The following is a 115,343-nucleotide window of genomic DNA, read 5'->3' as shown; positions in this document are numbered from 1 at the left end:
GGCCGATCAGAGTGGTCGCGAAGAATCCACTGTTGAGCATGCCCCGGGCCCTGACGGGGAATTCGGGGAACATCCCGGGCACCCCGGTCATCCAGCCCGTGCGGTATGCCGCCGCTCCCACCGCGACGAGGAGCGCGCAGCCGAACAGCGCGGCTGTGGAGTCGACTCCCGCGAGCAGGAGCACGTTCATCCCGAGAGCGGCGGCGGCTTGGAGGAGCAGCCCGGGTACGACGAGTACGCGGGGGCCCCACCGGTCGGCCAGCGTGCCCAGCGAGGGTGCCAGAAGCATCGCTATCGGTACGGCTGCGGCCAGCAGGGACATCACGCTCAGTGCGCCGGTGAGCCGGTACGCCAGCAGCGGCAGGGCCGTCGCGTACACGGATTCACCGATGTTGTTGACCAGATTCCCGGCGGCGAACACGCGGAATCGCGTGTTCCGAAGGGGTGACGGCTCGGTGACGACGTTCTCGGCCGGGGCCCCGGCGCGTGTCGGGCCCGGTGAGGCCCCGGCTCGGCTCATGCCCGCGCCGCCGTACCGGTCGCGTTGGGGTAGTCGCCGCCGCCGTCGGAGAGCCACAGATCACGGACGTTGCTCAGCACGCTCTCCGGGCGGCCCCGGTCCAAGCGCAGGAGCCGGACGTAGCCGCCGCGACCGCCCACCGCGATGTACGCGGTTCCGTCCTTTCCCCGGAGAGCCGCCAGGCCCTTCGGGAAATCGGGCAAATCCTCAAGCAGACCCAGGAGTTCACCGGTGGCGTGGTCGTAGGCCGCGATCTGGAGACCGTAGGTGACGGCACACAGCACACCGTCGATGACGACGCAGTTCTCGCCGGTGTTGTCGAGCAGTTCGGTGAAACGCTGATCGAACGTGTCGTGGCCGACCCGGAACTCCTTGAAGCCCCCGCCACCGGTGGCGATCACACGGTCGCCCTCGACCAGGAGCCGTTTGGGGTAGCTCCCGAGCTCGGTGGTCCAGGTGACGGCGCCCGTCGCGTCGTAGGCGGCGAGCATGCCGTTGCGGGTGGCGAGCAGCCGGCGGCCGTCCTCCAGGTACGCCGATGCCCAGACGCTCGCGGGCAGATCCCCGACCCGGGAGATCTCCTCACCGGTGGAGACATCGAGTTCGATGCCGCCGGCGTTGCAGGCGACCAGAAGCCTGTTCCCGTCGGGCGACAGCGCGAGAGTGTGCACGATCCCGGGGAGTTCCCGGTCCCACACCGTCCGTCCGTCCGGTCCCGTGCGGCGTACGGACGTGGGCCAGCAGATGCCCGCCCAGCCGCCGTCGGCGAGAGGCAGGGCGCGCCGTGTGAAGCCGAGTCCGGTGTTCTCCGTACGGTCCGTCACCAGTGCGGGCTGGCCGGGGACCGTTTCCACGAGCCGCAACCGCGCCGTGCCGCTGTCGGTCGCGGCCAGCAGCGAGTCCTCGTGTTCCGGCACGGGCTGGAGATCCCAGACGCACTGCCGGAGATGGCCGAGGCGACCGGTCACGGTGCCGTCGGCTTCGAGGGCGGTGACCTCGCCGTCCTGGGTGAGGGTGTAGACGCTGCCGTCCTCGGCGACGGTCAGGTCGATGATCTGGTGGCTGAATCCGCCCACCCGGGCCGCGAGGCTGAGTTCGGCGCCGGTGTTGTCGAAGAGAAGCAGCTCGCCGTCGAAGCCCCCGCTGTAGGCGGTGCGGAAGTCGGGGGAGAAGGCGAGTCCCTCCACGTCGTTGCGGGCGAAGTCGAGCCGCCCGGTCACGGTCCCGTCGAGGTCGAGGGTCACGACCCCGTTGGATATGTTCCTCGTTTCGCCCAGGCCCGCGTCGCCGATCGCCCAGAAGCGGTGGTGCCGGGCGTCGTACACGACGCGGTGGACGTTGGACGCGTCGACCTGGACGACGGTGGGGAAGTCCAGATCCTCCAACGAACCCAGATGGATGCGGCCCGACCGGTCGGAGACCGCGTGGACGCCCGGTGCGTCGGTGCAGAACCACTCCAGCATGTCGTATCCGTGCGGCCAGGGGACGATCCGGTCCACCGTGAAGCTGTCGAGGTCGACGACGACGAGCTGGAAGTATCCGTTGTTCAGGTACGCCTTGCCGTTCCACACGCCGATGCCGCGCAGCATGGTGGGCGCCGGCTGTTCCCCGTCGAGCAGCAGGGAGTGCGCTGCGGTGGCCGCGGCCGTCAGGCGGTCGACGAGCCGCAGTGTGGGCGCGTGCCAGCGCGAGAGGGTTCCCGCCTTGTCACGCGTGATGATCCAGTCCTCGTGGAAGGCGAGGGCGTAGACAGGGTCGCCCGCCGGGTCCTGCGCAGGTGTGGAGGCGTGGGACGAGACAAGGACGTTGAGATCCTGGTCGAGCCAGTGCAGACCACCTCGGACATCGGCGGCCAGGAGGCGTCCCCCGGGCCTGCTGACGATACGGGTCAGGCGATCGATTCTCGCCATCGGAATCCTCCTGGAGGAAATTGGGCCACCCCCCTTCCGGGGGAAGGTGGCTCCTTCCCCCGGAAGGGGAACTGCGGGTATGTCCATCTGACCGGTTGCCCTCTGGGGGCCGTGGATCAGATCTCGTTGCGGGTGATGCGGCGAACGACCTTGGTCATGGGAAACACCTCCTCTCCGTTTCGTGTCCGGCCTCCGGGGGCCGTGGATCAGATCTCGTTGCGGGTGATGCGGCGAACGACCTTGGTCATGGAGAACACCTCCTCTCCGTTTTGTGTCCGGCCTCCGGGGGCCGTGGATCAGATCTCGTTGCGGGTGATGCGGCGAACGACCTTCGTCATGGGAATCACCTCCCCTCGGAGTCGGGAGACAGGTCGATACGGCACGCGAGAACGCGTGCCCCACAGGAAAGTTCTTGGGCGCCAGGACGCGGACGGTCAGTTGGCCGGACTCAGCCGGGTGCCGATCGCCGGATCCGGGAGACAGGCACCGAGGGTCGCGTCGACGAGACCGTCGATGGCGGAGGCCAGGGCGGGTTCCGTGTACAGGCCGCCCCTGCCCAGCCGCTGCTCGGCATTGCCGATGGCCACGCGCGGATGCTCGATCACTTCGGATCCGGCGCGCTCGAGCACGGCACAGAGACCCGGCTGAGCGTCCGCCGCTCCGTACCTGCCGGTGGACGCGGAGAGCACCGCGACCGGCAGCCCGGTCAGTGCGCTCGCACCCCATGGACGGGAGAGCCAGTCGAGAGCGTTCTTGAGTACGCCCGACACCATGCCGTTGTACGAGGGAGTGGCGATGATCAAGGCATCCGCGCCGGCAACAAGTACGCGAGCGGCCATCACCGCCTCGGGTGCGCCTTCCTCGTCGGCGTCCTGGTCGTAGAAGGGGAGCCCCGCCACGTCCAGGAAGGGCGTCTCGATTCCCCTCTCACGCCGTTCGACGGCCGCCCGCACGGTGGCGAGGGCGGCCGAGGTGACGGAGTGGCGTCGTACGCTGCCCGGCACGAGCACGATTCTGGTCACGTTCCGCTCCTTCTCGCCGGAAGGCCGCGCTCTTGCCTGGCGGGCTCGGCGTTCGTCCTTCGTCGTGCCCATAAGGTCGCGCAACGGGTTCCCGCTGTGTTCCCGAGGAGTTCCCCTCCCGAGGAAGCCCTGGCCGGGGACCGGACGCGACGGCGCTCGCTCGGACGTGGATGCCGCAGGAACTGTTGGAGGAGCCCCACCTGCCCTCAAGGCACCCAGCGGCAGAGGGGTTCTGGATGCACCCACATCCTCGCGATGTACGGAGAGGACGCCGGAGCCGGAGCCGGAGCCGGAGCCGACCCGGGCCGGAGCCGACCCGGGCCGGGGTGGCCGGCTGGAAGACCCCGACCGTGATCTTCTCCCGGTTTTCTCCCGAAGGATCTCCGGAAACGCAGGAAGGGCCTGATCCTCAGAGAGGATCAGGCCCTTGACCTGGTGTTTCAGCTGTCGGGGTGGCGGGATTTGAACCCACGACCTCTTCGTCCCGAACGAAGCGCGCTGCCAAGCTGCGCTACACCCCGATGTCCACCGGTCTCCCGGCGACATCGATAACTCTAGCCCACCCGCGCCCGGAGGCGAAATCCGGTTACCGGCGGGGCCCGGTCCGCTGTCGGAGCCGGCGCCTGGGGCGGGGGCGCACGTGGTCCAGGGCGATGAGCAGGGAGGCGAGGACGACGAGGAGCAGGGAGAGGGCGAAGGCGTGGGCGAGGACCTCCGAAAATCCGTAGGTGTCCACGTCGAGGAAGGGGTACGGGTAGCGGGGGCCGGCGTCGGGGGAGAGCAGGGTCCCCCGGGCCAGGACGAAGCCCAGGTAGGCCAGGGCGCAGAACATCCAGAGCGGCAGGAAGCGCAGGCGCAGCGTCCGGGCCGGGGTCAGCAGGAGCCAGTCCAGGGTCACGGCCACGGGCAGGACCGTGTGCAGCAGCTGCTCCGAGACGGCGCGGGCGCCCGTGGCCGGGGCGGCGGGGGTGCCGGCGGCGGAGTAGCCGAAGCTGTTGTCGGTCAGGATCAGGTGGTACGCCAGGCCGATGATCACCGCGACGAGGAGCACGCCGCCCGTCAGGTGCGGGGCCGCAGGTCCCCGGCCGGTCCAGGAACGGAACGCGGACCAGCCGAAGACCCCGGCGGTCAGGAGGTTCGCCTGGAAGGTGAACCGGCTCAGCAGTTCCAGCGGTGCACCGGTGGTCGCCAGCTCGATCGTGAGGCCGCAGATGGCCGCCGCGCACACCAGCGCCCGGAGCACGGCGGCGGTACGGCGTGGGGTGCGGGCGCCCCGCAGGAACGCGTCCTCGGCCCGGGGCCTGGGCAGCGTCGCGGTTTTCGGGGCGGCGGTCATGGTCCTCACCGTAAAGGCGAGGTTCCCGGCCCGCGATTCATCCGTGGCGGATGGGCCCCGGGCCCATCCGCCACGGATGAATCGTGCCTCAGGCCGAATCGGGCCCCGTGCCTCAGGCCCGCGCGGTCAGCGTGAGCAGAGTCGCTTCCGGCGGGCAGGCGAAGCGGACCGGGGTGTAGCGGTTCGTACCGCAGCCGGCCGAGACGTGGAGGTAGGACCGGTTGCCGTCGGCCGTGTGGCTGGAGAGGCCCTTCACCCGGTCCGTGTCCAGGTCGCAGTTGGTGACCAGTGCGCCGTAGAAGGGGATGCAGAGCTGTCCGCCGTGCGTGTGACCGGCGAGGATCAGCGGGTAGCCGTCCCTCGTGAACGCGTCGAGCGAGCGCAGGTAGGGGGCGTGGACCACGCCGATGGAGAGGTCGGCGCCCGTCTCGGGGCCGCCGGAGACCTCGGCGTACCGGTCACGCTTGATGTGGGGGTCGTCCAGGCCGGTGAACGCGATGTCCAGGCCGTCGAGCTTCAGCCGGCCCCGGGTGTTGGAGAGGCCGATCCACCCCGCGTCGTCGAAGGCGTCGCGCATCGGCTCCCACGGGTTGTGGACCACGTTCACCGCCGGGGCGTTCCCGTTGAGCCCGTGCTTGCCCGCCGCCTTCTCCTTGAGGTAGCGCACCGGGTTGCGGAGCTTGGGGCCGTAGTAGTCGTTCGAGCCGAAGACGTACACGCCGGGGAGCTCCATGAGGGGCCCCAGCGCGTCCAGCAGCTCGGGCACCGCCTCGGGGTCCGAGAGGTTGTCGCCCGTGTTGACGACGAAGTCCGGGCGGAGCCCTGCCAGGGACTGGAGCCAGGCGCGCTTCTTGCGCTGGCCGCTGACCATGTGGACGTCCGAGATCTGGAGTACGCGCAACGGGCGTGCCCCGGGCGGGAGTACCGGGACGGTCACCCGGCGGAGACGGAACGAGCGGGCCTCGAATCCTGCGGCGTAGGCGAGGCCGGCGACGCCGACCGCCGCACCGGCCGCGGCGACTTTCAGGGGAACTCCGTAGCGTGCGCGCATGCGCCCATCGTCGCAGACCCGGCCCGGGCGGGGTCCGGCGGCGGCGGGAAAACAAACGGGCGTCCGGGACCGCGTACCTGACACAATCAAGTCATGACCACGCTCAAGTCCAAGCTCAAGGAAGACCTCACCACCGCCATGAAGGCGCGCGACGAGCTGACCTCGTCCACCCTTCGGCTGACCCTCACCGCGATCACCAAGGAGGAGGTGAGCGGGAAGACCGCTCGCGAACTCTCCGACGACGAGGTGCAGAAGGTCATCGCCAAGGAGGCGAAGAAGCGCCGTGAGGCGGCGGAGGCGTTCGCCCAGGGCGGCCGGACAGAGCAGGCCGAGCGGGAGAAGGCCGAGGGCGAGCTGCTCGACGCCTACCTGCCCAAGCAGCTCTCCGACGAGGAGCTCGACGCGATCGTCGTCTCCGCCGTGGAGGAGGCGAAGGCCGCCGGTGCCGAGGGCCCGCGCGCCATGGGCGCCGTGATGAAGATCGTCAGCCCGAAGGTCGCCGGTCTCGCCGAGGGCGGCCGGGTCGCCGCCGCGGTGAAGAAGTCCCTCGCGGGCTGAGGCCCTGAGGGCTGGGTCCCGAACGCATGAAAAAGGTGGGGCGCCCCGGTCAACGGGGGCGCCCCACCTTCACGTCCGACGTTCGGCCCGTCCGTCAGGGGCCGTTGCCGCCGCCGTCCTGGCCGCCGTGCCGGCCGCCGCCCTGGTTGCCGCCGAAGAGGTCCGGCAGGGTGGGCGTCGGGGTGGAGCCGGCGTCGCCGGTGTCGTCACCTTCGTCGCCCTCGCCGTCGCGCCCCTTGTTCTTGTCCTTGTCGCCCTTCTCCTCGCCCCTGGGGACGGAGACGGTGTTGAAGGACGGGGTCTCGCCGGCGTCGAGGGCGCCGGTCATAGCGATCTTCCAGATCGGGCCGGGCAGACAGCCACCACAGACCTTGTCGTAGTACTGTCCGCCGATGTTGATGTTGTACATCGGCAGCTTCTTGCCGATGTCGGCACCGACCCAGACGGCCGTGGAGAGGTTCGGCGTGTAGCCGACGAACCAGGCGTCCACGCGCTCGTTCGTCGTACCGGTCTTGCCGGCGTTGTCGCGGTCGCTCAGACCGGCGGCCGTACCGGTGCCGTCCTCGACCACGCCCTTCAGCATCTGGTTGATCGTGTCCGCGGTCTTCTCGCTCATCGCCCGCGAGCAGTCCGACTTCGGCACGGCGAGCTTCTTGCCATTGGCGTCGGTGATCGACTGGATGGCGATCGGGGTGCAGTAAGTGCCGCGGTTGGCGAAGGTCGCGTAGGTGGCGGCCATGCCGAGCGGGGTGCTCTCGGCACCGCCGAGGGTGATGGAGGGGTCTTCGCCGAGGGGCTTGCCGTCACCACGGGCGTAACCGACCTTCTTCGCCATCTGGACGGTGTCGCAGAGGCCCGCCTTCTGCTCCAGCTTCGCGAAGTAGGTGTTGATGGACTTGCCGAGGGCGCTGGTCATGTCCCAGGTGCCCTTCTCCTCGTCCGTCTCGTTCCCCACGAGCCAGTCCTTGTCCATCGCGATGGCGCCCGAACAGGTGGTGAAGGACTGCTGCGGCAGCGTGATCTCGTGATCCGTGGTGAAGGACTGGGCCGGGCTGATGCCCTTCTCCAGAGCCGCCGCCGCGGTGATCGGCTTGAAGGTCGAGCCGACCTGGAAGCCGTAGGTGGAGCCGCCCATCGCGGAGCCGACGGCGAGGTTGAGGACCGTCTGGTTCTTCTTCTGGTCCAGGCCGTAGGGGCGGGACTGGGCCATCGAGAGGATCTTGCCGGTGCCGGGCTCGACCTGGACCACCGAGGCGGCGACCTTGTCGTCCTTGTTGACCTTGGCGACGGAGGCCTCGTCGGCGGCCTGCTGGGCGCGCGGCGAGAGCGTGGTCTTGATGGTCAGACCGCCGAGGTTCCAGAGCTTCGACCGGTCCTCGCTCGTCTTGCCGAAGGCGGGGTCGTTGAGGATGACCTTGCGTACGTAGTCGCAGAAGAAGCCGGCGCCGCTGACGGCGGTGATGCAGCCGTTCTGCGGAGTCTTGACCTTCAGCTTGATCGGGGCGGCCATCGCCTTGTCGGCGTCGGCCTGCGAGATGCTGCCGGTCGCCGCCATGCGCGCGAGGACCGTGTTGCGGCGCTTGGTCGCCTCCTCCTCGTCGTTCACGGGGTCGTACCGGGTCGGCGACTGGACGATGCCGGCGAGCAGCGCGGCCTCGTCCAGGGTCAGGTCCTTGGCGTGCTTGGAGAAGTACCGCTGGGAGGCGGCCTCCACGCCGTAGGCCTGCTGACCGAAGAACGTGATGTTGAGGTAGTTCTCGAGGATCTTCTTCTTGCCGAGCTCCTCTTCGACCTGGATCGCGTACTTCAGCTCACGGACCTTGCGGCCCAGGGTCTGCTGGGTGGCCTCGGCGACCTTCTCCGGGTCGTCGCCCGCTTCCTCGACGAACACGTTCTTCACGTACTGCTGGGTGAGGGTCGACGCGCCTTCCGCCGTCCCGCCCGACTGCACGTTGCGGTTCATCGCGCGCAGGATGCCCTTGAGGTCGACCGCCCCGTGTTCGTAGAAGCGCGAGTCCTCGATCGCGACGATCGCGTTCTGCATGTACGGGGAGATGTCCTTGAGCGGTACGACGGTGCGGTCGCGCGAGTACACCGTCGCGATGGCGCCCCCGTCGGCGTCCAGGATCGTGGTGCGCTGGCTGAGCGGTGGAGTCTTGAGGTTGGCGGGGATCTCGTCGAATCCCTCGACCGTCCCCTTGGCGGCGAGGCCCAGTGCGCCCGCGGCAGGCAGTGCGATGCCCGCCAGCACGGCTCCGGAGAGCGCGGCGACACCGAGGAACTTGGCGGCCTGCTGGGTCGTGGTGAGACCCCCGCCCGAGCGCTTTTTTGGCATGAGGGCAGCCTAATCCGTATCCCTGTACGTTCCGATGGAGCAGGCTCCGCTCGGGATGTTCAGGTACCAACCCGTTACGAGACGCGGGTTTGAAAGCCGAATCCAGCACGTCACAGGGGTGCGGACCGATCGGCGGCGCCTGCGGGCGCACCGGGGCGCGGATGTCCCGGCGCAGGCGTGCGCCGGCGTGACGGCACGGCGCAGTGGCTACGTTGTCATTCGCCGGACACGCGCGCATCCCTTGGCCTAAGCTGCACTCAACTGTCACAGCAGTCCGGCTTTGTATCAACCCCCACGCACACGCCGTATGCATCCCCCAGCTCGGCGTTCGTGCAGAGGACCGCACACACGGCGTCCCCGAAAACGCCTGGTGTGTCATGGAACGTCCCTTGCAACTCGGGTGTACCGTCCCCTTTTTGCATGGTTCGTCTCCCATGTCCTCGCATCACTCCCCTGGGTGATCTGCCGCATACGCATAGTCCGTTCGGGCCATTCAAGATTGGGCCCGAAGGGGGTGTTGTGCTCGGGGCCGCTTCCGTAACGTCCTCAACTGGCAGCGGTGAATATGCCTCTGCCGCCGTGGGGGAGCCTCAATTCGGGAGAGGACGGCGCCGGCATGGGCTGGGTAACCGACTGGAGTGCGCAGGCAGCCTGCCGCACTACCGATCCGGACGAGCTGTTCGTACAAGGGGCAGCGCAGAACAGGGCCAAGGCGGTGTGCACCGGATGTCCGGTGCGGACGGAGTGCCTGGCCGACGCGCTCGACAATCACGTCGAGTTCGGCGTGTGGGGCGGGATGACGGAACGGGAGCGCCGCGCACTGCTGCGCCGCCGCCCCACCGTCACGTCCTGGCGGCGACTGCTGGAGACCGCGCGCAGCGAGTACGAGCGGTCCACGGGCATGCTGCCCGGAGTCATCGACATGGACGACGACGACTTCCAGGAGACGTACGCCGCAGTGGGGTGACTCTCCACGAGACGCGCGCCGCGACGGGGTAACTCTCCGCGTCCGCAGCCGGGTTGGACCGGCGGGGCGGCTGAGGGCCCCGGTCGTCGATGTCCCCGTACGGAGTCGCGCGAACGCGCCGTACGGGGAATGTCCCGGGCGAACCGGGGCCGCACCACGGTCCGGCGTGCCCGCACTCCGCGGGCGGTCGAGGACCGGCCGACGGAGCCGGAGCCCTCAGGCCGCCCCGGCGGGACCGTGGCCGGCCGCGCCCGCGGCGAGGCGTTCGCCCACGGTGCGCAGTCCCGCCAGATCGTGCACGTCGCCCGGCAGTGCGGCCACCTCGGTCACCAGGACCTCGGGGTGGGCCGCGGTGAAGTGCTCGCGGGTACGCCGCTCGCGGGCGACGACCTGCATGCGTTCGGCGTGCAGGCGCAGCAGTCCCTCGGTGAGTTCTTCGATCGCGACCACGGGGACCGCCGGTGTGCCGTCGGTGCCGACGGGGGTGGGGGACTCAGCGGTTTCGGGGGATGCCTCGGGAGGGAGAGCTACCGCCGGGTCACGAAGTCCAGTCTTCCCGGGAGCCCTGTCCACCATGCCCTCCGCCTCAAGATTTTCGGCGGCGGCGAGCGCCTGTTCGGCGGTCAGGCGCGCGGCCTCGCTGCCGTGCGCCCGGTTCAGCACCAGCCCCGCCAGCGGCATCCGCTCCGCCGCCAGCCGTTCCACGAAGTACGCCGCCTCGCGCAGCGCGTCCCGCTCCGGCGTCGCGACCACCAGGAACGCCGTCCCCGGGGCCTGGAGCAGCTGGTACGTGGCGTCCGCCCGGGTGCGGAACCCGCCGAACATCGAGTCCATGGCGGCCACGAAGGTCTGCACGTCCCGGAGGAACTGGCCGCCCAGCAGCTTGCCGAGGGTGCCCGTCATCATCGACATGCCCACGTTGAGGAACTTCATCCCGGCCCGGCCGCCCATCTTCGCGGGCGCCATCAGCAGCCGGATGAACTTGCCGTCGAGGAACGACCCGAGCCGCTTCGGCGCGTCCAGGAAGTCCAGCGCGGAACGCGAGGGCGGGGTGTCGACGATGATCAGGTCCCACTCGTCGCGCGCCCTCAGCTGCCCGAGCTTCTCCATCGCCATGTACTCCTGCGTGCCCGCGAAGCCGGCCGACAGGGACTGGTAGAAGGGGTTCTCCAGGATGGCGCGGGCCCGCTCGGGATCCGCGTGCGCCTCGACCGTCTCGTCGAAGGTCCGCTTCATGTCGAGCATCATGGCGTGCAGTTCGCCCTCGCCCGCGATGTCCTCGACCCGGCGCGGGACGTTGTCGAGCCGGTCGATGCCCATGGACTGGGCGAGCCTGCGCGCGGGGTCGATGGTGAGGACGACCACCTTGCGTCCGCGCTCCGCCGCCCGTACTCCGAGCGCCGCGGCCGTGGTCGTCTTGCCGACCCCGCCGGAGCCGCAGCACACCACGATCCGGATGCCGGGGTCGTCGAGCAGCGCGTCGGTGTCGAGGCCCGGCGCGCGCACGGGGTCCGTACCGTCCGCCGTCTCCGTACCGTCCACCGTTGCCCTGCCGCCCTCGACCTCGGTGCCGGACGCGGTGCCGGACGCCCGTGTCATGACGCCTCCTCTTCCCCTGCGCCCTGTTTACGGAGCTCCCCGGCCAGGACGTGCAGCGCGGCGAGGTCGATGCCCTCGCCCATCAGCGGCAGCTCGTCCGTGGGCAGCCCGAGCCCGGCCAGTACGGCCCGCTGCTCGCGTTCCAGGCGGACCCGCTGCGCGTGCTCGGCCGCCTGCGCGATCAGCGGGCGGACCAGGGCCGCCGAACCGGTCACGCCCGCCCGGGTCAGGGTCTTCGCGATCTCCTTGCGGCGCGCGCCCGACGCGGTGCGCAGCGCCTCCTCGTCCAGCAGGTGGGGGCGGACCATGTTGACGATCACCCGGCCCACCGGGAGCTGGGCGGCGCGCAGTTCCCGGATGCCGTCCGCGGTCTCCTGCACCGGCATCTCCTCCAGCAGGGTCACCAGATGGACCGCGGTGTCGGGGGACTTGAGGACCCGCATCACGGACTGCGCCTGGTGGTGTATCGGGCCGATCCGGGCCAGCCCGGCCACCTCGTCGTTGACGTTGAGGAAGCGGGTGATCCGGCCGGTGGGCGGCGCGTCCATGATCACGTGGTCGTAGACGAAACGACCCTGCTTGTCCTTACGGCGCACGGCCTCGCACGCCTTGCCGGTCAGCAGGACGTCCCGGACCCCGGGCGCGATGGTGGTGGCGAAGTCGATCGCGCCGAGTTTCTTGAGCGCCCGGCCCGCGCTGCCGAGCTTGTAGAACATCTGGAGGTAGTCGAGGAGCGCCTGCTCGGCGTCGATGGCCAGGGCGAACACCTCGCCGCCGCCCGGCACGTCGGCGATCCTGCGCTCCTCGTAGGGTGAGGCGCCCGCGCCGAAGAGCTCGGCGATGCCGCCGCGGCCCTCCACCTCGACGAGAAGGGTGCGCCGGCCCTCGGCCGCGAGGGCGAGCGCGAGGGCGGCGGCCACCGTGGTCTTACCGGTGCCGCCCTTGCCGCTGACGACCTGGAACCTGCTCACGCTTCGAGCCTAACCAGTAGGTCGCCGGCCTACGCACGGGAGCGCCCGTGCCAGGCATTACAGTCGGGCCATGACCAAGTGGGAATACGCGACCGTGCCGCTCCTCGTGCACGCGACCAAGCAGATTCTGGACACCTGGGGCGAGGACGGCTGGGAGCTGGTCCAGGTCGTGCCCGGGCCGAACAACCCCGAGCAGCTCGTGGCCTACCTGAAGCGGGAGAAGGCGTAATGGCCGGTACCGTCGAGGCGCGGATCGCCGAGCGCGGACTCACCCTGCCCGACGTCGTACCGCCGCTGGCCGTTTACCAGCCGGCCGTGCGGTCCGGTGCGTACGTCTACACCTCGGGCCAGCTGCCGATGGTCGAGGGCCGGCTCGGTGTGACCGGCAAGGTCGGCGGCGAGGTGACGGCCGAGGAGGCCAAGGACCTCGCCCGGGTCTGCGCCCTCAACGCCCTCGCGGCCGTGAAGTCGGTCGTCGGTGACCTGGACCGGATCGCCCGGGTCGTCAAGGTCGTCGGATTCGTGGCCTCCGCCCCCGACTTCACCGGACAGCCCGGCGTGATCAACGGCGCCAGCGAGCTGCTCGGCGAGGTGCTCGGCGACAAGGGCGTGCACGCCCGCAGCGCCGTCGGTGTCGCGGTCCTGCCGCTGGACGCACCGGTCGAGGTCGAGATCCAGGTCGAGCTGATCGACGCCTGACCGTACGCACGTGTTCCTCGTCCCGTCCGGCCTTCTCGGCCGGGCGGGATATTTTTCGTACCAGCTGTTGATCTCACCAGCGGGGAACGTGCGTTCCCCCCTCGTACAAATCGGCCGATCCGGCTAGCCTCCGGCCATGTCCCAAGGTCAGTGGTACCCACCGGAATGGCCCGACCGGATCAGAGCCCTCGCCGCGGGCGAGCTGACGGCCGTGACCCCCCGGCGCGCCGCCACCGTGATGCTGCTGCGGGACTCCTCCGCCGCAGCCGATGCCGGACCGTCCGTCCACATGCTGCGGCGCCGTACCACCATGGCCTTCGCCGGAGGCGCGTACGCCTATCCGGGCGGCGGGGTCGACCCGCGCGACGACGACCACCTCGTCGGCTGGGCCGGACCCCCGCTGGAGAGCTGGGCCGCGCGACTGGGCGTCCCGAGCACGGCAGAGGCCCAGGCCATCGTGTGCGCGGCGGTCCGGGAGACCTTCGAGGAGGCGGGCGTACTCCTCGCGGGCCCCACCCCCGACACCGTCGTCGGCGACACCACCGGCCCGGACTGGGAGGCGGACCGCGCGGCACTCGTCGCCCGGGAGATCTCCTTCGCCGGGTTCCTGGAGCGGCGGCGGCTCGTGCTCCGCTCCGACCTGCTCGGCGCCTGGGCCCGCTGGATCACCCCCGAATTCGAGACCCGGCGCTACGACACCTGGTTCTTCGTCGCGGCGCTCCCGGAGGGCCAGCGCACCCGCAACGCCTCCACCGAGGCGGACCGCACCGTCTGGATCACCCCCGCCGACGCCACCGCCGGCCACGCCCGGGGCGAACTCCAGATGATGCCGCCCACCGTCACGACGCTGCGCTCGCTCCTGCCGTACCGGACGGCCGAAGAGGCGTTGAAGGCGGCAGGGACCCAGAACCTCGCCCCCGTCCTCGCACGGGCCCGGCTGGAGGGCGACCGGCTGGTGCTGATCTGGCCGGGACACGATGAATTCACCACGCCCGTCCCGCCCGCGGGACCCGGAGCCGGAGGAACAGCATGAGCGACGCCGCGCTTCTGCCCGGACAACCCCGCGGACAGGTCGTCTCCGGACCCGCCACCGCCCGCGCGGTCAACGTCCTGGCCCCCAACGCCTCCGCGATGACCCTGGACGGCACCAACACCTGGATCCTCGCCGAACCGGACTCGGATCTCGCGGTCGTCCTGGACCCGGGACCGCTCGACGACACCCATCTGCGCGCCGTGATCGACACCGCCGCCCGGGCCGGCCGGCGCATCGCGCTCACCCTGCTCACCCACGGCCACCCGGACCACGCCGAGGGCGCCGCGCGCTTCGCCGAGCTGACCCGTACGAAGGTGCGCGCGCTCGACCCGGCGCTCCGCCTCGGCGACGAGGGGCTGGCGGCGGGGGACGTCATCACCACCGGGGGACTCGAACTCCGGGTCGTCCCCACGCCCGGACACACGGCCGACTCGCTCTCCTTCCACCTGCCCGCGGACGGCGCGGTGCTCACCGGCGACACCATCCTCGGCCGCGGCACGACCGTCGTCGCGCATCCGGACGGGCGGCTCGGGGACTACCTCGACACCCTGCGGCGGCTGCGCTCGCTGACCACGGACGACGGCGTCCACACCGTCCTGCCCGGCCACGGGCCGGTACTGGAGGACGCCCAGGGCGCGGTGGAGTTCTACCTCGCGCACCGCGCGCACCGGCTGGCCCAGGTGGAGACGGCGGTGGAGTCCGGGCTGCTCACGCCGTCCGAGGTGGTGGCCCGGGTCTACGCGGACGTGGACCGGTCCCTGTGGCCGGCGGCGGAACTGTCCGTACGGGCCCAGCTGGAGTACCTGGCGGAGCACGGGCTGATCTGACCCGCGGTTCTGTTTCCGCCCCGAAGCGTCGCGCTTCCGCCCCGAAGGACCAGCCTCCGCCCTGAAGCTTCGCGCGCACCCGGGAACGCCGAGAGGCCCCGCCTGGCGGCAGGGCCTCTTCGTGCGTGTGCGGCGTCGCGGGTGCCCCGTGGGCTCAGCGCGTCACGTGCACCGCGTGGGGGCTCAGCGCGAGCGCTTCGCGAGCCGCTCGACGTCGAGCAGGATCACGGCGCGGGCCTCCAGGCGGAGCCAGCCACGGCCTGCGAAGTCCGCGAGCGCCTTGTTGACCGTCTCGCGGGAGGCGCCGACCAGCTGGGCCAGCTCCTCCTGGGTGAGGTCGTGGACGACGTGGATGCCTTCCTCGGACTGGACGCCGAAGCGGCGCGACAGGTCCAGGAGGGCGCGGGCGACACGGCCCGGCACGTCGGAGAAGACCAGGTCGGACATCTGGTCGTTGGTCTTGCGCAGGCGGCGGGCGACGGCGCGCAGCAGCGCGGTGGCGACCTCGGGGCGGGCGTTCAGCCAGGGCTGGAGGTCGCCGTGGCCGAGGCCGAGCAGCTTGACCTCGGTGAGCGCGGTCGCGGTGGCGGTGCGCGGACCCGGGTCGAACAGCGACAGCTCGCCGATCAGCTCCCCCGGGCCCAGGACGGCGAGCATGTTCTCGCGGCCGTCGGGGGACGTGCGGTGGAGCTTCACCTTGCCGTCGGTGACCACGTACAGGCGGTCGCCGGGGTCACCCTCGTGGAACAGCGCGTCTCCGCGCGCGAGGGTCACCTCACTCATCGAGGCGCGGAGTTCCGCGGCCTGCTCGTCATCGAGCGCCGCGAAAAGCGGGGCGCGTCGTAGAACGTCGTCCACGAGATCTCTCCTTGTCGGCCTGTTCAGGGAACCGTGGTCCCCATCATGCCGGACGGTAAAACAGTGCGATCAATCACAAACCAGTTTGACGCACGAGTCGCCCGGTTCGTACGGCAGGGGGCCGATCGGGGGTGGAATCCCGCTGACAGGGGCGAATCCACGGGCCGGGCCCCTGGCCGACGACGGCAGAGCCCGGGACGGCACCTCGCGGCATCGTCGGCCACCCGGGTGCATGTCGTCGGGCCACCGGTGCACATCCGGTACGCGGGTGGTCCTCGGCCTCGCGCTGCGCCGCACCGGACACCGCCCGCCGATCCGACGCGAATTGTCGGTCACGGCCTAGGCTGACCGGGTGTCCGGAAAGCTGCTGGGAGCGAAGGGCGAGGGGGCCGTCTAGGTGTCGGAGAAGCAGGATTCAGCTGTGGGCGAACAAGGCTCGGGGGTGCCGCGGAAGGCCCGTTCACGGACGAAGCCGGCCGGCGCGTCGAAGACCGTACCGGCGAAGCCGGCCAAGCCGGAGTCGCATCTCGCGATGGTCCGCCGCGCCCGCCGGATCAACCGCGAACTGGCCGAGGTCTACCCGTACGCCCATCCGGAACTCGACTTCCGCAACCCCTTCGAACTCCTCGTCGCCACCGTTCTCTCCGCGCAGACCACCGACCTGAGGGTCAACCAGACCACCCCGGCGCTCTTCGCCGCCTACCCCACCCCCGAGGACATGGCCGCGGCCGTCCCGGAGGACATGGAGGAGCTGATCCGGCCGACCGGGTTCTTCCGGGCGAAGACCAGGTCGCTCCTCGGCCTCTCGGCCGCGCTCCGGGACAACTTCGGCGGCGAGGTGCCCGGCCGGCTCGAGGACCTCGTGACCCTGCCCGGCGTCGGCCGCAAGACGGCCAACGTGGTCCTCGGCAACGCTTTCGGAGTCCCGGGAATCACGGTCGACACCCACTTCGGCCGGCTGGTGCGGCGCTGGAAGTGGACCGACGAGGAGGACCCGGTGAAGGTCGAGGCCGTGGTCGCCGGGATCTTCCCCAAGAGCGAGTGGACGATGCTCTCCCACCGGGTCGTCTTCCACGGCCGCCGGATCTGCCACTCCCGCAAGCCCGCCTGCGGCGCGTGCCCGATCGCGCCGCTCTGCCCCTCGTACGGAGAGGGGGAGACGGACCCCGAGAAGGCCAGGAAGCTGCTGAAGTACGAGAAGGGCGGCTATCCGGGACAGCGCCTCAGCCCGCCCGCCGACTACCCGGGCGACCCCGCGCCGGGCCTGGGCGAGCGCGAGGCCGCCGCGCAGGAGGCCGCCCTGGTGACCGCGCTGGAGGACGGAGCCGGGGGCGCGGGCTCCACGGGTGCGCCGGGCCGCAAGGCATCGCCGGGCGGCAGGGCCGCGCGTGGGTCGAAGGCCGCACCGGGCACGGGAGCCGAATGAGGGAGAACGCGCCCCGCGCCTTACGCCCGGAGCCCGCAGCGCCCCCGATGCCTCCGGCACCTCCAGCACTTCAGGTGGGCTGCGCCACCACGGCGGCCGTCGTCACGGAACGTCCCGGCGCGTCCCCCGTACGGATGAGGCCGGAACGAAATGGCAGATGACAGGCGTTGTGAGAAATCGGGGGTGCCCATGACCTACACACCGAGCACGACGCGGCCGACGAGCGCCGCGCAGACGGACGGCGGGACGCACCGGCCGGGCGGGCAGCCCGTCGCCGCGGACGCGGTCGCCGTCACCACCGAGGGCATGCCGTCGTGGCTCGCCCCGGTGGCCGAGGCCGCCCGCGACGTGCGGCCGCAGCAGCTGAGCCGCTTTCTGCCGCCGGAGAGCGGGGCCGGGCGCCAGTCGGCCGTGCTGATCCTCTTCGGCGAGGGCGAACGCGGACCGGAGCTGCTGCTGATGGAGCGCGCCGGAACCCTCCGCTCGCACGCGGGGCAGCCGGCCTTCCCGGGCGGTGCGCTCGACCCCGAGGACGGCGACCCGGCGACGAGCGGCCCGCTCCGGGCGGCGCTGCGGGAGGCCGAGGAGGAGACCGGTCTCGACCCGCGCGGTGTGCAGATCTTCAGCGTGCTGCCCCGGCTCTACATCCCGGTCAGCGGCTTCGTGGTGACCCCGGTGCTCGGCTGGTGGCGGACCCCGAGCCCGGTGCGCGCGGTCGACGCCGCCGAGACGGCCCGGGTCTTCACCGTCCCCGTGGCCGATCTCACGGACCCGGCCAACCGGGTGATCACCAAGCACCCCAGCGGCTTCCTGGGCCCCGCCTTCCTGGTGGAGAACGCCCTGGTCTGGGGGTTCACCGCCGGTCTGATCGACCGGATTCTCCACTTCGCGGGCTGGGAACGCCCCTGGGACAGGACCAGGCAGGTGCCGCTCGACTGGCACGCATGACAGGCTGGCTCCCCTGCTGGGTTGTTCCGGGCCCCCGGACCCCGTCACCCGACGGGCCAGGTGACGAATCTGCGAGGCTATAGACGGTGAACGTGCTGGACATCCTGCTGCTCGTCGGCGCCGTGTGGTTCGCGGTCATCGGCTACCGCCAGGGTTTCGTCGTCGGCATCCTGTCCGTGATCGGCTTCCTGGGGGGAGGCCTGGCCGCGGTCTACCTGCTGCCGCTCCTCTGGGACAAGGTCACGGCCAACTCCGAGGTCTCCTCGACGGCCGCCGTGGTGGCGGTCGTGATCGTGATCGTGTGCGCGTCGGTCGGCCAGGCCCTCACCACCCACCTCGGCAACAAACTCCGCGGGCACATCACCTGGTCGCCCGCGCGTGCCGTGGACGCCACCGGCGGGGCCCTGGTCAACGTGTGCGCGATGCTGCTGGTCGCCTGGCTGATCGGGTCCGCCCTGGCCGGCACGTCCCTCCCCACCCTGGGCAAGCAGGTCCGCAACTCCTCCGTCCTGCTCGGTGTCTCCCGCGTGATGCCCCAGCAGACGTCCACCTGGTTCGACGACTTCTCCTCGGTCCTCGCCCAGAACGGCTTCCCGCAGGTCTTCAGCCCGTTCGCCAATGAGCCGATCACCGAAGTCGAGCCCCCCGACCCGGCGCTGACCGGCAGTCCGGTGGTGGCCCGCGCGAAGAAGTCCGTCGTCAAGGTCGTCGGCATGGCCCCGAGCTGCGGAAAGGTCCTCGAAGGCACCGGCTTCGTCTTCGCGGACGGGCGCGTCATGACCAACGCCCACGTCGTCGGCGGCGTCGACGAGCCCACCGTGCAGGTCGGCGGCGAGGGACGGGTGTACGACGCGAGGGTCGTCGTCTACGACTGGCAGCGCGACATCGCCGTCCTCGACGTCCCGGAACTCCGGGCCACCGCATTGGACTTCACCGAAGCGGACGCCAAGACCGGCGACAGTGCCATCGTGGCCGGCTTCCCGGAGAACGGCGACTACGACGTCCGCTCGGCCCGGGTCCGCGGCCGGATCCAGGCCAGCGGCCTCGACATCTACCACCGGGGCACCGTCCACCGCGACGTGTACTCGCTCTACGCGCTCGTACGGCAGGGCAACTCCGGTGGCCCCCTGCTCACCCCGGACGGCCAGGTGTACGGAGTGGTGTTCGCCAAGTCCCGCGACGACGCCGACACCGGGTACGTGCTGACCGCCGACGAGATCCAGCCGGACATCGACGCCGGCCGCACGGCCAGTCAGCAGGTCGACACCCAGGGGTGCGCCCTCTGACGGTGGTCGTCTCCCCGCGTGGGCGCTGTGCCCGTGCGGGGAGACGGTCGCGTGCGGGTGGTGGTCGGGTGCGTGAGCGGTCCGCTGTCAGGTGCGGGGATGGCGCAGTCGCGCCGATACCCAGCGGGCCCGCCGGCGGAGGATGCGGGGAATGCCGAGCCGAGGATCGTGTATGACCTGCACGGTATGCATCTGGCCCGTGGGGCCGCCCCCCTCATGAGTGCTCACCGCGGCAGTGGCGGTCGAGCGGCGGTTGCGTGCTGCGTCACCGAAGTCGTGCGTCCAGCCCATACCCCGACGTCTGCCCCTGACCCATGGTCGGTAATCGTGGGGAAGCAAGCCAATTGGCCTATGCGCCCGGCACGTGGCCGCCCGGCGCACACCTGTACCCATCGGGTCAGCGATCGGGCTCGGGATCCTTGAGCCAGTTGATGAGTTCGGTCGAGAAGGCGGTCGGATCCTCCTCGTGCGGGAAGTGCCCGAGACCGTCGAAAAGTCGCCACCGGTAGGGAGCCTCGACGTACTCGCCGGACCCTGCCGCACTCCGCGTACGCATCGCTGGATCGAGTGAACCGTGCAGATGCAGGGTGGGCACCCGGACCGGTCGCTTCATGCGCCGGTAGAACTGCACCCCGTCCGGCCTGGCCAGCGACCGCACCATCCACCGGTACGGCTCCACCGAACAGTGCGCCGTCGACGGGATGCACATCGCGCGGCGGTAGACGTCCAGCGTCGGGTCGTCCGGGAAGGCGGTGTCGTTCGGGCCTGCCCATTCTTCGATCAGCCGGCCCACCAGGGCGCCCTCGTCCGCGACGAGCTGACGTTCCGGCAGCCACGGCCGCTGGAATCCCCAGACGTACGAACCGGCCCGGGACTGGGCGAAGTCCGAGAGCATGGAGGAACGCCAGCGGCGCGGGTGCGGCATCGAGGACACCACGAGGCGCCGCACCAGCTTCGGCCGCATCACGGCAGCCGTCCACGCGAGGTAGCCGCCCATGTCGTGGCCGACCAGCGCCGCGTCCGGCTCGCCGAGCGACCGGATCACGCCGGTGACGTCGAGCGCCAGGTTGGCGGGGTCGTACCCCCTGGGCGTGCGGTCGCTGCCCCCGACGCCGCGCAGGTCCATCGCGACGGCCCGGAAGCCCGCCTCGGCGAGCGCGGGCAGCTGGTGGCGCCAGGTCCACCAGAACTGCGGGAAGCCGTGCAGCAGGAGTACGAGAGGGCCGGAGCCCATCTCCGCGATGTGGAAGCGCGCCCCGTTGGCGGCCACGTCGCGGTGCGTCCAGGGGCCGTCCAGCCGTACCGGACCGCCGGACGCCGCCAGGCGGCCGCCGCCCACCGGGGCGGGGACCGCAGGGCCGGAGTGCGCCGTCGGCCCGCCCTCAGGGGCGGGCCGCGCGGCGTCCGGGGCGGACCCGGACGGCTCCGGCGCCGGACGCGCGGAGCCTGTCGTACCGAATGCGCTGCTTTCGGGGACCGTCATGCCGAAGAGCGTGCCACAGTGGACGACTTGTCCTGAACCGGGCTCTTCTCGACGGCCTTGTCCGCGAGGGAGGAACCGCCGATCGCGGGACGGGACGGGCCGGGCGCGGTGACCGGGCGGGGGTGCGGCTTGACGCCCTGGAGGACGGCCGCGCTCTGCTTCGCCGACGCGATCGACTTCTCCGGCGGCTTCACCTTCTTGAACTTGGCGACGGCGAAGAGGGCCAGCAGTACGCCCAGGAGAATGAAGGCGCCGCCGACGATCAGGAACGACCAGGCCAGGCCCAGTCCCAGGTTGTGGATGCCGTACGCGGCCGCGAAGCTCAGCGTCGGGATCGCGAACAGGAGCAGGACGCCCGCGATGATGCCGGCGGCGCTGCCCATGACGCCCCGCTTGACGTCCTGGCGTACCTCGGCCTTGGCCAGGGCGATTTCGTCGTGCACCAGTGCGGACATCTCGGCCGTCGCCGTGGCGACCAGCTGTCCCAGACTGCGGTCCGCGCCGCCCACGAAATTGCCGGGGTCGCTCATCCCTGACTCCCTCTCCTCTTCAACACATCCGGTGACAGATCATGCCGGACCGTCCGGCTTGTCGCCCGCTGCCCCCGCCCGTTCGGCGAGACGGCGGTGCTCGGCCGCCTTCCGTTCGTGGAGTGCGGCCATCCGCAGGTGGTACCCGGGATCGTCCTGCTCGTAGACGTCGGGAACCCCCGACGCGTCCTCGTCCCGCTCCTCCGCCTCGTACAGCGCCCGGTGGACGCGTACCCGGAGTTTGAGCAGTACACCGGAGACTACGGTGGCGATGAGCGAACCGAGCAGAACGGACGCCTTGACTTCGTTGGTCATGTCCTCGTCGCCGGCGAAGGCGAGCTCGCCGATGAGCAGCGAGACGGTGAATCCGATGCCGGCGAGTGCGGCGACCGCGAAGACGTCCGCCCAGGCCAGGGCCGGGTTGAGCTCGGCCCTGGTGAAGCGGGTGGCGAGCCGGGCGCCCCCGTAGATGCCGACGGTCTTGCCGACGACGAGGCCGAGGACCACCCCGAGCGTCTCGGGCCGGGTGAAGACGTCGGCGAGCGCGTCGCCGCGCAGTGTCACTCCGGCGGCGAAGAGGGCGAACAACGGGACGGCGAGCCCGGCGGAGAGCGGGCGCACCAGATGCTCGATGCGCTCGCCGGGGGAGCGCTCCTCGCCTTCGCGCCGGACGCACCGCAGCATCAGCCCCATGGCGACGCCCGCGATGGTGGCGTGGACGCCGCTGTTGTACATCAGCCCCCAGACGACGAGGGCCAGAGGTACGTACACCCACCAGCCGCGGACCTCGAAGCGGAGCAGGGCCCAGAAGAGGGCCAGCCCGAGGAAGGCGCCGCCCAGGGCCAGGAAGTCGATGGACTCGGTGAAGAACACCGCGATGATCAGGATGGCGAAGAGGTCGTCGACGACGGCCAGTGTCAGCAGGAAGGCCCGGAGCGAGCCCGGCAGCGAGGTGCCGAGGACGGCGAGAACGGCGAGCGCGAAGGCGATGTCGGTCGCGGTCGGCACGGCCCAGCCGCCCATGCTGCCGCCGCCGACGGCGTTGGTGAGTACGTAGACGAGCGCGGGGACCGCCATCCCGCACAGGGCGGCGACGACGGGCAGGGCGGCCGTCCTGGGGTCGCGGAGCTCGCCCGCGACCAGCTCGCGCTTGAGCTCAGCGCCCGCGACGAAGAAGAAGACGGCGAGCAGCCCGTCGGCGGCCCAGTGCTCCACGGAGAGATCGAGCCCGAGGGCCGCCGGGCCGAAGTGGTAGTCGCTGACCGCCGTGTAGGAAGAGCCGAGCACGTTGGCCCAGACGAGTGCCGCGACGGCCGCCACCAGCAGGACGAGGCCGCCGACCGTCTCCGTGCGCAGCGCGTCCGCGAGGTAGGTCCGCTCCGGCAGCGGCAGGCGGCCCAGCAGGGTCGGCCGGGAGGGCGCGGGGGGTGCGGCGGGCGGGTGCGGCGGGGTGCGGCGGGACTGGGCCACGGGAGAGACCTCCGGGGTTCGGGGCGGCGGCGAGGACATGGCTGACACGCTCGCCGACCAGACTTCCCGGCACCCCTATGAAGATCTTCCCTGCTTTCGCGCGGGTACGGCCACTGTAGGGCCTCGCGTCCGGATCGGACCGGACCGGGCTCGGTCCGATCCGGACGCACGGTCCTGACCGGACACGTGGCCCCTGACCGGACGCACGGACCTGACCGGACGCACGGACCTGAAGTGGCCGCCCGGCTGAAGTGGCCGCCCGTACGCCCGAGGGGCACCCGGCGCGTTGCCGGATGCCCCTCGGAGCCGTACAGCTGCTCTGTGCGCTCAGTCCGCGCTCACAGTCCGCGATCGGCCTTCGTTCGGCCTGCGCTCGGCCTTCGCTCAGCCTTCGGAGGACTCCTTGGGGAACTCCGCCTGGATGAGGGACATGACCGACGGGTCCGTGAGCGTGGTGACGTCGCCCAGCTCGCGGTTCTCGGCCTTGTCGCGCAGCAGACGGCGCATGATCTTGCCCGAGCGGGTCTTGGGCAGCTCCGCCACCGGCAGCACCCGCTTCGGCTTGGCGATCGGGCCGAGCGTGGCGCCGACGTGGTTGCGGAGCTCGGCCAGCAGCTCGTCGGAGGAGGTCGCCGTCCCGCGCAGGATGACGAAGGCGACGATCGCCTGACCGGTCGTCTCGTCGGCCGCGCCGACCACCGCCGCCTCGGCGACCGCGGGGTGCGAGACGAGAGCCGACTCGACCTCGGTGGTCGAGATGTTGTGACCGGAGACGAGCATGACGTCGTCGACCCGGCCGAGCAGCCAGATGTCGCCGTCCTCGTCCTTCTTGGCGCCGTCGCCCGCGAAGTACTTGCCCTCGAAGCGCGACCAGTAGGTGTCGATGAAACGCTGGTCGTCGCCCCAGATGGTGCGGAGCATCGACGGCCACGGCTCGGTGAGGACGAGGTAGCCGCCCCCGCCGTCCGGGACCTCGTTGGCCTCGTCGTCGACGACGGTGGCCGAGATGCCGGGCAGGGCGCGCTGGGCGGAGCCGGGCTTCGTCGCGGTGACGCCGGGCAGCGGCGAGATCATCATCGCGCCGGTCTCGGTCTGCCACCAGGTGTCCACGACGGGGCACTTGTCCGCGCCGATGTGCTTGCGGTACCAGACCCACGCCTCGGGGTTGATCGGCTCGCCGACCGAACCGAGGACGCGCAGGCTGCTCAGGTCGAACTTCGCGGGGATGTCGTCCCCCCACTTCATGAACGTCCGGATCGCGGTCGGCGCGGTGTACAGGATCGAGACGCCGTACTTCTGCACGATCTCCCAGAACCGGCCCTGGTGCGGGGTGTCCGGGGTGCCCTCGTACATGACCTGGGTCGCGCCGTTCGCCAGCGGCCCGTAGACGATGTACGAGTGGCCGGTGACCCAGCCGATGTCGGCCGTGCACCAGTAGACGTCGGTCTCCGGCTTGAGGTCGAAGACGGCGTGGTGGGTATAGGCCGCCTGGGTGAGGTAGCCGCCGGAGGTGTGCAGGATGCCCTTCGGCTTACCCGTCGTCCCCGAGGTGTAGAGGATGAAGAGCGGCTGCTCCGCCTCGAAGGCTTCGGGGGTGTGCTCGGCGGACTGCCGGCCGGTGATCTCGTCCCACCAGACGTCCCGGCCCTCGGTCCACGCGGTGTCCTGACCGGTGCGGCGCACGACCACGACGTGCTCGACGCTCTCGATACGGGACACGGCGTCGTCGACCGCGGGCTTCAGCGCCGACGGCTTGCCGCGGCGGTAACCGCCGTCCGAGGTGACGACGACCTTGGCGTCGGCGTCCCGGATGCGGGCGGCGATGGCGTCGGCGGAGAAGCCGCCGAAGACCACCGAGTGGGCGGCGCCGATGCGGGCGCAGGCCAGCATCGTGATGGCGGCCTCGGGGATCATCGGCAGGTAGACGGCGACCCGGTCGCCCTTGCCGACGCCCAGCTCGGTCAGCGCGTTGGCCGCCCGGGAGACCTCGTCCTTCAGTTCCGCGTAGGTGATCGCCCGGCTGTCGCCCGGCTCGCCCTCGAAGTGGATGGCGACCCGGTCGCCGTTGCCCGCCTCCACATGGCGGTCCACGCAGTTGTACGCGACGTTCAGCGTGCCGTCCGCGAACCACTTCGCGAACGGCGGATTGCTCCAGTCGAGCGTCTCGGTCGGCTCGGTGGCCCAGGTGAGGCGGCGGGCCTGCTCGGCCCAGAAGCCCAGCCGGTCCGCGGCTGCCTGTTCGTACGCCTCCGCCGTGACATTGGCGTTCGCGGCCAGCTCGGCCGGCGGCTCGAACCGGCGCTCTTCCCGCAGCAGGTTGGCCAGGCTTTCGTTGCTCACGACATCTCCCATTCCCAGGGTGACCGTTGTGTCCCGGGGCATAGCTCATCAGGCGAAAGGCCGAGTGACAAGTGTCTGCCGGGAATTGGTTTAGACCTTTTCCTCGTGTACGGAGGAGCTCCACCCACCCGTCCCGCCGGCGCGGCAGCCGGTACGGCGTATCCGTACCGACGTGCCGCGCCCGCGGGAGAGCGGCGGAACCACAAGGTCTCACGGCCCCGGGGTGCCACCGGTTCAGACGAGGCTGTGGCTGACCTCCTCGTGACCCGGACCGTCCTCCACCCGTGCCTCATCCCGGTCGGGACCGATGCCCGGTGCCACCCGCTCGAAGACCTCGTCCGGGCCCGAACCGGAACTGGCCCCCTCCGTCAGCAGATAGGCCTGCGCCTCCCCGACGTGGAAGTACATGCCGTGCAGCTGGAGGGTGCCGTCCGCCAGCCGGCGCGCCACCGACTCGTGCGCGCGCAGGTGGTCGAGCTGCTGGACGACGTTGGTCAGGCAGAGCTGTTCCACCTCGTCGGCGGGCATCCGGCCGGCGATGCGCGCCCAGGAACGATCGCGGGAGGACATGCGGTCCAGGCTCGGCAGCCCGTGCCGCAGCCACCGCCACAGGGGCGTGTTCCGGGGCGTCCCCGGCTCGGCGTTGAGCAGCGCCTGCATGGCACCGCAGCCTGAGTGCCCGCAGACGGTGATGGACTCGACCCGCAGGACGTCCACCGCGTACTCGATCGCCGCGGCCACCGAGTCGTCACCGCCCGTGTCGGCCCCGGCCCCCGGCGGGGGCACGAGATTGCCCACGTTGCGCACGGTGAACAGATCGCCCGGCCCGCTCGACGTGATCATGCTCGTGACGAGGCGGGAGTCCGCACAGGTGAGGAAGAGCTGGGACGGTCGCTGGCCCTCCGCCGCGAGACGGGCGAGCTCCTCGCGGACCAGCGGGGCCGTGTTGAGCTGGAAGGAACTGATGCCGCTCAGCAGCCGGTGCCCGCCGCGCCGGGGGGCGTCGGCGCGCGCCACGGGGTGTCCGTCCGCCTCCGACGCCTGTTTCGCCGGAAGCCCTTCGGTGCGCCCCGTCCTGGTGCGGGGGTGGTCCGCCGCGGTGGTGGGCTGGTGCGGGCGGTCGTGGCAGTGGTGGTTGCGCCAGGGCGTCCACGGGCGGCAGCAGGAGTGCGCCGCCGAAGCGGGTTCCGCGATCCGCCCTCCGGACCTGCCGGTGAAGACGATGCTGCCGCCGTGGGCCTCCTGGGTGGTGCGCCAGTCCTGAATGGCCTCGTAGGCCGCGTGGTCCATGAAGAAACCGTCCAGTTCCACGATCGCGTCGACGCCTTGGGGGAGTTGGTTGAGGATGCGGCTGAGCCGCGGAACCGCGAGGAAGGTCAACTGGCCGCGCACGGTCACCAGGAAGCGGCCGTCGCTCTCGCTCACGGCGACGCGGGTACGGGCGAGCCGGTGCAGCGCCATGCCCACGGCGGCCGTGATGCCGATCGCGACACCGGCCAGCACGCCGAACACCACGACGCCGCTGATCGTGGCGCCGTAGACCAGGAATTCGCGGTGCCGGTGGACGTTCCTGATGTGGGCGTAGTTCACCATCTGGATGCCTACGACCATGACGAGGGCGGCCAGCGCGGCGAGCGGGATCCATTCGAGCACGGCGACCAGGAACGCCGCCGCGAGCAGCACCCAGACGCCGTGCAGCACGGTCGCGGCGCGGCCGGTGGCTCCGGCGCGGACGTTCGCGGAACTGCGCACCGCACCACCGGAGACCGGCAGTCCGCCGAGCAGCCCGGCCAGCGTGTTGGTGATGCCCTGGCCCCGCAACTCGCGGTCCAGATCGGATCGGGCGACGCGCGCCAGAGGCATGTCGGGCTGCCGCGCGGCGTGTTGGGCGGCGCGGTCGGCAGCCAGCTTGTCCACCGCCACGGCGGCCAGGAGCGACTCCAGGCTGCCGACCAGCATCACGGTGAACATGGCGGTGGCGAGGGCGAGTACGGGGCCGTGCGGCATCTCGGGCAGGGCGTGCGAGCTCCAGGAGGGCAGGTCCACCCGGCTGATGCGGGGCGCGGCGACGGCCGCCACCGCCGTGGCCACGGCGACCGAGGCGAGCGCGGCCGGAATCCTGCGGAGCACGCGGCCCGCGCCACCGGGAATCCGCGGCCAGAGCACCAGCAGGGCGATGGTCAGGGCTCCGATCAGCGGTGCGGCCGGGCTGATCCGCGCCAACTGCTCCGGCAGCGCGAGGGCGTTGTCCATCGCGGAACTCTGTGGGGAGCCGCCGAGAACGATGTGCAACTGGGCGAGTGCGATGGCCACCCCGATCCCGGCGAGGGTGCCGTGGACGATCGCGGGGCTGACGGCGAGGGCGGCCCGTGCCGCCCTCAGCGAACCCAGCAGGATCTGGAGCAGCCCGGCTCCGACGGTGATGGCACAGGTCGTGCGCCAGCCGTAGACCTGGATCAACTCGGCTGTCACGACGGTGAGTCCGGCGGACGGCCCGCTGACCTGGAGCGGGGTGCCGCCGATCAGTCCGGCGACGATGCCGCCGATCGCGGCGGAGATGAGGCCGGCCTCCAGCGGCGCGTCCATGGCGACGGCGAGACCGAGCGACATGGGAACGGCGATGAGGAAGACCGTGATCGAGGCGGAGAGGTCGCCCGCGGTGACGCGGAAGCGGAGGCCTCCGCGCGGCGGCGGGCTGTGGGGCCGCTTCTCCCCGGCGGAGCGGGGGAGGTGGGGGCCGTGGTGGTCTCGGTTCTTTCGGGTGGGTACGCAGGCAGGCATTCCCGTCTCCTCCGGGGCAGCGCGGTCGCGGAACGTGGGGACGCGGCCGTGGGTCACGGCGTGCAGCGGCGGGATTTCTCAACGCTAGGTAAATGGATCGTAATGCAGAGTAAAGAAATGTGGTTCACATATCAGGCAAATAGCCCACGGAATCACCCAATGTAGCGAATAAGCATCTTTTCATACGGCCTGTCGCTCGGGGGCGTCCGAGCCGCGTGTGAACGTGACCGCGCCGGTCGGCACATTCCACGCAAACGAGCCGCAAGGAAGAGGTGGGCGGATGATCGCCGCCACGAAGAGAGTCGCCCTGGGCATCACCACCGCAGCCGTGTTCGCCGCGCTCGCCGGTTGTTCCGGCGCCGGCACGAACGGGGCATCGGGAGCCGCCGCCGAGAAGGCGCACGGCGCCAAGGAGAAGCCCGACGGGCAGAACGCTCCCGCCCCCGGCAACGCCGTCCAGCTGATCGGTGACGGATCCACGGCCTTCACGGGCGCTCAGCCCAACCTCCCCGTCCCCAAGCGCCTCGCGCCGGGACAGAAGCCCCCGCAGTTCGTGGTGTTCTCCTGGGACGGCGCCGGCGAGGACAGCCAGAAGCTCTTCTCCCACTTCCGCGGAGTCGCCAAGAAGTACGGCGTGAAGATGACGTACTTCCTCAGCGGCGTCTATCTGCTGCCCGAGGGGAAGAAGGACCTCTACGACCCGCCCCAGCACTCGCCCGGCCGCTCCGACATCGGGTTCAACGACACGAAGGGCATCCACGACACCCTCAGGGAGGTGCGCGCCGCCTGGAAGGAGGGCAACGAGATCGGCACCCACTTCAACGGCCACTTCTGCGGCCCGGACGGCGGTGGCGGCACCTGGTCGGTGGACGAGTGGAAGAGCGAGATCCGCCAGGCCAAGTCCTTCGTGAAGAACTGGAAGACGAACGACCCGGAGCTCAAGTCCGAGGCGCCGCTCCCCTTCGACTACGACAAGGAACTCGTCGGCGGCCGTACCCCGTGCCTGGAAGGCCAGAAGAACATGGTCGCCGCCGCGCGGGACATGGGATTCCGCTACGACTCCAGCGGCATCAACAACCAGGTCTGGCCCGCGAAGAAGGACGGCCTCTGGGACCTCTCGCTCCAGCTCGTGCCCGTCCCGGGGCGCGACTTCGAGACGCTCTCGATGGACTACAACTTCATGTTCAATCAGTCCGGCGTCACCCAGGGCGACCCGGCGGAGCACGAGTACTGGGGCGATCAGATGCGTGACGGCCTCCTGGAGGCCTTCGACCGGTCCTACGACGGAAACCGCGCGCCGCTGATCATCGGCAACCACTTCGAGTCCTGGAACGGCGGCACCTACATGCGCGCCGTGGAGGAGACGATCGCCTCCGTCTGCACCAAGTCGGACGTGCGCTGCGTCTCCTTCCGCCAGCTCGCCGACTGGCTGGACGCCCAGGACCCGGCGGTGGTGGCCAAGCTCGGGACGCTCGGTGTCGGGGAAGCTCCGAAGGGCGGTTGGTCGTCCTATCTCGCGGCCCCGACGGTGGCCGCCGGTGGAAAGCCGATGAGCCCGACGGCGAAGGGTGCGGGCAAGGGTGCGGACGCGGGTGCGGGTGCCGGTGCCGTGAAGGATAGGGGCGAGGGCGCGGACGAGAAGTAACGTTTCTTCGGGTTTCGGGCTTCCAGCTCGGGGCTCGGGGCTCGGGGCTCGGGGCTCCAGGCATGGGCTTCGGCGCCCGGGCTTCGGGGCTCCAGGTCGGGTTCGAGCCGTGCGAGGGCGGGACCGCTGCGCGCGTTCCGCGCGGGTCCCGCCCTTCCGTCGCGGCCCCTACCGGCCGGACCGCGGTCGTCGCTCGGTCACGCGGGGGCGGACGCGCCCGTCACCAGGCGGTCGTCGAGCGTGAACGCGGGGTCGACCTGGGCGGCCAGATCGGCACCGGTCTTCTCGTTGCCCCAACTCTCCGCGTTCTTCAGGTGGAAGTGCACCATCTGGCGCGTGTACCGCTCCCGGTCGCGCAGCGCGTACGAGTCCTCGGCCGCGTCCTGGAGTGCCTGGAGGGCCATCCGGTTGTCGGCCTCCAGCAGTTCGAAGCGGTTCGGCCGGCCCTTCTCCATCGCCCGCACCCAGTCGGAGTGGCCGACCCCGACGAGCAGGTCGTCGCCGACCTCGGAGCGCAGGAAGTCCAGGTCGTCCGGGCCCTGCACCTTGTTGCCGACCACGCGGAGCGTCACGCCGAAGTCCCGCGCGTACTCCTTGTACTGGCGGTACACCGACACGCCCTTCCGGGTCGGCTCGGCGACCAGGAATGTCATGTCGAACCGGGTGAACATCCCTGAGGCGAACGAGTCGGATCCGGCGGTCATGTCGACCACGACGTACTCGTCCGGGCCGTCGACCATGTGGTTGAGGCAGAGCTCCACCGCGCCCACCTTGGAGTGGTAGCAGGCGACGCCGAGGTCCGACTCGTTGAACGCGCCCGTGGCCATCAGCCGGATGTCGCCGTCGTCCAGCCGGACGGAGCGCGCGCAGGCGTCGTAGACGGGGTTGTCCTCGCGGACGCGCAGCAGGCGCGAACCCTCGCCGGGCGGCGTCGTCTTGATCATCGTCTCGGCGGAGGCGATCCGGGGGTTGGTGCCGCGCAGATAGTCCTTGATCAGCGGGAGTTCGGCGCCCATCGACGGAAGCGCTGCCGCCTCCTGCTCGTCGAGGCCGAGTGCAACCCCGAGGTGCTGGTTGATGTCGGCGTCCACGGCGATGACATGGGCTTCGTTGGCGGCGAGGTGTCGGATGAAGAGAGAGGACAGCGTGGTCTTGCCGCTGCCGCCCTTCCCTACGAAAGCGATCTTCATGTTCACCTAGGGTAGTCGCAGCATCGCAGAAAGTCGTCGCGCTTCGTGAAGAACGACACGTAGGGGTCGCGAGGGTGTATGGGGCGCGTAGCCTCGTTACTTATGAGTACGACTGCCTCGGACCCGCTCGCCGCCCTCGCCGCTCTGCCGGGTGTTCCCGACTCCGTGGACTCGGTCCGCAAGGCCGTGGACCGGGTCTACGGCCACCGTGTGATGCGCCGCCGCAGCAACGAGGTGACCGCGGAGGCCGCGCTGCGCGGAGCGCGCGGTTCGGCGGCGCTGTCCGGTGCCGACTGGAACCTGGAAGAGGTGCGGCGGCGCACCGACTTCAGTGGCGACGCCGAGGCGCGGACGGTGGGCGCGGCGCTGCGTCTCACCGCCGAGGCCGGTCAACTCCTCTCCATCTGGCGGCAGTCGCCCCTGCGGGTGCTGGCCAGGCTGCACCTGGTCGCGGCCGGAGGCGCCACCCCCGACGACGCCGTGGGGCGGCCCCGGCTGGCCGGCGAGAGGGTCGACGAACCCCTCGTGGAGGCTCCCCTGCCGGGCGCCGACGAGGTGGCGGGGCGACTCGACGGGCTGTCGCGGCTCATCATCGACGGGAGCACCGCCCCCGCGCTGGTCACGTCCGCCATCGTGCACGGCGAGCTGCTCGCTCTGCGCCCCTTCGGCTCGTGCAACGGGCTGGTGGCCCGGACCGCCGAGCGCATCGTGCTCATCGGCAGCGGCCTGGACCCGAAGTCGATCTGCCCGGCCGAGGTCGGTCACGCCGAGCAGGGGCGTGCCGCGTACGTGGCGGCGTTCGAGGGATACATGTCGGGGACGCCGGAAGGGATGGCGGCCTGGATCGCGCACTGCGGGCGCGCGGTGGAGCTGGGCGTCAGGGAATCGACCGCCGTCTGCGAGGCGCTGCAGCGCGGCGCCGCCTGACGGCGCAGGGGTACGCGTGGCTCGGGCGGGGTGCCATGAGCCGAGGCGGTACCGGCATCTAGGGCTGGCGGTGGCACTGGCGTCAAGGCTGCGGCGGTGTCGGCATGGAGCGGTGCGGTGCCGGCATCAAGAGTTGCGGCGGTACCGGAACCGGTACCGCCGCTGGCACTTCCGCCGGGTTACCAAGCGTCCTCGAAATGTGCCCATCAGGTCGGGATCTTTGCCCGTCACCTGGTGCGGCTGGCCCGTAATCGACGGGTCGACGTCGCGTGGGTGCTCGGCTTCGGTGCTCGGTCCGTGGGGCCTTGCTGCGTGAAAGGTCATCCTCGCGGATGTCCCCGGTCTCGCGGGCCGTTGACTCCTTTGTACTCCTGGAGTGGGGTAAGCGGTACCCCGGGCTCCACTTCTTTACTTTCGCGTTCAATTACCCACCGGCCGCCCGCTGTCGACTCCCCGCGCCTCGCGCCCGTTTGCCGGATTGCCCGGTTCCGCGATTGCCCGGTTGTGCGCACGGAGGTCCGCACTGCGGGGTGGTTGTCAGACGGAGGCGGTGGCTGCCGCGCGTCGGCGCGTGGCGTACCAGACGAGACCCGCGGTGGCCGCCGCCGCTCCCACGGCTGCGGCGGCGACGAGTGCCGGACGCGGCGGCAGCGAGAAACTGGGCAGCCGCTGCTTGAGTCGCACCGGGCGGTTGAAGACGAGGATCGGCCACTGCCTCGCGCCGGCTTCGCGTCGCAGCGCCCGGTCCGGGTTCACCGCGTGCGGGTGGCCGACCGACTCCAGCATCGGGACATCGGTGGCGGAGTCGCTGTAGGCGTAGCAGCGGGAGAGGTCGTACCCCTCCGACGCGGCCAGTTCCTTGACGGCCTCGGCCTTGGTCGGGCCGTAGGCGTAGTACTCGACCTCGCCCGTGAAGCAGCCGTCGTCGCCGACGACCATCCGGGTCGCCACGACCCGGTCGGCGCCGAGTAGTTCACCGATGGGCTCCACCACCTCGGCGCCCGAGGTGGAGACGATCACCACGTCGCGGCCGGCGGCGTGATGCTCCTCGATGAGGGTGGCGGCCTCGTCGTAGATGATCGGGTCGATCAGGTCGTGCAGGGTCTCGGCGACGATCTCCTTGACCTGCGCCACGTTCCACCCCTTGCAGAGCGCGGAGAGATATTCACGCATCCCCTCCATCTGATCGTGATCCGCACCCCCGGCGAGGAAGACGAACTGTGCGTACGCCGTGCGCAGCACCGCGCGGCGGTTGATCAGGCCGCCTTGGTAGAAGGACTTGCTGAAGGCCAGCGTCGAAGACTTCGCAATGACCGTCTTGTCCAGGTCGAAGAAGGCGGCGGTGCGCGGCGAGAAGCGGTTTTCCACAAGGCTGAGCATAGGGGGCCTCCATTCGGCTCAAACTCCGGTGCGCGGGTTTGCCTGGCCAGGTGCTCGGGTACACCATGGAAGTCACGGATCGTTCGCGACCGTGCTAACCCGGTCCGACTCCTCCCCCCCCCGAGTCGGCCGTGGGGACGACCCCCGCTCTCCCCCCCGGCGGGGGTCGTCGCACGTCCGGGTGTGTTTTCCCCGGAATCACGCGCTTTTCCCCTCTCGCGCAGGCCCATCGCTCCGGCTGTGAGAGCGGCTGCGCCCAGCCTGACACGTAACTGTGTGTAGCTGAAAGGGTGCGCTCCGAATGTTCCCGTATCGAGTGACCGAGTTATTCACAACGTGAGAGTTGTCCACAGTTCTCCATCAAGATCCACATCTTTTTCCGTGAGATCGCATGGTGATTCCGCCCGCGAAGTCCGCGGGTTCCGGAATCACCTGTCCCGGAACTTCCGGGATCAGCGTGAACGGTGCTCAAGGAGCTGTGAGAAGGGGTGGAGATCGTGGCCCGATCCCTTGCGCGAGAAGGATTTCCGATCGCCGATGAGCGGTGCGGTGCGCCGATCGTCGTGACGGAGGACATTGATCTGCTCGACGATCTGCTGCGTCTCTGCGCGGCAGCCGGAGCGGAACCGGAGGTTCATCACGGAGTACCGGAGGACCGCGAGGTGTGGCGGCGGGCGCCGCTGGTCCTGGTGGGCGACGACGCGGTTCAACGGTGCCGCGGACTCGCGCGGCGCCGCGGGGTGATGCTCGTCGGACGGGGCCAGGACTCGCCCGATGTCTGGCGGCACGCGGTTGAGATCGGCGCCGAGCACGTGCTGAGGCTGCCCGATGCCGAGGGCTGGCTCATCGAGCAGCTCGCCAATGCGGCGGAGGGCGCGGGGCGCCCCGCGCTCACCGTGGCGGTGGTGGGCGGCAGGGGCGGCGCCGGTGCCTCGACGCTCGCCTGTGCGCTCGCGGTGACCGCCGCCCGGGCGGGACTGCGGACCACGCTGATCGACGGAGATCCGCTGGGCGGCGGCATCGACGTGCTGCTCGGCGGAGAGCGTACGGAGGGCCGGAGATGGCCCGACTTCGCCCATACCAGGGGCCGGCTCGGCGGTGGAGTCCTGGAGGGCTCGCTGCCCGCCCTGCACGGCCTGCGGGTGCTCAGCAGGGGGCGCGAATGCGGCGTCGTCGTGCCGCCCCAGGCGGTGCGTTCGGTGCTGGCGGCGGCCCGGCGGTTGGGCGGGGTGGTCGTCGTGGACCTGCCCCGGCAGGTGGACGAAGGCGTCGCGGAAGCCCTGTCCCAGTCGGACCTCGGTCTCCTGGTCGTGCCCGGTGAACTGCGCGCCGTGGCAGCCGCGAAATGCGTGGCGTCGGCGGTCGGCACGTCCCTCGACGATCTGCGGGTAGTCGCCCGGGCGCCGTTCGCCCCCGGGCTGGACGGCCCCTGGGTGGCCCGCGCGCTCGATCTGCCACTGCTGGGCGAACTCCCGGTGGAACCAGGTGCTTCGGCGCATCAGGACGGCATCCGTCCGCCGGGTTCGGGGCCGCGTGGTCCGCTCGCCCGCTTCTGCGCCGCGTTCTGGGAGAAGGCGTACGTGGGCGGCCTGCCCGTTCCCGCAGGAGGGGCGTCATGACCGAGGGACTGCTGGACGCCGTGCGGCAGCGGCTGGCACTCAGCGGGGAGGCGCCCACCCCGGCAGGCGTGGCCGCTGCCGTGCGGGCGCAGGGCCGGCTGCTCGGGGACGAGGAAATCCTGGGCGCCGCAGCCGAGTTGCGCGGTGAGCTGGTCGGCACGGGCGTGCTGGAGCCCTTGTTGGCCGATGCGGCCGTGACCGACGTCCTGGTCTCGGCGCCCGACCGGGTGTGGGTGGACCGGGGCGGCGGTCTGGAGCTGACCGGTGTCACCTTCCCCGATGCCGCGGCCGTGCGCCGGCTCGCGCAGCGCCTCGCGGCGGTGGCCGGTCGCCGCCTGGACGACGCGCGGCCCTGGGTGGACGCGCGGCTGCCGGACGGGACGCGGATGCACGCGGTGCTGCCTCCGGTGTCCGTCGGGTCGACCTGCCTCTCCCTGCGTGTCGTCCGCCCCCGGGCCTTCACCCTGGAGGAGCTGGTCCGCGCGGGCACGGTGCCACCCGGTGGAGACCGGATGCTGCGGAGCCTGGTGCGCGCCCGGGTCTCGTACCTCATCAGCGGGGGCACGGGCGCGGGGAAGACCACCCTGCTGTCGAGCCTGCTGGGCGAGGTCGGCCCGCACGAACGGATCGTGCTGGCCGAGGACTCGTCCGAACTGCGCCCGGATCACCCGCACGTGGTGCGCCTGGAGTCCCGCCCGGCCAACCAGGAGGGCGCCGGCCGGGTGACTCTCCGGGACCTGGTCCGCCAGGCGCTGCGCATGCGCCCGGACCGGCTGGTCGTCGGCGAGGTGCGAGGCGCCGAAGTGACGGACCTGCTGGCCGCGTTGAACACCGGGCACGAAGGCGGGTGCGGCACAGTGCATGCCAACGCGGCGTCGCACGTACCCGCTCGGCTGGAGGCGCTGGGGACGGCCGCAGGGCTCGACCGGCCTTCGCTGCACAGCCAGTTGGCGGCGGCACTTTCGGTCGTGCTCCACCTGGTCCGCGACCGCGAGGGACGACGGCGCCTCGCCGAGGTCCATGTGCTGGAACGCGGCTCCGACGGACTGGTGTTCACCGCGCCCGCGCTGATCGGCGGGCCGGACGGCTTCGTGCGGGCCCCCGGCTGGCAGAGGCTGGCCGCACTCGTCGGGGGTGCCTGATGGGAGGTGTGGTGCCCGCGTGCCCGACGTGGGGGGCGACGGCCTGTGCTGCCCTGCCGGCGGCCCTGCTGGTCCTGCTGGTCCTGCGCCGTGGCTCCGCCGGCACGGTGCGGGCGAGGTGCGCGGAAGTGGTGCGCCGCGCCTCGGGCCCGGGCGGCGGAGGAGGTGCGGACATCGGTGGCGCGGGCATCGGTGGCGCGGAGATCGGCGTACCGGCAGGGGTGGCGCGGAGCGCGGAGGTGCTGCGCGCGCGGGCGGGTGAGCTGCTGGGACGGTGGCGTGCGTGGTGGTGCGTTCCGGCTGCCGTGGCGCTCGCGATGTTCGGGGAATCGTGGTTGCCGCTGGTCGCGGGGGCGGTGGCGGTGCCACTGGTACGGCGATGGCTGCGCGGGCGGGACGAGCGGGCCGCGTGCGAGCGGTCCGACGAGGCGGTGGCGGCGCTGTGCGGTGCGGTCGTCGGCGAGTTGCGGGCCGGACGTGAACCGGGGCGGGCCTTGATCCGTGCTGTGCGGGAGACCCGAGGGCTGGGGGCGGCCGAGTCACCGGTGCTTGCAGCCGCCCGGTTCGGCGGCGACGTGCCCGCCGCACTGCACCGCGCGTCCCTGATGCCGGGGCTGGGGTCGCTGGCCGGGGTCGCGGCGTGCTGGCGGGTGTCGGTGGACGGCGGTGCGGGACTCGCGGCGGGGCTGGACCGCCTGGAAGGAGCGTTACGGGCCGAGCGCCGACGCCGGGAGGAACTGCGGGCGAGGCTCGCCGGAGCCTGGTCGACGGTGGTGGTGCTGGCACTGCTGCCGCTGGCTGGTCTGGGCATGGGCGCCGCCCTCGGGGCCGAGCCCCTCCGCGTTCTGTTGCACACCCCGGCGGGGCTGGTCTGCCTGGCGACCGGTCTGCTGCTGGAGGCAACCGGGCTCCTCTGGGCCGGGCGGATCGTGCGGGCGGGGGACACGGGATGAACGCGATGTCCGGGGCGGGCGCGATGCCCGGAGAAGTTGTCCACAGCCTGGGGGTCTGGCTCACGGCGTGCGTGGCGGCACTGTGCTCGGTGGTCTCGGTCGTCGGCACCCGGCGGAATCGGGACCGGTTGAGGAGAGGCGCGGCGCTCTTCGGAGGGGTGGACCGCGACACGGCTGCGACGAGGGCGGGGTGGGGGAAGCAGGCCTGTCCGGTCTCGGGAGTCGGGGGCGTCCCGGGGGTCCGGGAGGCCGCAGGGGTCCGTGCCGTGGTGACGCGGTGGGGAGAACCGGTCGGCGCGGGTCTGATGGTGTGGATCCTCGTCGAAGGTGCTGCCGGAGCCATGGCCGGTGCGGGGGTGGCCGCCGCGGTGTGGCACTTCCGGCGGACCGGACGGGCCCGTCGTTCGGGGGGTTCCGGGACGCCGACGGAGGACGAGCTCTCGGCCTCCCGGCAACTCCCGCTGGCGGCGGACCTTCTGGCCGCCTGCGTCTCCGCCGGTGCCGGTCCCCGGCAGGCCGCGGAGGCCGTCGGGGAATCGCTGCGGGGACCTCTCGGGGAGCGGCTGGTCCGCGCGGCCGTCGAGATCCGCCTCGGTGGCGATCCCTCCCTGGCCTGGGGCCGCCTCGGCGACATCCCCGGGGCGGGTCCGCTGGCCCGGTGCCTGGACCGGGCCGGTGAGACCGGTGCCCCGGCGGCCGAGCCGGTCGCCCGGCTGGCCGACGCCATACGCGCCGCCCGCGCCGACGCCGCCGTGGCGAAGGCCCAGCGCGCGGGCGTGCTCATCACCGCCCCGGTGGGGCTCTGCTTCCTCCCGGCCTTCCTGGCGGTCGGGGTGGCACCGGTGATCGTCGGTCTCGCGGGAGGACTTCTGCACGCCGGCTGAACCGGCCCCGCGGATCCATTTCCACATTTCAGGACCAACGGCGCGCCGCAGGTGCGCCGGTCATACGACCATGCCCGTCGAGGGCGGAACGAGGGCTGACATGAGCGCCGACATGGGTGTCGAAACGAGTGGGAACGTCGCGGACGGCACGCGCGGCGGAAGAGGGCGACGCGGCCGGCACACCGAGCGCGAGGCGGTGCGGCCGACTCGCCGCCGGTTCCGGGCCGTATGGCGGGCCCGGCGGGTTCGGTGGGCCCGGCGGTTCGGCGGAGCCGACCGGGGGATGACCACCTCCGAGTACGCCATGGGGACGATCGCGGCCTGCGCGTTCGCCGCCGTGCTCTACAAGGTGGTCAACAGCGGTGCGGTCCAGAACGCGCTGCAGTCGCTGATCGAGGGTGCGCTCGATGGCTCGTTCTGAGCGGGGCGACGAAACGGAACGCGAAACGGAACGGCGGTGGACCCGAACCCCCCGCCCCGGCGGGGACATGGGCTCGGTCACCGCCGAGGCCGCGATGGTGCTGCCGGTGCTGGTGGCCCTCGCCGTGGTGCTGGTCTGGGCGTTGGTGGCGGCCGCCGATCAGATCCGGTGCGTGGACGCGGCGCGGGCCGGCGCGAGGGCCGCGGCACGTTCGGAACCGGAGTCCGCGGTACGGGCTGCCGCCCGCGCCGCGGCCCCCGCCCGGGCCCTGGTCACCGTACGGAGGGAGGGCGCGCTCTGGCGCGTACGCGTGGAGGCTCCCACGCCCGGGCCGCGTGCCCTGGCCCTCACTCTGAGCGCCGAAGCGGCTGCCCTGGCCGAGGACACGGTGGGCGCCGGCCCCCCTGCGGATCCTGGTTACCCCGCGGATCCTGGTTCCGCTGCGGATCCCGGTTCCCCCGCGGCTCCTGGTTCCCCTGCGGATTCGGGTCCCGGTGCGGGTGTGGCTCCCGGGGATGTCCCGGAAGCCGGGGACAGGGCCGGAGGCGGGCGATGAACCGGCTCGTCGGCCGCCGCCGCGATCAAGGGATGGCGACCGTGTGGGTGGCCCTGACGGTGGCCACGCTCTGCTCGGTGTGCGCGGTGATCCTCGCATTCGGGCAGGCGGTCGCCGCCCGGCACCGTGCCGGTGGGGCGGCGGACCTGGCCGCCCTCGCCGCGGCCGACCGCGCGCTGGAGGGCCCCGGGGCCGCCTGCGCGGCGGCCCGGCGGGTGGCGGGTGCGCAGGGTGCCCTGCTGGTGCGGTGCTCGGTGCGGGGTGAGATCGCCGACGTGACGGCACGGGCGGTGTTCGGGCCGTACGCGCCGGAGGTCAGGTCCCGCGCGGGGCCTCCGGCGCTTCCGGGTCCGACGGGCCCGGGATCGGCGCCTCCGGGCCCGACGGGTTCCGGGGCGGCGCCTCCGGGCCCGACGGGTTCCGGGGCGGCGCCTCCGGGGCCGGCGGGTCCGCGGGGGCAGCCCTGAGGAGTTCGGTCAGCAGCCGAACCGCACCTCGCTTGTGGAGGGGCTCGTTGCCGTTCCCGCACTTGGGGGACTGGATGCAGGAAGGGCAGCCCGCCTCGCACTCGCAGGACGCGATGGCCTCGCGCGTCGCGGTGAGCCACGCGCGGGCGGTGTGGAAGGCGCGCTCGGCGAACCCGGCGCCGCCGGGGTGGCCGTCGTACACGAAGACGGTGGGCAGCAGGGTGTCCGGGTGCAGCGGGACGGAGACCCCGCCGATGTCCCAGCGGTCGCACGTGGCGAACAGGGGCAGCATCCCGATCGACGCGTGTTCGGCGGCGTGCAGCGCGCCACCGAGGATCTCCGGATTGATCCGGGCGGCGTCGAGCTGGTCCTCGGTGACGGTCCACCAGACGGCCCGGGTGCGCAGGGTGCGGGGCGGCAGTTCGAGCTTGGTCTCGCCCAGCACCTCTCCGGTGATCAGCTTGCGGCGCAGGAAGGAGACGACCTGGTTGGTGACTTCGACGGAGCCGTAGCAGAGCCGCCCGTCGCCCCAGGGGACGGTGGTGTCGGTCTCCAGGACCGTGATGGCGGTGGTGTCGCGGGCGTTCGTCGAGTACGGCGGACTCGCCTCCTCCACCAGTGCGACGGAGTCCTCCAGATCCAGCTTCCGGACCAGGTAGGTACGTCCCTGATGGAGGTGGACGGCGCCCTCGTGCACCGCGGTGTGGGAGGCGGCCTCGTCGACGGTGCCCAGCAGCCTGCCGGTGCCCTCCTCGACGATCTGCACCGGCCGGCCTCCCCCGCCCCGGATGTCGGTGAGGTCGGCGGCCCGTTCGCGGCGGGTCCAGTGCCAGCCGGCCGCCCGCTTGCGCAGCAGCTTCGCGGCCTCCAGCTGCGGCAGCAGCTCGGGCACGGTGGGTCCGAAGAGCGCGATGTCCGCTGCGGTGAGCGGAAGTTCGGCGGCGGCGGCGCACAGGTGGGGGGCGAGGACGTAAGGGTTGTCCGGGTCGAGGACGGTCGACTCCACGGGCTGCTGGAACAGGGCCTCCGCGTGGTGCACGAGGAAGGTGTCCAGCGGATCGTCCCGTGCCACCAGTACGGCCAGGGCGCCCTGCCCGGAACGGCCGGCACGGCCCGCCTGCTGCCAGAGGGAGGCCCGGGTGCCCGGGTAACCGGCGATGACGACGGCGTCCAGACCGGAGACGTCGATCCCCAGTTCGAGAGCGGTGGTGGCGGCGAGACCCAGGAGTTCACCGGAGTGCAGGGCGCGCTCCAGGGCGCGGCGTTCCTCCGGCAGGTAGCCGCCCCGGTAGGCGGCGACCCGTCGCGGCAGCGAGCGGTCGACCTCGCCCAGCCGCTCCTTGGCGATCACGGAGATGAGCTCCGCGCCGCGCCGGGAGCGCACGAAGGCGACCGAGCGGACGCCCTGGAGCGTCAGGTCGGTGAGCAGGTCGGCGGTCTCGGCGGTCGCGGTACGCCGCACGGGCGCACCTTTCTCGCCCTGCATCTCGGTGAGCGGTGGCTCCCAGAGCGCGAAGACCAGTTCGCCCCGGGGCGAGGCGTCGTCGGCGATCTCCTTGACCGGCAGCCCGGTGAGACGGCCGGCCGCGACCGACGGCTCGGCCGCGGTCGCGGAGGCGAGCAGGAAGACCGGATCGGAGCCGTACCGGGCGCACAGCCGCCGCAGTCGGCGCAGCACTTGGGCGACGTGCGAGCCGAAGACGCCCCGGTACGTGTGGCATTCGTCGATGACGACGAAGCGCAGAGCACGCAGGAAGGAGGCCCAGCGAGGGTGGGACGGCAGGATTCCCCGGTGCAGCATGTCGGGGTTGGTGAGGACGTAGTTGGCGTACTGGCGCACCCACTCGCGTTCCTCCACCGGCGTGTCGCCGTCGTAGACGGCGGGCCTGACCGCGTTGCCGAGCGGCGCGGCGAGAGCCTTCACCGACCGGCGCTGGTCGGCCGCGAGCGCTTTGGTGGGGGAGAGATAGAGCGCGGTGGTCGCACGTCCGTTCGGGGCCTCGGAGCCGTCGAGCAGCGTACTGAGCACCGGGGCGAGATACGCAAGCGACTTTCCGGACGCCGTGCCTGTGGCGATCACCACGGATTCGCCGTCGAGCGCGCTCTCGGCCGCGGCCGCCTGATGGACCCACGGATGGTCGATCCCGGCACGCCCGATCGCCGCGACGACTTCCGGGCGGATGCGATCCGGCCAGATGGCATGGGTTCCCGGTCGTGGGGGCAAGTGCTCCGTATGAGTGATGCGCGCGGCCCGGCCCGTCCCTGCGGCGAGTCGGTCGAGGATCATGTCGGGGGAGGGGCGGGAGTCTCCGCTCTCGGCGGGTCCGCTGGGGCGGTGATTCTTGGCCATCGGCACCGAGTGTGTCACTGGCGTGACGGACAATGGTCCCAAGGCGTCGTGCATGGCTGCTGGTAAGTGATTGAATGCCATCGCGGCTGGCGATCCGTCCCCTGGCTCCGTCGGGGAGACCGAGGGGCGACCGCTCGATAGCAAGGTGCTGGAGGATCCGTGGACCTGTCCCTGTCGACTCGCAATGTGTCCGGCCCTGGTGGCGACCGTACGGTCGTCGAGGTCGGTGGCGAGATTGATGTGTATACCGCGCCCAAGCTGCGCGAGCAGTTGGTCGAGTTGGTGAATGACGGCAGTTACCACCTGGTTGTCGACATGGAGGGCGTCGACTTCCTCGACTCCACCGGCCTCGGCGTGCTGGTGGGCGGCCTGAAGCGTGTCCGGGCCCATGAGGGCTCGCTGCGCCTGGTCTGCAACCAGGAGCGCATTCTCAAGATCTTCCGGATCACGGGCCTGACCAAGGTGTTTCCGATTCACACCACGGTCGACGAGGCTGTCGCCGCCACCGACTGACGTCGGAGCGGCCCGCCGGCCCCGGTCGGCGGACCGTGGACGGCCCGGGCGGCAGCAGCCGTGCCGGGCCGCGCTGAGCAGGCGGTCGACCCTGGGTCGGCCGTCCGCTCCGTGGGCTCCCGGAGGAGACACAGGGGTACGGGCGCCACGCCCGGGCCTCTGAGACGCACGCCCTACGTTCGAGGGGGATCTCATGGCCACCGTTGAACTCCGCTTCAGCGCACAGCCTGAACATGTCCGGACGGCCCGCCTGGTGGCAGCCGCTGTGGCACGCCGGGCCGGCGTCGACGAAGCGGTGCTCGACGAGGTCAGACTCGCGGTGGGCGAGGCGTGCAGCCGGGCTGTGGGGCTGCACCACGCTCATGGCATCGACACCCCGGTGGCCGTGGTGCTGACGGACGAGGAGAAGTCGTTCTCCATCGAGGTCGGCGACGACGTGCCGGGTCCCGGCAGCGAAGCCGGGAACGCCGTTCCCGGCGCCCGCCGGGCCTCGCCTGCCGTGCCGGTGGGACTCGACGACCCCGAGCCGGAACCGGACGGTGAGGGTGAGGACGAAATGGGCCTCGCCGTCATCAAGGGCCTGGTCGACGATGTGGAGGTCCGGTCGGGGGTGAACGGCGGCGTGATCCGTATGACCTGGCCGACCGCGCCCGCGGTGGTCTTTCCCTGAGCGTTTCCCGGCCGGTTTCTTCCGGTTCCGGGGTGCCTTCGGGTTCCTGGGTGCCTTCGGGCTGCTGAGGCCGGGAAGTGTTGCGCCTGTGCGCCTGTGCGTTTCCTCGGTCCGTGAGTCGCGCCGGACCGGTGGTCGGCCGAGGCGTCGTTCCGGGCTGCCCGCAGACTGCTGCCGGCCTGCCGCCCGTCGCTTCACTCACCCTCGCCGGCCGCGCGCTGGATGAAGCCCGCCGCGAGGCCCGCGGAACCCTCGGCGGCGCCACGCGCCGCCCCGGCGAACGCCTGGCACACCGCTGGCGGCCCCTCGGCGCGTCCTCTGGCTCAAAAGTGACGCATATTCACATCAGATGGGACAAACGTCGCTGATGGACCGTCGGCCAGTTGTGGCGAAGCGTGGGGTCCGGGGGTGAGGATCTCATCCGTTCGGGTGAAGGTGGGAGTGCGTTCCGAGGGGCGCTTCCGCTGGTCGGCGCGGGCGTGCGAGGTGAGTTGAATCTCCCCTGTCGCTCTTGATGCAAATGGCTTCAAAACGGTACATACCCGGAGACCGGGGCCCGGTTGTCGCCCACTTGGCGTGTAAGTTCCGGGGCCGAGAGCCTTGGAAGGGACCGATCCGGTGAACAAGAAGCTTGCGGCCGCACTGTCCGGTGGCGCGGTACTCGTACTGACGCTGACGGGTTGCAGCGACGACAGCAACGACGAGGTCAACGACTGGGCCAAGAAGGTGTGCGACCAGATCCAGCCGCAATTGCAGAAGATCGCGGACGCCAATACCGCCATCCAGGAGCAGACCGCGGACAACAGCCAGCCGGCCGACGTGCAGCGGACCGACTCGGCCGCCTTCCAGCAGATCTCGGAGGCGTACAAGGCGCTCGGCTCGGCCGTCGACTCGGCCGGTGCCCCGCCCGTCGACGACGGTGAGGCCACGCAGCAGGAGGCGGTGAAGGGGCTCAACGCCTCCTCAGAGGCGTACGCGAACCTCAAGACCAAGGTGGACGCGCTCGACACCGAGGACCAGGCGAAGTTCGCCGACGGTCTCAAGGACATCGCCGACGAGCTGAAGAACATCAGCAGCAGCGGCGCCAACGCGCTGAACAAGCTGCAGTCCGGCGAGGTCGGGAGCGCGATGGCCAAGCAGGACAGCTGCAAGAGCCCTTCCGCTTCGGCCTCTCCCGGTTCGGGCGCCCCGGCCTCCTCGGCCAAGGCCTCGTAGCCGGCGGCGGCGACGCCACTCGTACCGACGACGGCGGCGGCCCGGTCACCCCTCCTCGGGGGCCGGGCCGCTGCCGTTGTCGGTGGGAGCGGCGACAATGGGTGCGTGAGTACGAAGAGCCCCTCAGCACCGACGAGCCCCACGGGGCCCCGCCTTCCGCGGTCCGAGCACGTTCCCGCACTCCGCGAGGCGCTGCTCGCGGCCGCCTTCACCGCGGACGGGCTGCTGGACCTGCTCGGCGCACCGGCCTACGCGGCGCTGGCACGCGCCGAGACGGTTCCCGCGCTGCGCGCGACCCGGGGCGACACCGCGCTCGACACGCTGGTGCGGCTCTTCCTTCTCCAGCGCGGCGTTCCGGTGGAGCGGGCGAAGGCCGCCCTTCCGCTCGCCGTCTGCCTGGAGGACGGCTGGGTGCGGGAGGAGGGCGGCGAGGTGCGGGCGACCGTCGACGTCCGCCCGTACGGCGGCCCCGAGGGCCAGGACTGGTTCATCGTCTCCGACCTCGGCTGCGCGGTCGGCGGCGCGGGCGGCATCGGATCGCACGAGGAGGGGGTCGTCCTCGGTGTGGGGGGCGCGTCCACCACGCTCGCCGGAATCACGGTCCGTACCCCGGTGGCCTCCGCCCTCGACCTGGGCACGGGCTCCGGTATCCAGGCGCTGCACGCGGCGCAGCACGCCACGCGGGTCACCGCGACCGACCTCAACCCGCGCGCCCTGGACTTCACACGGCTCACCCTCGCCCTCTCCGGCGCCGCGCCCGCCGATCTGCGGGAGGGCTCCCTCTTCGAGCCGGTGGCCGACGAGACGTACGACCTGATTGTCTCGAACCCGCCGTTCGTCATCTCGCCCGGCGCCCGGCTCACCTACCGCGACGGGGGCATGGGCGGCGACGACCTCTGCCGCACCCTGGTCCAGCAGTCGGGCGACCGGCTGAACGACGGCGGGTACGCCCAGTTCCTCGCCAACTGGCAGCACGTGGAGGGCGAGGAGTGGCAGGACCGGCTCCGTTCCTGGGTGCCGGAGGGCTGCGACGCCTGGATCGTGCAGCGCGAGGTGCAGGACGTCACGCAGTACGCCGAGCTCTGGCTGCGCGACAGCGGTGACCACCGGGCCGATCCGGACGAGTACACCGCCCGGTACGAGGCGTGGCTCGACGAGTTCGAGGCGCGCGGGACGACGGCGGTCGGATTTGGCTGGATCACGGTGCGCAAGTCAGCCGCGGCCGCTGCGGGCGATCCGTCGATCGTCGTGGAGGAGTGGCCGCACACCATCGAGCAGCCGCTCGGTCCGGCCGTCCTCGCCCACTTCGCCCGCCAGGACTATCTGCGCGCCCAGGACGACGCCTCGCTGCTCGCGGGCCACTTCACCCTCGCCGAGGAGGTCGTGCAGGAGCAGGTCGGTCTGCCGGGCGCCGAGGACCCCGAGCACGTGGTGCTCCGTCAGCACCGGGGGATGCGCCGGGCCACCAAGGTGGACTCGGTGGGCGCCGGGTTCGCGGGTGTCTGTGACGGTTCGCTGCCCGCCGGCCGCATTCTGGACGCCATCGCCCAGTTGATGGGGGAGGACCCGGTGCTGCTGCGGGACCGTACCCCGGCGGCGATCCGGCTGCTGGTCGAGGAGGGCTTCCTGGAGCCGGTGCAGCCGGCGGCGGGCGGGGCGGGGCGCACGGCCTGAGCGTCCCGCGCGCCCTGCGCGTCCCGTACGGCCTGAGCGCCTTGCGCGGCAGCGTCCGGCGCACGGGTCTGAGCAGGGCGTATCCGCGGCGAGCGGGTGCGCCCCCTGGTGCGGTGCGGTACGCCTCCCGGTGCCGTGCGGGCCGCTTTCCGGTGCCGTGCGGGCCGCCCACCGGGGCCCGAGGGGCGCTGTTCACCCGGGGTTCGTGTGGCCGACGTCCGGGGGTGGCAGCCTCCCCCCTGCGCGTCCTGGGGGCGAGCCGGTCCCGGTCGGGTCCGGCCGACCGGGGCGGCCCGGTCCGTCGGCGGACCAGGACGGGGGTACGGAGAGATGGAGAGCGGGCCGGCGGTTTTCGCGGGATCGGTCTTCGCGCTGTTCGGCGCCGCGCTCCTGGTCTGGACGGGGGCGCGTACCGCTCGTCGCGCGCCGGTGGCCCATGGCGTGAGCCCCGTCCCCGCCGCCGTGCTCTCCACGTTCTTCGGCCTGCTCTTCCTCGTCCTCGGCGTATGGGTCCTCCTCCGCGCCTGATCGAAGCGGGTGCGGTCGAATCCGGTGCGGTCGAGTCCGGTGCGTCGGGGCCTCCGGGATCCGGCCCGTCGACCCGCGCGTCCCGTGTCCGGCACACCTGTTCACGTTCTCTTCGCTCTCCCTCCGCACCCTCTCCGCACTCCTTCGCGCCCCTTCCCCGGCGCCCCGAAACCCGCAGGCAGCCGCCGTACGCAGTGCGGAACGGACAGTCCGGGCGGCAGGAATGCCGGAAGTCGGGTTACCGTTCGAGTGGCCGTTGCGGGCTTTTGCCGTTTGACACGGGGGCGGGTTGTACCGTCACACTCCGCAGCGACAGCACCGCCAGTGGCTCATCGCCGCCGCGTGGATGCGCATCGAGTGCCGACCGGAGAGAAGAGCGAAGTTGTCCCCGACCAGCGAGACCGCACAGGGCGGCCGCCGACTCGTCATCGTCGAGTCGCCTGCCAAGGCGAAGACGATCAAGGGCTATCTCGGCCCCGGATACGTCGTCGAGGCGAGCGTCGGGCACATCCGCGACCTCCCGAACGGCGCGGCCGAGGTTCCCGACGAGTACACCGGTGAGGTCCGGCGGCTCGGAGTCGACGTCGAACACGACTTCCAGCCCGTATACGTCGTCAACGCGGACAAGAAGGCCCAGGTCAGGAAGCTCAAGCAGCTGCTGGCCGAGTCCGACGAACTCTTCCTCGCCACCGATGAGGACCGCGAGGGCGAAGCCATCGCGTGGCACCTGCAGGAAGTCCTGAAGCCCAAGGTCCCGGTCCACCGGATGGTCTTCCACGAGATCACCAAGGACGCGATCCGGGCCGCCGTGGCCAACCCGCGCGAGCTCAACCAGCGCATGGTCGACGCCCAGGAGACCCGCCGCATCCTCGACCGCCTCTACGGCTACGAGGTCTCGCCGGTCCTGTGGAAGAAGGTCATGCCCCGGCTGTCGGCGGGCCGTGTCCAGTCCGTCGCCACCCGGCTCGTCGTCGAGCGGGAGCGCGAGCGCATCGCCTTCCGTTCCGCCTCCTACTGGGACCTCACGGGCACCTTCGCCACCGGCCGCACCGGTGACGCCTCGGACCCGTCCACCCTGACCGCCCGCCTCAGCGCGGTCGACGGGCGCCGCGTCGCCCAGGGCCGCGACTTCGGTGCGGACGGGCAGCTGAAGGCCGCGTCCGGCCAGGTCATGCACCTGGACGAGACGAACGCCCGCGCCCTGGCCGCCGCCCTCGCCGACTCCGCCTTCGCGGTCCGCTCGGTCGAGTCGAAGCCGTACCGCCGCTCGCCGTACGCCCCGTTCCGTACGACCACCCTCCAGCAGGAGGCGAGCCGCAAGCTGGGCTTCGGGGCGAAGGCCACCATGCAGGTCGCGCAGAAGCTGTACGAGAACGGCTTCATCACCTACATGCGTACGGACTCCACGACCCTCTCGGACACGGCGATCTCCGCCGCCCGGGCGCAGGTCACGCAGCTCTACGGCGCGAACTATCTGCCGGAGAAGCCGCGCGTCTACGCGGGCAAGGTCAAGAACGCCCAGGAGGCGCACGAGGCGATCCGCCCCTCCGGCGACCGCTTCCGCACCCCGGCCGAGACCGGGCTGACCGGCGACCAGTTCCGTCTGTACGAGCTGATCTGGAAGCGGACCGTCGCCTCCCAGATGAAGGACGCGGTCGGCAACTCGGTCACCGTCAAGATCGGTGGCCGGGCGAGCGACGGCCGGGACGCCGAGTTCTCCGCCTCCGGCAAGACGATCACCTTCCACGGCTTCATGAAGGCGTACGTCGAGGGCGCCGACGACCCGAACGCCGAGCTGGACGACCGCGAGCGCCGGCTGCCGCAGGTCGCCGAGGGCGACGCGCTCTCCGCCGAGGAGATCACCGCCGACGGCCACTCCACCAAGCCGCCGGCCCGCTACACCGAGGCCTCGCTGGTCAAGGAGCTCGAAGAGCGCGAGATCGGCCGTCCGTCGACGTATGCCTCGATCATCGGGACGATCCTCGACCGCGGTTACGTCTTCAAGAAGGGCACGGCGCTCGTCCCGTCGTTCCTCTCCTTCGCCGTCGTCAACCTGCTGGAGAAGCACTTCGGCCGGCTCGTCGACTACGACTTCACCGCCCGCATGGAGGACGACCTCGACCGCATCGCGCGGGGCGAGGCCCAGTCCGTGCCGTGGCTGAAGCGTTTCTACTTCGGCGCGAGCGAGGACAACGCCGGTGCCGGTAAGGCCTCCGACGCGGGCAACGGCGACGGCGACCACCTCGGCGGCCTCAAGGAGCTCGTCACCGACCTCGGCGCCATCGACGCCCGGGAGATCTCCTCGTTCCCCGTCGGCAACGACATCAAGCTCCGTGTCGGCCGGTACGGCCCGTACATCGAGCGCGGCGAGAAGGACTCCGAGGGTCACCAGCGCGCGGACGTCCCCGACGACCTGGCGCCGGACGAGCTCTCCGTCGAGTACGCGGAGGAGCTGCTCGCCAAGCCGAGCGGCGACTTCGAGCTGGGTGCCGATCCCGTCTCCGGCAACCAGATCATCGCCAAGGACGGCCGGTACGGCCCGTACGTCACCGAGGTGCTGCCCGAGGGCACGCCGAAGACCGGCAAGAACGCGGTGAAGCCGCGGACCGCCTCCCTCTTCAAGTCGATGTCGCTCGACACGGTGACGCTGGCCGACGCCCTCAAGCTGATGTCGCTGCCGCGCGTCGTCGGCGAGGACGCGGAGGGCGTCGAGATCACCGCGCAGAACGGCCGCTACGGCCCGTACCTGAAGAAGGGGACGGACTCGCGGTCGCTCACCTCCGAGGACCAGCTCTTCGACATCACCCTCGACGAGGCCCTCGCCATCTACGCGCAGCCCAAGCAGCGCGGCCGGGCCGCCGCAAAGCCGCCGCTGAAGGAACTGGGCACCGACCCGGTCAGCGGTGCGCCGGTGGTCGTGAAGGACGGGCGCTTCGGCGCCTACGTCACCGACGGCGAGACCAACGCGACGCTGCGCACCGACGACAGCGTCGAGACGATCACGCCGGAGCGCGGGTACGAGCTGCTCGCCGAGAAGCGCGCCAAGGGTCCCGCCAAGAAGAAGACGGCGAAGAAGGCACCCGCGAAGAAGGCCACCACCGCGAAGAAGGCCCCGGCGAAGAAGACGACGACCGCGGCGAAGAAGACGACGGCGGCCAAGAAGACGACGACCGCCGCGAAGAAGACGACCGCCGCCGCGAAGAAGACCACGGCCGCGGCGAAGAAGGCGACCAGCTCCGCCTCCTCTTCCTCGGCGACGCCCACGGAGGACTGAACCGGGCGTGCGGGCCGCACCGCACCCCGCGACACGCGCGACCGCCGCCCCCGGTTCTTCGGCCGGGGGCGGCGGACGTGTGTCCGGGTCCCACTCCCGCAGGGGTGGATTTCGGACGCTCCGGGGAGGCGGCGGAGGCGGTTCGCGGCCGGGCTCCCGGCCATGACTTCCGGGAGCGCCGCACGGTCGTATGTTCGGCCGGGGCGACGGCGACCGTACGGCTGCCGATAGGCTGGACGGATGACGCGAGCCGAGCAGCCAACGGTCGTGAGCCCCCCCTCCGACACACTTGCCGCAGACTCACGCGAGCGCGCCCTACGGGCTCTGTTGCGCATCCAGCCGCTGAAGCGGTTGTGGAGCGCCCAGCTCGTCGGCGGGATCGGCGATGCACTCGCCTTCCTCGTGCTGGTGCTGCTGTCGTTGCAAGCGGCGGTCGCCGAGGGCTCATTCGGCACCGGATACCGCGGGGCGGCCTTCGCCGTCGCCGCCGTCTTCGGTGTCCGGATCTTTTCCACCGTGCTCTTCGGAGCCGTACTCCTGGGGCCGCTGACGACGCTCACGACCCCCGGCGGATTGCTCGACCGGCGATGGCTGATGATCGGCGCCGACGGGCTGCGGCTCGCGCTGCTGGTCGTCGCGCCGCTCTGGATCGACTGGACGCCCGACAACGCGCTCCTGATGATCCTGATCACCGTCTTCCTGGCCGGAGCCGGGGAGCGCCTGTGGTCGGTGGCGAAGGAGAGCGCGGCTCCCGCGCTGCTGCCGGTCCCGCCGATCGAGGGCGCGGCCGTGCGCCCGCTCCCCGACCACCTGGACGCGCTGCGCCGGCTCTCCCTGCGCACCGGCTTCCTCGCGGTGCCCGCCGCGGCGGTGGTCCTGCTGGCCGCCACCCTGGTCGGCAACCTCCTGGGCGCGGGGCTGGACTGGTTCTCGCTGCACCAGGCGGCTCTCGGCTCGTACGTCGCGGCCGGGCTGTTCTCCGCCTCCATCTCGACCCTCTACTTCCTCGAACTGCCGGGACTCCCCACGCCCCGGCCGCGTTCGCCGCTGGAGGGGCTGCGCCGCCCGGCCGCCGGAACGGACGGGACCGGTGCCGACAAGGGCCGTACCGGTGCGCTCCGGCTGATGGTCGCCGCCTGCGCGGCCGTCGCCGGGGCGATCGCCGCGGCCGCCGGTGCCGCCGTGCTCCAGGCCGCCGACCTGGGCGGCGGGCCCGCGACGTACGCCCTGCTGATCCTCGGACTGACCGGCGGCACCGCCCTCGGCATCCGTACCGCCGTGAAGGTGCTGCCCGCGCTCTCGCGGCGCCGGCTGCTCGCCCTCGCGCTCGCCCTCACCGGCGTGGCGCTGCTGGTGCTCGGCCTGGTGCCGGACACCGCGACCGGGCTGATGATCGCCCTGTTCGCCGGGTACACCGCCGGGATCGCCGCGCACACCGGCCACAGCCTGATCGACCAGGAGACCGAGGAGTCGCGTCGGGCCAGGACCACCGCGCACCTCCAGGCGGTCGTCCGGGTGGCCGTCGCGGTCGGTGCGGTCGGCGGCCCGCTGCTGGCCGCCGCGTTCGGCCGGCACCGCCTCGTCGCCGGAGACTTCGTCTTCGCCCACGGCGGCGCCGCCTTCGCCCTGATGCTCGTCGGCGCCCTGCTGCTGCCCGTCGCCGCGCTCGTCCTCGCCAAGACGGACGACCGCGCCGGGGTCCCGCTCCGGCGCGACCTGCGGGAGGCACTGCGCGGCGGCGACCCGGCCGTCGCACCCGCCGCGACCGGCTTCTTCATCGCCCTGGAGGGCGGCGACGGCGCCGGGAAGTCCACCCAGGTCGAGGCGCTCGCCTCGTGGATCCGGTCCAAGGGCCACGAGGTCGTCGTGACCCGCGAACCGGGGGCCACCCCGGTCGGCAAGCGGCTCCGTTCGATCCTCCTCGACGTGTCCTCGGCGGGACTCTCGAACCGCGCCGAAGCCCTGCTGTACGCCGCCGACCGCGCCGAGCACGTCGACTCCGTCGTCCGCCCGGCCCTGGAACGCGGCGCGGTCGTCATCTCCGACCGCTACATCGACTCCTCCGTCGCCTACCAGGGCGCGGGCCGGGACCTCTCGGCCGTCGAGATCGCCCGCATCTCGCGCTTCGCGACCAGCGGCCTCGTGCCGCACCTGACGGTGCTGCTGGACGTCGACCCCGCCACCGCGCGGGAGCGGTTCACCGAGGCGCCGGACCGGCTGGAGTCCGAGCCGCCGGAGTTCCACGCCCGGGTGCGTTCCGGCTTCCTGATGCTCGCGGCGGCCGACCCGGTGCGGTACCTCGTCGTGGACGCGGGCCAGGAACCGGCGGCCATCACCACCGCCGTGCGCCACCGGCTCGACCGGGTCCTGCCGCTCTCCGAGGCCGAGATCAAGGCCCAGGAGGAGGCGCGCAGGGCGGCCGAGGAGGAGGCCCGGCGCAAGGCCGAGGAAGAGGCCGCCCGCAAGGCGGAGGAGGAGCGGCTGGAGCGCGAGCGCCAGGCGCAGCTCGCCAAGCTCCGCGCCGAGGAGGAGGAGCGCAAGCAGCGCGAGCTGGAGGAGGCCCGCCAGGCCGAGGCCGAGCGCCAGGCCGAGGAGGCCCGGCAGCGCGCCGAGGAACTCCGCCTCCGCGAGGAGGAGGACCGGCGCCGCCGCGAGGCCGAGGAGAAGGCGCGCGAGGCCGAGCAGGAGCGGCTGCGCCTCCAGGCCGCCGAGGAGGCCCGGCTCCGCAAGGAGGCCGAGGCGCTCCGGCTGGAGAAGCAGCGCAAGGCCGAGGAAGCCCTGGTGCGTGCGGAGGAGGCCCGCCGCCGCACCGAGGAGGAAGCCGCCGAGCGTGCGGCGACCGAGGCCGCCGCACGGGCGAAGGCGGAGGCCGCGGCCCGTGCCGAGGCCGAGCGGGTCGCCGCCGAGCGTGCGGAGGCCGAGCGGATTGCCGCCGAGCGTGCGGAGGCCGCCCGGAAGGCGGAGGCGGCGCGTGCGGAGGCCTCGCGTCCGGTGCGGGACCCGTGGACGAAGTCGGGTTCGGTGGGTGCGTCCGGTGCGTCCGGCGGCTCCGGTGCTTCCGGGGACGACCTGACGGTGCCGACGCCGGTCGTGAACCCGAACGAGGTCACCCAGCAGGTCCCGAAGGTGCGGCCCACGGAAGGGGAATCGGACTCTTCCTCGGGCTCCTCGGGCTCCTCGGGCGGTTCGGGCTCTTCAGGGGGTTCGGCCGGTTCGCGCGGGGCGAAGGGGCAGGCGGGGTCGTCGGAAGGCGACGAGACCACCGTGCTTCCGGCGTACCGCGAGGAGGCGGACGAGACCACCGTCCTTCCGGCGTACCGCCCGGAGGCGCCGGCCGACCGTGTTCCCCGGGGCATCTTCCGGGACGAGGACCCGGCGCCCTCCGCAGCGGAGAGCGAGACCGAGCGGACCCGCGAGCTGCCGCAGATCAGCGGCGACCCGGCGGCCGACCGGGCCGCGTACGAGCAGCAGAGCCGTCCGCGCCGGCCGCGTCCGGACTGGGCCGAGGAGACCCCGCTGGACGATCTGCCGACGCTCGCCGACGAGCTGCTCGGCGGACATGACGACGACGAGGACGGGTTCGGCGGCCGGCGGCGCCCGCGCCGCTGAGGACCGCCCCCGCCTGCCCCGCCGTACGCGTACGACGGCATCGGCCGCCCCCGGACCGGACCCCCGGACCGGGGGCGGACGTGTGCGGCGGGTCCGCCGTACGCGACGTGTGTACGTGATCCTCGCCCCGGAATCCGTACGGCGTCGGGATTGTCGGTGGGGTCCCCCACAATGGAAGCGCGCGGTACTCGGCGCGCAGCTGCGCCTCCGGTCATCGTCACCGCAGGACCGCAATCACCGCAGGACCGCACGACACCACCGGAAGGGCGGTGACCATGTCCGTATGGGACGACCTGGTCGGTCAGGACCGGGTGCAGGAGCAGCTCTCGGCTGCCGCCCGTGACGCCGACGTCCTGGTCACCGCGACGGCCCAGGGCGAGCCCGTGCCCCCGGGCTCGAAGATGACGCACGCCTGGCTGTTCACCGGACCGCCCGGTTCCGGCCGGTCCACCGCCGCCCGGGCCTTCGCCGCCGCCCTCCAGTGCACCAGCCCCGACCGGGCCATGGGCGGGGCCCCCGGCTGCGGGTTCTGCGACGGCTGCCACACCAGCCTCATCGGTACGCACGCCGACGTCGAGGTGATCCGCACGGACCTGCTCTCCATCGGTGTGAAGGAGACCCGTGAGCTGGTGCGCCGCGCCCAGCTCTCGCCGGCCGTGGGCCGGTGGCAGGTCATCGTCCTGGAGGACGCCGACCGGCTGACCGAGGGCGCCGGGAACGTCCTGCTGAAGGCCGTGGAGGAGCCCGCCCCGCGCACGGTGTGGCTGCTCTGCGCGCCGTCGCTGGAGGACGTGCTGCCCACGATCCGTTCCCGCTGCCGTCACCTCACGCTGGGCACGCCCCCGGTGGAGGCGGTGGCGGACGTCCTCATCCGCCGCGACGGCATCGACCCGGAGCGCGCGCACTCCGCGGCCCGCGCCACCCAGGGCCACATCGGCCGCGCCCGCAGGCTCGCGACGGACGAGCGGGCGAGGGCCCGCCGGGCCGCCGTGCTCAAGGTCCCGCTGCGCGTCGCGGACGTGGGCGGCTGCCTCAAGGCGGCGCAGGAGCTGATCGACACGGCCGCCGAGGACGCCAAGCAGGTGGCCGAGGAGGTCGACGTCAAGGAGACCGAGGAGATGAAGGCGGCTCTCGGCGCGGCCGCGGGCGGCCGGATGCCGCGCGGCACGGCGGGCGTGATGAAGGAGCTGGAGGACAAGCAGAAGCGACGCAAGACGCGTACCCAGCGCGACAGCCTCGACCTCGCCCTCTCCGACCTCACCGGCTTCTACCGCGATGTGCTGGCCCTCCAGATGGGCTCGCGGATCGCCCTCGCCAACACCGACGCGCAGGACGCGCTCGACCGGATCGCCGAGTCCTCGGCGCCCGCGCAGACCCTTCGCCGTATCGAGGCGGTGATCGCCTGCCGCCGCGCGCTCGACCGGAACGTGGCGCCGCTGCTGGCGGTGGAGGCGATGACGATGGCCCTGCGCGCTGGCTGACGTTGGCCCTGCGCGCGGGCTGACATTGGCCCTGCGCTGGTGACGTCGGCCCTGCGCCGCGGGCTGGCGACGGTGCTGTGCGGCTGACGCCGGCTCTGCGCGCGGGCTGAGGGCGCGGGTCGGCGGGAGCGTTCCTCGTACTTCGCGCGCTCCCCCCGCGCCCGGCTGGCTGCCCCACCTCCCCTTCACCCGAATGAGGAGGAAATCGGACGACTCGTCACCGGGCGACTACGCTCCGGGCATGGACTCCAGGCGCCTGCTCCAGACCCTCGCCACCGCGCTCGGCACTGCCGGCCTGCTCGTCTCCGGTTGCACGAGCGGCGGTTCGACGCCCAGCGCGTCCGCCGTCGGCTCCTCGGCGACCGTCTCGGCCGAGGACCTCGCCCCGTACTACGCGCAGAAGCTGAAGTGGGGGGAGTGCGGCGTCGAAGGCTTCCAGTGCGCGACGATGAAGGCGCCGAAGAACTACGGGAAGCCGGGTGACGGCGACATCGATCTGGCCGTCTCCCGGAAGAAGGCGACCGGGCCGGGCGAGCGGATCGGCTCCCTCCTGGTGAACCCGGGCGGCCCCGGCGGCTCGGCCATCGAGTACCTCCAGGGGTACGCGGCCCTCGGCTACCCCGCGCAGGTCCGCGCCCGGTACGACATGGTGGCCGTCGACCCGCGCGGAGTGGCCCGCAGCGAGCCCGTCGAATGCCTGACCGGCAAGGAGATGGACGCGTTCACCCAGGTCGACCTGACGCCGGACGACGAGGCGGAGATCGACAAGCTGAGCGCGGCCTTCAAGAAGTTCGCCGACGGCTGCGAGAAGCGCTCCGGCAAGATCCTCCCGTACGTCTCCACTGTCGACTCGGCCCGCGACATGGACATCCTGCGCGAGATCCTCGGCGACGAGAAGCTGCACTACGTGGGCGCCTCGTACGGTACGTACCTGGGCGCGACCTACGCCGACCTGTTCCCGGACCGGGTGGGGCGCCTGGTCCTGGACGGGGCGCTGGACCCGTCGCTGCCCGCCGTCGACGTCAACCGCGACCAGACGGCCGGCTTCGAGGGCGCCTTCAAGTCCTTCGCGGCGGACTGCGTGAAGCAGAAGGACTGCCCGCTCGGCACCACGAGCACGGAGGACGCGGCGGCGGAGCTGAAGCGGCTCTTCCAGGACCTGGACGCCGAGCCGGTCCCGACCGGCGAGGACCGGAAGCTGGGTGAGTCCCTCGCGACCACGGGCGTGATCGCCGCCATGTACGACGAGTCCGCCTGGCCCCAGCTCCGCGAGGCCATCGCGGGTGCCCAGCACGGCGACGGCTCCGGGCTGCTCGCCCTCTCCGACAGCTACTACGAGCGCTCGCCCGACGGTTCGTACGCCAACCTCATGTACGCCAACTACGCGGTGAACTGCCTCGACCTGCCCGCCGCCTTCTCCGACACCTCCGCCGTGGAGAAGGCCGTCCCGAGCTTCGAGAAGGCCTCCCCGGTCTTCGGGAAGAACTTCGCGTGGGCGGCCCTGAACTGCGCGTACTGGCCGGTCGACCCCACCGGCACCCCGCACGCGACCCACGCGAAGGGCGCCGACCCGATCCTCGTCGTCGGCACCACCCGCGACCCGGCGACCCCGTACAAGTGGGCCGTCTCCCTCGCCGACCAGCTCACCTCCGGCACCCTGCTCACCTACGACGGCGACGGGCACACCGCGTACGGCCGGGGCAGCGACTGCATCGACACCGCGATCAACCGGTACCTGCTGGAGGGCACCGTCCCGAAGAAGGGGACGACGTGTTCCTGAGCGGGCTCCGGGCCCGTACCCGCATTCCCCGTGGGACCGCCCCGACCTGCCCCGGACCTCCCGCAGGGCCGCCCTGACCTGCGGGGAGGGCAGCCGGGGCGGGTGGTACGGAGCACTCCCGGAAACTGTGTAGACTTGGCCCCGCTGCTGATCGCACCATGGTGCGGCAGAGCGTGCCGCCTTAGCTCAGTTGGCCAGAGCAACGCACTCGTAATGCGTAGGTCTCGGGTTCGAATCCCGAAGGCGGCTCGGAATCGCCCCAGGACTCACTCGCCGTGACCTGGGGCTTTTTCATGCCGACGTACGCCCTTCAGCCTGCTCGGACGAACCTCATGGTGACCGAGTACATGAACTGGCCGACGTCCACGCACTCCCAACCGACGGCTCCGACGGAGTGCACGACCAGGTCGATCTCCTTGCGGATCTTCTTCATGGGGTTCCGGACCCGGGCCATGGCCCTGGGGTCGATGTCGATGGAGGCTTCGAAGACGTCGGCCCCCTGTGCGTGTGCGCGTCTGGCGTCCGCGACGAGTTTCTGTATCCGGATCGCGTGCAGTAGTCCCATGTGCGTCTCCCGCTCCGGGCTGTCGAGGGCCTGTTCGGCTCTCCAGCCGCCGTGTGGGCCCGGGTGATCGATGACGGGTTTCCTGGTCAGCCTTTCGTGTCGTGGGCTTGGTGGGCCGTCGTCCCGCAAGGCCGTGGGCCGGTTCCGGATTCGGGTTCGAGTCCGGGGCAGGTGGGCGGACCGCCGGTGGCGGTGGGTTCCGGCGGGGGAAGGGCCGTGGGTACGGCGGTGGCGGTGGCGGTGGGCATGGTCTGGAACGGGGACGGGGACGGGGGTGTAGGTGAGGGCGGAGGGGTGGGCGTGGGCGGAAGGGGGCGGTCCGGGGACAGGGACGGGGACGGGGGCCGGGGGGCGTGGGAGCGGGTGGGGGCCGGTTGCACGGTCGTCGGCGGGTGCGGGGCGGTGCCGCTCGCGGGGGAGCCGAGGAGGTTGCCCGTCAGCTCGACCGAGGCGCCGCAGAGGAGCAGCACCACGGCCAGCGTGGTCAGCCCGGCGGAGGCGCGCAGCGGCCGGGGCGCCGGGGAGCGCGGGTCGAGGTCCCTCATCAGTCCACGTACTCCTGAGCGACCTCGATGTAGGTGAAGCCCCTGACGTCGGGGTCGATCGTCGTCACGCCGGTCGCCGACGAGGCGATCAGGGTGTTGAGCAGACCGGTGATCGCCTCGCTCAGCGCCGACTCGGTGTCCGAGCCGTCGGCGATGAACAACGCCTTGGTCGCCACCTTCTCCAGCACGGCGCGCTGCGCCTTGCCGAAGCCGTAGGCGATCACGTGGGGGTGGCGCGGCCAGTGCCTGTCCGCGAGCTTGCGGAAGGCCTCCTGCCAGTGCGAGTCGGTCGGGCTGCCGTCGGTCAGGAAGAAGACCGTCGGCCGCAGGACGTCCAGGTGCTGCGCCCGCAGGTCGCTGACATCCCGGTCGATGCACTCCCGCACCCGGTCGAAGGTCTTGCCGTACTCCGTGCGCCCGCCGCAGATCACCTCGGGCATGGCCGCCACCTGCTCCATGTCCGACATCGGGATCACCACGTGCACGTCGGTGGAGAAGGCGACCACGCTGACCCGGGCGAACTCCGAGACGCGGGGGTTCATCGCCAGGCTGCGGTGCAGCCGGGCCAGGGTTGCGTTGAGTACGGCCTCGTGCGGCTTCATCGACGAGGACGCGTCGATCACCACGTAGGTGGGCAGGCAGAGCGACATGGTGCACCTCTGGGCTAGTGGTTGGCGGCGATGACGAACAGGAGGATCACGGCGATGACGGCTACGAGAACCCAGCCGGCCCACGCGTCGGACGAGGGCGGACACGGGGGCGTGCTCACCGGTTTCTTTTCGGGCTCGGGGGTGGGGTCGGGGGGCCGTGGGGACGGTCGCGGGGGCAGCGGGGGCAGCGCGGCGCGGGCGGGGCGTGGTGCGGCCCGGAGATAGGGGCCGCTGTTCAGCGCCTGGTTCAGCTGAGCGGCCGAGGGCCGCCGCTCGCGGTCGGTCGCGAGCAGCATGTCCAGCAGGACTTCGGAGACGGCGGGCTGGTTCTGCCACGGGGACGCCGCGACGGTGTGGAAGGCGTGGGCGTCCCGTTGGCCCGTCATGCACTTGGCGACGAGCAGGCCGATCCGGTAGCGGTCGGTGTACTCGTCCGCTTCGGTGCCCGCCGGTGTGAGCGGGTCGGCCCAGTTCGGCTGGTGGATGTCGGGCATCTTCTCCGGCCGGCAGCCGTCGACGTCGATGAGGTAGACGGAGCGCCGGTCCGGGCTCCAGAAGGCGTTGGAGAACGACCAGTCCGAGTAGACCAGGCCCAGCTTCTCCAGGACCGCGGCGAGTTCCGTCAGCCGGAGGCAGGCGGCCAGCCGGCCCGCGGAGCCGGGGGGTGTCAGTCCGATGCGCTCGATGGACTCGTCGGACTTCGCCAGCCAGTCGATCTCGACGAAGCGCCGCTCGCCGACCCCGCCGCGCCGCAGCTCGGAGCGGTAGTGCTCGGGTGCCATCGGGATCACACAGCCGACGACCGGGTTGCCGGGCTCCTGGATCCGGGCCGCGGGCCAGCACGTTCCGGCGTACAGGAGCGCGCGGTCCGCCTCCGGCAGCGTGCCCGGCGCCGAGATCAGCAGGTCGAGGCGGTGGGTGTCCTCCAGGTGCCGGCCCGGCCGGTACAGCTTGGCCAGCCAGCCCGGATGGTCCGCCAACGGCCGTACGGCGATGGCCTGGCCGTCGTGTTCCGAGATCGGGTCGGCCAGCGGTCCGAGATCGCCGAGGCCTACCGTCCGCGGCAGCTTCCAGCCCCGGGGATCGGCCGCCGGGCCGTCCGTGGTGCCGCCCGTGGCGCCGTACGTGGAACGGGGCCCGGTCATGGGCGGCCACCGTTCCACAGCACGACCGCGGTGCGGTCGTCGAGGCACTGCGGTGCGTCGAAGCCGACGTCGGCGGTGAACCGGGTGGCCGGGACCGGCGAGCGCCAGGCGTTCGCGAAGTACTCGTTGACGTGGCCCGAAGGGTCCGCCCACGCGTCGCCGATGCCGTCCGTGACCAGGGCGAGGGCGGCGCCGGGCGGCAGCGTGAGGTAGTGGTCCCGGGCCAGGTGGGGGGTGTCCGGCAACCGGCCGGCGACCTCGTTCGAGACGACCGCCGCCGCCCGGTCCTTGGCCTCGCCGGAGGTGAACCGCCACAGCGGGACCCGCGGGTCGAGCGTCCACGCCGAACTGTCGCCGAGCCAGGAGACCCAGACCTTCGCGACGCCGTTCGCGTCCGGCTCGGCGAGCACCGCGGTGATCAGCACGGTGGCCATGTGCGAGGTGGTGACGCCCCGGCCGGCCGCCTGGGCGGCGATCGAGGCCGCGATCCGCCCGTACAGCTCCTGCGCGTCGAGCCTGTCGAAGCCCACCGTCTCGATCTGCTCGCGGAGCAGGGTGACGGCCTGGCTGGAGGCAGTGGTGGCGCCGGTGTCGGACCAGGCCGCGCTGGACAGGCCGTCGGCCACGGCCACGATCGCGTACCGGCTGTCCCGGGTGCGCCCGATCCGATAGGAGTCCTGGCGTGGCCCGGCGGGGTGGCCGCAACGGTGGCCGGGCCCGATGACCGAGGCCCCGCAGACGGTGAAGGCGCCGACCACGGCCTCGTCGGCGGCGATCCCGTTCTGCGCCGTGCGCTCCGGCAGCAGCCAGGGGTAGCCCTGGGCGCGGGCGCCGTCGCCGAAGCGGGGGACGCTGAGGTCGGTCGGCCGCTCGCGCAGGAACGGCCGGGGCCTCGGGGGCTGGGGGGCGGCCGGTCCGCCGGCGTAGCGGCAGACCGGAACCGGTGCGCCGGGCCCGGGTTCCGGAGCGGGCCCGTCCTGCCGCCGGTACGGCGTCGTGGCGGACCCGGATCCCAGCACGGCCGCCGCGCCGACGACACCCACCGCCGCGAGGGCGAACACGTTCACCAGCGGGCCGTACCGCTGGTGCGCCGTGCCGACCTCGATGAAGGCGCCGACGACGACGGCCGTCAACAGCACCACCCGCAACCGTCCGTCCATGAGCCCGTCCTCACGGCTCTCGTCCCGGCTTCCGTCCCGGATCACCGCGGTTCTCCTGAATTCCGGTCATGCGGTCCGGAAGCGAAATGCTGAGAGCCGTGCTGCACCGCGAACACCTCACCCGAACGGGACGCGGAATTGATCTGGATGACGATGTCCGGCCTTTCCGGGATACGCAGCGACGCCAGCGCCGTTACGTCCCGGGCGAGTTCCGGGTTCTGTTCGAGCAACTGGGCCAGAACCTCGGTCCAGTGGTCGACGGCACCGGCTTCGACCGCTCCCCTCGTGGCGGTCGACTGCCGGTCCAGCTCGACGGACAGCTCGTCGCGGCGGCGGTCGCGCGACTGGGCGAGGACCCGGCCCATCAGCCTCCGCGCCTCCTGCCAGAGTTCGGTGCCCATGGCGGAGACCAGAGCGGTGGCACCGCTCGTGGCCAGTACCGCGAGTTCCTCGTTCATCGGTGCGGCTCAACTCCGCTCGTCGCGGCGGACGTACTGGTTGCCCCGGTGCACGGCGAAGACGGTGCCGTTCTCCGAGGCGTGGACGAGCTGCTCCGCGGTCTGCGGTCCGGGCCGCGCGGGCCCCTCGACGGAGCCGGGCTCCCGGTCGGTGACGGCCTGCGGCCCGACGGGGCTGCCCGGGTACCAGAGCCAGGCCCGTGCGGCGTACTCCTTGACCTGGACGTCGACCGGGGTGAAGGCGTCGGCTTCGAGTCCCTCGTAGCCGTGCCCGACCGTCTCCTCGTGGACGTGGCGCGAAAGGATCGCGGCCAGCGGCGTGCCGGTGGTGCCGGTCAGGGCCGCGTGCCGCAGCGGGGCCGAGTCGAGCAGCCGGGCCAGCACCTCGAAGGGGGCGCCGGAGGCGGTGCCGTCCGGATCCAGCCGGATCTCCCCCGCGTGCACCGCGGCCCGCACCCGCAGCCGGGTGTCCGTGCCGGCGTGCCGGTTGTGCTCGCGGATGCGTGAGCACAACTCCGGGAGCAGCGGGAACAGCAGCCCGGCCTTGGGCAGTCCGGCCGGGGCGATCAGCCGGCAGCCGTCGCCGGTGTCGGCGGACGCGAACTCCCGCGCGTCCAGATCCGCCGTACCGAGAGCGTGGGACAGAGCGGAACGCAGGACGCCGCGGATCTCCTGCAGACGCCGCTCGCCGCGGCCCCCCGAGCCCGTGATGTCGCACGCCAGCAGGGCGCGGTATTCGTACCTCGGATTCACCCATTCCTCCGTGATCGCGACGGGCGCAGGCAATTCGAAGATCAATTGCCTGCGTCCGGTTATCCGTTGTCACCAAGATGCTGGGTGAGACCGTAGAGGAGGGGTCCCCGAAGAGAACGGCTACTAATACGGCTTGTGCGGCTTCGGCCGCACGAAATGGAGAGGTGTGGCCCATGAGCAACACACGTCTGCGCGGCGCTGCGGCCTACTGGCCGTCGGCCGGGCTGCTCGGCCGGCTCGACGAAGACGACCGCCGCGTCCTCATGGGACTCGGCCACGAAGTGGCCTACCCGGCCGGCCAGATCACCATCCGCGAAGCCGACCGCTCGGACTTCGCGCTGCTCCTGCTCGGCGGCATGGTGAAGGTCACCGCGCACGCGCAGGACGGCCGCGAAGCGCTGCTGGCCGTACGGATGGCAGGAGACCTGGTCGGAGAGCTCGCGGGGATCGACAGCCAGCCGAGGGTCGGCACCGTGACCGCCTGCGGAAGGGTGCTGGCCCGCTACATCCTCCGTACCGAACTGGTGGCGTGCACGCGACAGCACCCCGCCATCGGACTCGCGCTCAACGCGAGCGTGGTGGCCAAGTTGCGTACGGCGACCGGTCGGATCGTCGACTTCACCGGCTGCGACGTGCTCGGACGACTGGCCAGAATCCTGCACCACCTGGCCGTCACCTACGGGCGGCCCGGTCAGCACGAGGCCCGGCTCCCGCTCTCACAGCCGGAGATGGCCACCCTGGTCGGCGCGGCGGAGTCCTCGATCCACAAGGCCCTGAGGTCGCTGCGGGAGTCCGGCGCGGTCGTGACCGGCTACCGCAGCATCACGATCCTCGACCTGGACCACCTCGCCCGGATCGCCGCCGCGGCCGGGCCCGACGGCGATCTCGCCGAACACGTAAAAACGCCGGGTCCGCCTGGCGCTTCGGCGCCAGTGTGACCGGCTGAGGGAAACCCGAATCCGGGAGAAGACGGGGAAACAGATGGCTGAGAACAACGGTGTTCCGGAGCATCTCCGGCGCGTTCAGGTGGGTGACGTAGCCGGAACGGTGATCGTGGGCAACGGCAACGTCCTGACCAACATCACCGCCGAGTCGGGTTCGAGCGTCACCGTGCACGGAGGCCCGCTGCCGGTCCCGGTCAGGCGCCGGCCGATCGCGCAGCTGCCGCGGTCCGCCACCGAGCCGCTTTTCGGGCGGGCGCGGGACGCGGACGTGCTGCGCGGTGCGATCGAGACCCGTCAACTGGTGCAGATCTGGGGCGAGTCCGGGATCGGCAAAAGCGCGTTGCTGCGTCACCTCGCGCGCACCGTGCCGCCCGGACCCGAGGGCGTGGCCTACGTCGAGGCCGGCGGACGTACGGCCGACGACATCGCGCAGGCGCTCTTCGACATCAGCTTCGACGCGCCCCACTACAAGCCGTCGACGGAGGTGCTGAAGGAGCACCTGAAAACCCTGCGGCTGCGGATCTACCTGGACGACGCGGGACTCGACGAGAACGACCTGCGGCGGCTCTTCGACATGGCCGGGCAGTCCACGTTCGTCTTCACCGCGCACCAGCGCTCCGCGGTCGACAGTGTGCACGCGATCAGGCTCGACGGGCTGGAGGCGCCGGCGGCGGTGGAACTGGTGGGGTCGCTGGTCTCCCGCGAACTCCTGCGGGAGGAGGCGCGGATCGTCCCCGCGCTGTGCGACGCGGTGGAGGGCAACCCGCTCCGGCTGCGGCGCATCGCCCTGGCTGCCGCCACCGGCCACGGCCTGCCGGGCATCGGCGACCTTCCCGGGCTGCTCCCCGCACTGCTGGACAGGCTCGACCCGCTGGAGAGCGATCTGCTGTACCTGCTCGGCTCGCTGTCCGGCGCCGAGCTCGACCCCCGGCACCTCGACGGCCTGCTCGGCCGTCCGGGTACCGAGGCGCTCGCCGAGGGGCTGACCCGGCACGGCCTGCTGCTCGCCTCGGAGACCGGCTACAGCTGTCCTCCGGACGTCGCCGCCTGCGCGCTGGGCCGGCGGCAGACGGTGTTCCCCGCCGACCAGCTCTGCCGGGCGTTCACCGCGTGGGTCGAGGCGCGGGACACCACTCCGGACGACGTCGCGGCGCACTTCCAGGCCCTGGACGCCGCGGTACTGCGGGCTCAGAGCGGCGGACACCCGCAGCTCGGCGTCGCGCTGGCCCGTGCCGCCTCGCCGAAGCTGGCGCTGTCCCGGCAGTTCGACGCGTGGGGCAGCCTGCTCGGAGCCGGCTGGGCGGCGGCGAGGAGCGCGGGAGACGCGCGGGGCGAGGAGTTCTTCCTGGGTGAGGCCCGCAACCGCCGGAGGGCGATCGGGCGGGTCGCGCTGACGACGGCCCTGGGGGCCGAAGCGGCGGTGCTGGTGCAGGAACTCGCCTCCCTGCACGCGCACTCCGTGACCCAGCAGGCGGTCCACGAGGCGTTGGCGCACGCCGCGACGGTCCATGCGGGTTCGGTCCCGGCGGCGATGGGCGGCACGGCGCCGGTCCACTCGTTGCCTTCGGTGCCCGGCGCGGCCCACGCGCCGACCATCGCGCACCCGAACGTCGTCGCTGCGGCTCCGGGGCACACGGCCGCACCCGTGACGGCGCACACGCCCGTCACCGCCCACGCGCCCGTGGTCCCGCACGCGCCTGTGGCCACGCACGCGCCCGGGGTCGCCCACGCGCCCGGGGTCGCCCACGCGCCCGGGGTCGCCCACGCGCCCGTCACCGCGCACGCGCCCGGGGCCGCGCAGGCGCACGTGCACGCCGTGAGGCCGGTGTTCGACGCTTCCGCCGGGCACATGTCCCACGCCGGGATCACCACCACGACCACGACGGGCGCGGGCCACTCGGCCGTCGTCGCCGTCGGGGCGGGGGGCGCCAAGGTGTCGGGCCTGGTGCTCGCCTGCGCGCTCGGCTTCGCGGCCGTGGTGGGCGTGGGATTCGCGGTCAACGCGCAGGACCGGCCGCCCTCGTCCGTATCGGACTCGTCGGTGTCGGACTCCTCCCTGTCGGACTCGTCCTCGGGTCTCGCGGTCGGCTCCGACAGTGGTGCGAGCACGGACGAGAACACCTCCGAGACCTTCGATCCGGTGTGCTCGACGCTGATGCTGGAACTGGGCCCGGAAATGGAGCAGTCCGGCGCCGATGCCGATACCGCGTCCGCCGCGATCGACTCGTACAACAGCGCCATGGCCTCCTACAACTCGGGCGCCACATCGGTCGCGCCCGACCCGGGTGAGTCGGAGTCCGGTATCGCCGCCGTCATCAGCGACCTGGAAGCGATCGAGTCCACGTTGCAGGACGCCTCTTCGGAAGCCGAGGACAGCGCCGTCGAGGGCGATCTGGAGGTCATGCTGACCGCCGTCCAGGAGGCGAAGGACCAGTACGAGGCGTACGCGGCCGATCCGGAGCACTCCGAGGTCGACCCGTCGAGCCAGAACGCGGCGATGAGCTCGGCCCTGGACAGCATGCAGACCGACTGCGGTGGCTGACCCCTCCTCCCGACCCGGCTCCCGCGGCCCGCCTTCCCGGCCCGCCGTCCGCGGCCGACTTCCCAGCCCGACCTCTCAGCCCGACCGACAGAAAGGCAGGCCATGCCGGCGGAATCCGCACATGGGGACATCCACGCCGGGGACGTCTCCGGCACCTTCATCGTGGGGGACAACAACCACGTGACGAGCACGACCCACGAACCCGAGCAGCAGCAGTCCCAGCAGTCCCAGCAGGAAGCGCAGGCGCAGGTGCAGCAGCGGAACTCGGCGACGGACCGGGCGGCCGTCTTCGCGGTCGAGAACGGCCCCCAGTACGTCACCTACTACGCCGGAGCCGAGCGCGCCGGGGAAGACTGAGAACGAGGGAGTGCCCCGGCCGGGGTCCGGCCGGGGCACTTCCGCGTGCGGGGCGTTCAGTCCCTGTCGGTGAGCAGCTCGAGGTCCTGGGCGCTGAGCGTCGCCGTCTTCAGCAGCTCCCGGATCAGGTTGACGCTGAGGGTCGAGCCGACCGGTTCGCCGACCTCGTCGCGCAGCAGCCCGCGCACGCCCCGGCGGTTCAGCCGTTCGCGCACGTCCTCGACCGTGTTCGCGGCCGACTTGTGGGTCCAGGACTTGGTCGCGTACGGGGAGGCGTTGACCAGGCGCGCGGTGTCCTCCCAGGGGAGCGGGAGCGGGAAGGCGTCGTGGCCCTCCAGGTAGCGTCGGGCGAGAGCGGTGAGTACCAGCCTTTCCTGTGGGGCGAGTTCGTAGACCGTCTCGGGGTCCACGGTCTCCGCGCCGCCGGTGGTACGGGGGTTGCGGTCGTCCTCGTCCACGACGCGGACCTCCACCAGGTGGGAACGCCGCTTGGAGGAGTTGATCACCAGTGGGGTGTACCCGGACTCGATGAGCCGCTTGTGGCCGGTGAGCATCAGCACCCCGTCGGGCAACTCGATCGGCAGGTTGCCGGTGTTGACCAGCCACCAGTCGCCGTCCGCGGCCGTGCAGGTGAACACACCGTGCCGACGGCTGACGGTCGGGTCGTCGACACCGACCGGCACGTGGACGTCCTCGCGGTCGCGCCCGAACAGCAGCGTGTACCGGCGCGGCGGTACGGCGTACCCGCCCTCCGGACCCAGTACGAAGATCGTGCCCGGGGGTGCCGAGGGCACCCGGTCGGAGGGGCTGCCCGGCGGCAGCATCTGGGGTGGGAAGTTTCCGTACGCCATGCGCCTACCTCCGGCTCGGGGTCGCGTCAGTGTAGGAGCGCCCCGTGGGGACCGTTCCTCCGCCGGATGTGCACCCGGCTTGATTCCTTCGCCGACGCCAACTGGTTTTGCCTGGGCCGGAGTCGCTCGATAGCCTGCCCGCCCTGAGCACGAGCGGTCGGAGGACTGCTGATGATGGATGGCACGGTCGCCGAACCTCTGGGCGCGGACGATCCGCAGGAGATCGGCAGTTTCCACCTCATCGGGGTGCTCGGAGTCGGCGGCATGGGCGAGGTCTACCTCGGGGCTTCCGACAAGGGGTACGCCGCCGTGAAGCGGGTCCGGCCGCGGTTGGTCTCCAGCGAGCGTTTCGAGCGCGAGGTCGGCATCCTCTACCGGGTGCCGGCCGGTGTCGCGCCGCGGGTGCTGGCGAGCGACGGCACCGCGGAACGCCCCTGGTTCGCCGCCGAGTACGTGCCCGGACTCACCGTGGACGAGGCGGTCCGGATGCGTGGCCCGCTGCCCGCCGAGGCGCTGTGGCTGCTGCTGGCCGAGACGGCCGCCCACCTGGCCGCCGTGCACGCGTCGGAGATCGTGCACCGCGACGTCAAGCCCGGCAACGTCATGCTGGTGCGGGACGGGGTGAAGCTGATCGACTTCGGGATCGCGCGCGCGGCGGACCAGGCGAGGCTCACCAGGAGTGGTGGCAGCTACGGAACGCAGGGGTTCTCGGCACCGGAGCAGCAGGCCGGGGACGAGCACGTGGGCGCCCCTGCGGACGTCTACGCGCTGGGGGCGCTGGTGCTGTACGCGGCCTCGGGCCGCACGCCCGGTGTCGTCCCGGACGCCGAGCCGCTGCGTGCCGTGGACGCCGGCCTCGCCGCCGTCGTCGGGTCCTGTTTCGCGGACGCCCCCGGAGCCCGCCCCACCGCCGCCGAGCTGGCGGAGAAGGCCTGTGCGCGGCTGCCGGTTCCCGCTCCCTCCTGGCCTTCTGAGGTCATGGCGCGCATCGCCTCCCGACGGGCCTTCGCCACGACGCCGGTGAGCAAGCTGGAGACCGTCCCGCCACCGGACCTGGACGCGGATCGGACGCCCGGCACCCCGGAGCCGCCCGACGCGCCGCCCCGCCGCCGACGCGCACGCCTCTTCCTGCTCCCGGCCGCCGCGGTGATCGCCCTGGGCGCCGCGGCGGGGTTCCTGCTCGACCCGTCGGTGTTCCGGCACCGGGACGCCGCGGATCCGTCCGGCCGTGCGTCGGTCGGTGCCGAGCCCGTGGCGGAGGTGACACCGACCGCCTCCGGGATCCCGAGCCGTCCGGCCTCACCCGTCGGCGAGTCCGGCAAGCCCGGCGAGTCCGCGGGCCGGACCCCGGCCGGCCCGGCCGGCCCGGCCGGCCCGGCCGGCCCGGCCGGCGCGGGTGCGACCGCCGTGCCGAACGCGTCCGGCGGCAGGGCGGGTTCGTCCGCCCGTCCCACCGGGCCCGCCGCGTCCGTCCTGCCCGCCACGTCCCCGGCGGCAGCCACCTCCGTCGACTCGGCGGCGATCGGGGGGATCAACGGCGGCGACGACCCGGCCCAGGTGGAGGGTTCCGAGGTGGACGTCTCCTGGGTCGGCCCCACCGCCGGCTGCTCCGCCTGGCTGGACGACAACGGCGGCGGCGAGCTCGCCGGGGTGCTCAACACCTCGCTGGGCCAGAGCTGCGGCGCCGAACTCCACCGCAGCGACGGCATCGCGCACGCGTTCTACGCCAACCTGGGCGCGGCGAAGACGAGTTACCTCTCGGACGTCGGGCGCACGATGTGGATCTGCGTCTGGAACGCGAACGACCGGTCCGGCGAGAGGTGCTCCGCCCGCTTCGCCATGAACGGCCGGACTCCGGTCGAGGGGTGAGACACGCCCCCCGCGCATCCCCTCCCGCACGGCCGGTGCGGAGCGGGGAGCGCGGCGCCCGCGTGCCGGACGACCGGCGGATGTACGGGAGATGACCTGCGGGTGTGGCGTGCGCGGCGACTCGGGCCGAAGCCGATCTTCGCCGCCCGCACGGGTACGGGCGACCCTACGGTGATCCCGTGCGGACACGGCAGCAGTCAGGTGACGGCAGGACCGAGGCTTCCCAGCGGACGACCCGGGCGCGCCCGGCGGCCGGGCGTTCCGGGCCCGGTTACGCCCCGGGCGTGCTGCTCGGCATCCAGCGGGCCGCGGGAAACGCGGCGGCCTCGGCGGTGGTGGAGAACGCCCAGCGGGGGCGGGCGCCGGCCGCACCGGCCCCCGTACCCGCACCAGCACCCGCCGGCGCACCTGCCCCCGCCCGCGCACCGGCGTCGGTGGCCTCCGGGCAGGCCGGGGCGGGGATGGTCCTGCCGCCGTATCTGGCATCGCTGGAGACGGCAGGCCTGTCGGCGGTGTACGGGCTGACCGGGCACGAGTTCGTCGAGGGCGCGGTGAGGAGGGCCGTCGGGTTCGGGGCCGCCACCTCCGGCGGGAGAGCTGTCGGAGGCACCACCCCCGACGAGATCTCCGACGAACTGGCCGGGCGGCCGGAGTCGTTCTTCGGGCAGGGGCGCGCCTTCGCGGTGCAGGGCCCCAAGGGCAAGGACTGGTTCGACGTCACGGTCAGGATCACCCCGGCCGACGACGAGACACCGCCCGTCTTCCACACGAAGAAGGAGCGGGACGCGCTTCCGGCCGAGCGGCAGGGCCCCGAGGGGGCCGTGCTGGACCATCCGGAGGGCAAGGAGACCAAGGTCGACGTCCAGCACAACTCGGTCGCCACCGCGAGCGTGACCTCGGGCGACTCGTCCAGCATGGGCGTGGGCGGCACGGCCTTCCTGCTCTGGCCCGGTCTGCCGGGAACGTGGGGCGGCGTCGCCGTCACCGGCGGGGTGCGGCCCTGGGAGAGCAGCGAGGAGTCCCGGACCCAGCGGACCGCCGCGGAACCGCGCGTCCTGCGCAGCGACAAGGGCACCGTCGAGGTGGACCGCAGGGTGCGGTTCGACGTACGGGTGCAGAAGAGCGGTACGCGGGAGGTCCAGCCCTTCCTGCGGACCGGGACGCTCAAGCAGCGGGTGCCCACCGAGCATCTGGTCCCGGACGGCACCGTGGCACCGCAGGCGCCGGCCGAACCGGAGATCCTGAGCCGCGGGTTCGCCCGGCGGGTCCGGCTCGCCGACTCCCTGGCCCCGGTCGGCGTGTCGGAGGAGGCGGCCCCCCACAAGGGCGGCGGCGGGCTGTTCGACACGGTCGCCTCCGTCCTGCACCAGTCGGTCACGGCCCCGGGCGCGCCCGGTCGCGCCCGGCTGTACGAGGCGACCTCGACGGCGAGCGTCCTGGAGGACCTGCCCCGGCTGCTCGGAGACGGGGTCGTCGGTGAAGACCTGTGGGCCAAGGACGGTAAAACGGCGAGCAGTTACCGCCTGCGGGCCGACATCGCGGGCCTGGCGCCCGCCTGGCCGACCGGCAAGACCCAGTTGCGGACCCATCAGCAGTCCCAGCACACCGCGACCGCGACCGCGAGCGACGGGCGCGCCGCCCGGCTCGGCGTGGGGCCGGCGGTCGGCTTCGGGGCTCCCGCCGGTGTGGCTGTCGCACGGGGCACGGTCATGCCCGTGGGGGGCATCCGCAAGGCCCGGTTCTCCGTGAACGAGCAGACGGTGACGAACCGTCAGGGTGCCGAGGTGCGTGGCGAGAAGGCGCTCTATCTGGCGACCGTACGGCTCACCGCCGAAGGTACGGGCCCCAAGTCGGGCGCGGTGGTCCTGAACCCGCGGCTCGGCACGGCCACGCACTCGATGAAGGTGTGGATGAGCCTGCGCTCCGACGAGGCGCGGGAGCTCGGGCTGCCGCTGCCGCCGGGCGCGGAGGCCGCGGAGTTCGTGAAGAAGCCGAAGAAGACCGGCGAGGACGGCCAGGAACACGAGGTCGAGCGGCATCTCGCGTACGAGAACGGCTCCAGCGTCACCCTCAGCCATGTCGACAGCCGTCCGATGATGGACGCCGTGACGGAACTGTTCGGGAACGACGCCCGGTTGGCCGGATACCTTCCCCTCTTCGGGGGGACCCCGGCGGTGAAGATTTCCACCCGGGAGGAGGCCGAGGCCCAGCGGGGCAACTACCGCAGCCTCGCGCTCGCCCTGTCGGAGGCCAACCTCAAGGCGAACAAGGCCCAGCTGCTCTCCACCGGTATACCGGTGCGGCTGCGCCGCAAGTCGAAGATGCACAGCCATGACGTGCTGGTCCGGGTCAAGGGGCGGCTCGACGGCACCCACTACCTCGGCGACACCAAGGACTGGATGGTGCGCGGCCACTCCGGCATCACCAGCAACGCCCAGACGGGGCGGAGCAGTTCGCGCTCGGTCGGCGTCCAGGGTCTGGGGCAGGTCCGGTTGATCCCCGGCATCCTGACCGCCTCGGCGCGCTACGAGAAGCAGTGGTCGGGCAAGCGCCGCAACCAGGGCGGCCCCAGCACCCGTACCGACACCCTGACCAACGGCTCCGAGACCGCCTCCGTCTTCGGCGCGTCGCTCCTGCTCGACGTGGACGTCTCCATGACCTCCCGGCCGCGCAAGCTCGCCCGGACCGTCACCCCGGGCAGCCCCGGCCGCCAGGCGCCGACGGCGGAACCGGTCAGCACGCTGCACCTGGGCGGGCAGGACGTCAGGCTGAGCACGCCGCAGGAGTTCACGCTGGACGGTTCGGAGAAGTCCGAGCAGGACGCGGACGCCGAGCGGCGCAAGGCGCGGCCGGCCAGGCTGGAGCGCCCCTTCACCCTCTCGGGCATCGGCGACCTGGCCGGGCTCGTCCAGAAGCCCGCCGCCGGGTCGGTGGTGCGGGACTGGCAGCTGCTGGAGACCGTCGGCGACGGCGGGGCCGTCCGGGATCTCGCCTTCGCGCTGCTGTCGAAGGCCGCCGCCCGGGGCACGAGCGCGCAGGGGGACGACGCGCTGGCGACGGAGGGCCTCGCGCCGCGGCTGGCGATCGAGGAGCGGCTGAGCCCGCAGGCGCTGCACGCCGCACTGCGGCAGGCGACGTCCTCGGGCTGGGTGGTGAAGGACCTGCGCCACGCGCGCCGCCTCGCCGCGCTGAACGGGGCGGTCGGCAGCCGGATGACCCTGGCCAACCCGAAGTTCCTGCACAGGGGGGCGGGTCCCGGTACGGAGACCCTGGTCCTGGGCGGCCACCAGAGCGCCGGGCAGGAGGGGCGGAGCACCAGCGGCACGTGGCAGTTCGGGGCCACGGGCTCGGAGGTCGTCGCGGGCGGCCGGACGAGCCAGGGGCTGGCGTACTACCGCACCTCGTCGGAGGGCGGGGCGGACACCTCCGCCGTCTCCGGCACCGTCGAACGGAACGCCCACACGCCGAAGAAGGCCCCGCTCTACCTGGTCCAGTGCGACCTGCTGGTCCACATGGTGGCCGAAGTCGAGGTCACCACCGGCGGACCGTACGTCGAGAGCCGCGCCCTGACCCTGCCGGCCGAGGCCGCGGTGTGGCTGACGGAGGCACAGCTCCCGGCGTCCGTGCGCAAGCAGGTGGAGCGGAGGGAGAAGCAGGAGGCCGAGGCGAAGGCCGCCGCCGAGGCGCAGGCGGCCCGGCAGCGGGGTCCGGAGACCGGGGAGAGCTCGCGTACGGGCGCCGAACGGGCCGCCCGCGAGGGTGCGGGCGGCGACCGGGCCACGGCAGCCACCCCCGCCACGCCCGGGGCGGGGACCACCGCTCCCGTCAAGCCCACCGCGCGCCCTTCGGGAGCCGGGCGCACCCTCGACCGTGCGCTGCCGCTCGGTTTCGGCATGATCGAGAACCTGCCGAACTTCGTGCCGCTGCTCGGGATGTTGCGTGACAGCCTCGCGGGGGGCCCGCGGAAGAGGCTCGCGGAGGATCTCCTGCCGAGGCAGCAGCTCAACGACCGCCACGACAACGTGCAGCGGCTGCTCCGGGTGCTGGACCGGAGCGGTTCCACCGGGATGTTGTCCAGTGCGATGGACGGCGGCGTCACCGTCGAGCTGTTCGACGGCCGCAACACGCCCTACTGGGCCGTGTTCAGGATCGACCGGTCGGACCACGGCACGTTCCTGGAGGACGCGGACGACGGGCGGGACATGGAGTACATCACCGCGGCCGTCGGCCAGCAGGCCGGCGCCCGTGACCAGGGGGTGACGCATGGGGTGGAGGGCGTCTTCGCCGGTTCGGCCCGGCCCGAGGAGGGGCTGGGCGGCCTGAAGGGCGTGGGCGGCGGGGGCGGCGCGGGGTTCGCCACCGGTTCGTCCCGGCGCCATGGCTCCGCGAGCCGGGGCCAGGTGGGCATGAAGATGGTCGCCGAGGCCAAGTCCGCGCCTTCGGCGAAGATGCGGGTGCCGGTCACGGCGAACCTGGAGCTGTTCGGCGCCTCGGGGACGCGGGTGACGCTGGCCAGGATGAGCGGACTGGAGCTGACCCACCGGGTGCCGGTGAAGGACCTGGAGGCCCTCGCCCGGGTGCGCCCGGCCGCCCCGGCCCCCGCGCCCGCCCGGACCGCCGCGCCCACGACCGCGCCCGCCGCCGGTACCGCCGTCCCGGCGGTGGGCGGCTCGACCCCCGCCGGCCGGTCCGGTGCGGCCCGGCCCGACCACGGGGCCTGGCGGGCCCGGGGGGTGCGGCTGCCCATGGAGGCGCAGGTCAACGGGTTCCAGGGAGCCGGACGCGTACGGCAGTTGATGGAGACCGCCGTCAAGGCGGCAGGGGGCGGCGAGCGCTTCCGGGGCAAGGGGCAGGCGGCGGCGTACGCGCTGAACGAGGCGATCTCCACCGAGTGGATGATCGCGGCGCTGCCCCTGCTGGTCTCCGCCGGGGCGGACCTGCCGCCGGTGCACGCCAGTGGCGTCGAAGGCCAGGATCTGCGGGCCTCCGTCCATGCCCGGTTGCGGCAGGGGCGGGTTCTGGGCGTCGGCGACACGATGACGTTCGAGACGGTGGGCCAGAGCCACCTCGGAGCGGCCCGCCCGACCCAGGGCGACGGGTCCGGCTCCGCCGAGCACAGCAGGTCGGGACGGGGGATGGGGGGCGCGGCCCTGCTCAATCCGGACGAGCTCCGGCTCAACCAGCTGATGGGCACGGTAGGCGGGTCGGGCGGCGCCGCCGCCGCGGCGGGCAACTCGGCCGGGTCCTGGCCGCTGGTCAAGCCGAAGATGAAGTCGGCGCTCGTCCAGTTCACCCTGGACGTCAGGGTGGTGGCCGAGGTGAGCAACCGGGCCCGGTCCGCCGTGGGCCTGGACGGCACCGGAGGTCCCACCGTGCGGGAGCTGACGCTGCCGCAGCCGGTGGTGATCCGGGTGCCGGAGCCGATGGCCAAGCGCATGGTGCAGGCGGCCGGCTCCGAACTCCGCGACCCGGAGAACTGCTTGGGACTGGCCCCGGCGGCGGCCCCGACTCCGCCTGCCGCCTCGTAGCCCGGCCGCCTCCGAGCCCCGGTCGTCCCGTGGCGCCCCGGCAGCCTCGCTCCCCGCGGCCCCCGGCCCCCGACCCCCGCACCTCCGGGCTCCGGGGGTGCGGGGGTGCGGGGCGGCCCCGGCTCACTCCGAGCCCAGCGAGGTGACGAGCTCGACCCGTCGTCGTATCCCCAGCTTCCGGTAGGTGTTGGTCAGATGGGTCTCCACGGTGCGCCGGGCCAGGTGCAGCAGGTCGGCGATCTCGGTGTTGGTGTGGCCGTCGGCGGCCAGCCGGGCGATGCGGCGTTCGCTGGCGGTGAGGGAGTGCGCGCCGGTGACGGCGCGGGTGGGGCGGCGGGCGCCGCTCTCCCGCAGGGCCTGCTCCGCGAGGGTGCGCAGCCGTACCGCGCCGAGCCGTTCGGCGCGTTCGACCGCCTCACGCAGGCATCTGCGGGCGTGGGCGTGCTCCCCGGCGGCGGTCAGCGCCCGGCCCTGCGCGAGCAGCGCGCCGGCCAGTTCCGTGCCGACCTCCGTCGGTGAGTCCCGCAGCAGCCGTACGGCCTCCTCGGCCATCCGCAGACCGCGGCGCCCGCCGGTGACCGTCCCGAGCACCCGCAGCGCGCGGCCCACCGGGCGCGCGGTGCCCCAGACGCGGGCCAGGCGGAGCTCCTCCTCGGCCAGTGCGAGCGCCTGCCCGGGACTGCCCAGGACCAGGCAGCAGAGGGCGGCCGCCGTGCGCCACGGGGTGACGACCGGGCTGATCACCTGGCGTTCGGTCTGGCGGCGCCCGCACTCCAGGAAGTCGTGCAGCGCCCCCGCCGGATCTCCCGCCGAGGCGCGCTGGAGGCCTCGCGCGTAGAGGAACCGGTTGCGGCCCCAGGAATCGGGTGCCTCCCGCAGGTCGAAGGCGTTCGCGAGCCGCCGGGCCTCGGCCGTGCGGCCGGCCTCCACGAGCCCGGCCAGCACATGGGCGTGGGCGGGGGCGAGCCCGGTGGACCCGGGGGCGGGGGGCCCGGCCGGCAGGCGGGTGTACTCGCCCCGGGCGGCCGCGATGTCGATGCGTACGTTGACCAGCGCCATGTGCATGGGGTGGGGCAGGTGGGGGAGCCGGCCGGCCAGGCCGCGGTCGACCAGCTCCTCGGCCTCGTCGAGTTCGTCGGCCCACTGCGCGACCGCGGCCGCCGCGCCCAGCAGGAACGGTTCGGCCAGCGGGTCGGAGGGCTCGGCGAGCAGGACCCGCACCTTCCGCATCGCCTCGTCGGCCGAGGTCAGCCCGGCGGTGGCCGCGTACCGGACGAGCAGCGCCTGAGCTGCCGGGCTGACCAGCTCCGGGGTGCGTTCCGCGGTGGCGCGGAGCCACCGGTAGACCTCCCGGCGGACCGTCTTGTCCTGGTCGGAGAGGAGCACCGTCGCGCTCTGCAGGGTGTCCGCCAGGCCGGGGTGGCCGGCGAGCTGGCCGTCGGCCCTGCGCAGCACCTCCAGGGCCGCGCGCGTCCTGCCGCGCCCGGCGAGCGCGGTGCCCAGGGCGACGGCCGCGCGGACCCGTTCACGCGGGGTGCCCGCCAGCGCGAGGGCCTCGGTGAACCGGGGGATGGCGGCGGACGACTGGGCGCCCGCGTACTCCAGGGAGCCCAGGTCGGTCAGCAGCCGCTGCCGCTGCCCGGCGGGGAGCGGTTCGTCCAGGGCGCGGCGCAGATACGCGACGGCGTCGCCGGTCCGTCCGGCGCGCAGGGCCAGCGTGGCGGCGCCGTGCAGCGCGGTGGGCGCCCAGGGCTGACCCACCGGACCGGCGAGCAGCAGATGCCCGGCGACCGTCTCGGCGGGGGCGCCCCAGCGCCGCGTCACCTCGGCCGCCGCCCCGCGTACGGCGTACCGCCGGGTCGCGGGGACGCAGGTGAGGACCGCGTCCCGCAGCAACGGATGGGCGTAGCGGGGCCTGCCGTCGCCGCCGGGGCGCAGCAGGCCCAGCCCGGTCATCGCGGTGAGCCACCCCGTCACCCGGGCCGGATCGGCGCCGGACAGTTCGGCGAGCAGCCGGCCGAGCTCCTCGGCGGCCCGGTCCGGGCCGGTGCCGGCGGGGCGGGGCTGCTCCGGGACCCTGAGGTCCGGCTCCGTGCTCCTGCGGTCCGGCTCCTCGTCGAGGGCCGCGAGGACGCGCGCCACCTCCGTGGTCTCCGCCCCGGCGCTCTCCAGCCACCAGGACACCGCCGCCGCGTACGCCCCCGGGTACAGCGCGGCGGCGCTCTCGGGCACGGCCGGGAGGGCGCCGGAGGCGCCGAGGTCGTCCAGGAGGGCGCGCAGCAGCAGCGGGCTCGCCGCGCCCGCCCGGGTGCACGCCTCGACCCACGCCCCGGTGGCCGAGGGGAACCTGGCGCGCACCAGGCCGGCCGTCGCGTCCGCGGTGAGCGGGGCGAGGGTGTGGCTACGGACGAGGGCGGGGGAGAGGCCGCGGGCGAAGCCCGGTGCGGGCGCGCCCACGTCGTACTGGCTGCGTTCGGTGACCACCAGCAGCACCGGCAGCCGGAGCCGGTCCACGTGCCGGGCGGTCTCCACCAGCCACCGGTACGAGGACGCGTCGGCGAGGTGCACGTCGTCCACGGCCACCAGGAGCGGGACCTGTTCGGCCCGGGTGAACAGCAACTGCCGCAGCCGGTCGCCCTGTTCCCGGTCGTCCTGGCCCCGGGGGTCCTGGCCCCGGTCGCCCTGTTCCCGTTCGTCCTGTTCCCGGGTGTTCCGTTCCCCGTCGCCGCCCTCTGCCCGCTCGTGCCGGCCCCGCTGTTCGGCGGCGCCGTTCGTGCCGCTCCCGCAGGGGGGTTCCGGCGCCGTCCCGGAGCGCAGCAGCTGCCGGACGGTGGCAAAGGGAACCGTGGCGTCGTCGGGGGAGCAGCGGGTCCGCAGCACCCGCATACCGTGCCCGCCGGCGGCCTCGGCGGCGGCCTCCAGCACGGTGGTCCGGCCGGTGCCGGTGGCCCCTCGGAGGAGTACCGCACCACCGTGGCCTGCGCGGGCGCGGGCGGCACTCGTCGCGATCAGTTCTGCCGCACCCCTGTGCTCGCGCGGTTGCTCACTGTAGGGTCCGGACATTCTGTCCCTTCCTCGCGACGGTCGAGAACGGGGCGTCCCCCGCGTACCGCCCCGGGCGCCGTGCCCGCGGCGGGTGGTGCTGTGATCCGCGGCCACCGCCGATCTCGTGGTGCCTCTCGTGGTGTTCCACGATGGCGGGCGCCCCAGCCGTTCCACAAAGGTGGAAGACGTGGACCCGCCGTCGACCGGAAGCCGGGTTCCACGCACGCGGACATGGGGGAATTCGGTTGCACAGCGCCACACGCAGCACACAGCCCGGCCCGGCCGACGCCGTGGAGCGGATACGTGTCGCGGTGCACACCAGGGACCCGATCTCGCGCGAAGGAGTCCACAGCCAGCTGCGCCGGTACCCGGAGATCGACCTCCGGGACACGAGCGAATCCGGCCCCGGAATGGTGCTGTTGCTCGTCGAGGACTCGCTCGACGAGGCGGTGCTGACCCGGCTGCGCCGACTGGTGCGCAGTGAGGGTGCGCGGGCCGCGCTCGTGGTGGGTGCGCTGCGGGAGGCCGAACTGCTCGACGTGATCGAGTGCGGCGTCGGCGCCATCGTGTGGCGCCACGAGGCCACCGCCACCCGGCTCCTGCAGGCGGTCCACGCGGCCGCCCGCGGCGAGGGCGACCTGCCGTCCGACCTGCTCGGCCGGCTGATCACCCAGGTGGGGTCGCTGCACCGCAGCGTGGCAGGCCGGCCCGGCGCCCCCGTGTCGGGGCTGACACCGCGTGAGGTCGACGTACTGCGGCTGGTGGCCGAAGGGTTCGACACCGGAGAGATCGCCAAGAAGCTGTCCTACTCCGAACGCACGGTCAAGAACGTCATGCACGGAATGACCACCCGACTGCACCTCCGCAACCGGGCGCACGCCGTGGCTCAGGCTTTGAGGGAAGGCTACATCTGACCGGAAGGGCAACCGGAGCCGCCCCTGGGGGCGGCACGGTCTGCCCGGCCGACGTCCCGGCGCGACTGCGGGGACGGGCGGCGCGGGAGGCAGGATCGTCCGGGGCGGCCGGGGTGATCACGGCCGCGGGCGCGGCGGCATGGACGACAGCGGGGCCGGGAACGGCAGGGCGGGAGCACGACGGTGATCCACGAAGTGGACGAGGTCCTCAAGAACCTTCTCGGCGGAGGCGCGTTGAGCGGTTCGGGCATCGACATCGCCTTCGACGCCCCCACCCGGGACTGGGCCGCGCGGCGCAACGCGCCCACCATCAACGCCTATCTGTACGACATCCGCGAGGACATCAACCGCCGTCAACGCGGACACGTCCCCGTGTACGACGAGCGGGACGTGGTCGTCAAGCGCCGCCAACCCCCGCGCTGGTTCCGGCTGTCGTACCTGGTGACGGCCTGGACGAAGCAGCCCCAGGACGAACACCGGCTGCTCTCCGCGGCGCTGGCCACGCTCATCCCGCGCGAACTCATAGCCCCCTCCGAACTGCCGGGAGCCCTGGGTGCGTTGGGCATGACCGTGCCGCTGTCGGTGGCCGGCATCCAGACCGAGGCCCGCTCGCTCGCGGAGATCTGGTCCGCGCTCGGCGGAGAACTCAAGCCCTCCCTCGACCTGGTGATCACCGCACCCTTCCCGGCCTACCCCGAGTACGACGCCGGCCCGCCCGTCACCGAGGGCGCCGCGGTCCGCCTGGGCACCATGGACTCCGCCGGGGACGGAACCCGGGCCGAGTCGGAGCGCGCGCACCGGCCCCACCAGGTCGCGGCTGCCCAGGAGGCCAGGAAAACGGCCCGTCGCAACCGCACCACGGGCAACCGCACATGACCGCCGGCGCTCCGCTCCCGCCGTCGGACCATGACGACGCCGGGTCGCTCCTCGTCCGCCTCGCCGAACTGCGCCAACGCACGGCGCTGTTGGTCGAGTACCGCTCCGCCGACGACCCCACCGCGAACGACCCGCTGCGCGGCCTGTACGTGTCGAACGAGGCGGTCCACCATCTGCTGCGCCCGGCGGAGCCCCCGCGGCTCGGGGTCGCCGAGCCCGTCGACGCGTACGCCGACCGCCTGACCGACCTCGCCCTCCGGCTCGGGCTGACCGGACTCGACGCCCTCGTCCTGCTCGTCGCGCTCGCCCCGGACCTGGACCGGAGCTTCGAGTCGCTGTACGGCTACCTCAACGACGACGTCAGCCGGCGCCGGGCCACCGTTGCGCTCGCCCTCGACCTCTGCGGCATCCCCGTCCACCTGGCCTCCGCGCGGGCCCGGCTGCACCCGGCGGCACCGCTGCGCGCGCTCGGGCTGCTCGACGTGGAGGAACCCGAACGCCCCTTCCTGAGCCGCTCGTTGCGCGTACCGGACCGGCTGCTGGCCCACCTCCTCGGCGACGACACCCCGGACGCCTCCCTCGCCGGACACCTCCACCCGCTGGACGCGGGCCCCGATCCGTACGGAGAACTCTCCGCCGGGCAGGGGCCGTACACCGGGCAGGAGTTGTACGGCACGGAGGAGCCCTGTGCCGGGCAGGAGCCGTCTCCCGACACCGCCACCGGCCTCTTCGTGCACCGTCTGGCCGCGCTGCTCGCCGCCGGTCCGCCGGTCACGGCCTACCTCCGTGAGCGGCGGGAGGGTGACGGGCTGCCCTCGATCGCCGCCGCCCTGCGCATCGCGGGCCTGCCGGCCCTGCGGTTCACCGGACCCGAGGACCGCGTGCCCGACCTGCTGCGCGAGGCCCGGCTGACCGGCCGCGCGGTGGTCGTCCAGGGGCTGCCGGACCGACCGGAGGCGCTGGTACGGCAGTTGGCGGGGGCGGCCGACGTACCGGTGCTGATCACCGGACCGCGCCCGTACGACCCGCAGTGGTCCGACACGGACCCGCTGGTCCTGGAGGCACCCCCGCGTGGTGCCGGTGCGACCGGTGCCTGGTCGGCGGCGCTCGGCGAGGAACCGGACTTCGACCTGGCCGCCACCGTCGCCCCGTACCACCTGGCCGGCGACCACATCGTCCGCGCCGCCCGCGCGGCCCGGGGCCTCGCCGCTTTCGACCGGACCCCGCTCACCCCCGCCCACCTGCGGCTCGCCGCCCGCCAGCAGTCCGCCTCGGGCCTCGAACAGCACGCCCGGCGCATCCGGCCCGCCGTCGACTGGCGGGACCTGGTGCTGCCCCCCGGCCCGCTCACCGAGCTGCGCGAACTCGCCCTGCGCGCCCGGCACCGCGACCGGGTCCTCGGCGACTGGCGGCTGAGCGCGGGCGGCGGCCGGGGCCGGGGCGTCCTCGGGCTCTTCGCGGGCGCCTCGGGCACCGGGAAGACGCTGGCGGCGGAGGTCGTCGCGGCCGAACTCGGCCTCGACCTCTACACGGTCCAGCTGTCCTCGATCGTCGACAAGTACGTCGGCGAGACCGAGAAGAACCTCGAACGCATCTTCACCGAGGCGGACCGCACCGACGCCGTCCTCCTCTTCGACGAGGCCGACGCCGTCTTCGGCAAGCGGTCCGAGGTGAAGGACGCCCACGACCGGTACGCCAACATGGAGAGCTCCTACCTGCTCCAGCGCCTGGAGTCCTTCGACGGCATCGCGCTCCTCACCACCAACCTGCGCGCCAACATCGACGAGGCGTTCACCCGGCGCCTCGACCTGGTCGTGGACTTCCCGTTCCCCGACGTCGAACAGCGCCTCGCCCTGTGGCGGCACAGCCTCGCCCACGTGCCCTGCGTGCCGGACGTCGACGTGCAGCCGGTGGCCTCGGTCTTCGAGCTGGCGGGCGGATCGATCCGCAGCGCCGTGGTGACCGCCGCCTACCTCGCGGCCTCCCGCGACGACCTGGTCACCGCCGCCGACCTGCTGGAAGGCGCCCGGCGCGAGTACCGCAAGGCCGGGCGCCTGGTGCCGGGCGAGGGGACCTGGTAGACCGCCTACCCGGCAACGGCCGCCTCACGGCGGGGGGTTCACTCGGCGGCGGGAACCGTGAACGAGACGGCTTCCAGCGCACGGGAGTTGTCGGTCGTGCCGCCGAAGTTGAATGCATTCCGCGGACCCGTGCACGTGGGCGTCTTGGTCCACTCCGCGCCCGTGAAGCGGATGTTGTGGCAGATCTGCCCGCTGCCGACGTTGATGGCGAAGCCTGGCATCACCTCGGCGTCGTCGTCGGTGCTGCCGATGTAGTTGTCGTCGCCGTCGGCGACGATGCGCGTCCACGGCGTCTGCCAGTGGGCCTGACCGTCGGTCGAATCCGGGTCGTGCGGCAGGGCGTTGGCAGAGGAGCCGCTGACGCCGTACACGGCGATGTTGAGGGCCGTGAGCGGCTTGCTCTGGCTGTTCCCCGCCATGGCGCCGTCGCAGGCAGGACGCTGCCAGCCCTCGCCCTTGATGAACGCCCGGTAGCAGATGTGCCGGCCCGTGGGGTCCGCCTCGGCCACGGCGTTCACCGCGGTCGCCGCCGTTTCCTCGGGCTCCTTCGGGGCCTTGGACTCGTCGCCCCCGCCGCCTCCGCCTGATCCTTCGGGCTGTGCGTCCTGCGTCGGCTGGGCGGGTTCGGTGGTGGGTGCGGTGGTGGCGGGTGGTGGGGCGAGGGTGGCTTGGGGGGTTGGTTGGGCGGCGAGGGTGGCGCTGGCTTCGACGAGTTTTTCGGTGGTGCCGCTGGCGATGGCGGGTTTGTGGCCGAACCAGAGGGCGAGGAAGGTGATGGTGAGGGCGATGAGGAGGCCGAGGAAGGTGGCGAGCCAGCGGGGGAGGAAGCCGCGTTGGACGAAGGTGCCGTCGACGGGGAGGGGTGTGGTTCCGGAGCGTTGGACGGTGAGGGTGTAGGGGCGTTGTTCTTTGGCTCCGAACCAGATGATTTTGCGGGGTTTGAGGGTGGTGGTGATGAAGGCGGCGCGGCCGGGTTCTATCTGGATGTTGCTGGGGCGGAGTTCGTAGGTGAGTTGGTCGCCGTTGTCGGTGCCGCCGAGGGAGGCGGTGAGTTTGGTGTTGCCGAGGTTGTCGATGGCGAGTTTGGGGCGTCCGCGGAGTCGGCCTTTGACGGTGGGTGGGACGAGTTCGGCGCGGAGTTCGGTGAAGGGGGTGATGGTGAGGTTGCCCTCGGGGACGGTGGTGGCTTCGGGGTGTTCGGTGGGGGTGATGCGGATGGCGTAGGGGTTGGGGCCGGCGGTGGCGTCGGGTGTGCGTGGGGGTGCGAACCTCAGCTCGACCGTGCCGGTGGTTCCGGGGTAGAGGCGCAGGGTGGGTGGTTCGACGGTGGTCCAGGGGGCGATGTCGCCGACGGGTTCAAAGCGGTACTCGTCGACCACGTCGCCGGTGTTGCGCAGGCGGAGTCGTACGGTGGTGCTGCTGCTGCCGGGATCGACCGTGGCCGACGCGGGTTCGAGAGAGGTCCATAGGCTCACCCGGCCACGTTAGATCAGGGGACAGCTGCCCTCATGTGGCCCACGGGTGAACGGAGTTGTCGCTGTCGTCGAAGGTGCCCGTCGAGGCGTTCCCGTGGTCTCCCCGGGCAGCCCGTCTGCCCCCGGGTGATGCCCCGCAGGGCATCCCGGGGGCACCGCCCGGGCGTATCCCGGGGCATCTCCACGGACGGGCCGGGCTCAGGGGATCTCGTTGATCTGCTCGCGGGTGAGGGCCTGGTCCCAGGCCGTGACCTCGTTGATCCGCCCGTCGAACTTGTCGGCGTTGGCGTCCGCGTACCTGGCCCGGCCGATGATGAACGCACCGGTCGTCGTGAACGGGTAGGGGTCCTGCACGGAGCCCTGGGGCGCGCCGTCGACGTAGAGCGTCTGGTTGCCGGTCGCGCCGTCGAAGACACCGACCAGATGGGTCCAGGTGTGCAGGGCCGCCGGGGCCAGGGACAGCGCGCGGTAGCCGATCGCGGCGTTGTCGCCACCGTCCGAGCGTGTCCGGGAGAATGCCCAGCGCTTCTCCCCCGGGGAGAACTGCAGGTAGAAGGTGCTGTTGTGCTTCCCGCTCTGGCTGACCGCGGTGGAGAAGTGAGCGGTGGTGTTGAGGTACACCCATGCCGAGATCGTGAAACTGCTGCCCGGACCGGTGGGCACCACCGGTCCGGTCGAGATCATCTGACTGCTCGAACCGTTGAACGCGCCGGCGCCACCGTGCCCGTCGGCGCCGGTCACGTCGGTCACCGTGAGCGGGTGGGCGCCCGTTTCGTCCTTGCCCAGGGCGCCGGGCCTGACCAGCCACTGGCCGATCGGATCCGGTACCTCGGGGGGCTTCGGGTCCGAGGAATCTCCCCCGCCTCCGCCTGATCCTTCGGGCTGTGCGTCCTGCGTCGGCTGGGCGGGTTCGGTGGTGGGTGCGGTGGTGGCGGGTGGTGGGGCGAGGGTGGCTTGGGGGGTTGGTTGGGCGGCGAGGGTGGCGCTGGCTTCGACGAGTTTTTCGGTGGTGCCGCTGGCGATGGCGGGTTTGTGGCCGAACCAGAGGGCGAGGAAGGTGATGGTGAGGGCGATGAGGAGGCCGAGGAAGGTGGCGAGCCAGCGGGGGAGGAAGCCGCGTTGGACGAAGGTGCCGTCGACGGGGAGGGGTGTGGTTCCGGAGCGTTGGACGGTGAGGGTGTAGGGGCGTTGTTCTTTGGCTCCGAACCAGATGATTTTGCGGGGTTTGAGGGTGGTGGTGATGAAGGCGGCGCGGCCGGGTTCTATCTGGATGTTGCTGGGGCGGAGTTCGTAGGTGAGTTGGTCGCCGTTGTCGGTGCCGCCGAGGGAGGCGGTGAGTTTGGTGTTGCCGAGGTTGTCGATGGCGAGTTTGGGGCGTCCGCGGAGTCGGCCTTTGACGGTGGGTGGGACGAGTTCGGCGCGGAGTTCGGTGAAGGGGGTGATGGTGAGGTTGCCCTCGGGGACGGTGGTGGCTTCGGGGTGTTCGGTGGGGGTGATGCGGATGGCGTAGGGGTTGGGGCCGGCGGTGGCGTCGGGTGTGCGTGGGGGTGCGAACCTCAGCTCGACCGTGCCGGTGGTTCCGGGGTAGAGGCGCAGGGTGGGTGGTTCGACGGTGGTCCAGGGGGCGATGTCGCCGACGGGTTCAAAGCGGTACTCGTCGACCACGTCGCCGGTGTTGCGGAGGCGGAGTCGTACGGTGGTGCTGCTGCCGGGATCGACCGTGGCCGACGCGGGTTCGAGGGAAGTCCATAGGCTCACCCGGCCACGCTAGGACGGCACGGGGGCCCGGTCATGTGGCGGCGGGGCAGGAGCAGTCGGCCGTAGGGGCCGACGGGATGCCTGATAGGCCGCCCGGGTCTTCCCCCAAGCGTGACCCACTGCCTCCGGGTGTGCCCGGGAGGCCCTTCCGGGGGACGGAGGGGCAGTGGTAAGCAGGGAACCGGACCCGGAGGAGCGTCCGTCCGGCCCGCTCCGGGCGGAGACCTGCCGCTCCCCGGCCGATGGAGATGCCGCGCCCGTCCGGGACGGAAGAGGCCGGAGGCCGTCGCGAGGCCGACGCGCGGTCACTCGCGGGGTGTTTCGGGAGCGACCGGCTGCCCTCAAGGGCAGCACCAGTGCCCCCGAACAGGTCCCGGAGGACGTTTCGGCGGCCCTCCCGCACGGGTGAGAGTGGCAGTGGTTCCTGTCTCGTACCCCGAGGAGAGCAGAACATGCCGTCCTATCTGTCGCCCGGCGTCTACGTCGAGGAGGTGGCCAGCGGCTCGCGTCCCATCGAGGGAGTGGGCACGTCGGTCGCCGCCTTCGTGGGGCTCGCGCCGAGCGGTCCGCTGAACGAGCCGACCCTGGTCACCAACTGGAGCCAGTACGTGGCGTCGTTCGGTGAGTTCACCGACGGGTACTACCTCGCGCACTCCGTCTACGGCTTCTTCAACAACGGCGGTTCCGCGGCCTACGTGGTCCGGGTGGGCGGCTCCGCGGAGGGCGTGTCCTCCGAGGGCCCGGCCGGCTCCGGCCGCGCCGCCGTGAAGGCTTCCACCGCCCCGGCCGCGCTGGAGGCCGGCGAGTTCCGGCCGCTCGGCGGGTTCTCGGTCGCGGCCATCGCGCCCGGCACGAGCGGCGCGCTCAGCGTCGAGGTGACGCTTCCGGAGGACGACAGCCCGGCCGACCGGTTCAAGCTGACGGTCAAGGACGGCGACAAGGCCGTCGAGACCTTCGACGTGTCCGCCAAGAAGGGCGGCCGTACCTACGTCGTCACGCAGGTGAAGGAGCGCTCCAAGCTCATCACCGTGGCCGAGGCCGCGCCCGCCGGGCAGCTGGTCCGGCCGGACGCGCAGACGGTGGCCCTCGTGGCCCCGTCGGCCGCCGCCCCCGCCGTGCCCGCCGACGCCACCGACTCGTACCCCGGAGCGGCCCGTTACCTGGGCGACTCCGCGGACCGCACCGGTTTCGGCGGCCTGGAGGCCATCGACGAGATCTCCATGGTCGCGGTGCCCGACCTGATGGCCGCCTACCAGCGCGGCGCGATCGACCTGGAGGCCGTCAAGGCCGTCCAGTTGGGCCTGATCGCGCACTGCGAGCTGATGGGCGACCGGGTCGCGGTCATCGACCCGCCCCCGAGCCTGAATGCCCGTCAGATACGGGTGTGGCGCCAGGAGACGGCTGGCTACGACTCCAAGTACGCGGCCCTGTACTACCCGTGGATCAAGTCCTTCGACCCGTCCGTCGGGCAGTCGGTGCTGATCCCGCCGAGCGGCCACGTCGCCGGCATCTGGGCCCGCAACGACTCCGAGCGCGGTGTGCACAAGGCCCCCGCCAACGAGGTCGTGCGCGGTGCGGTGGACCTGGAGACCCAGATCACCCGTGGTGAGCAGGACCTGCTCAACCCGATCGGCGTCAACTGCATCCGGGCCTTCCCCGGCCGCGGCATCCGCATCTGGGGTGCCCGGACCGTCTCCTCGGACCCGGCCTGGCGCTACCTGAACATCCGCCGCTACTTCAACTACCTGGAGGAGTCGATCCTCCTCGGTACCCAGTGGGTGGTGTTCGAGCCGAACGACCACGCCCTGTGGGCGCGCATCCGGCGCAACATCTCGGCGTTCCTGACCAACGAGTGGCGCAGTGGCGCCCTCTTCGGCCAGCGCCCCGAGGAAGCCTTCTACGTCAAGTGCGACGAGGAGACCAACCCGCCGGAGTCGGTCGACGTCGGCCGTGTGGTGTGCGAGATCGGCATCGCGCCGGTCAAGCCCGCCGAGTTCGTGATCTTCCGACTGGCCCAGTTCTCCAGCGGCAACGGAGAGCTGGAGGAGTAGCAGCCGATCCGGGTGGTGACCGGCCGTTCCCGGCAGGTCACCACCCGGGCCCCGGGCTCCGGCCCGGTCGGTCCCGGGCCCGGTCGGCTCCACCGCCGTAGCGCCATCCCACAGACCTTCACAAGGACAGCGAACACATGAGTCTCCAGCCGGGTGACGCCCTCACCTCGCACAATTTCGGCCTGCAGATCGACGGTGTCATGGTCGAGTACCTCGCCGAGGTCAGTGGCATGAGCATCGAGCAGGACGTCATCACCTACCAGCAGAACACCCCCAACGGCCAGAACGTGGTCAAGAACATGCCGGGTGTGAAGAAGAACGGCACCTGCACGGTCATCCGCGGTATGACGCAGTCGGCTTCGTTCACCCAGTGGATCAACCAGTCGATCTCCGGCCAGATGACCACGGCCCGCAAGAACGCCTCCATCATCATGATGGACTTCCAGAACAACCCGGTGAAGCGCTATCACCTGCGCAACGCCTGGTGCAGCAAGATCGACGCGAGCACGGTGAAGGCCGGCGAGGCGTCCGCGCTCACCGAGACGGTCACCATCGTGTTCGAAGAACTGGTCATCGAGTAATGCGCCGTTCGGCCGCCAGGGCCGGCGGGTTCGCCCCGGAGTCCGGTGCGGAGGCGGCCCTGCCCGCGCCCACCGCCGTACCGGACGCCCAGCCCGCCGCGCAGTTCCCGCAACCGCCCCAGCGGGAGCAGGTGCCGCCGCAACAGCAGCAACGCTACGAGCTGCGCACCGAGTTCGCGTTCCAGCTGCCGCGTGGTTACGTGGACGAGTCGGGCACCGTCCACCGGGACGGGGTCATGCGGCTCTCGACGGCGCGCGACGAGCTCGTCCCGCTGCGCGACGTGCGCGTCCAGGAGAACCCGGCGTTCCTGTCGGTGGTGCTGCTGGGTCGGGTGATCACCCGGCTCGGCACGCTGCCGATGATCCACGACGGCATCGTGGAGAACATGTTCGCCTCCGACCTGGCCTTCCTGCAGGACTTCTACCGGCAGATCAACGCGGAAGGCCACACCCGCGCGTCGGTGGAATGCCCGCACTGTTCCGAACCCTTCGAGGTCGAACTCGGCGGGAGCCGCCTGGGGGAATCGTGACGTACGCGAACGACCGGCTGCACGAGGAGATCGCGTACGTCGCCTACCACTTCCACTGGAGCCTGGAGCAGATCCTGGACCTCGAACACCAGGACCGCCGCCGCTACACCGACCAGATCGCGTCCTTCGTGACGCGCGCAGGCGCGGAGGGCTGAGCCGTGGGGTTCCTGGACCGGTTCACGTCCGGGCGGGCAGGCGGTGCGCGTACGGGCACGGGCGCGAGTGCCGCGTCGACCACGGGCGCGGCGGCCGTGACGTCCGAGGGCACGGTGGCCGTACCGTCCGCGGGCGCGTCGGCATCCGCGCACGGTGGTGCCGACGCGGGTCGGGCGGCCGCGGCCGGTCCGACGGGCGGCCGTGCGCCGGTCGCCGCGTCCTGGACCGGCCTGCCGCCGATCCAGCGCGCCGTGGCCACCGGCCCGGCAGGGGTCGCGGACTCCGGTTTCGGCGGCCGGCTGCCGACCTGGCAGAACCCGTCGTTCATGGGCACCGCGTCCCACGCGGTCCTGGACGGCCGGTCGTCCTCGGTGCTCGGCAGCGGTACGGTCCCGGCGTCGGCCCGTCCCGTACCCGGCCTCGAACGCCGCGCGGGCGCACTGCCGTTGGCGGGCAACGACGCCACGGTGCAGCGCGCCCCGGCGGTACCGCTGCGGGCCCTCCCCGCGAGCCTCCCGAGCCCCGCCGCCCCGGGCTCTTCCGTCCCGGGCTCTTCCGCCCCGCGGGTGCGCACCGGGCGAACGGTGACCGCCGTTACTCCGGCTGCGGCTCCGGCTCCGGCCGTGACTCCGGCTCCGGCTCAGGTTTCTTCGGGCCCGGCCGTGCAGCGGAGCGCCTCGCCGGTCCCCGGCCCGGGTGCCGGGGCTGTACGGAGCAGCGCCGCGACGACCGGTCCGGGCCCCGTGGCCGGACCCACCCCGGCTCCGGCCTCCGCCCCGGCCCCGGTGCCGGTACGTCATGCCGGTGCGGCCGGCTCCGGGACCCCGGCCCCGTCCACCTCGGCCCGTGCGGGTCTGCGGGTGACGCCGGTCCCGGCGAGCCCCTCGCCCCGGCCGACACCCCTGACCCGGGCGCAGCCCGGGACGGCGGTGCAGCGGCGGTCCCTGCCGGTCACCCGCCGCGGCGTGGCTCCCGCGAGTGCGGCACCCACGGGTACGGCCGCCCCGGGCGGCGCCCCGGCGAGCGGCGCCGCACCGCGTGAGGGCGGTACGGCGGGGGAGTCCTCGGGCGGAGGTTCCGGCCCGACGGGCCCTGGTCCGGCGCCTTCTAGCCCTGCGGGTTCCGGCCGCGCGGGTTCCGGCCCGGCCGTGCAGCGTTCGGCGGTACAACCGCCGGTGGCACAACCGCCGGTGGCGCAACCGCCAGTGGCACAGGCGTCGGTGGTGCAGCGTTCGGCCGTGCAGCCGACCCGGCATGCGACGGCGGGCCCGACGCCCGCGGCCCCGGTCGTCTCCGCAGCGCCCGCGGCGCCCGTCGTCTCCGCAGCGCCCGCGGCGCCGGTCGGGGACACCTCGGCGGGGGCCGTCGGGCCTGTCGGCAGCCCTTCCCCGGGCGGGAGCCCGGGGCGGCGTGGCGGTGGCGTCGGAGCCCCGGCCGGTACGGACTCCGGTCCCGCCCGGCCTCCGGTCGCGCCGGGCTCTTCCGCCGGTGGCGGCGCGCGGGCGGCACGCGGTGGTGCTCCGGTGCAGCGTGCGGTGGCCGACGGTGCGCCTTCACCGCTGCCTTCACCGGCGCCTTCACCGCGGTCGGCCGGCGCCGCTCCCGGAGCGGCCCTGCCCTCGGCGGCCCCGGTCGTGCCCGTCGCGCGTACCGCAGGGCTGCCCGTCGTCCAGCGAGCGCCCGATTCCGCTCGGCGGCCCGCGTCGGCCGCCCCCGGCGGGACGCAGGGCGGAGCCCCCGCGTCGTCGCCGAGCCCCGGCGGCGGTCCGACGGCTTCACCCCGTACGGCTCCTGCGGCGACCGGCTCCACGCCGACGGCTCCGGGCGGCTCCCGCCCCTCGTCCGGGACGCCGTCCGGCGCACCCGCCGGCGCGGCGTCCGGCCCGGCGCCGGTGGCTCCGCCGGTACCGGGGACCGTCGTGCAACGCGCCTCCGGCCACCCGGGCATCCCGGCCCCCGGGCCCGCCCCGGCGGGCGACCCGGGACCGATGCGGGAGCCTTCCGCTCCCGCACTCGCCTCCGCTCCCGCCCCGGCACCAGCCCCGTCCCCGTCCCCGGCACCGGCACCGTCTTCCGCGCCCACGTCCGGCTCGGCTGCCCCGGCCGGCCTTCCCGTTCAGCCCGGCACCCCCGTCCAGCGGGCGGCCGCCCGCTCCGGCGTCGCGGGGCAGGCTGCAGGGCGGACCACCGGCTCCTCCGCCGTACCGCCCGTCCGGGCCAGCGCTGCCCGTCCGGCGGCCCGCGCGGGTCTGGGGGCTCCGATCGCCTCGGCGCCTCCGGCCCGCACCCCGGCCCCCGCTGTCCAGCGGGCCGTGGCCGCACCGGCCCCGGCCCCGTCCGTGAGCGCCGTCCCGTCCCCGTCCCCCGTCCCGTCCCCGTCCCCCGTCCCGTCTCCGTCGCCTGTCCCGGCTTCGTCCCCTGTCCCGTCGCCGTCGCCGTCGCCGTCATCGTCGTCGCCTGTCCCGTCTCCGTCGCCGGTGACTCCGCGACGCTCACCCCTCGGTGCCCCGATGGGCGCCGTGCCCACCGACGCCGCGCCGATGTCCGCCCGGTCCGTGCGGCCCGCGCCTACGCCCCGGGCTCCGGCCCCGCGTACGGCTCAGCCACCGGCCGCCCGCCCTCTCCCCCCGGTCCCGCCGCTCCCCTTCGTGCAGCGGTCACCGGCGCGGCAGGAGTCACCGGCGCAGCCGGAGCCGTCGAGGCCGCAGGCACGGATCCCGCACGCCTCGACGCCACCGTCCCCGTCGGCACATGCCTCGGCGCCACACGCCCCGGCGCAGTCCCCGGCGCCGCACGCCTCGATCCAGCGGGCTCAACTCCGGCGCACCGAAGCGTCGTTGGCGCCGACGCCTCTCCCGGTGGCCGCGCCCGGCCCCGTACAGCCACCGCTCCCCGCCGCGACGGTGCCGCCCGGGCCGCTGCCCGCCGCGACCACCCCGCCCGGGCCGCTCCCGGCCGCGCTCCAGCGCAGCGTCGCTGCGGCTCCCGCGAAGGCGGTGCCGCTGCGTCGCCCGGCGGATCAGCCCCGGTCGGCGGCCGGTCACTCCGCCGCCGTCGTGGCGCCGCTCTCGGCCCCTGCGGCGCACGCGGCTCCGGCGGCCCCGATGCCGGTCGTCCAGCGGCTCTTCGGCCGGCACTCCAAGGGGACCAGGCCGACCCAGGCCCGGTCCGGCCCGTCCGCGATCGGCAGCCTCGCGGCCGCCGCCGCGGCCACGGTCGCCGGATCGTTCACGCACTCCGCGCCGCCCGCGCGCCCGCCCTCGCCGCCGCCGTACACGCCGGCCGGACCGCCGCCCCCCTACACCCCCGCCTCGGCCTCGGGGTCGTCCGCACCGCCTCCGTACGACCCGCCGCCGGAGTACACGCCGGTCCCCGACGGCACGTTCGATCCCAAGGAGCTCACCGAGTTCCAGCTCGACGCGCTGGCGCACCAGCTCGTCGGCCGGATCACCAGGCTGATCCGTACCGAACTCCGCCTGGACCGCGAGCGGATCGGCAAGCTCCGCGACCCGCGCCGCTGACCCCGCCGGCCACGGTCGGACACCGCCGCCAGAACCGCCCGGAACCGCCCAGAAGTATCCAGAGCCGCACCGCACCGCACCGCCCCGCACGCACGACAGAGAGAAAGGTCCGCCGAGATGCCCTCCAGCCTGGACCCGGGCTCCACCATCTGGTTCTCCCTCAGCATCGACGGCGAGAGCCTCGGCTACTTCAACGGGTGCGAGGGGCTGTCGTCCGAGGTGGAGATCGAGCACCACCAGGAGGGCGGCAACAACGGTTTCGTGTGGGCGCTGCCGACCCGGGTCACCTTCTCCACGATCCGGCTGACCCGTCCCCTCACCCCGGACACGGCGAAGGTCGCCAAGTGGATCTCATCCGTGCAGACCGGGATCACCCGGCCCACCGCGCAGATCGCGGCGCTGCGGGCGGACGGGTCGGAGGTGGCCAGCTGGGGGCTGATCGACGTGCTGCCGGTGCGGTGGACGGGGCCGACCCTCGACCCCGGGAGCCCGGCCGTGGCGACCGAGGTCCTGGAGATCGTCCACCACGGATTCACGAACTGAGAGGCGGCCGACACCATGGCCAAGGGCAGCAAGGGCGCCGGCAAGAGCCTCGTACGCGCCAACCTGGCGATCCACGAACCCCCGGTGGGCGACAGCATGACGCCCGGCGGGATCATCGAGACCTTCGCCTTCGACTTCAACCCGGCGCAACTCTCGCTGAGCCGCCGCGCGTTGTGGACGGCGACCCCGGCGCAGATCGAACGGACGGGTGCGAAGCCGGAGTTCATGGGTGTCGAGGCGATGCAGATGGGGCTGGAGATCTTTCTCGACTCCTCCGACAAGCCGACCGGCAACACCGTGCTGAAGAAGGTGGAGTCGCTGCTCGACTGCTGCGAGGTGACCCTGCGCAGCATCGGCGCCAAGAAGCCCTCGCCGCCGTGGGTCGTCTTCCAGTGGGGGGCGTTCTCGACGGTGCGGTTCACCGCCTACATCAGCTCAGTCGACGTCTCGTACACGGTCTTCGGTACGACGGGCGTGCCCATCCGGGCCACCGCCCGGTTGCAGCTGACCGAGATCCCCAGCAAGACCAGGGGCCAGAACCCGACGTCCGGGGCGCTCACCGCGCAGCGCGTCCACCGGGTCGTGGCGGGCGACTCGCTGCAGTCGCTGGCCTGGCGGGAGTACGGAAGCGCCGCCGCCTGGCGGTCGATCGCGAAGGCCAACGGGATCGACGATCCCCGGGTCCTGCCCCCCGGTACCGAATTGATCATGCCGTCCGCAGAGGAGGTGCGTGGCTGATGGTGCGCGCCGCGTACTCGAGTGTCGTCGACGTCATGATCGGCGGCGCCAAGGTGCCGCCCAATCTCACCGACTCCCTGGTCGAGAGCCATGTGGACCAGGGGATGGGTGTGCCCGCCGCGTTCCGGCTCACCTTCCGGGACCCGTACCGGACGATCCTCGGCAAGCTCGGGGTCACCTTCGGAACCAGTGTGGTCATCACACCGATCGCCGACGGGCACGGGGCCGGCGATCCGCTGCTGACCGGCGAGGTCACCGGCCTGGAGGTCGACTACGACGGCACCGGCACCTTCGCCGTGGTCCGGGGTTACGACCTCGGGTACCGCCTGCTGCGCCGGCGCCGGGTGACCGCCTTCCGCAGCCAGACCGCGTCCGACATCGCCCGGAAGCTGGCCGCCCAGGACGGGGTGCCCGTCGGGCGGATCGAGTCGACGAAGACGGTGTACGAGTTCATCAGCCAGTCCAACGTCACCGACTGGGACTTCCTCGCGCGGCTCGCCGACGAGAACGAGATGGTGATGTCCGTCGACGCGAAGGGCAAGTTCCAGTTCGTGTCGCCCAAGCCGTCCTCCGGCGCCCCCTCGCCGAGCACCGAAGGCGACAAGAGCCCCTTCGTGCTCCAGGCCGGCCACGACATCCTGCGGCTGCGCGCCGCCGTGACCGCCGCCGACCAGGTCGGCAAGGTCGAGGCGCGCGGCTGGGACGTCACGACGAAGCGGGAGCTCACCGCGGTCTCCCCGGCAATCTCCAACCCGGCCTTCGGGATCGGTACCACCCCGGGCGCCGCCGCCGGGAAGTTCGGCATGGCCCCGCTGGTCGACACGGGGACCCCGTACGACAAGCAGGCCGAGGTGAAGTTCGCCGCCGACGCGCTCGCCGACGACGTCACCTCCTCCTTCGCCGAGGTGGAGGTCGTCGCGCGCGGCAACCCCAAGCTGCGGCCGGGCATTCCGGTGGCGTTGGCCGACGTGGGCAAGCCCTTCGAGGGCAAGTACACCGCCACCTCGGTGCGCCACCTCTTCGGCGACGGCAAGCACTACGAGACCTGGGTGACGGTCAGCGGACGCCAGTGGCGCTCGCTCTACGGCCTCACCTCCGGCGGCTCGGAGACCGCGCCCCGGCTGCCCAGCGTGGCCAACGCCCTGGTCACCGACGTCAACGACCCGTTGAAGCAGGGGCGCGTCAAGCTGCGGTTCCCGTGGCTGGACGACACCTACGTCAGTGACTGGACGCGCACCGTGCAGATGGGCGGTCTCGCCGGCGGCGGGATCTTCCCGCTGGACGTCAACGACGAGGTGCTCGTCGGGTTCGACCGGGGCGCCCTGGACCACCCGTTCGTGATCGGCGGGCTCTACAACGGCAAGGACGTGCCGACCCCCGTCAAGGACGTGCCGCTGCACGAGGCCACTCGGCGCAAAGCGGCCCGGCACACCGTCTCCGACCGGGACGGCAACCGTATGGACCTGCTCAGCCAGAAGACCGGAGGCCGCAAACAGGGCGTCCGGCTCGCCTCCGGGGACGACCGGCTGACCATCCATCTGGACCGGACCCGCACCGAGATCGTCGTGGACAGCAAGGGCGCGGTGAAGATCACGGGCAGCCGGTCGGTGTCGGTGGAGGCCGGTACCGATCTGACGCTCAGCGCCCGGCGCGCCCTGACCATCAAGAGCGGCGGGCCGCTCAGCATCAGCGGTGGCGGGGCGGTCAACGTCAGGTCCGCGGGCGAGCTGGGGCTGAACTCGGTCGGCGTCCTCAACATGAGCGCCGTGGGCGCCGCGATGCTCACCGGCGGCGGAACCGTGCAGGTCACCTCGGCCGTCAACACCACCATCAAGGCCCCCACGGTCCTGGTCACGGCCCCCGTGTTCCTGGCCAACGACCTCCCGGTGATATGAGCGAGAACCCCAACGAAAGGCAGGAGCAGGTCTGATGGCCGAGCAGTTCGTCGGGTCCGGCTGGTCCTTCCCCCTGCGCATCGGACCCACCGGCGGGATCGCCCTGGTCAGCGGGGAGCGGGAGGTCGAGGAGGCGATCCGGCTGGTCCTGTCGACGGCGCCCGGGGAGCGGCCGATGCGGCCGGACTTCGGATGCGCCATCCAGGACCTGGTGTTCGCCCCGGTCAACGAGCAGACCGCGGGCCGGATCCAGCACGAGGTGTACGCCAGCCTCGACCGCTGGGAACCGCGCATCGAGGTCGACGACGTCGAGGTCACCGTGGGCTCCGACCAGTCCGTCCTCTACATCGACGTCCGCTACTCGATCCGCGGCACCAACAACCCCCGCAGCCTCGTCTTCCCGTTCTACGTCATCCCGTCCCACGACGAGCCCGACACCGGCCCCCACCCGGACAACTCCCCCGAAAGCGACCGTTGATGGCCCTCCCCTCCCCGAACCTCGACGACCGCCGTTTCCAGCAGTTCGTCGACGACGCCAAGCGCTACATCCAGCAGCGCGCCCCGGAGTGGACCGACCACAACGTCTCCGACCCGGGCATCACCCTCGTCGAGACGGTCGCGCACATGGCCGACGAGGTCGTCTACCGGCTCAACCGGGTACCGGAGAAGAACCACTTGGCCTTCCTGGACCTGGTCGGCATCACGTTGTTCCCGCCCTCCGCCGCCCGTACGGACGTGACGTTCTGGCTCTCCGCGCCGCAGGAGGAGCCGGTGACGATACCGCTCGGCACCGAGGTGGCCACCCCGCGCACCGGCGACGAGGAGGCGGTCGTCTTCGCGACCGAACGTGAACTCACCGTGTGGAGCAGCTCGTTGAGCCACCTCCTGGTGCAACGGCAGGGCGAGGCGGCCCTGGACCGCACGCACGACCTCGCCGACGACGGGAAGGACGTGCTCTGCTTCTCCGAGTCGCCCTCCCCGGGCGACTGCATGCTGCTGGGTCTGACCAGCGCCGTGCCGCACTGCGCGGTCGCCCTGGAACTGGACAGCCGGGTCGACGGCGTCGGCGTGGACCCGCGCCAGCCGCCCCTGGTGTGGGAGGCGTGGACCGAGGACGGCTGGCAGCTCTGCGAGGTCGACCGGGACGGCACCGGTGGCCTCAACCGGCCCGGAGAGGTGGTCCTGCACGTACCCGGCGGGCACGTGCTCTCCCGCAACGCCGGCCAGGAGGCCGGGTGGCTGCGGTGCCGGGTCACCGAACCCCACCCCGGCCAGCCCTTCTACACCACCTCGCCCACCGTCCGGTCCGCCGAGGGCTTCACCATCGGCGGCACCGCCCCCGTCGTCCACGCCGAGACGGTCTACGACGAAGCGCTCGGCGAGTCCACCGGGCTGCCCGGCCAGCGGCTGCGGCTCACGCACGCGCCCGTGGTCGGCGACACCCCGCCGGTACTGCTCCAGACCGCCGAGCACGAGGGATGGACGGACTGGGAGGTCGTCCCGCACTTCGCGGCCTCCGGCCCGGACGACCGCCACGTCACCGTGGACGCCGCCACCGGCGAGATCGCCTTCGGGCCCGCGGTGCGCGAACCCGACGGCACCCTGCGCCGGTACGGGATGGCCGCCCCCAAGGGCTCACCCGTCCGCGCCCACCGCTACCGCACCGGCGGCGGCCGGGCCGGCAACGTGGCGCGCGGCGCCGTGCAGGTCCTGCGCACCTCCATCCCGTACGTCTCCGAAGTCGTGAACCGCGAGGCCGCACGCGGCGGGGTGGACGGCGAGACGGTCGAGGAGGCGAAGGTCCGCGCCCCGATCACGCTGCGCGCCCAGGAGCGCGCGGTGACCCTGCGCGACTACGAGGAGCTCGCCCGCCGGGCCGCACCCGAGACCGCGCGCATCACCTGCCTGGAGGGCGAGGAGAGCGAGTACGGCGCCTACGCCGTAAGGGTGTTGGTGGTCCCGCAGGCCGTGCCGGACCCGGGTGGCCGCCTCCGGTTCGAGCAACTGGTGCCCGGTGAAGCGCTGTTGGAGCGCATCACCCGGCACCTGGACGAACGGCGCCTGATCGGGACCCGGTTGGCGGTCGGCCCGCCGTTCTACCAGGGCGTCACCGTCGTCGCCACCGTGCACGCCTTCCGGGGCGTCGACACCGACCTGGTACGCCGACGGGTCCACGACGCCCTCTACCAGCACCTCGACCCGCTGACCGGCGGAGCCGACGGCAAGGGCTGGCCGTTCGGACGGCCCGTCCAGGCCGGTGAGGCCTTCGCGGTGCTCCAGCGGATTCCCGGCGTCGAGCTGGTGGACGAGGTCGTGCTCCACCCCGCCGACCCGCTCACCGGAAAGCGCGGCGAGGCGACCAACCGCATCGACCTGTCGCCGCCTTCGCTGGTGTTCTCGTACGACCACCGCGTCCGCGTGATCGGGGACTCGGCGGACGGCGACCGCACCGGGGGGAGCCGAGGATGAGAGGCTCCATCGACGGACTCGGCTCCTCGGCGCCCATCGGCGCGATGCTGCCCGCCGTCTTCGCCGACGACGACCTCGCCCTGCGCTTCGTCGCCGGACTCGACGAGGTCGTCGCACCCATCCACACCGCGCTGGACTGCGTCGACTCCTACTTCCGGCCCTCGCTGGCGCCCCTGGACTTCGTCCGGTGGCTCACCGCCTGGGTCGGCGCGGAGACCGACGGCACCGAAACCGAGGCGCTGCTGCGCACCGCCGTGGCGACCGCCGCCTACCTCCACCGCATCCGCGGCACCCGGCGCGGCCTGGCCGAAACGGTCCGGCTCGCCTTCGGCGTCGCACCGGAGATCAGCGAGAGCGGGGCGGCCGACTGGACCGCCCGCCCGCTCGGCCCGATCCCCGGCCGCCCGCGCCCCCATCTGCACGTACACCTGAGGCTGCCCGAGCCGACCAAGGCGGACCACTACCGCCTGGACGGCATCGTGGCCGCCGCCCGGCCCGCCCACATGCCGTACACGGTCCAGGTGACCGCCGGCGATCCGTCCGAAAGGACCTCGGAGAGATGACCACGCAGAACTGCGCCGAATGCGGCACCCGCGCGGAACCGGGCCAGTCGTTCTGCGACGCGTGCGGGGCCGTACTGAGCTGGGCCGACCGCGGGGCCCAGGCCGCCGCCGCGAGCACCGCCCGCGCCCAGGGAGCGGCAGCCGAAGCACCGTCGCGGGACGCGGCGTCCGGCGGCCCGGCGACCCCGCCCCCGTCCGCCGGCCGGGCGGCCCCGTCCGACGGCCCGGCGCCCGCCGACCCCGGCTGGGACGCCTTCGCCCGGTCCGGCGGCGGCGCGGGACTGCCCCGGCAGTCGCGGCAGCCGCGGACCGCCGAGGAGAACGGCGCGTACCAGGAGGCGTACGACGGCGGATCCGCCGCACCGACGGAGCGCACCCGGCCCTCCGGACGCGGCGCGTACCAGGACCGCGACGAGCCCGACACCCAGGAGGTCCCCGGGGTGACGGACGACTGGGCGGCCAGAACGGCGGCCAGGAACGCCGGCGGAGGAGCGGCCGGAGCGGCGGCGGACGACTGGCCCACCGCGGGTGCGGCGGACGACTGGCCCGCCGGGGCGGCGACGGACGACCGGCCCGCCGGGGGTGCGGCGGACGACTGGCCGGCCGGAGCGGCGGCGGCGGACGACTGGCCCGCCGGAGAGGCCGACGGAGGCGCGGACGGCCGGGAGATGTCCGACCGCGCCCGCCGGCTCATCGTCCCGGTCGCCGACCCCGGCCCGGTGGCGGCCCCGTCCGTCGCCCCCGTCCTGCCCGGCCGGCCGGCCCCCCAGCGCCCCCAGTCCGTACAGGCCCCGGGTGAGCAGCTCGGCTTCGACGGCGGCACGCCCTGCCCCTGGTGCAGCACCCGGAACCGCCCCGACCGGCACTTCTGCACCCGGTGCGCGATGCCCATGGCGGGCGACCAGCACGCACCGGGCCGCCGACTGCCTTGGTGGCGACGGATGTTCGACTCCAGCAGCCGGGAGACCCCGTGGGCCGGCGACCGGCCCCGGGTGCGCCGTACCTTCGACCGCGTGCTGAGCTGGATCGGCGCGGCGATCGTGCTGACCCTGGTGATCGTGGCGGCCGTCCACATCCCCGACGGCATCCGGGCGACCCGCGACCACTTCGCCAAGCGCGCCCCCCTCTCCCCGGACCACGTCTCCGCGTCCCGCTCCTACCCGGGGCACAAGCCGGACTCCTCCTTCGACAAGATCGAGAACACCTGGTGGGGGCCGGGGGTCTCCGAGTCGGGCCAGGGCCAGTGGATCGAGGCATCCTTCGACTCCCCGACCCGGCTGCTGAACGTGCTGGTCACGCCGGGCGTCTCCAAGCGCGCCGACAAGAACACCGAGCAGGCCCTCCCGCACCTCATCGACGTCACCGTCACCCGGTCCAGCGGCGAGGTCACGCACAGCCGGCTCACCCTGGACGACGGGGCCGGCAGCCAGGCGCGCAACTTCCGCTACGACGACGTCACCAAGGTCCGCTTCACCATCGAGTCCGCGTACCACACCTCCCAGAAGAAGCAGGTCGCCGTCGCGGAGATCGAGTTCTTCGGGCCGTCGCACTCCGGCGACAACTGACAGGCAGCACGTGGGCGGTGGCGACGGATCCGCGTCGCCGACAGCCAACGCCGAAGCCCGGACCGGGAGTTATCCGGTCCGGGCTTCGGTGTGCGGCGGCCGGGCCGGTCCGCGCACGGCGGGCCGCGGCCTCCGTGTGCGTGAGCGCCACTGCGCGAGGCGGAACCATTCGCCCGCGACGGCCGACTGTTTCCAGCGGGGACAGGAATCGGCGGAGGGCACGAGCGGGCGGCGGAGCCTCCTCGCCGGGCCGGCGTACTGAGCGGTGGGAGAGTGGTTCTGTGGGGATCTCGCTCGTGGGGGCGTTCCAGTTGTGGCTTCCGGCGGCGGCCGTCAGCGCGTTCGTCGCCCACCGGGTCCGGCGCGGACGGGCCCGGGGATTCCTGCGGCCGGGTCCGGTGATCGCCGTCGGTGGTGCGGCGCTGCTGAACGCCGCCACCGTCTGGTTCCTCGGGTTCTCCCGGATCGGGCTGGACATCCGGGAGTCCTGTGAGTACGCGAACGGCGTCCGGTTCGACGAGCGTTGGAACGAAGCGCACTACGGGGAATCGCAGAACTTCTTTCCCCTGCACGCGAAATGCAGTGCGACCGTGGATCTCGTTCCCGCCTGGGTGAATCCGGCCTTCGTCGTTCTCGTCCTTCTCGCCGGTGCCTGCCTGTGCCTGGCCGTCTTCCTCGGCGTGCGAAGTGGCGTGCGAAGCGTCGGGAGCCGGGGCAGCGGGAGCCGGGGTGGCGGGAGGCTCACCGCCCCGCGGAACCCCCGTACAGATCCCGCCGTGCCGTCGTGAAGCGGCGCAGGGCGTCGGGCAGCGGGGCGATGCCGATGCCGGGGGAGGTGGGGACCGGGAGGTGGCCGTCCTGGAGGACGAACGGCTCGGTGATGTCCTCGGCGAAGTAGCGGCTGGAGGCGGAGGTGTCGCCGGGCAGGGTGAAGCCGGGCAGCGCGGCGAGGGCCAGGTTGGGCGCGCGGCCGATGCCGGTCTCCAGCATGCCGCCGCACCAGGCGGGCACGCCGTGCGCGGCGGCGACGTCGTGCAGGCGGCGGGCCTCCAGGTAGCCGCCGACCCGGGCGGGCTTGATGTTGACGACCCGGCAGGCGTCCATGGCGATGGCGGAGGCGGTGTCGCGGGCGTTGTGCAGCGACTCGTCGAGGCAGACGGGGGTGGCGATGCGGCGCTGGAGGAGGGCGTGGGCGTGGAGGTTGTTCTCCTCCAGCGGCTCCTCGATGAGCAGCAGGCCGAACTCGTCGAGGCGGCGCAGGTGTTCGGCGTCGGCCAGGGTGTAGGCGGTGTTGGCGTCCACCTGGAGCGGCAGCTCGTCGCCGAACTGTTCGCGGACCGCGCGGACGGGCTCGACGTCCCAGCCGGGCTCGATCTTCAGCTTGATCCGGACGTATCCCTCGGCGAGGTAGCCCGCCACGTCGTCCAGGAGCTCGGGGACGGAATTCTTGATGCCGACGGACACACCGGCGGGCACCCGGTCACGGACGGCGCCGAGGTAGGTGGCGAGGGACATCTCGTGGGCCCGCAGCTCGGCGTCGAGCACGGCCGTCTCCAGGGCGGCCTTCGCCAGCTCGTGGCCCTTGATCTTCGCCATGGCGGGGGCGAGGGCGGCCGTCGTCAGCCCGGGCCGGGCGGTGACCCGGGGGAGCAGGAAGTCGCGGATGACGGTCTCCGCGCCGGAGACGTACTCGGAGCAGTACAGCGGCTCGGGGTCGGCGGCGAACTCCGACCAGCCTTCCGCCTCGTCGGTGACGACGTGCAGCAGGAAGGTGTCCTTGGTGGTCATCGTTCCGAAGGAGGTGCGGAACGGGGTGACCAGGGGGATGGCGACGTGGACGAGTTCGACGCGGTCCAGCTTCATGCCGGGGAGCCTTCCTGGACGGGCGCGGCGGCCGGGGTGTGCGGTGCGGCGGGGGCTTGCGGTGCGGCCGGGGTGTGCGGTGCGGCAGGGGTGAGGGTGTACCAGCCGTCGCGGGACATCGAGGTGGCGGTGTACCCGTCGGCGAACGCCCGGGTGAAGACCTCGCGGACGGCGTGGCGCCAGCGCAGCGCGAGCGCGGGGTCGGCGGCGCGCAGCTCCACGATGTCGTCGGGGACCCGGCAGCGGACGGTCTCCCCGGCGCGGACGGCGAGCGGGGCGCCGTCGGGGGCGGTGGCGAGGACGACGGGCGTACCGGCGGGCTCCGCCGTCTGCGCCGCCTCTGCCGTCTCCGCCGTCTCCGCGGGGGTACGGTCCCCGGCGGCCAGGTCCCAGGTGACGGTGAGGCGGTCGCTCTCGTCGCCGTCGTTCAGCCCGTCGGCCATCGGACCGTAGAAGTCCACCAGGTACTCGGTACCCGCACCGCCCAGCTTCACCAGGTTGAAGCGGGCGTTGCGCCCCACCAGCGGGTCGAACGTCCAGCGCATCGTGCGGGCGCCCCGGTCGAGGGCCCAGACCCGCTGCGCCTCCTTCACGGCGAGCCCCACACCCCGGTCGCTGGTACGGGCGGCGGCCACGAAGGAGTACACGTCCAGCGCCGACGGCTCCCCGAACACGGCGACGGCCGCGCCGCACAGCTCGCCCCGCTCCGTGTACGCGGCGTGCACCGCGCCGCCCGCGTGCACGAGGCTGTGCAGCACCTCGGCCGGGTAGGGCGGGGTGCTGCGCGGGGTCTGCCACACGTCGCTGAAGAAGTCGGCGACGGCCGCGATACCGGGCACGTCGTGGACGGTGCGGGTGGTGACTCCGGCCGCGCGCGCGGTGGCCGCGGCCCGGTCGCGTACTGAGGGTGTCGCTGTCATGTCTTGAGTCTCCGCGCGCCCCTTCCGCAACTGGTTGTCCGTAGGGACAAGGGGCCCCTAAAGTCGTGTTGCGATCGGCCAAAGGCAGGAGGGCTGGTCCAGCCGCATCCCGGACCGTGAATCGAGAGGCCCCATGGACGCCGCCCCCACCCTCAGCGATCTGCTCGACGTCCTCGGCGGGTCCTCCGTCCGGGCCGTCGCCGCCCCCGGCGGACTCGGGGTGCGGGTCGGCGAGATCCTGCTGTACGACGCCGACGCGGCGCTCCCGCCCGCCCCGGGCGCCGTGCTCCTCGCCGTCGGGGTACGCCCCCCGGCGGCCGGTCCCCTGCTGCACGCGGCGGCGGCGGCCGGGATGGCGGCCGTGGTCGTACGGGGCGCGGACGGGCCCGCCGGGGCGGCCGAGGAGGCCGGGATCGCGCTGCTCGCGGTCGACGAGGACGCCGCCTGGCACCGGGTCCACCTGCTGCTGTCCTCGGCCGTCGGCGCGCGGTCCGGGGGCACGCCCTCCGCCGCCGGGGACCTGTTCGCCCTGGCCGACGCCATCGCCGCCGCGACCGGCGGGGCCACCGCCGTCGAGGACCCGCGCCAGCGCATCCTCGCCTACTCCACCGTGCCCGGACAGGCCGTGGACGAGGACCGGCGGCAGGGCATCCTCGGCCTCCAGGTCCCCGACAGCCCGGAGAACGACGCCCAGTACCGGGCCATGTTCGCCGCCCCGGCGCCCCTGCGGCTGCCCGCGCTCGACGCCGACAACCTGCCCCGGATCGCCGTCGCCGTGCGGGCGGGCGGCGAGACGCTCGGCTCCGTCTGGGTGGTCGACGACGGCACGCTCGCCCCCGACGCGGAGGAGGCCCTCGCCCAGGGCGCCTCCACGGCGGCCCTGTTGCTGCTGCGGGCCCGCGCCGCCCAGGAGCTCGCCCGCCACCTCGGCGGCGACCTGCTGCGCCGGGTCCTGGACGGCACGGCCGACCCGGCCGGCGCCGCGCACCGCCTCGGCCTCGGCGCGGGCACCGATCCGGTGCGGGTGGCGGCGTTCGTCCCGGCGGGCGCCGGCACCGCGCCGGACGTCGAGCAGACGGCGTCGCGCCTGCTCGACCTCGTACGGCTCCAGTGCGAGGCGCGGTACGGGCGGCACGCCTGCGTCCTCGTCGACGGGGTGGTGTACGCACTGTTCCCGGCGGTCGGCGAGCGGGGCGCGGCCCGGCACCGGCAGCTCGCGCAGGACATCGTGGACCGGGCCGGCCAGGCCCTGCGGATGCCCGTACGCGGCGGGCTCGGAGCCCTGGTCGCGGGGATGGCGCGGGTGACGGACTCCCGGGCCGACGCCGACCTGGTCCTGCGCTGCGTCGACGACGGGCGCCCGGTCGCGCTGGTGGAGGACGTGGAGGCCCGGGTGGCCCTGCTGCGCCTCGGCGAACTGATGGCAGGGAGGCGGGAGTTCGAGGACGGCTCCTGGGCCCGGACGGTGGCGCACGACGCGGCGCACGGCACGGAGTACGCCCGCACGGTGCTGGCCTGGCTCGACGCGGGGTGCGACATGGCGGGCGCGGCCGAGCGGCTCGCCGTGCACCCCAACACCTGCCGCTACCGCCTCCGGCAGGCCAGGGAGCACGTCGGCCTTCACCTGGACGATCCCGACGAGCGGCTGGTGCTCTGGCTGAGCGCCCGGCTGTCGGGTGCCGCCTAGGCGGAGGCCAGCCAGCCCGCGAGCTGCTCCTCGCACCGCGCGAGCTGGTCCACCGGGACGAACTCCCCGGGCGTGTGCGCCAAGGAGGGGTCGCCGGGGCCGAAGTTCAGCGCGGGCACGCCCAGTTCGGTGAACCGGGCCACGTCGGTCCAGCCCAGCTTGGGTCGCGGCTCGGCCCCGAGCACACCGACCAGCGAGGCGACGGCCGGGTGCTCCAGGCCCGGCAGAGCTCCCGCCACGGCCTCCGTCACCACGAACGCGTACTCCTCCGGCGGGAACTGCGCCTCCGGGAAGAGCGACCGTACGTACTCCTCCGCCTCCTTCGGCGAACGGCTCGGCGCGAAGCGGGCGTTGAGGGAGATGACACAGCTGTCGGGGACGACGTTGCCGGCCACCCCGGCGCGGACCGAGACGGCGCTCAGCCCTTCCCGGTACTCCAGCCCGTCGATGAGGACCCGCTCCGGCGTGTGCTCGGCCAGGCGCTGGAGCACCGGCGCGGCGCGGTGCGCGGCGTTGACGCCCATCCAGGCCCGCGCGGTGTGGGCGCGGGCGCCCCGCACGGTGATGTCGGCGCTCAGCACACCCTGGCAGCCGGCCTCGACCCCCGCGTCGGACGGCTCCATCAGGATCGCGAGGTCGGCGTCGAGCAGCAGCCCGGGGCGTTCGCCAGCGATGCGGTGCAGCCCGTTGCGGTCGCCCTCGACCTCCTCGCACTCGTAGAAGACGTAGGTGAGGTCCCGGACCGGTGCGGTGAGCGCCGCCGCCAGCCGCAGGGCGACCGCGACGCCGCCCTTCATGTCGCAGGCGCCGAGTCCGTACAGCCGCTCGCCGTCGAGCCGGGCGGGCAGGTTGTCCGCGGCGGGCACGGTGTCGAGGTGCCCGGCGAGGATCACCCGCTCGGGGCGGCCGAGCGTCGTGCGGGCGACCACGGAGTGGCCGATCCGCTCCACGCTCAGGTGGGGCAGGGCGCGCAGGGCCGCTTCGACGGCGTCCGCGAGGGCGCCCTCCTCGCCGCTCTCGGAGGGGAGGTCGACGAGGGAGCGGGTCAGCGCGACGACGTCGGCGGTGAGGTCGAGGGGTGCGGGGAGTCCGGCGGTCACGACCGGTGCTCCTCGGACAGCGCGTTCTCCCGGGCCTTCGTGCCGTTCAGCGCGGAGTGCTTCACCCCGTACAGCGCGTAGACGGCCAGTCCGACCACCATCCACACGGCGAAGGTGATCCAGGTGTCGGAACCGAGGCTGAAGAGCATGTACACGCAGCAGATCACGCCGAGCACCGGCACCACCGGCGAGAACGGCACCCGGAAGCTACGGGGCGCGTCCGGGTTGCGGCGGCGCAGCAGGATGACGGCCACGTTGACCAGGCCGAACGCGAAGAGCGTGCCGATGCTGGTGGCGTCGGCGAGGCTGCCCAGCGGGACGAGCGCCGCGAGCACGGCGATGAACGAGGAGACGATCACCGTGTTGGCGCGCGGCACCCCGCTCTTCGCGTGGACCCGGGAGAAGACCGGCGGCATCAGTCCGTCGCGGGACATGGAGAACAGGATGCGGATCTGCCCGTACTGCACGGTGAGCACCACGCTGGTGGTCGCCACGACCGCGCCGATCGACAGCAGGATCGGCCAGAGGCTGCCGCCGCCGACGGCCCGCACGAGGACCTCGCTGAGCGTGGCCTCGGTGCCCTCGAAGAGACCCCACGGCATCGCGCCGAGCGCGGCCACCGCGACCACGACGTAGAGGAAGGTGACCAGGGCCAGCGAGAGGATGATCGCGCGCGGCAGGTCGCGCTGCGGGTTCTTCGCCTCCTCACCGGCGGTCGAGGCGGCGTCGAAACCGATGTACGAGAAGAAGAGCGAGGCGGCACCCGCGCTCATCCCGGCGGCGCCGAGCGGGAAGAGCGGCGTGAAGTTGCCCGCGCGGAACGCCGTGAACGCGACGGCGCAGAACATCACCAGGGCGGCCACCTTCACGCCCACCATGACCACGTTGGCGACCGCGCTCTCCTTGGCGCCGCGCAGCAGCACCACCATGGAGAGGACGACGATGACGGCGGCCGGCACGTTGACGACCCCGCCCGCGCTGGGCGGCGCGGCGAGGGAGTCGGGGAGGGTGACGCCGAAGACCAGGTCGAGCAGCTCGTTGACGTACTGGCCCCAGCCCACGGCGACCGCCGCGACCGACACCCCGTACTCCAGGATGAGACACCAGCCGCACACCCAGGCGACGAGCTCCCCGAGGGTGGCGTACGCGTAGCTGTACGAGGACCCCGAGCGCGGGATCATGCCCGCGAGCTCGGCGTACGACAGGGCCGAGAAGAGCGCGGTGACGCCGGCCAGGACGAAGGAGACGATGATCGCGGGGCCCGCCTCGGGCACCGCCTCGCCGAGGACGACGAAGATGCCGGTGCCGAGGGTGGCGCCGACGGAGAGCAGGGTCAGCTGCCACATGCCCATGGTGCGCCGCAGCTCGCTGCCGGACGGCACTTCGGCGGACACGTCCTGCCGCCTGGTCAGCCTGTGCTTCAGGCCGCCACCGGGACCGTTGCCCGGCATCGTCCGGACCGTCTCCATGGCACCGCTCCTCTCGCCCCGCGCTGGTTGGTGTGTCCGGCGGATCGAGGCCGGACGCCACTGGTCGTCGACCTGATCATGCTGAGTGCCGACCGTGCGGGGGTGAGAATATCCGCCAGAAAGCCCCGAGGTGCTTTGGCCTTTTGGCCAAAGGGGCCCGGGGCGCGTGCTCCGCGGGCGCCACGGCTCGCCCCGGCGGAACAATTGCGTCCGCTTCGGCGGTGGCGGTCCGGCGGGACCCCGGGGCCGGTGGCATCCTCGCAGGTCACCGCCAACTCGGAGGCAGCGGCCCGCTGCTGGGCGGGCCGCCGCGGTGCCGGGTCCCCGCCTCCGTCGGGCCTTCCGGGGGCCGGGCACGGCGGGCGGAGGACCGGGCCGGGCGGGGACCCGGCGCCTCCGGCCCGCCCGCCGGAGTACGGCCGGGCGTGACGTACCCCACGGCCCGGGGGTCCGCCGGGCCGTGTGTCGTCGCACACTCGCCAATGGTTGCGGGACAGTCTTTACGCGTCGATGCGGGTCAGGGCATCGGTGATCGTCGCGAGTACGGCGCGGGACTCGGGCTCCAGGAAGAAGTGGCCGCCGGGGAAGGTGTGCACGGTGCAGCCGCCTGTGGTGTGGTGGCGCCAGGCGTCGGCCTCCTCGGCGGTGGTGAGCGGGTCCTCGGAACCGGTCAGCACGGTGAGGGGGGAGCGCAGGACGGTGCCCGGCGGGCACTGGTAGCTCTCCACGGCGCGGTAGTCGCCCCGGACGGCGGGCAGCACCAGGTCGACGATCTCGGGGTCCGCCAGCAGCTGGGTGTGGGTACCGCCGAGCCGCCTCATCCGCGCGAGGAGACCCGCGTCGTCCAGCGAGCCGACCGGCTCCGTCGCCGGGCGGTGGGTGTCCGGCGCGCGGCGGCCGGAGAGGAAGAGCATCAACGGCGCTCCGGCGCAGTCCAGTTCGCGCCGCCTGGCCACCTCGAACGCCAGCGAGGCGCCCATGCTGTGTCCGAAGAAGGCCAACGGGCCGCGCAGGGCGAGGAGTTGCTGGTGGATGGCTTCGGCGAGCTCGCCGAGGTCCTCGACGCACGGTTCGGCGAGGCGGTCCTGCCGGCCGGGGTACTGGACGGCCACCACCCCGACCGTGGGCGCGAGGGCCGCCGAGTACGGGTGGAACCAGCCGGCGGAGCCGCCCGCGTGCGGGAAGCACACCAGGGTCACGGCGTCCGCCCCGGCGGCGTGGTACCTGCGGAGCCAGGGGGAGTTCCCCGTGTTCGGTGCGGTCATCTTGCTGCCTCTTCCCGTCCGTTCCCTTGCCGGGACGCGTTCCCCCGCATTCTCTCGCGGGTGTCCCGTACCGGATTCCGTATGTGATCAATGCCCATCGGCCCTCGGGGGAACCCGTGCCGGAATCCGGGGCGCCGTACCGAACGGCAGACAACTTGCGTTCACCCTGTGTTCATTTCGTGTACTCAGGCCATTCAGATAAGGATTTCATAAGTTCCTCATCTTTTGCCGATTCCTTACCTGGAGGAAGACAAGCGAACGGCATGAAGGGGAGCCATGACTGGCTGGCTGGGGCGACTGCGTCCAGAGGCTCGTGGCACGAAGGCCGGCGAGCCCGGAGGGGCCGGTGCGCCGGCCGGAGCGGCGAGCGCGTCCTCCAGGTCCGGGCCGGGACCGGGACCGGCGCCGGGATCGGGGCTCGCGGGTGAGGAGGCCCTGCGGGTGGCGAGCCGGCTGCACGCCTTCAACCGGTACGAGCTCAAGTACCTGGTCCCCGTCGAGCAGGCGGCCGTGATCCGGGACGAGCTGGGCGAGCGCATGGACCGCGACCCGCACAGTCCGGTGGGCGGCTACGGCGTCTGGAGCCTCTACTACGACACCCCTCAACTCCGGTTCTACTGGGAGAAGATCGAGGGCCTGAAGTTCCGCCGGAAGCTCCGCATCCGGCACTACGGCGACCTGGACGGGATCACCGACGCCTCGCCGGTCTGCGTGGAGATCAAGCAGCGGGTCAACCGGGTCACCCAGAAGCGCCGCATCACCCTCCCGTACGAGACGGCCCGGCGGATGTGCGACGACCGGCAGATGATCGAGCACTCGCCGAAGGAGGCCGCCTTCGTCGAGGAGGTCCTCGAACTCGCCGTACGCCTCAACCTCCAGCCCACCGCCATCACCGGCTACCAGCGCGAGGCCCTGGTCGGCCGCGACCAGGACACCGGTCTGCGCGTCACCTTCGACCGCCGCATCCGGGGCCGCGACCGGGACTTCCACTTCGGCACCGCCGACGCGGAGAACCGCTTCACGATCCCGCCGCACATGTCGGTCATGGAGATCAAGGTCAACGAGCGCACCCCGCACTGGATCACCGATCTCGCGGCCCGCCGCAACCTCAGCCTGATCCGCGTGTCCAAGTACGTCCAGTCCATCGAGGCGTTCGGGCTCGCGCCCCGCTCGGTGTTCCACGTACGGGAGGAAGACCTCCCGCCGGCCCCGGCGTCAGCCCACCAAGCCAACGGCGACGGAACCCCGTTCGCCGCTTCCCCCACCCAACTCCCCGCCCAGGGGCGCCTGACGGAGGCTGTCCGCCCGTGAATTTCGACCTGCAGGACCTGAGCGGCACATTCAGTGTCATGGACATCGTCCTGGCGATGACCCTGTCCTTCGTGCTCTCCACCGTGATCGGTTACGTCTACCGGGCCACGCACAAGAACGTCTCGTACAGCCAGTCGTACGTCCAGACCCTGATCATCGTCGGCATGGTCGTCGCCCTGATCATGCTGGTCGTTGGCTCCAACCTGGCGCGCGCCTTCTCCCTCGTCGGTGCGCTGTCCGTGGTCCGCTTCCGCAACGCGGTCAAGGAGACCAGGGACGTCGGCTTCATCTTCCTGGTGATGGCGATCGGCATGGCGTGCGGTGCCCGCTTCTACACCCTGGCGGCGGTCGGCGGCATCGTCATCGCGCTGATCATCTTCCTGATGAGCCGGTTCGACATGTTCGCCCTCAACGTGCAGCGCCAGGTCGTCAAGGTCCAGCTCCCCGCCGGAGAGGACCACACCCAGAGCATCCAGGACGTACTGCTGCGCCTGACCGACGAGTTCGAGCTGGTGAGCACCGAGTCCATCCGGGGCGGCACGTTGACCGAGGTGTTCTACACCGTGCGCATCAAGAAGGGCCACGAGCCCGGTGAGCTGGTTGCCGCGCTCCAGGAGCGCACGAGGGGCCAGCGCGTCACCGTGCTCACCGGTTACGACCAGACGGACCTGTGATGGCGGAGGAGGAGGGGGGTGCCCGCGAGGAGCGGCACACCCCGCCCCGCAAGCGGCTCGCGCACCGCGTACCGCTGCCGGTACGCCACCACTGGAAACCGGTCGGCGCGCTCTGCCTGGGACTCGCCGTGCTCCTGGTCTTCTTCTCGGACGCCCGGGTCACCCCGTTCGTCACCAGTGCGTCCGCCGAGGACGCCGACACGATCACCGAGAACCTGCCCGGCACGGTCGGCCTGTACGACACGACGGCGGCGCACACGTTCCGGATCGAATACGAGCAGACCGACTTCGACAAGATGATGAAGGAGTACGAGAAGGACGGCACGAAGGACTACATCGAGGCCGATCTCACCATCGACGGCACCTATCTCAACGACGTCGGCATCCGCCTCAAGGGGAACTCGACGCTGCAGAGCCTGCGCGGCTCCGGCGGGTTCGGCGGGGCCGGAGGGGCCGGTGGGGCCGGAGGGTTCGGTGGGCAGGGCGGGGGCCGGCAGGGCCAGCAGGGCCAGCAGGGCCAGGCTCAGGGACAGCAGGGCCAGGTTCCGCAGCAGGGCCAGGCCGGTCAGCAGGCTGCCGGTGGGATGCCGGCGGGAGGTGGCGGGATGACGCAGTACGACCTCTCCGCCGACAAGCCCGAGGAGCTCCCGTGGCTCGTCAAGATCGACGAGTACGTGGAGGGCCGTGCGTACCAGGGCCACCGGGAGATCTCGCTGCGCCCGGGCGTGGACGATCAACTCCCGCTGAACGAAGCCCTGTCGCTCTCCCTGATGGCGAAGTCGGACCAGCCCGCGGAGGAGTTCGGCTTCGTGGACCTCACCGTCAACAACCGCCCCGCGGCGACCCGGTTGATGGTGGAGAACCCGAGCAAGGACTACGTCGAGCAGCGGGTCCTCGGTGACGGGGTCGCGTACAAGGCGCGGGCGGGCGGCAGTTTCGACTACGTCGGCGACGACCCGACCGACTACGAGACGTCGTTCAACCAGCTCAACAAGAAGGGCAGTCAGGACCTCGCCCCGGTGATGCGGCTGCTGAAGTGGGTGGACCAGGCGTCGGACGAGGAGTTCGCCGCAGACCTCCACAGTTACGTCGACATCGACTCGTTCGCCCAGTACGTCGCGACCCAGAACCTGATCCTGAACTTCGACGACATGGCCGGTCCGGGCAAGAACTACGTGCTCTGGTACGACCTGGGCACGAAGAAGTTCTCCGTGCTCGGCTGGGACTTCAACCTGACCTTCAGCGGGGACGCGACCAGCGGCCCCGACGACAGCACCAGCATGGGCGGTTTCGGCGGCGGGGGCGCGATGCCCGGTGGCGCGGCCGGAGGCGGTCAGGGCGCGACCGGTGGTCAGGACGCGACCGGCGGCCAGGGTGCGCCCGACGGGGCGCAGTTCCCGGGCGGTGACGCCCCCGCCGGTGGCGGTATGCCGGGCGGCGGAGAGATGCCGGGCGGTGGCGACTTCCCGGCCGACGGCGGGTTCCCCGCCGGGGGCCAGGGCGGCGACGAGCAGGCCGGCGGTCCCGGCGGGCGGATGGGTGCCGGGGGCGGCATGGGCGGGAACGCCCTGAAGGAGCGGTTCCTCGCCGCCGACGCCTTCGATGACGTCTACCACGCCGCGTACAAGAAGCTGTACGAGCAGTTCTACGGATCCGGGTACGGCACCACCACGCTCGACACCCTCGTCGCCGCCGCGAATAAGTCGGGCGCGGACGCCTCCGGGGTCGAGAAGACCGCGAAGTCCCTGCGCACCACCGTCACTTCGCGGACGGAGAGCCTCGCGAAGGACAAGGTGATCACCGGCGGCTGAACCGGGCCACCCCGATGCCGGAAGCCCGTATCCCCTCAGGGGTACGGGCTTCCGTCGCGTGCGGGTGCCCGTACACCGCTCACCCCCAGCCGCTGCGGATCGTCGCCGCCGCCTTGTACGTACGCAGCACCGGGGCGGTCTCGATCCGGTGGATGGTGCTCCAGGCCACCTTCCGGGTCAGGTAGCGGTGCAGCTCCTCGGTGTCCCGGCAGAGCGCCTGGGCGACGAGGTTGGTGGGCCCGGTGGTGGCCACCACCATCGCCAACTCCTCGTGCTCCGCCAGCGCGTGGGCGACCTCGTCCAGATGCGCGGGGGCCACCTGCATCCAGAGCAGCGCCGAGACGGTCGCGCCCAGCAGCGCCGGGTCCACGTCCACGTCGAAGAAGAGCGCGCCACGCGCCCGCAGTTCGGCGAGTCTCCGGGTCACCGTGGACGCCGTCGAGCCGGTGGCGGCGGCGAGGTCGGCGTAGCCGGCCCGGGCGTCGTCGCGCAACGCCTCCAGGAGCAGCCGGTCGGCATCGGTCAACAGGTAGGCGGACGCGGCCGGCCCGGGGTCCGTACCGGCGCCCGGGACGCCTTCGGCGCGCAGCCGCGCCTGCTGTCCGGCGTCGAGCGCGTCGACCCTGCCCCGCCAGGCGGTCGGGCCGCCGAGGTAGGTGTGCAGCAGGTAGTGCGCGGAGACCGCGGTGATTCCGGCGGTGCGCGGGATGTCCCGGAGCAGCAGCGCGTGGGCGTCCGGGCCCGCCGGGGTGGTGCGGATGACGGCCACGATCTCGGTGCCGCCGGAGGCGAGCCGTACCCAGGAGGTGTCGGGGCGGCGGGCGAGTGCGAGGGCGATGTCGTGCGCGGTGCGGGTCGCGGCGGTGAGCCGCACGAGCCACTGGTGGGTGCCCGAGCTGCGCGGCGAGGGGAGCGCGACCACGCGCAGACCCGCCTGCGCGTGCAGCCGCCGGTAGCGGCGGACCACGGTCTGTGTGGAGCAGCCGAGGACCTCGGCGACGAGCGTGAACGGCGCCCGCCCGTTCACGTGCAGGGCGTGGACCAAGCGGCGGTCCAGGTCATCCAGTACGAGCACATCCACCAAAATAGCCGAGCCGGATGGAAGTAATCGCGGGTTCTGGCTTCGGGATTGGAATTCGGTGAGGGCGTCGCGGAACCCTGGTCCTCCACCGGGGCCCGCCTGGCACCGGCCAGTCCTCCGCCGGGGCGCGCCGGGCACCGGCCAGTCCTCCGCCGGGGCGCGCCGGGCACCGTCACCACCGCCACCGCCGTCACCCGTTCCGCAGAGGGAGCGCCATGTCCCGTACGTCGTGCCGCACCACACCCACCGGTCCCGGCCCGGACCCGGCGCCGGACACCCCCTTCCCGCGGCGCTGGTCCGCCCTGGTCGCGGTGCTGGTCGCCGAGGCCATGAACCTGCTGGACGCGACGATCGTCCAGGTCGCGGCACCGGTGGTGCACGCCCGTCTCGGCGGTGCGGAGGCCACCATCCCGTGGTTCAGCGCCGCGTACACCCTCGCGTTCGCGCTGGCGCTGCTGACCGGTGCCCGCCTGGGCGACCGGGCCGGGCGGCGCCGCGTCTTCCGTATCGGCGTGGTGGCCTTCGCGGTCACCTCGGCGGCCTGCGCGTGCGCCCCGGGCCCGGAGGCGCTGATCGGACTGCGCGCGCTCCAGGGGGTCGCCGCCGCACTGATCGTCCCGCAGACCTTCGGGCTGATACGGGCGATGTTCGACGGTGAGGAGCTGCCCAGGGCGCTCGGCGCGATCGGCCCGGTGATGGGCCTGTCCGCCGTGCTCGGGCCGGTGCTCGGCGGCGTACTGACCCACGCCGACGTACTCGGCTCGTCCTGGCGCGCGGTCTTCCTCGTCAACCTCCCGCTCGCCGCCTTCGTCCTGTTCCTCGCGCCGCGTCTGCGCGAGGACCGCGCCCCGGTCCGCCCGCGCCTGGACCCGGCCGGGACCGTGCTGGCGGCGGCGGGCATCGCCCTGGTGGTGTGCCCGCTGACCGGCGGCGGTGCGGGCACCCCGGGGCCCGCCGCCTGGGCGAGCGCGGGGACGGGAGTCCTCGTCCTCGCGGGGTTCGTCGTCCAGCAGCGCCGTACCGCCCGCCGGGGCCGGGCTCCGCTGGTCGAACCGGCTCTGCTGCGGGGGCGCGCGTTCCCGGCGGCGCTCGGTACGTCGACGCTGTTCTTCGCCGTGATGAACGCCGTCATGATCGTGGTGGTGCTCCACCTGGAACTGGGCCTGGGCCGCGGGCCGCTCGCCGCCGGGCTGACGCTGCTGCCCTGGTCGGTGGGGCTGGCCGCCGGTTCCTGGGTGGCGGGCGACCGGCTCGTCCCCCGGTACGGGAGCGCGCGCGTGCTGCACTCCGGCACCGCGGTCCTCGCGGCCGGTCTCCTGGCGGCCTTCCTCGCGTACGGGGCGAGCAGCCCCGACGCGTACCCGGTGTTCCTGCCGGCCGCACTCGTCGTCGCCGGCGTGGGCACCGGACTGTTCACGACCCCCTTCTTCACCGTGGCGCTCAGCGGGGTCGGGCCGCAGGAGACCGGCACGGCCGCCGGACTCCTCAACGCCGTCCAGCAGCTCGGTGGCACCCTCGGTGTCGCGGTCGTCGGCGGTGTCTACCTCGCCGGTACGGCCGGCGGCGGTACGGCGGAGGCGCTCGCCGGTACGGACGACCCGCGCGCCGCCGTGCGGGCCGCCCTGCTCGTCGCCGGGGCGATCCTGGCGGCGACGGCCCTCGCGGCCGCCGCGATGACCTCCGGCCGGGGCGCGGCCGTCGCCTCCGTGCCCGGTCAGCCGCGCAAGTAGGCCAGTACGGCCAGCACCCGGCGGTTCGTCTCCTCGGAGAGGGTGAGGTCCAGCTTGGTCAGGATCGAGCCGAAGTGCTTGCTGACCGTGCCCTCGTTGACGGTGAGGGCGTCGGCGATCGACGCGTTGGACCGGCCCTCCGCCATCAGCGCGAGGACCTCCTGTTCGCGCGGGGTGAGCCGGGCGAGCGGGTCGCGGCGGTGGCGGATGAGCTGGCGGACCACCTCGGGGTCGACCACCGTGTCCCCGGCCGCCACCCGGGCCACCGCCGCCGCGAACTCCTCGACACGGCCGATCCGTTCCTTGAGCAGATAGCCGACGGCCGTACCGTCCGCCGAGTCCAGCAGCTCCTCCGCGTAGGAGCGCTGGACGTACTGGCTGAGGACCAGCACCGGCAAGCGCGGCTGCCCGGAACGCAGTTCGATGGCCGCCCGCAGTCCCTCGTCGGTGAAGCCGGGCGGCATCCGGACGTCGGTCACCACGATGTCGGGGGCGTGCGCGTCCACGGCGGCGACCAGCTCGCCCGCCGTCGCCACCGCCGCCACCACCTCGTGGCCGAACCGGGTGAGCACCCCGACCAGCCCCTCGCGCAGCAGCACGCTGTCCTCGGCCAGCACCACGCGCAAGCTCTCGCCCTCGGTGCGCAACGGCTCAGCTCCTGGTTCGTACGGGCGGACACGGCACGCGCAGACGGACCACCGTGGGCCCGCCGGGCGGACTGGAGAGTAGCAGCAGGCCGTCGACGACCGAGAGACGGTCGGCGACCCCCTGGAGTCCCGTACCGGCGGCGAGATCCGCGCCACCTCTGCCGTCGTCCCGCACCTCGACCGACAACTCCCCGTCTGCGGAGGTCCCGTTCACCATGACCCGGGTGGCGCCGCTGTGCCGGGCCGCGTTGGTGAGCGCTTCGCAGACCGCGAAGTACGCGGCGGTTTCCACGGCTTCCGGGAGCCGGCCGGGTACGTCCAGCTCGACGTCCACCGGTACGGCCGAGCGGTCGGCCACGTCCTCCACGGCCGCGACCAGGCCCCGGTCGGTGAGGACCTGCGGGTGGATGCCCCGGATCAGCTCGCGGATCTCGGCCAGTACCTCGTCGGCCTGGGTGCGCGCCTTCGCGAGCAGCCCGGCCACCGGCTCGGCGGGACGCTCCAGGCCGGCCAGGCCCAGGGTCATGGAGAGGGCGACCAGGCGCTGTTGGGCGCCGTCGTGGAGATCGCGCTCGATCCGGCGGCGCTCCGCCTCGAAGGCATGCACGAGGCGCATCCGCGACCGGTCCAACTCGTCGACCCGATCGGCGAGTTCGCTTTCGGGTGGGCAGAGGAGCCGCCGCGTCAGGGCGGCCCGGGCCGCCGCGAGCGCACCCAGCGGGTAGGCGAGCGGAGGCAGCAGGAGCACCCCGGCCAGCAGCATCGCCCAGGCGGCGGGGTACGACTCCACGAGCCACAACTTCAGCAGCCGCGCCTCGCCCGCGCCGCCCGCTGCCATCTGCGGGAGCACCGCGATCAGCCCCGCCGGGATCAGGAGCACGCAGGCGATCGCCAGTGCTTCCGCCGGCCACAGGAACAGCCCCAGGAAGAACGCGTACGCCAACTCCCGCCAGGTGAAACGCTCCTGGAGTCGGGTCCGCAGCCAGGCGGAGAGTCCGGGCTCGGCCGGAGAGCGGTGTGCTGCGGGCAGCGGGGCGGGGCCGACCAGCCGCAGCCGCGACCGCTCCAGGGCGGCCAGCGGTATCCCGGAGAGGACGAGCACGAGCAGCAGCGGCAGCCCCACCAGCACCACGGAGAGCACGCTTCCCGCGACGGCCAGCAGGGTCAGCGACACCAGCACGGCGACGCCGAGCGGAACACCGGTGAGCAGGTAGAGCACGGCGCGCCAGGGCCAGGCGCCGAGCACGTAACGACGCTGCCGCAGCGCGTGCGGAAGGGAGGCGGGGAGCATGGGGGAACCGTAGGCGTCCGGCCCGCGCCGTGCCATCGGAGCTGGTTGCCGTCCTCATGGTGGAGCTGTCTCCACCATGAGGACGGGAAACAAGCCCGAACAGATAGAAAAGAAAAGAGTAAGGAAAGAGTGAGATAG

88 protein-coding genes, 2 tRNA genes and 2 pseudogenes (1 of these 92 running past the window's edge) are annotated in these 115,343 nt (G+C 72.6%); 54 read left to right on the top strand and 38 right to left on the bottom strand.

Going from position 1 to position 115,343, the window contains the following annotated elements; all coding sequences use genetic code 11:
- The 6 genes from ACWCWD_RS03050 to ACWCWD_RS03025 all read right to left on the bottom strand — a co-directional run.
- Positions 1-520: the 5' portion of an MFS transporter gene (locus tag ACWCWD_RS03050; RefSeq protein ID WP_450769796.1), read on the bottom strand. The gene continues 755 nt to the left of window position 1, outside the view; 520 of the gene's 1,275 nt are visible here — the first part of the coding sequence; the start codon lies at positions 518-520; its stop codon lies beyond the left edge, outside the window.
- Positions 517-2,430: a WD40 repeat domain-containing protein gene (locus ACWCWD_RS03045; protein WP_450769795.1), complete on the bottom strand. Its 1,914-nt coding sequence runs from the start codon at positions 2,428-2,430 to the stop codon at positions 517-519. Before ACWCWD_RS03045 ends, ACWCWD_RS03050 begins: the two co-directional genes overlap by 4 nt.
- Before the next feature lie 434 nt (positions 2,431-2,864).
- Positions 2,865-3,452 carry an NADPH-dependent FMN reductase gene (locus tag ACWCWD_RS03040; RefSeq protein WP_450769794.1) on the bottom strand — a complete coding sequence of 196 codons (588 nt, stop codon included), beginning with the start codon at positions 3,450-3,452 and terminating at the stop codon, positions 2,865-2,867.
- A 447-nt stretch (positions 3,453-3,899) separates the two neighbouring features.
- Positions 3,900-3,973 (bottom strand) — tRNA-Pro (locus ACWCWD_RS03035).
- 65 nt (positions 3,974-4,038) lie between these two features.
- Positions 4,039-4,788: a Pr6Pr family membrane protein gene (locus ACWCWD_RS03030; RefSeq protein WP_450769793.1), complete on the bottom strand. Its 750-nt coding sequence runs from the start codon at positions 4,786-4,788 to the stop codon at positions 4,039-4,041.
- A gap of 112 nt (positions 4,789-4,900) precedes the next feature.
- Complete coding sequence (locus tag ACWCWD_RS03025) at positions 4,901-5,839, bottom strand: metallophosphoesterase (protein WP_450769792.1); 939 nt, start codon at positions 5,837-5,839, stop codon at positions 4,901-4,903.
- A 93-nt stretch (positions 5,840-5,932) separates the two neighbouring features.
- On the opposite strand from ACWCWD_RS03025, the gene ACWCWD_RS03020 reads away from it, so the two are divergent.
- A complete protein-coding gene (locus ACWCWD_RS03020) occupies positions 5,933-6,397 on the top strand; it encodes a GatB/YqeY domain-containing protein (protein WP_266707137.1) in 465 nt (154 codons plus the stop codon).
- A 94-nt stretch (positions 6,398-6,491) separates the two neighbouring features.
- Here ACWCWD_RS03020 and ACWCWD_RS03015 read toward each other — a convergent pair whose 3' ends face one another.
- The gene (locus ACWCWD_RS03015; protein WP_450769790.1) at positions 6,492-8,732 is read right to left on the bottom strand and encodes a transglycosylase domain-containing protein; all 2,241 of its coding nucleotides are present in this window, start codon (positions 8,730-8,732) and stop codon (positions 6,492-6,494) included.
- A 616-nt stretch (positions 8,733-9,348) separates the two neighbouring features.
- Between ACWCWD_RS03015 and ACWCWD_RS03010 the strand changes: the two genes are divergently transcribed.
- Positions 9,349-9,699: a WhiB family transcriptional regulator gene (locus ACWCWD_RS03010; protein WP_327177088.1), complete on the top strand. Its 351-nt coding sequence runs from the start codon at positions 9,349-9,351 to the stop codon at positions 9,697-9,699.
- A 216-nt stretch (positions 9,700-9,915) separates the two neighbouring features.
- On the opposite strand, the gene ACWCWD_RS03005 is transcribed toward ACWCWD_RS03010, so the two are convergent.
- Together ACWCWD_RS03005 and ACWCWD_RS03000 are read right to left on the bottom strand one after the other, a co-directional pair.
- On the bottom strand, positions 9,916-11,298 hold the full coding sequence (locus tag ACWCWD_RS03005) for an ArsA family ATPase (protein ID WP_450769788.1): 1,383 nt from the start codon (positions 11,296-11,298) through the stop codon (positions 9,916-9,918).
- Positions 11,295-12,269, bottom strand: a complete 975-nt coding sequence (locus ACWCWD_RS03000) for an ArsA-related P-loop ATPase (RefSeq protein WP_450769787.1) — start codon at positions 12,267-12,269, stop codon at positions 11,295-11,297. Before ACWCWD_RS03000 ends, ACWCWD_RS03005 begins: the two co-directional genes overlap by 4 nt.
- Before the next feature lie 70 nt (positions 12,270-12,339).
- On the opposite strand from ACWCWD_RS03000, the gene ACWCWD_RS02995 reads away from it, so the two are divergent.
- The 4 genes from ACWCWD_RS02995 (at position 12,340) to ACWCWD_RS02980 (ending at position 14,828) form a co-directional block, all read left to right on the top strand.
- A complete protein-coding gene (locus ACWCWD_RS02995; RefSeq protein WP_003967454.1) occupies positions 12,340-12,498 on the top strand; it encodes a DUF4177 domain-containing protein in 159 nt (52 codons plus the stop codon).
- Positions 12,498-12,968 (top strand): RidA family protein, encoded by a 471-nt coding sequence (locus ACWCWD_RS02990; RefSeq protein ID WP_450769785.1) that lies wholly within the window; start codon positions 12,498-12,500, stop codon positions 12,966-12,968. The genes ACWCWD_RS02995 and ACWCWD_RS02990 overlap by 1 nt, the downstream gene beginning before the upstream one ends.
- Before the next feature lie 136 nt (positions 12,969-13,104).
- On the top strand, positions 13,105-14,001 hold the full coding sequence (locus ACWCWD_RS02985; RefSeq protein ID WP_450769783.1) for an NUDIX hydrolase: 897 nt from the start codon (positions 13,105-13,107) through the stop codon (positions 13,999-14,001).
- Positions 13,998-14,828, top strand: coding sequence for an MBL fold metallo-hydrolase (locus ACWCWD_RS02980; protein ID WP_450769782.1), 831 nt, complete (start codon positions 13,998-14,000; stop codon positions 14,826-14,828). The genes ACWCWD_RS02985 and ACWCWD_RS02980 overlap by 4 nt, the downstream gene beginning before the upstream one ends.
- Positions 14,829-15,011: 183 nt before the next feature.
- Here the strand turns inward: ACWCWD_RS02980 and ACWCWD_RS02975 are convergent, their stop codons facing one another.
- On the bottom strand, positions 15,012-15,686 hold the full coding sequence (locus ACWCWD_RS02975) for a Crp/Fnr family transcriptional regulator (RefSeq protein ID WP_150489041.1): 675 nt from the start codon (positions 15,684-15,686) through the stop codon (positions 15,012-15,014).
- 442 nt (positions 15,687-16,128) lie between these two features.
- Here ACWCWD_RS02975 and nth point away from each other — a divergent pair.
- The 3 genes and pseudogenes from nth to ACWCWD_RS02960 form a co-directional block, all read left to right on the top strand.
- Positions 16,129-16,956 (top strand): annotated as a pseudogene (gene nth / locus ACWCWD_RS02970) (endonuclease III); the annotation flags it as partial.
- A 345-nt stretch (positions 16,957-17,301) separates the two neighbouring features.
- Positions 17,302-18,060, top strand: a complete 759-nt coding sequence (locus ACWCWD_RS02965) for an NUDIX hydrolase (protein ID WP_450769781.1) — start codon at positions 17,302-17,304, stop codon at positions 18,058-18,060.
- Positions 18,061-18,146: 86 nt separating this feature from the next.
- Positions 18,147-19,346: a MarP family serine protease gene (locus ACWCWD_RS02960; RefSeq protein ID WP_450769779.1), complete on the top strand. Its 1,200-nt coding sequence runs from the start codon at positions 18,147-18,149 to the stop codon at positions 19,344-19,346.
- 87 nt (positions 19,347-19,433) lie between these two features.
- Here the strand turns inward: ACWCWD_RS02960 and ACWCWD_RS02955 are convergent, their stop codons facing one another.
- From ACWCWD_RS02955 to ACWCWD_RS02930, 6 genes are all read right to left on the bottom strand, one after another.
- Positions 19,434-19,637 (bottom strand): hypothetical protein, encoded by a 204-nt coding sequence (locus ACWCWD_RS02955; RefSeq protein WP_327177096.1) that lies wholly within the window; start codon positions 19,635-19,637, stop codon positions 19,434-19,436.
- 106 nt (positions 19,638-19,743) lie between these two features.
- Complete coding sequence (locus tag ACWCWD_RS02950) at positions 19,744-20,829, bottom strand: alpha/beta fold hydrolase (RefSeq protein WP_450769776.1); 1,086 nt, start codon at positions 20,827-20,829, stop codon at positions 19,744-19,746.
- Positions 20,826-21,359, bottom strand: a complete 534-nt coding sequence (locus ACWCWD_RS02945) for a phage holin family protein (RefSeq protein WP_386887874.1) — start codon at positions 21,357-21,359, stop codon at positions 20,826-20,828. The genes ACWCWD_RS02950 and ACWCWD_RS02945 overlap by 4 nt, the downstream gene beginning before the upstream one ends.
- 39 nt (positions 21,360-21,398) lie before the next feature.
- On the bottom strand, positions 21,399-22,868 hold the full coding sequence (nhaA, locus tag ACWCWD_RS02940) for a Na+/H+ antiporter NhaA (protein WP_450769775.1): 1,470 nt from the start codon (positions 22,866-22,868) through the stop codon (positions 21,399-21,401).
- Positions 22,869-23,213: 345 nt separating this feature from the next.
- Positions 23,214-25,211, bottom strand: a complete 1,998-nt coding sequence (acs, locus tag ACWCWD_RS02935; protein ID WP_450769773.1) for an acetate--CoA ligase — start codon at positions 25,209-25,211, stop codon at positions 23,214-23,216.
- A 192-nt stretch (positions 25,212-25,403) separates the two neighbouring features.
- The gene (locus ACWCWD_RS02930) at positions 25,404-27,950 is read right to left on the bottom strand and encodes a SulP family inorganic anion transporter (protein ID WP_450769771.1); all 2,547 of its coding nucleotides are present in this window, start codon (positions 27,948-27,950) and stop codon (positions 25,404-25,406) included.
- 280 nt (positions 27,951-28,230) lie between these two features.
- On the opposite strand from ACWCWD_RS02930, the gene ACWCWD_RS02925 reads away from it, so the two are divergent.
- The gene (locus tag ACWCWD_RS02925) at positions 28,231-29,595 is read left to right on the top strand and encodes a hypothetical protein (protein ID WP_450769770.1); all 1,365 of its coding nucleotides are present in this window, start codon (positions 28,231-28,233) and stop codon (positions 29,593-29,595) included.
- Between the two features lie 197 nt (positions 29,596-29,792).
- Here ACWCWD_RS02925 and ACWCWD_RS02920 read toward each other — a convergent pair whose 3' ends face one another.
- Complete coding sequence (locus tag ACWCWD_RS02920; RefSeq protein ID WP_450769768.1) at positions 29,793-30,785, bottom strand: ATP-binding protein; 993 nt, start codon at positions 30,783-30,785, stop codon at positions 29,793-29,795.
- A gap of 102 nt (positions 30,786-30,887) precedes the next feature.
- On the opposite strand from ACWCWD_RS02920, the gene ACWCWD_RS02915 reads away from it, so the two are divergent.
- Positions 30,888-31,712, top strand: a complete 825-nt coding sequence (locus tag ACWCWD_RS02915) for an oxidoreductase (RefSeq protein ID WP_450769766.1) — start codon at positions 30,888-30,890, stop codon at positions 31,710-31,712.
- Between the two features lie 537 nt (positions 31,713-32,249).
- Here the strand turns inward: ACWCWD_RS02915 and ACWCWD_RS02910 are convergent.
- Entirely contained in the window at positions 32,250-33,092 is an 843-nt protein-coding gene (locus ACWCWD_RS02910) for an HAD family hydrolase (RefSeq protein WP_450769765.1), read from the bottom strand.
- Between the two features lie 563 nt (positions 33,093-33,655).
- Here ACWCWD_RS02910 and ssd point away from each other — a divergent pair.
- The 7 genes and pseudogenes from ssd to ACWCWD_RS02875 all read left to right on the top strand — a co-directional run.
- Positions 33,656-34,711: a septum site-determining protein Ssd gene (gene ssd / locus ACWCWD_RS02905; protein WP_450769763.1), complete on the top strand. Its 1,056-nt coding sequence runs from the start codon at positions 33,656-33,658 to the stop codon at positions 34,709-34,711.
- A complete protein-coding gene (locus ACWCWD_RS02900; protein ID WP_450769762.1) occupies positions 34,708-35,853 on the top strand; it encodes a TadA family conjugal transfer-associated ATPase in 1,146 nt (381 codons plus the stop codon). The genes ssd and ACWCWD_RS02900 overlap by 4 nt, the downstream gene beginning before the upstream one ends.
- Before the next feature lie 11 nt (positions 35,854-35,864).
- Complete coding sequence (locus ACWCWD_RS02895; protein WP_450769761.1) at positions 35,865-36,806, top strand: type II secretion system F family protein; 942 nt, start codon at positions 35,865-35,867, stop codon at positions 36,804-36,806.
- A 5-nt stretch (positions 36,807-36,811) separates the two neighbouring features.
- The gene (locus ACWCWD_RS02890) at positions 36,812-37,690 is read left to right on the top strand and encodes a type II secretion system F family protein (RefSeq protein ID WP_450770346.1); all 879 of its coding nucleotides are present in this window, start codon (positions 36,812-36,814) and stop codon (positions 37,688-37,690) included.
- A gap of 196 nt (positions 37,691-37,886) precedes the next feature.
- On the top strand, positions 37,887-38,111 hold the full coding sequence (locus ACWCWD_RS02885) for a DUF4244 domain-containing protein (RefSeq protein WP_450770345.1): 225 nt from the start codon (positions 37,887-37,889) through the stop codon (positions 38,109-38,111).
- Entirely contained in the window at positions 38,098-38,667 is a 570-nt protein-coding gene (locus tag ACWCWD_RS02880; protein WP_450769760.1) for a TadE family type IV pilus minor pilin, read from the top strand. The genes ACWCWD_RS02885 and ACWCWD_RS02880 overlap by 14 nt, the downstream gene beginning before the upstream one ends.
- Positions 38,664-38,942: pseudogene (locus tag ACWCWD_RS02875) on the top strand (Rv3654c family TadE-like protein); the annotation flags it as partial. The gene ACWCWD_RS02880 and the pseudogene ACWCWD_RS02875, both read left to right, overlap by 4 nt.
- Positions 38,943-38,982: 40 nt before the next feature.
- On the opposite strand, the gene ACWCWD_RS02870 reads toward ACWCWD_RS02875, so the two are convergent.
- On the bottom strand, positions 38,983-41,565 hold the full coding sequence (locus ACWCWD_RS02870; RefSeq protein WP_450769758.1) for a DEAD/DEAH box helicase: 2,583 nt from the start codon (positions 41,563-41,565) through the stop codon (positions 38,983-38,985).
- 78 nt (positions 41,566-41,643) lie between these two features.
- On the opposite strand from ACWCWD_RS02870, the gene ACWCWD_RS02865 reads away from it, so the two are divergent.
- The 10 genes from ACWCWD_RS02865 (at position 41,644) to ACWCWD_RS02820 (ending at position 56,477) form a co-directional block, all read left to right on the top strand.
- Positions 41,644-41,997, top strand: a complete 354-nt coding sequence (locus tag ACWCWD_RS02865; protein ID WP_003967428.1) for an STAS domain-containing protein — start codon at positions 41,644-41,646, stop codon at positions 41,995-41,997.
- Positions 41,998-42,190: 193 nt separating this feature from the next.
- Positions 42,191-42,667, top strand: coding sequence for an ATP-binding protein (locus ACWCWD_RS02860; RefSeq protein ID WP_450769757.1), 477 nt, complete (start codon positions 42,191-42,193; stop codon positions 42,665-42,667).
- Between the two features lie 618 nt (positions 42,668-43,285).
- The gene (locus ACWCWD_RS02855; RefSeq protein ID WP_450769756.1) at positions 43,286-43,882 is read left to right on the top strand and encodes a small secreted protein; all 597 of its coding nucleotides are present in this window, start codon (positions 43,286-43,288) and stop codon (positions 43,880-43,882) included.
- 192 nt (positions 43,883-44,074) lie between these two features.
- A complete protein-coding gene (locus tag ACWCWD_RS02850; RefSeq protein WP_450770344.1) occupies positions 44,075-45,556 on the top strand; it encodes a DUF7059 domain-containing protein in 1,482 nt (493 codons plus the stop codon).
- Between the two features lie 330 nt (positions 45,557-45,886).
- Positions 45,887-46,084: a hypothetical protein gene (locus ACWCWD_RS02845; protein ID WP_450769754.1), complete on the top strand. Its 198-nt coding sequence runs from the start codon at positions 45,887-45,889 to the stop codon at positions 46,082-46,084.
- Between the two features lie 382 nt (positions 46,085-46,466).
- Entirely contained in the window at positions 46,467-49,358 is a 2,892-nt protein-coding gene (gene topA, locus ACWCWD_RS02840; RefSeq protein WP_450769753.1) for a type I DNA topoisomerase, read from the top strand.
- A 240-nt stretch (positions 49,359-49,598) separates the two neighbouring features.
- The gene (gene tmk, locus ACWCWD_RS02835; protein ID WP_450769751.1) at positions 49,599-52,967 is read left to right on the top strand and encodes a dTMP kinase; all 3,369 of its coding nucleotides are present in this window, start codon (positions 49,599-49,601) and stop codon (positions 52,965-52,967) included.
- Between the two features lie 275 nt (positions 52,968-53,242).
- Positions 53,243-54,448 (top strand): DNA polymerase III subunit delta', encoded by a 1,206-nt coding sequence (locus ACWCWD_RS02830; RefSeq protein WP_450769749.1) that lies wholly within the window; start codon positions 53,243-53,245, stop codon positions 54,446-54,448.
- 241 nt (positions 54,449-54,689) lie between these two features.
- On the top strand, positions 54,690-56,228 hold the full coding sequence (locus ACWCWD_RS02825) for an alpha/beta hydrolase (RefSeq protein WP_450769747.1): 1,539 nt from the start codon (positions 54,690-54,692) through the stop codon (positions 56,226-56,228).
- A 175-nt stretch (positions 56,229-56,403) separates the two neighbouring features.
- Positions 56,404-56,477, top strand: a tRNA-Thr gene (locus tag ACWCWD_RS02820).
- 61 nt (positions 56,478-56,538) lie between these two features.
- Here ACWCWD_RS02820 and ACWCWD_RS02815 read toward each other — a convergent pair.
- The 7 genes from ACWCWD_RS02815 to ACWCWD_RS02785 all read right to left on the bottom strand — a co-directional run bounded on the left by ACWCWD_RS02815 (position 56,539) and on the right by ACWCWD_RS02785 (position 61,504).
- Positions 56,539-56,793, bottom strand: coding sequence for a hypothetical protein (locus ACWCWD_RS02815; RefSeq protein ID WP_450769746.1), 255 nt, complete (start codon positions 56,791-56,793; stop codon positions 56,539-56,541).
- An 86-nt stretch (positions 56,794-56,879) separates the two neighbouring features.
- The gene (locus tag ACWCWD_RS02810; RefSeq protein WP_450769745.1) at positions 56,880-57,338 is read right to left on the bottom strand and encodes a hypothetical protein; all 459 of its coding nucleotides are present in this window, start codon (positions 57,336-57,338) and stop codon (positions 56,880-56,882) included.
- Positions 57,338-57,988: a vWA domain-containing protein gene (locus tag ACWCWD_RS02805; protein ID WP_450769744.1), complete on the bottom strand. Its 651-nt coding sequence runs from the start codon at positions 57,986-57,988 to the stop codon at positions 57,338-57,340. The genes ACWCWD_RS02810 and ACWCWD_RS02805 overlap by 1 nt, the downstream gene beginning before the upstream one ends.
- Positions 57,989-58,002: 14 nt before the next feature.
- Positions 58,003-59,133, bottom strand: coding sequence for a hypothetical protein (locus ACWCWD_RS02800; RefSeq protein WP_450769743.1), 1,131 nt, complete (start codon positions 59,131-59,133; stop codon positions 58,003-58,005).
- Complete coding sequence (locus ACWCWD_RS02795; protein WP_450769742.1) at positions 59,130-60,338, bottom strand: protein phosphatase 2C domain-containing protein; 1,209 nt, start codon at positions 60,336-60,338, stop codon at positions 59,130-59,132. The genes ACWCWD_RS02800 and ACWCWD_RS02795 overlap by 4 nt, the downstream gene beginning before the upstream one ends.
- The gene (locus tag ACWCWD_RS02790; RefSeq protein WP_450769740.1) at positions 60,335-60,751 is read right to left on the bottom strand and encodes a hypothetical protein; all 417 of its coding nucleotides are present in this window, start codon (positions 60,749-60,751) and stop codon (positions 60,335-60,337) included. The genes ACWCWD_RS02795 and ACWCWD_RS02790 overlap by 4 nt, the downstream gene beginning before the upstream one ends.
- Before the next feature lie 9 nt (positions 60,752-60,760).
- The gene (locus ACWCWD_RS02785) at positions 60,761-61,504 is read right to left on the bottom strand and encodes a hypothetical protein (protein ID WP_450769739.1); all 744 of its coding nucleotides are present in this window, start codon (positions 61,502-61,504) and stop codon (positions 60,761-60,763) included.
- 173 nt (positions 61,505-61,677) lie between these two features.
- Here ACWCWD_RS02785 and ACWCWD_RS02780 point away from each other — a divergent pair, with 173 nt between their 5' ends.
- The 3 genes from ACWCWD_RS02780 (at position 61,678) to ACWCWD_RS02770 (ending at position 65,347) form a co-directional block, all read left to right on the top strand.
- On the top strand, positions 61,678-62,442 hold the full coding sequence (locus ACWCWD_RS02780; protein WP_450769737.1) for a Crp/Fnr family transcriptional regulator: 765 nt from the start codon (positions 61,678-61,680) through the stop codon (positions 62,440-62,442).
- Between the two features lie 43 nt (positions 62,443-62,485).
- Entirely contained in the window at positions 62,486-64,990 is a 2,505-nt protein-coding gene (locus ACWCWD_RS02775) for a hypothetical protein (protein ID WP_450769735.1), read from the top strand.
- Between the two features lie 102 nt (positions 64,991-65,092).
- On the top strand, positions 65,093-65,347 hold the full coding sequence (locus tag ACWCWD_RS02770) for a hypothetical protein (protein ID WP_450769734.1): 255 nt from the start codon (positions 65,093-65,095) through the stop codon (positions 65,345-65,347).
- Between the two features lie 56 nt (positions 65,348-65,403).
- Here ACWCWD_RS02770 and ACWCWD_RS02765 read toward each other — a convergent pair whose 3' ends face one another.
- Positions 65,404-66,198 (bottom strand): FHA domain-containing protein, encoded by a 795-nt coding sequence (locus ACWCWD_RS02765; RefSeq protein ID WP_450769732.1) that lies wholly within the window; start codon positions 66,196-66,198, stop codon positions 65,404-65,406.
- 171 nt (positions 66,199-66,369) lie between these two features.
- On the opposite strand from ACWCWD_RS02765, the gene ACWCWD_RS02760 reads away from it, so the two are divergent.
- Together ACWCWD_RS02760 and ACWCWD_RS02755 are read left to right on the top strand one after the other, a co-directional pair.
- Positions 66,370-68,067, top strand: a complete 1,698-nt coding sequence (locus ACWCWD_RS02760; protein ID WP_450769731.1) for a protein kinase domain-containing protein — start codon at positions 66,370-66,372, stop codon at positions 68,065-68,067.
- A gap of 179 nt (positions 68,068-68,246) precedes the next feature.
- A complete protein-coding gene (locus ACWCWD_RS02755) occupies positions 68,247-73,595 on the top strand; it encodes a hypothetical protein (RefSeq protein WP_450769730.1) in 5,349 nt (1,782 codons plus the stop codon).
- A gap of 123 nt (positions 73,596-73,718) precedes the next feature.
- Here the strand turns inward: ACWCWD_RS02755 and ACWCWD_RS02750 are convergent, their stop codons facing one another.
- Positions 73,719-76,658: a LuxR C-terminal-related transcriptional regulator gene (locus tag ACWCWD_RS02750; RefSeq protein WP_450769728.1), complete on the bottom strand. Its 2,940-nt coding sequence runs from the start codon at positions 76,656-76,658 to the stop codon at positions 73,719-73,721.
- Between the two features lie 227 nt (positions 76,659-76,885).
- Here ACWCWD_RS02750 and ACWCWD_RS02745 point away from each other — a divergent pair, with 227 nt between their 5' ends.
- The 3 genes from ACWCWD_RS02745 (at position 76,886) to ACWCWD_RS02735 (ending at position 80,511) form a co-directional block, all read left to right on the top strand.
- Positions 76,886-77,554, top strand: coding sequence for a response regulator transcription factor (locus tag ACWCWD_RS02745; RefSeq protein WP_450769726.1), 669 nt, complete (start codon positions 76,886-76,888; stop codon positions 77,552-77,554).
- A gap of 183 nt (positions 77,555-77,737) precedes the next feature.
- On the top strand, positions 77,738-78,430 hold the full coding sequence (locus ACWCWD_RS02740; RefSeq protein WP_450769725.1) for a DUF4255 domain-containing protein: 693 nt from the start codon (positions 77,738-77,740) through the stop codon (positions 78,428-78,430).
- A complete protein-coding gene (locus ACWCWD_RS02735) occupies positions 78,427-80,511 on the top strand; it encodes an ATP-binding protein (protein WP_450769724.1) in 2,085 nt (694 codons plus the stop codon). Before ACWCWD_RS02740 ends, ACWCWD_RS02735 begins: the two co-directional genes overlap by 4 nt.
- A gap of 38 nt (positions 80,512-80,549) precedes the next feature.
- Here ACWCWD_RS02735 and ACWCWD_RS02730 read toward each other — a convergent pair whose 3' ends face one another.
- Together ACWCWD_RS02730 and ACWCWD_RS02725 are read right to left on the bottom strand one after the other, a co-directional pair.
- A complete protein-coding gene (locus ACWCWD_RS02730; RefSeq protein ID WP_450769722.1) occupies positions 80,550-81,986 on the bottom strand; it encodes a hydrolase in 1,437 nt (478 codons plus the stop codon).
- Positions 81,987-82,184: 198 nt separating this feature from the next.
- A complete protein-coding gene (locus tag ACWCWD_RS02725; RefSeq protein ID WP_450769720.1) occupies positions 82,185-83,744 on the bottom strand; it encodes a LamG-like jellyroll fold domain-containing protein in 1,560 nt (519 codons plus the stop codon).
- Positions 83,745-84,196: 452 nt separating this feature from the next.
- Between ACWCWD_RS02725 and ACWCWD_RS02720 the strand changes: the two genes are divergently transcribed.
- From ACWCWD_RS02720 to ACWCWD_RS02660, 13 genes are all read left to right on the top strand, one after another.
- The gene (locus ACWCWD_RS02720) at positions 84,197-85,795 is read left to right on the top strand and encodes a phage tail sheath family protein (RefSeq protein WP_450769718.1); all 1,599 of its coding nucleotides are present in this window, start codon (positions 84,197-84,199) and stop codon (positions 85,793-85,795) included.
- Positions 85,796-85,932: 137 nt separating this feature from the next.
- Positions 85,933-86,376 (top strand): phage tail protein, encoded by a 444-nt coding sequence (locus ACWCWD_RS02715; RefSeq protein ID WP_327177127.1) that lies wholly within the window; start codon positions 85,933-85,935, stop codon positions 86,374-86,376.
- Entirely contained in the window at positions 86,376-86,906 is a 531-nt protein-coding gene (locus tag ACWCWD_RS02710; protein ID WP_450769716.1) for a hypothetical protein, read from the top strand. Before ACWCWD_RS02715 ends, ACWCWD_RS02710 begins: the two co-directional genes overlap by 1 nt.
- Entirely contained in the window at positions 86,903-87,061 is a 159-nt protein-coding gene (locus ACWCWD_RS02705) for a DUF6760 family protein (RefSeq protein WP_266707268.1), read from the top strand. Before ACWCWD_RS02710 ends, ACWCWD_RS02705 begins: the two co-directional genes overlap by 4 nt.
- Positions 87,062-89,899: 2,838 nt before the next feature.
- Positions 89,900-90,583, top strand: coding sequence for a hypothetical protein (locus ACWCWD_RS02700; protein ID WP_450769714.1), 684 nt, complete (start codon positions 89,900-89,902; stop codon positions 90,581-90,583).
- Between the two features lie 117 nt (positions 90,584-90,700).
- Positions 90,701-91,126, top strand: coding sequence for a phage tail protein (locus tag ACWCWD_RS02695; RefSeq protein ID WP_390958581.1), 426 nt, complete (start codon positions 90,701-90,703; stop codon positions 91,124-91,126).
- 15 nt (positions 91,127-91,141) lie between these two features.
- Entirely contained in the window at positions 91,142-91,864 is a 723-nt protein-coding gene (locus tag ACWCWD_RS02690; RefSeq protein ID WP_450769713.1) for a CIS tube protein, read from the top strand.
- Complete coding sequence (locus tag ACWCWD_RS02685) at positions 91,864-93,759, top strand: VgrG-related protein (RefSeq protein ID WP_450769712.1); 1,896 nt, start codon at positions 91,864-91,866, stop codon at positions 93,757-93,759. Before ACWCWD_RS02690 ends, ACWCWD_RS02685 begins: the two co-directional genes overlap by 1 nt.
- A gap of 34 nt (positions 93,760-93,793) precedes the next feature.
- Positions 93,794-94,237: a GPW/gp25 family protein gene (locus ACWCWD_RS02680; RefSeq protein WP_450769710.1), complete on the top strand. Its 444-nt coding sequence runs from the start codon at positions 93,794-93,796 to the stop codon at positions 94,235-94,237.
- Positions 94,237-96,228, top strand: coding sequence for a putative baseplate assembly protein (locus ACWCWD_RS02675; RefSeq protein WP_450769708.1), 1,992 nt, complete (start codon positions 94,237-94,239; stop codon positions 96,226-96,228). Before ACWCWD_RS02680 ends, ACWCWD_RS02675 begins: the two co-directional genes overlap by 1 nt.
- Positions 96,225-96,791 (top strand): phage tail protein, encoded by a 567-nt coding sequence (locus tag ACWCWD_RS02670; protein WP_450769707.1) that lies wholly within the window; start codon positions 96,225-96,227, stop codon positions 96,789-96,791. The genes ACWCWD_RS02675 and ACWCWD_RS02670 overlap by 4 nt, the downstream gene beginning before the upstream one ends.
- Positions 96,788-98,356 carry an NADase-type glycan-binding domain-containing protein gene (locus tag ACWCWD_RS02665; RefSeq protein ID WP_450769705.1) on the top strand — a complete coding sequence of 523 codons (1,569 nt, stop codon included), beginning with the start codon at positions 96,788-96,790 and terminating at the stop codon, positions 98,354-98,356. The genes ACWCWD_RS02670 and ACWCWD_RS02665 overlap by 4 nt, the downstream gene beginning before the upstream one ends.
- Before the next feature lie 281 nt (positions 98,357-98,637).
- A complete protein-coding gene (locus ACWCWD_RS02660; RefSeq protein ID WP_450769703.1) occupies positions 98,638-99,144 on the top strand; it encodes a hypothetical protein in 507 nt (168 codons plus the stop codon).
- Here the strand turns inward: ACWCWD_RS02660 and menC are convergent.
- Together menC and ACWCWD_RS02650 are read right to left on the bottom strand one after the other, a co-directional pair.
- On the bottom strand, positions 99,098-100,219 hold the full coding sequence (gene menC / locus ACWCWD_RS02655) for an o-succinylbenzoate synthase (RefSeq protein WP_450769701.1): 1,122 nt from the start codon (positions 100,217-100,219) through the stop codon (positions 99,098-99,100). The genes ACWCWD_RS02660 and menC overlap by 47 nt on opposite strands.
- Complete coding sequence (locus tag ACWCWD_RS02650; RefSeq protein WP_450769700.1) at positions 100,216-101,139, bottom strand: chorismate synthase; 924 nt, start codon at positions 101,137-101,139, stop codon at positions 100,216-100,218. The genes menC and ACWCWD_RS02650 overlap by 4 nt, the downstream gene beginning before the upstream one ends.
- Before the next feature lie 133 nt (positions 101,140-101,272).
- Between ACWCWD_RS02650 and ACWCWD_RS02645 the strand changes: the two genes are divergently transcribed.
- Positions 101,273-102,826 carry a PucR family transcriptional regulator gene (locus ACWCWD_RS02645; protein WP_450769698.1) on the top strand — a complete coding sequence of 518 codons (1,554 nt, stop codon included), beginning with the start codon at positions 101,273-101,275 and terminating at the stop codon, positions 102,824-102,826.
- On the opposite strand, the gene dapE is transcribed toward ACWCWD_RS02645, so the two are convergent.
- The 3 genes from dapE to ACWCWD_RS02630 form a co-directional block, all read right to left on the bottom strand.
- Positions 102,823-103,926, bottom strand: coding sequence for a succinyl-diaminopimelate desuccinylase (gene dapE, locus ACWCWD_RS02640; RefSeq protein WP_450769696.1), 1,104 nt, complete (start codon positions 103,924-103,926; stop codon positions 102,823-102,825). The genes ACWCWD_RS02645 and dapE overlap by 4 nt on opposite strands.
- Entirely contained in the window at positions 103,923-105,395 is a 1,473-nt protein-coding gene (locus ACWCWD_RS02635; RefSeq protein WP_450769694.1) for an amino acid permease, read from the bottom strand. The genes dapE and ACWCWD_RS02635 overlap by 4 nt, the downstream gene beginning before the upstream one ends.
- 500 nt (positions 105,396-105,895) lie before the next feature.
- Positions 105,896-106,660: a thioesterase II family protein gene (locus ACWCWD_RS02630; protein ID WP_450769693.1), complete on the bottom strand. Its 765-nt coding sequence runs from the start codon at positions 106,658-106,660 to the stop codon at positions 105,896-105,898.
- 441 nt (positions 106,661-107,101) lie between these two features.
- On the opposite strand from ACWCWD_RS02630, the gene ACWCWD_RS02625 reads away from it, so the two are divergent.
- From ACWCWD_RS02625 to ACWCWD_RS02615, 3 genes are read left to right on the top strand one after another with little or no spacing between them, the layout of a single operon-like run.
- Entirely contained in the window at positions 107,102-107,971 is an 870-nt protein-coding gene (locus tag ACWCWD_RS02625; protein ID WP_450769691.1) for a VTC domain-containing protein, read from the top strand.
- Positions 107,968-108,645 (top strand): DUF4956 domain-containing protein, encoded by a 678-nt coding sequence (locus ACWCWD_RS02620; RefSeq protein ID WP_450769690.1) that lies wholly within the window; start codon positions 107,968-107,970, stop codon positions 108,643-108,645. The genes ACWCWD_RS02625 and ACWCWD_RS02620 overlap by 4 nt, the downstream gene beginning before the upstream one ends.
- The gene (locus ACWCWD_RS02615) at positions 108,645-110,456 is read left to right on the top strand and encodes a CotH kinase family protein (RefSeq protein WP_450769689.1); all 1,812 of its coding nucleotides are present in this window, start codon (positions 108,645-108,647) and stop codon (positions 110,454-110,456) included. Before ACWCWD_RS02620 ends, ACWCWD_RS02615 begins: the two co-directional genes overlap by 1 nt.
- 79 nt (positions 110,457-110,535) lie before the next feature.
- Here the strand turns inward: ACWCWD_RS02615 and ACWCWD_RS02610 are convergent, their stop codons facing one another.
- Complete coding sequence (locus ACWCWD_RS02610; RefSeq protein ID WP_450769688.1) at positions 110,536-111,531, bottom strand: Lrp/AsnC family transcriptional regulator; 996 nt, start codon at positions 111,529-111,531, stop codon at positions 110,536-110,538.
- Positions 111,532-111,752: 221 nt separating this feature from the next.
- Between ACWCWD_RS02610 and ACWCWD_RS02605 the strand changes: the two genes are divergently transcribed.
- On the top strand, positions 111,753-113,267 hold the full coding sequence (locus ACWCWD_RS02605) for an MFS transporter (protein ID WP_450769687.1): 1,515 nt from the start codon (positions 111,753-111,755) through the stop codon (positions 113,265-113,267).
- On the opposite strand, the gene ACWCWD_RS02600 is transcribed toward ACWCWD_RS02605, so the two are convergent.
- Together ACWCWD_RS02600 and ACWCWD_RS02595 are read right to left on the bottom strand one after the other, a co-directional pair.
- Entirely contained in the window at positions 113,252-113,914 is a 663-nt protein-coding gene (locus ACWCWD_RS02600; protein WP_450769686.1) for a response regulator transcription factor, read from the bottom strand. The genes ACWCWD_RS02605 and ACWCWD_RS02600 overlap by 16 nt on opposite strands.
- 4 nt (positions 113,915-113,918) lie before the next feature.
- A complete protein-coding gene (locus ACWCWD_RS02595; protein WP_450769684.1) occupies positions 113,919-115,205 on the bottom strand; it encodes a sensor histidine kinase in 1,287 nt (428 codons plus the stop codon).
- Between the last annotated feature and the right edge of the window lie 138 nt (positions 115,206-115,343).

The sequence above is a fragment of the Streptomyces sp. NPDC001493 genome, from assembly GCF_053597235.1.
The sequence above is the reverse complement of the archived record's forward strand: the minus strand, read 5'-3'. Positions and strand labels throughout refer to the sequence as shown.

Excerpts from the sequence above, each read along its gene's own strand:
- ACWCWD_RS02845 (WP_450769754.1), top strand. The coding sequence starts at position 45,887 with ATGGAGAGCGGGCCGGCGGTTTTCGCGGGATCGGTCTTCGCGCTGTTC.
- ACWCWD_RS02615 (WP_450769689.1), top strand. The coding sequence starts at position 108,645 with ATGGCGGAGGAGGAGGGGGGTGCCCGCGAGGAGCGGCACACCCCGCCC.
- ACWCWD_RS02830 (WP_450769749.1), top strand. The coding sequence starts at position 53,243 with ATGTCCGTATGGGACGACCTGGTCGGTCAGGACCGGGTGCAGGAGCAG.
- ACWCWD_RS02995 (WP_003967454.1), top strand. The coding sequence starts at position 12,340 with ATGACCAAGTGGGAATACGCGACCGTGCCGCTCCTCGTGCACGCGACC.
- ACWCWD_RS02680 (WP_450769710.1), top strand. The coding sequence starts at position 93,794 with ATGGCCGAGCAGTTCGTCGGGTCCGGCTGGTCCTTCCCCCTGCGCATC.
- ACWCWD_RS02890 (WP_450770346.1), top strand. The coding sequence starts at position 36,812 with ATGTCCGGGGCGGGCGCGATGCCCGGAGAAGTTGTCCACAGCCTGGGG.
- ACWCWD_RS02955 (WP_327177096.1), bottom strand. The coding sequence starts at position 19,637 with ATGGGCTGGACGCACGACTTCGGTGACGCAGCACGCAACCGCCGCTCG.
- ACWCWD_RS02775 (WP_450769735.1), top strand. The coding sequence starts at position 62,486 with ATGGCTGAGAACAACGGTGTTCCGGAGCATCTCCGGCGCGTTCAGGTG.
- ACWCWD_RS02790 (WP_450769740.1), bottom strand. The coding sequence starts at position 60,751 with ATGAACGAGGAACTCGCGGTACTGGCCACGAGCGGTGCCACCGCTCTG.
- ACWCWD_RS03005 (WP_450769788.1), bottom strand. The coding sequence starts at position 11,298 with ATGACACGGGCGTCCGGCACCGCGTCCGGCACCGAGGTCGAGGGCGGC.
- ACWCWD_RS02635 (WP_450769694.1), bottom strand. The coding sequence starts at position 105,395 with ATGGAGACGGTCCGGACGATGCCGGGCAACGGTCCCGGTGGCGGCCTG.
- ACWCWD_RS02750 (WP_450769728.1), bottom strand. The coding sequence starts at position 76,658 with ATGTCCGGACCCTACAGTGAGCAACCGCGCGAGCACAGGGGTGCGGCA.
- ACWCWD_RS02690 (WP_450769713.1), top strand. The coding sequence starts at position 91,142 with ATGGCCAAGGGCAGCAAGGGCGCCGGCAAGAGCCTCGTACGCGCCAAC.
- ACWCWD_RS02860 (WP_450769757.1), top strand. The coding sequence starts at position 42,191 with ATGGCCACCGTTGAACTCCGCTTCAGCGCACAGCCTGAACATGTCCGG.
- ACWCWD_RS02980 (WP_450769782.1), top strand. The coding sequence starts at position 13,998 with ATGAGCGACGCCGCGCTTCTGCCCGGACAACCCCGCGGACAGGTCGTC.
- ACWCWD_RS02900 (WP_450769762.1), top strand. The coding sequence starts at position 34,708 with ATGACCGAGGGACTGCTGGACGCCGTGCGGCAGCGGCTGGCACTCAGC.
- ACWCWD_RS02825 (WP_450769747.1), top strand. The coding sequence starts at position 54,690 with ATGGACTCCAGGCGCCTGCTCCAGACCCTCGCCACCGCGCTCGGCACT.
- ACWCWD_RS02715 (WP_327177127.1), top strand. The coding sequence starts at position 85,933 with ATGAGTCTCCAGCCGGGTGACGCCCTCACCTCGCACAATTTCGGCCTG.
- ACWCWD_RS02710 (WP_450769716.1), top strand. The coding sequence starts at position 86,376 with ATGCGCCGTTCGGCCGCCAGGGCCGGCGGGTTCGCCCCGGAGTCCGGT.
- ACWCWD_RS02735 (WP_450769724.1), top strand. The coding sequence starts at position 78,427 with ATGACCGCCGGCGCTCCGCTCCCGCCGTCGGACCATGACGACGCCGGG.
- ACWCWD_RS02650 (WP_450769700.1), bottom strand. The coding sequence starts at position 101,139 with ATGACAGCGACACCCTCAGTACGCGACCGGGCCGCGGCCACCGCGCGC.
- ACWCWD_RS02925 (WP_450769770.1), top strand. The coding sequence starts at position 28,231 with ATGATCGCCGCCACGAAGAGAGTCGCCCTGGGCATCACCACCGCAGCC.
- ACWCWD_RS02645 (WP_450769698.1), top strand. The coding sequence starts at position 101,273 with ATGGACGCCGCCCCCACCCTCAGCGATCTGCTCGACGTCCTCGGCGGG.
- ACWCWD_RS02810 (WP_450769745.1), bottom strand. The coding sequence starts at position 57,338 with ATGAGGGACCTCGACCCGCGCTCCCCGGCGCCCCGGCCGCTGCGCGCC.
- nhaA (WP_450769775.1), bottom strand. The coding sequence starts at position 22,868 with ATGTCCTCGCCGCCGCCCCGAACCCCGGAGGTCTCTCCCGTGGCCCAG.
- ACWCWD_RS02950 (WP_450769776.1), bottom strand. The coding sequence starts at position 20,829 with ATGACGGTCCCCGAAAGCAGCGCATTCGGTACGACAGGCTCCGCGCGT.
- ACWCWD_RS02965 (WP_450769781.1), top strand. The coding sequence starts at position 17,302 with ATGACCTACACACCGAGCACGACGCGGCCGACGAGCGCCGCGCAGACG.
- ACWCWD_RS02985 (WP_450769783.1), top strand. The coding sequence starts at position 13,105 with ATGTCCCAAGGTCAGTGGTACCCACCGGAATGGCCCGACCGGATCAGA.
- ACWCWD_RS02630 (WP_450769693.1), bottom strand. The coding sequence starts at position 106,660 with ATGACCGCACCGAACACGGGGAACTCCCCCTGGCTCCGCAGGTACCAC.
- ACWCWD_RS02805 (WP_450769744.1), bottom strand. The coding sequence starts at position 57,988 with ATGTCGCTCTGCCTGCCCACCTACGTGGTGATCGACGCGTCCTCGTCG.
- ACWCWD_RS02800 (WP_450769743.1), bottom strand. The coding sequence starts at position 59,133 with ATGACCGGGCCCCGTTCCACGTACGGCGCCACGGGCGGCACCACGGAC.
- ACWCWD_RS02770 (WP_450769734.1), top strand. The coding sequence starts at position 65,093 with ATGCCGGCGGAATCCGCACATGGGGACATCCACGCCGGGGACGTCTCC.
- ACWCWD_RS02675 (WP_450769708.1), top strand. The coding sequence starts at position 94,237 with ATGGCCCTCCCCTCCCCGAACCTCGACGACCGCCGTTTCCAGCAGTTC.
- ACWCWD_RS02990 (WP_450769785.1), top strand. The coding sequence starts at position 12,498 with ATGGCCGGTACCGTCGAGGCGCGGATCGCCGAGCGCGGACTCACCCTG.
- ACWCWD_RS02595 (WP_450769684.1), bottom strand. The coding sequence starts at position 115,205 with ATGCTCCCCGCCTCCCTTCCGCACGCGCTGCGGCAGCGTCGTTACGTG.
- ACWCWD_RS02685 (WP_450769712.1), top strand. The coding sequence starts at position 91,864 with ATGGTGCGCGCCGCGTACTCGAGTGTCGTCGACGTCATGATCGGCGGC.
- ACWCWD_RS03015 (WP_450769790.1), bottom strand. The coding sequence starts at position 8,732 with ATGCCAAAAAAGCGCTCGGGCGGGGGTCTCACCACGACCCAGCAGGCC.
- ACWCWD_RS02910 (WP_450769765.1), bottom strand. The coding sequence starts at position 33,092 with ATGCTCAGCCTTGTGGAAAACCGCTTCTCGCCGCGCACCGCCGCCTTC.
- ACWCWD_RS02915 (WP_450769766.1), top strand. The coding sequence starts at position 30,888 with ATGAGTACGACTGCCTCGGACCCGCTCGCCGCCCTCGCCGCTCTGCCG.
- ACWCWD_RS03045 (WP_450769795.1), bottom strand. The coding sequence starts at position 2,430 with ATGGCGAGAATCGATCGCCTGACCCGTATCGTCAGCAGGCCCGGGGGA.
- menC (WP_450769701.1), bottom strand. The coding sequence starts at position 100,219 with ATGAAGCTGGACCGCGTCGAACTCGTCCACGTCGCCATCCCCCTGGTC.
- ACWCWD_RS02760 (WP_450769731.1), top strand. The coding sequence starts at position 66,370 with ATGATGGATGGCACGGTCGCCGAACCTCTGGGCGCGGACGATCCGCAG.
- ACWCWD_RS02945 (WP_386887874.1), bottom strand. The coding sequence starts at position 21,359 with ATGAGCGACCCCGGCAATTTCGTGGGCGGCGCGGACCGCAGTCTGGGA.
- ACWCWD_RS02665 (WP_450769705.1), top strand. The coding sequence starts at position 96,788 with ATGACCACGCAGAACTGCGCCGAATGCGGCACCCGCGCGGAACCGGGC.
- ACWCWD_RS02695 (WP_390958581.1), top strand. The coding sequence starts at position 90,701 with ATGCCCTCCAGCCTGGACCCGGGCTCCACCATCTGGTTCTCCCTCAGC.
- ACWCWD_RS03010 (WP_327177088.1), top strand. The coding sequence starts at position 9,349 with ATGGGCTGGGTAACCGACTGGAGTGCGCAGGCAGCCTGCCGCACTACC.
- ACWCWD_RS02930 (WP_450769771.1), bottom strand. The coding sequence starts at position 27,950 with ATGCCTGCCTGCGTACCCACCCGAAAGAACCGAGACCACCACGGCCCC.
- ACWCWD_RS02815 (WP_450769746.1), bottom strand. The coding sequence starts at position 56,793 with ATGGGACTACTGCACGCGATCCGGATACAGAAACTCGTCGCGGACGCC.
- ACWCWD_RS02605 (WP_450769687.1), top strand. The coding sequence starts at position 111,753 with ATGTCCCGTACGTCGTGCCGCACCACACCCACCGGTCCCGGCCCGGAC.
- ACWCWD_RS02765 (WP_450769732.1), bottom strand. The coding sequence starts at position 66,198 with ATGGCGTACGGAAACTTCCCACCCCAGATGCTGCCGCCGGGCAGCCCC.
- tmk (WP_450769751.1), top strand. The coding sequence starts at position 49,599 with ATGACGCGAGCCGAGCAGCCAACGGTCGTGAGCCCCCCCTCCGACACA.
- ACWCWD_RS02720 (WP_450769718.1), top strand. The coding sequence starts at position 84,197 with ATGCCGTCCTATCTGTCGCCCGGCGTCTACGTCGAGGAGGTGGCCAGC.
- ACWCWD_RS03030 (WP_450769793.1), bottom strand. The coding sequence starts at position 4,788 with ATGACCGCCGCCCCGAAAACCGCGACGCTGCCCAGGCCCCGGGCCGAG.
- ACWCWD_RS03020 (WP_266707137.1), top strand. The coding sequence starts at position 5,933 with ATGACCACGCTCAAGTCCAAGCTCAAGGAAGACCTCACCACCGCCATG.
- ACWCWD_RS03025 (WP_450769792.1), bottom strand. The coding sequence starts at position 5,839 with ATGCGCGCACGCTACGGAGTTCCCCTGAAAGTCGCCGCGGCCGGTGCG.
- ACWCWD_RS02780 (WP_450769737.1), top strand. The coding sequence starts at position 61,678 with ATGAGCAACACACGTCTGCGCGGCGCTGCGGCCTACTGGCCGTCGGCC.
- ACWCWD_RS02870 (WP_450769758.1), bottom strand. The coding sequence starts at position 41,565 with ATGGCATTCAATCACTTACCAGCAGCCATGCACGACGCCTTGGGACCA.
- ACWCWD_RS02880 (WP_450769760.1), top strand. The coding sequence starts at position 38,098 with ATGGCTCGTTCTGAGCGGGGCGACGAAACGGAACGCGAAACGGAACGG.
- ACWCWD_RS02920 (WP_450769768.1), bottom strand. The coding sequence starts at position 30,785 with ATGAAGATCGCTTTCGTAGGGAAGGGCGGCAGCGGCAAGACCACGCTG.
- acs (WP_450769773.1), bottom strand. The coding sequence starts at position 25,211 with ATGCCCCGGGACACAACGGTCACCCTGGGAATGGGAGATGTCGTGAGC.
- ACWCWD_RS02670 (WP_450769707.1), top strand. The coding sequence starts at position 96,225 with ATGAGAGGCTCCATCGACGGACTCGGCTCCTCGGCGCCCATCGGCGCG.